Genomic DNA, 115,343 nt, shown 5'->3' with positions numbered 1-115,343 from the left:
ATTTCAGTGAATTGACGGCTCAATTCGAACTGGCCAAGCCTACTGATTCCATAGCCGGAGTCTATTTAACCGAGTTGATTAGCTTAAGTGAAAAGCAGGGTGAATATGATCTGATGGCTAAATATGTCCTACGTTTTACCCATCACCCTTCTTCCTCCAATCAAACTCCTGAGCTAACCAGATTAGTACTGAAAAGAACAATTGCCTATGAGGAAGAGCTAAGCAAATCTCAAGACATGGGAAATCTTCATCTGAAATTGGCTGGTAATTACTTTAATTTGGAACAATTTGCAGCATGAGAAAAAGGAGTGGAATTAAAAATTGAAGACAATGGCAAAGGGTTTGATTTTTTGGAGAAAATGAATGACTTTCAAAGCCTCAGACTGAAGACACTCAAAGAACGGATTGCCTCTATGCAATGATGTATGAAAATCAACAGTGAAAAGGGAGTTGGAACCAGTTTAAGTTTTATCGTTTATGTCTAATCACAAGCCTACAGTAGTCATAGCAGATGATCATCCTATTTTACTGAAGGGGTTAACTGAATTTCTGAGAGAGCTTGGTTTAGACATTGTGAGTACTGCCAATGAAGGACAGGGCGCCATTGACCAAATCATAAAATTCAAGCCGCAGCTTGCTATTTTGGATATGGAAATGCCAAATAAAACGGGGCTTGAAATAGCTACCGACTGCAAGAAACTAAAACTTAACACCAAAGTCATTTTACTTACATTACATAAAGAACTTTACCTCTATCATCAGGCAAAGGAATTGAACCTATCCGGATATATTCTAAAGGAATTTGCCCTAGATGACCTTTCCAAAGCTGTATCCATCGTATTAGATGGAGGTCAATTTTTTAGCGAAAAGATTTTTGAAGGGATGAAAGAAAACAAATTCAAATCGGATGAAAATCCCTTGACTCCCTCAGAGGTGAAAATCCTAAGATTAATAGCTGAAGGAATGGCTACCAAGGATATAGCCAACAAACTTTTTATCTCCGAGCGTACTGTTGACAAGCACAGGAGCAATATGATTGTCAAGTTGCAATTAGAGAAAAAGCACAATTCTTTGTTGATATGGGCTCAAAAGAATCGTGACATCATAGATTAACAACATATTTATATGAGTCTCCCACAAAATATACGTGTTACTACGTATTGAGTCACTCTGTGATATTGATTAAGTTTGATTAAATATTTCAGAATAAATCAACTTTTTACAAATGAAAATATCATGCCTCCAAGGGGATTTTAAAATAATCCAAACCATAAAAAATCGTGACGAGTTACTTGTCTTAGGTTCATGGAAGAACTTGGTACGAATTTTTGATAGCAGCAGGACTTTTCTTGTCAACAAAAGTGAATCTCTCTTTGGTATTTACCTTTGCAAGCAAGAATGCGCCGAATTTATGAACAAAATAATTCAGGATATTGATTACCACGAGTGGGAGGACTTTAAAATAGAAAAGCCTACTTACCATAATCAATTCCAAGCATAAAGGGTGATTTTTTTAACAATAAACTTCTAGAGCTGCGCGGATCATTCGATCTACGGTTTTTTCAGCTTCTTTATCAAACTCTCCGCTTGGACGATTTGCCACTATTGCATTAAGACTTAGCATCCGGTGATTCAGTAATTGTCCCATGGCATAATAACCGGCTGTTTCCATTTCGAAATTAGTCATTTTCAGTACCCCCACCTTCAAGGCTGCTAATCGCTCGATCATATTATCCATCTTTGGTTTTAGCCTTATTTCTCTACCCTGCGGTGCATAAAAACCAGGTGCAGTCAGAGTAACCCCACGATGAAAGTCTGAAGGTAATTTGTGCAATAGCGCAGATGAAGCTGATGCCTGATAAGGCAAAAAAGTAAGATCCAACGTCTCTTTCACTAATTCAGACCAATTTTGACTTCCTTCTAATTTTGGGTAGAACTGCATCAAGGTATCTACGCCCACTGCAATCTCTGAAGCCAATACACTGCCTACTGGCAAATCAGCCTGCATACTCCCAGATGTCCCCAACCGAATAATTTCTAAGCTCTTTTCTGTTGGCTTGACTGTGTGTGTTTTGAGATCCACATTGACCAAGGAGTCCAGTTCTGTCATCAAAATCTCCACATTATCCGTCCCCATTCCCGTACTCATCACTGTGACACGCTTGCCTTTGATTCGACCCGTATGGGTTACAAATTCTCGCTTACTTCCCCGGTAATCTATTTGATCAAAGTACTGAGAAACAAGCGCAACTCGGTCTGGATCTCCCACAGTGAAAACAAGCGAAGCCAAATTCTCAGGCTTCAAATGCAAATGATAGATACTTCCATCAGCATTTAATATCAATTCGGATTCTGGAATTTGTCTGCTCACGTTGCAAGTTAGGCATTAGATTTTTCTTGGGCTTTACGATTCAAGCCCTTGTAGGGGTTGTAGCCGTTGGTGTTTTTCTGGTAATAACCAGTCCCGTCATAAACTCGTTTTCCTGGTTTTCCCTTACATTCAGTAGAGCAAGCGCCTTCCATTTGCCACCCACACGCTTCACACATAGCAACATGTGCATTGCAGGTTTGATTGGCACAGTTTATCATACGGTCTGATGGTGTGCCGCACACATGACAGGTAGATACCACCTTCGGGTTCACGGTATTCACATCCACAGCTATTCTATTGTCAAACACGTAGCACTTTCCTTCGAAGTCTTCTCCTCCGGCTTCCATTCCGTATTTGATGATACCTCCATGGAGTTGGTACACATCTTCAAAACCCTGCTCCAATAGGAATGCAGAAGCTTTTTCACATTTGATCCCGCCAGTGCAATACGTGAGTACCTTCTTGTTTTTCAGGTGCTCCAGCTCTTTTACTTTCTCAGGGAAATTTCGGAAGTTGTCAATATCCAGGGTCAGCGCATTTTTGAAATGCCCTAGTTCGTGCTCGTAATTGGAGCGGACATCCAAGATCACTACGTCGTCCTGATCCTTCAATTTTTTGAATTCCTCGGGATCGAGATGCTTACCTGTTCTCACGTTAGGGTCGAGATGTCTCAGCGCACTGTGGACAATCTCCGGCTTGTAGCGCACATGAATTTTGGTAAATGCATGGGTATCATGCGCATCTATTTTAAACTCTGTCTTTGCAAATCGCGAATCTGCGTGGATATAGGCCATGTATTTTTCACAGTCTTCCACCAAACCGGAAACAGTACCATTCAGCCCTTCGTCAGAGATGATGATACGTCCTCGAATATTATTCTCGATGCAAAATAAATGATGCTGCTCACGATATTCTTCAGGATTTTCAATTTTGGCGTAGCAGTAATAAAGGAGGATTTGATACGTATTGTTTTCCATAACTGTTGCCCTGTTGCGGCAGGGTGTTTAGAATTTCGGATTTGAAATTTCTAATTTCAAATTAATAGATTATTATTTGACCTTTGCTGCAGGATTTCCAAAGACAGTTTCATTTGAACCGACCGTAGAGATCACCACAGACCCAGCACCTACTCGGGCATTTTTTCCGATAGTAACTCCAGATATAATAGTTGCTCCTGAGCCAATAAAAGCACCTTCTTCAATGGTTACTTCAGAATTGATCACTGAACCAGCACCGATTTGTACAAAGTCCCCCAGTTTAGCTTTATGCTCGATAACAGCCGCGGAATTAATAATACAGTGGCTTCCTATCTCAGCTCCTGCACCGATATTCACATTAGCATTGATAAAATTACCATGGCCAATGATCGCATCTGTAGAAATATAGGAGCGCTGATGGATCGCATTCACAGGCTGCACCTTACGACGATCATTCAATAGCTCCACCAAGAATTTGCGGTATTTCGGATTCTCTTCTGCCACAAATGCTTCCGTTTTTTGGCCGATTAGCTTGAGGAAGCCGTCATCTTCAGGAATTCCAAGTACCGAAACCGTATTGATTTCTGTTCCGTGGATTTTTTCGTCTTCATCTAAGAATCCAAAAACAACTACATTGTTACTATTGAATATCTCTAGTGCGGAATGAGCGATGCCTTTTGCCCCAAAAATTATAACTGGTTTTTCCATAGTTTTCTGCAATTCAGGCTGCAAAAATACAGGAATTCACTGGCTTACCCAAAAATCAGTTGGATTCTGATTTGATGAGTGTTTGGGCAATTTTGCATTGCAGACATTTCTTGGGCTGGCAATAACTCTTAAATAACCCGATCATTCCCTGTGAATCAAAGCCATTCTCTGCTTCCCAACCATGAGATTTGAATTGACGGATGATGTAATTATTTTCTGATGAAACCTCCTGTAAGAGATCAAAACAGCGCTCTTGCCAAGCTTGCTCCTCGAAATAGCGTCCGTACGCAAACCAAAGCGGGGTTACATAGTTAATTACCAATAGTTCCAATACTGTGCTGGAAATCCCCGAACTCGTCTGTCTCTCTGATGGCTTTCCAAAACTGTAATGATACTGCCAATAATCACTTGGCTTCACTTTCAATAATTTCTTAAAACCTGCAAAATCTCTGGAATCCTGCAACACTGACTGGAGTAAATTAGGCGCCTTGGACAATATGGCCGACAGTTGCGCAATCCTGACCGTAGGAAAATTACTTGGCCTTACTCCCATAAATGTCCAATGCTGTCGCTTCATCTGGGACTCCCATTTATATTTCTTTCTATAAAAATCATATTCCCGAATCAAATGCTGTACATAGGGTTCTTCGGATTCCATTGGTAACAAGCCTGCCTGCCCTAATAGGATCGCTTCCAATACTGGTAATTGATCTCGATGCTTTTGAAGGATTCTATACGGAACTAAAGCGGCCAATTTCCCCATGGCTTGACTATTCGTCTTGAAGCCGAAGCAAGTGAATAGCCAACGATAAGCCGTTTCCTCCCAATCATCCGTGGTGGACCTTAAAATTTCCAAAATCAAGGTGGACTTTTCCTGAAGCCGTTCTACCAACGCCTTTTCCAAAGCTGAAAACTTCACAATTCCAGGTACCTCCCTGAGGCCATGAGCACAGGGCAAATCAGACTTATAATCCAGCATTCGCTCATAGTTTCTCCAGATATCCAAAAATATCAACCCTTTCAACTCCAGAGTGGGCATATGAGTGCCGTCATTTCTCAGAACTTCCTGGTCATCTTCCCATACCACATGTAAGACAACAGAATTGTATGCAGGATTGCCACCATGTGCATGCTGCTTCCATTCACTTGCCAATCGATGCACCTCCACATGTCCATGAAGTATCACGTTGTCAATGAACACCACCGAATCTCTGAAATCTGGCCCCTCACTTTGATTATGAAATCCTACCTGGATTATTTTCAATTCATCACCAGCAGTTGTGCGGAGTTTCGCCTTTTCGAAATACTGGTATTTCCATACGAGCTGTAAAAAATCTTCTTTAAATGTCATAAAAGTATAGGTTAAAAATCAAATGAATTTAACCAAAAGCTAAAAAATAAAAAAGCTAGGAAACCCTAATTTCCAAAATATTAGCTGCCAAGAAGTACTATTAAAGGTACTTCTCCAGCAACCTTGTCATTTCAACCTGCAATTTTTTTGCTTCGCTCCTGGCTACTTTCGCAAAATCCTTTTCCCCAGAAGCATAGATAATCCCACGGCTGGAATTCACCAAAAGTCCGCATTGCGAATTCATTCCGTACTTGGCTACTTCCGATAAACTTCCTCCCTGCGCCCCTACGCCCGGCACCAAAAAGAAATTGTCTGGCACCAGCTTTCTCACTTCTCCGATCAGTTCTCCACGAGTTGCACCCACCACGTACATCAGGTTTTCAGGAGTACCCCATTCTTGGCTTTTCTCTAGAACAGTTTGATAAAGAGGCTTGCCATTTTCGTCTTTGATAAGCTGGAAATCCATCGAGCCGGCATTTGAAGTCAAGGCCAAAAGTATTACCCATTTGTCCTCAAACTCCAAAAACGGCTTTACACTATCCGCTCCCATATAAGGCGCCACCGTCACAGAATCAAAGTCCATTTTCTCAAAAAATGCTTTTGCGTAGAGTTTCGATGTGTTACCGATATCACCACGCTTAGCATCTGCAATGGTAAAAATTTCATCTGGAATTACCTCATTGACTTTCTGAAGTGTCTCCCAACCCTGAGGCCCCAATGCTTCAAAAAAAGCAATATTCGGCTTGTAAGCTACTACATAATCTGCTGTCTCTTCTATAATCTCTTTGCAAAAGCTGAAAATCGGATCAGGCTCACTTTTTAGGTGGGCTGGAATTTTATTGATATCTGCATCAAGTCCAACACATAAAAAGGAAGATTTTTTCTGGATTTGTGAGAAAAGCTCGGCTCGGGTCATGGATTTAAGGATTTTGGTAAAGGTAGGAAATCTGGGTTTTGAGAGATTCCTAACTTGCTTTAAGTTTCAACATAATGTCTTTTAAGCCAATTGCGAAAGTACCGGATCCCATAGGAAAGGTTTCATTTCCTGCATACACAAAATATTTTTGGCTTGCTTGAATGTCTTCCACAGCATTTAGAAAACCCTTGGAAAGTTTGGGGCTCAATGTCCGCTTTATTTCTATTGCCCAAATCACCCCATTCAGGCTGAACACAAAGTCAAGTTCAGCACCTGCTGCAGTTCTATAAAAGCCATATTCAGTGCCTTTTGGCAAAACAGAAATAATATTTTCAATGATAAACCCTTCCCAGCTACTTCCCACAACGGGGTGACTGAGCAAGTCATCCAATTTGGTCAAATTCAACAAGGCATGTGTTATTCCAGAATCCCTAGTGTAAACTTTGGGGGTTTTTACTAATCGCTTTCCTACATTCACCAGCCATGGTCTAAGAGAACGAATCAGTAAAAGATTCTCAAGCATTTCCACGTAATTTTTCACAGTTGGTGAAGTCAAATCAAGACTTGCTCCAAGTTTGGAAAGATTGATCAGTTGACCTTGCTGATGAGCGAGCATAGTCCAAAGACGGCGAAGACGATTTGCCGGCACAAATTGCGCAATCTGAGAAATGTCTCTTTCCAAATAGGTAGTAATGAAATTCCCTCTCCAAGTCATGCTGGATTTATCTGTGCTAGCCAGAAAACTATCTGGAAAACCACCCCGTAGCCATAGCTTTTCTGCGTGGTCTTCAACCAAATCGACTTCTAAAACATTAAATCCAGAAAGTTCTTCATATGCGATTCTTCCCGCTAGCGATTCGGAAGATTGTCGGATCAAATCCAATGAGGCAGAACCTAAAATCAAAAATTGGCACGACCGCAAGCCTTTCCTTCTCTTCCGGTCTATTACTCCCCGCAATAATGGAAACAGGTCAGGTATACGCTGTATTTCATCCAGAATGATCAAACGTCCTTCATGAAGATCAAAATACTGCTCAGGTTCGACAAGCTTACTTCGGTCAGACGGACTTTCCAAATCCAAATAAATAGACTGAGGATCTATGTTCTTCACAAGCTCCTGAGCCAGGGTAGTTTTCCCTACTTGGCGTGGCCCAAGAATAGCTATTGCCGGAAAATCCGGCATAAGTTCTTGGAGTTTAAAAGTCAAATCGCGTATAATCATCCTTGCAAATTTAAAATTTGATTTTAAATTTGCAAGGATGATAATTTATTATTTAAGTGAAATTCAGGTGATTATCTATTATTTATCGAAATTAATCGATATCACAGATCCAATCAGAGAAACCACTGCTGTAATTGAGAAAAAGATCAAGCTGAAAGCAACCGCTATAGCTTCGTTTATCCCCACATACGTATGTGCATAGACGAATACCAGCTCTCGAGCCCCGACTCCACCAATCGTCAGAGGCAATACTGCTACAATAGAAGAAAGAAGAAAAACCAGTTGATAGGCAAGGAAATTTTCAGTCACACCCAGACTTTTCAGGATAAACCAAGCACATAGCAACTGAGCTAATTGACCGGCGATAGACCAGCCGTTCGCTTTCCAAAAAGAAGGCAGAAAAGCCTTAAACATCAGTTTTTGAATCATCCAAAAGATTGGAAACACCAGCAAGGCTGCTAATACTACCAAGAAATCCCAGGGAATTGGCGAAGCAAAAGGCAAGACCAAATCCACTGGAAGAATCAATACCAACAATAAAAAAACAATTGCCACCAAACCGCCTAATCGATCTAAAAGAGAAGCTTGTACAAGCGATTTGACAGGAGTCCGGTAATGCTTCTTCAGCAAGTACACTTTATAGCCATCACCACCGATTCCTCCTGGAAGAAAGAGATTGTAAAACATTCCGATCAGGTAAAGCTTGATATTGAGCCTTTCGGAAATATATAAGCTGATATTTTTGAAATAAAGATTTAAGCGAAAAGCAGTAAACAATTTACTCAGTACAAAAAGCAAAACAGCAGGAATAAGCCATAGCCATTGAATGGTCTTGGTGATTTGCCAGAGCTGATCCGTGTCTATCTTTCGAAAAACCAGGAAGAGTGCTAGCCCGGTTAAAACCAATTTTAAGGCAGTTGTTAATTTCTTCTTAAGAGAATTCTCTTTTTTCACCAAAATTCAATTGCTATTTGAAAACCTACAAAACACAGTCTAAACTTTACTGTAACACGACACCTGCATCCAGCACACCTTGATAGACAGATTTGATAGTATAGGTCTTCTTATCCTGTGATTCGAAATAGGTACGGACAATTATCTCCGCGATAATCCCCGTGGTGATAAACTGGACTCCTCCAAGCACAAGAATGAATCCTAAAATCATAATAGGTCTTCCCCAGATGTCCTCGCCCATAATCTTAAGTATGAGTAGGTAAACATTAATCAAGAACCCAATCAAAAATGAAATGATGCCTATTCCTCCAAACAAGTGTATGGGCCGCTGGAAGTACTTTTGAAAAAATAGCATCAGAATCAAATCTGACATTACTTTGAATGTACGGCTGAGGCCATACTTAGACTCGCCATGAATTCTTGGGTGATGCTTCACATCCATTTCAGTCATTTTTGCACCTTGCTGCTTTGCTAGAACTGGAATAAAACGGTGCAATTCTCCATAAAGCCCCATTCCTTGAGCAATCTCTGCCTTGTAAACTCTAAGTGTACAACCGTAATCTTTTAGATATACTTTGGTTGTATTTCTGATCACCCAGTTTGCGATTTTACTCGGGATTTTGCGAAGCACAAACCCATCTTTCCTATTCGCTCTCCGACCTGCTACTACATCCCATTCCTCATCAATTGCTTTCTGCAGCATTACAGGAATATCAGTAGGGTCATTTTGCAGATCGCCGTCCATGGTAGCAATATATTCACCGGTGGCCATATCTATCCCTGCTGCCAATGCAGTAGTCTGCCCAAAATTTCGGTTGAAAATAATCAGCTTGGTTCGGCTATTCGCATATTTTTTTACTTCCGCTACTGTGCGGTCAGTAGATCCATCCTCAATCAAAATGACCTCATAATTAATTGCTTCCAATGCGGAATAGGTGGCTTCCAAAAGAGGCTGGATATTATCCTCCTCATTATAAACAGTGATTACTACAGAAATAAGTGGCTTAAACATGCTATAAAATTTCGTCAAAAATACGGTAAAATACTTCCTGGGACAAAAAACTAAGATGGCTTTCGGAAGTCAACGAAAATTTGGTGTGGTAAAAGGTCAATCAGCTTATCTTTGCAGCATGTCTTTAGCCACCTCCAAAAATTACCAAATCAGCCCATGGGTAGTCATGATTGCATTTGCAGTGCTAGTTGGTCCCTTTGCATTGAACTTCCACATGCACTATCCAGATGAGATGTACTACACCGATGCGGCAGTCAAAATGCTACAAAACGGAGACTATTTGACTACTTACCTAGGCAGTGGTGAGCTCAGGTTCAAAAAACCTATTGGAACCTACTGGACAGTTCTAGCCGGATTCAAGCTATTTGGCGTTACCCCTTTTGCATCCAGATTTTTCTTCTTGATTGCCGGGGCAATGACTATTGGATTTACGTACTGGACAGCAAAAGTTTTATTTGAGGACAAGCGAATAGCTGGACTTTCTGCACTGATAATGGCTTCAAATCCTGTCTTAATCTTCAGTGCTACACGATCCATTCCTGACGTATTACTTGTACTGACCATGACCGCAAGTGCAGTGGGATTTGCAGGGTTGATCCGCTTTGGCGACGCTTCCCCGAAGAAATATCTATGGATTCTTTACATCAGTTTGGCTCTGGCGTTTGAAGTAAAAGGGCTCCCTGCTGCTGCTTTGGGGGGAATTGGATTGATTTATTTACTTTTCAATCCTTGGAAAAAAGTCTCATTCAACACGCTTTTCCATTTTCCTTCCATTTTGGTCAGCGTATGTATTGGCCTGTTTTGGTTTTTGGCCATGTGGAAAATTCACGGTCCCACATACTTAGATAGTTTTCTGGAAGACCAAGTGGGCAGGCGAGTAGCTTCACGTTACTTGCTCATTATACAACATGCTTTTCTAGCTCTGGGAATTCTGATTTTGATCTTTTTGCCCTGGGTACTTTTTGCTCTTGCAAAAGCTAAAAAATCGATTACAATTGCCAGAAAAGAAGATCCTGCTTTTTTTTGGTTTGCGATACTTTGGGGCTTGGCAATACTTGGAATGGGAGCCATGACCAGCAAATTCTATGAGCGTTATTTGCTTCCTGTAGCTCCAGTATTGTCTATTTTATTAGCATGGATTCTAGTAAGAGCAGAATTTGAAAGCAAAAGAACTGGCTTAAAAATCACCAGCTGGTTTTTCCTTATCCTGAACTCAATCGTTTTTCTCTTTAGCCTTTGGCTGAATATCAGCCTAGGCGCATCTTTCCTTGTTTGGATACAATTTGGGTTAGCGCTGCTTATCTTACTTTACCTAGGACGACTAACTGTAAAGGACATAAAGCTTCCAAAAGCTATTGCATATGGATTCCTGCTACTTTTCTTCTTGATCTCTACCGGAACTTACCAGATTTCTTTGCCCGATCAAGGCCAGCAGTTCAAAGCCTTTGCAGCACAAGAGAGTATTGATCCGACAGTTAAAATAGGATTCTTAGGAAACCTCCATACCAGCAGCAAAATAAGAATTGGTCTTGGCACTGACTACCAACTGATCGATTTGCCAAGCAAAGCGTTTAGAGACAAAATCGGGAGTTTTAACCACCTGATCGTAGAGGACAAATATCTGGATTCTATTGATGCATCTGGTTTCAAGATGCGGGTAGCCTCTGTAAACTGGGCTTCACGTGCCATTCCCTATTTGTTGAAAAATGCGGGGAATGCCAATTTCAAGCAGATTTTAGACGAAAAAGGTCAGAAATATTATTGGTTGGATAGACTCGAGTAGAAAGTATTTGCTAAAATACACCTTAATAGGTTTCAGACTGATAAGGGTTGAATTTTTGCAATTTCCTCCAAACTTGAATTTTTGCAATTCGGTGTGGCTCATCTCTGAATGTAATCGGCAACTCTTCTTCATACATCAATTCCTGAAATTCGGCAAATTGACCTAGGGAATCGTAATTCCAGCTCACGAAAATACCCACATCCTCTTTGCCTACAAATTGCTCTAAACCTGGCCAAAGATCAAATTGATTTTTTCGCGAACCCATATTCAACATGTAGGTTTGGGGATGCTCAGGAAGGTAAAATGACAGCTCCGACGCCATATGATAGGTTTCTGAAAATACAAAAGCATCTTCCAGTCCCAAACTATCCTGTAGCGTTGCCAAGCGGTCTGCTAAGGGCTGATAACCTGACATTCTCCTGAAGGCCGACTTCTCTGCTTTTTTGATCGCTGTAATACTTTTCATATAAGTAAAATCAGGTAGTAGAAAAAACAAAGGCAAACCAATACTTAGACCCACTCCCCAATTTCGGATCCTTTTCAATGTCAGGCTCTGATCGCAAACCCAAGCGGCCATCAGAATCGCCAAACTACTATAAGCAAACACAGGCCAATTCACTTCAATCGAAGTAATAAGACTCAAGAATCCAAAACCAGCCCATGACAGCACTGCAGGCAAAAGTAGGTAGATCTTAAACTGATCTGGTTTCCTAATGAAATTTCTAAAAGCAGCTACAAAAAGAGGAAGCAAGAATATGGAAATCATCGCCAGCTGTCCTCCCAAATACTCAAAGAATCGGGCAATTGCCTTTCCAGCATCAAAAGCTTCCGACTTTCCCCCGCCTCCACTCAGCGCTGCCAAGTGCTTAAATGTGTCGAAATTATTCTGCCAATTCCAGATTAAAGCTGGGATAAATCCTAGCAAACTGATCAACAGAAATAGGAAATAATGCTTGCTTTGGGCTTTCCAGGTTTTGGTATAAAGCAGATAGATAAGCAGGAATGGAAAAATTAATACCATGACCATTTTTGACATAAGGCCAAATGCAGTAGCTATACCGGCATAAATCCACCAAGATCTCTTTCCATCTTCAATACCTCTATAGGCTAGATAAATACTTAAAGCCCAAAAAAAAGTGAGTGAGGAATCCGTCATATGAAAAGTAGAGGCCAGCCACCATAAGGGCATAGCTTGTAAAATCATTGCAGACCAAAACCCAACTTTAGGTGAGTAGAGATGTTTTCCAAAAAGAAATGTCACCCAAGCTATCCCCACTCCACATAAAATCGCATTTATCCGAACACCAAGTTCCGTATTACCCAATAAGCCAGTGCTGATATAATTAAGAACAGCTACCAGGGGTGGTTTAGAGTAATAATGCCAGGCCATATTCTGAGACCAAAGCCAGTATTGTGCCTCTTCTGTGAATAGGTCAATTTCTGGCCGCAGGGTAAATACAATCTTGGCGATCACAAGCAAAAGGGAAATAATCCAGAAATAGATACTGTAGCTGATAGCTCTTTGCATTGACAAGGAATTAGAACAAAAAAAAGCATCTCCCATTCCTGAGAGATGCTACAAATTTAGCCAAGCTAGCCTATTACTGTTTGGCCAGCACTACTTTTTCTTTGTGTTTTTTAATCTGGCGTCTTAAACCTTCAATAGCATCATCAGAAGCCGCTTCGAATGAATCTGCTTGATTCTTTGCGAAGAATTGCTTTCCAGGTACGTTCATTTTGATTTCTACAATTTTATTGGCGTTGTTGTCATTTTTGTCAAGCCTCAAAAAAACTTCTCCGTCTATAATTTGATCATAATAAGTATCCAGTTTGTCCGCTTTTCTCTGAATAAAGTCGATCAATTTGTGATCGGCGTCAAAATGGATGGAGTGCATCTGCAGTTTCATATTGATTTGCATTTAGTGGTGAACAAATTATTTATTTTATGCTTTGGGATGTGCCTGTTCGAACACGGCCTTAAGTTTTTCCATGGAATTATGCGTGTACACCTGGGTGGCCGCGAGATTTGCATGACCTAGCAAGTCCTTTACAGCGTTCAGATCCGCGCCTTTGTTAAGAAGATGAGTAGCAAAAGTATGTCTCAGCACATGTGGGCTGCGCTTCGATGTCTGCGCAAAAAGATCTAAATACTGCCTGACGATACGAAAAATCATCATAGGGTAACTTTGCTTTTGTTTATTGCTGACAATAAAATAGTCACTTTGACTTACTTTTGAAAACCTTTCCTCAAATACTTTTTTATACAGCAAAATATTCTGTTTTAAACCTTTTGTAATAGGAATTATTCTTTCTTTTTTTCTCTTACCAAGCACCTTCACTGCATCCTCGATTAGATTAATGTCTGACCATTGTAACCCAATTAATTCTGAAAGCCTGACGCCAGTGAGGTAAAGAAACTCCATCACCATTTTGTCTCGCTGTCCTTCGAAAGTTGGCTCGTAAACGTTTTCATCTAAAACGGATTTTATCGCGTCTTCTTGTACAAATTCAGGAAGTTTCTTCGGGTTTTTAAGTCCTTTTAACTTATACGTTGGATCCTTGGAAATGATCCTAGATCTCAGTAAAAACTTGTAATACGATCTCAGTGTGGCGATTTTACGGTTGACAGAAGTAGTGCTTAACCCTCTATCTACCAGATCGATTACCCATGCCCGAAGGGCTGGATGTTGGGCTTCAGAAATTTCATTTATTTCGAAAGAAAGAGCCACAAACTCTTCAAATTGCGTCAGATCCCGACGATACGCATCTACCGTATGCGGGCTGGCTTTCTTCTCAAACTCTAAATAATTGACGAAAGAATCGATCATATGTCAGGTAACTCAGGAGATAAGTTAGGGGAAAAAACAACAAATGATACTCATCGAAATCACTAAGAGGCATAAAAAAACGCACCTGCCTGATGGCAAGTGCGTTCAATATCGGAAGATCAAAACTGATTACTTCGCTGCCTCTTCTTGAAGATGCTGCTTGTAAGCCGCTTTGATTACTTGTGCTCTTCTTTTAATGGAGGGCTTAGTGAAAGCTTGCCTCGCACGAAGTTCACGGACTGCACCAGTCTTGTCAAACTTCTTCTTGAAACGCTTTAGCGCTTTCTCGATTGATTCGTTCTCTTTTACGTTAACTATGATCATATCTATACACCCCCTTTCGTGGGCACAAAGGTATTGATAATATTGTAAAAACAATAACAGCGCCCACAATAAACTCTTTTTAAGACCCTTGGTAAGTAGGGTGATTTGCCAATTTTTATCTCAAGTCTCATTGATATAGACGTGAACATCAATAATCCACTCAAGAGCTATTATGGCATTTGCCATCCTAATCTCATTATTCTCCCTATCCACCAAATGATTTTACCGAGAAAATAGAATGGTTCAAGGAGGCTAAACTGGGCATCTTGATCCATTGGGGTATTTATTCTGTCTAGATTGGTCTCATCCAGAATATGACAGAAATACTAAAGAGACTTTACGATATAAAAAGGACCTTTACGGCTTCAAAATTTGTGGACTTCAACTTCCCGTAATTAAGAAATTGCTAAATTCTATTGGACTTCTTCGCTTCAAATCGATTGAAGGTCAGGTAGCTATAGCCGCGCATATAGCGCCAGTAAGCTTCGGATTGAAGATTCCAAAAATAAAAATTTTGTAAACTTTCCGTAATCAATAAAAACACAATTATTTGATTTATAGTTAATTGTGTTTTTTTATTGTAAACTTACTGATTAAAATCATTTTTTAAAATACCATTTTTAGATTACTTTATGTAATCTTTACAGCATCCGCATATTTTTAAACCAACATAAAATGAGCACACAGATCCCCATTAAAGTTCCGCCCCGAACATACACGCAAGATGAAGCATTCGAAGCTTCCCAATCCTATTTTAAAGGAGATGATCTAGCGGCACGTGTGTGGATCAATAAATATGCACTTAAGGACTCAGCAGGCAACCTATATGAATTGACGCCAAACGACATGCATACTAGAATTGCAAAAGAACTGGCAAGAATTGAATCTCGATATCCAAACCCACTTTCAGAAGAAGAAATTTTTGATCTGATAAAAGATTTCAAATACATTGTGCCTCAGGGAAGCCCAATGGCAGGAATTGGAAATCCATACCAAATAGCCTCACTTTCTAATTGCTTTGTAATAGGAAATAACGGTGAATCAGATTCCTACGGAGGCATCATGAAAATAGATCAGGAGCAGGTTCAATTGATGAAGCGACGTGGTGGTGTAGGCCATGACTTATCTCATATTCGACCAAAGGGTTCTCCTGTCAAAAACTCAGCACTCACTTCTACCGGTATTGTTCCATTTATGGAGCGCTACTCCAACTCTACCCGAGAAGTAGCTCAGGACGGACGTCGTGGCGCGCTTATGTTGTCTGTTTCTATAAATCATCCGGATTCTGAGGATTTTATCGACGCCAAATTGGAGCAAGGAAAAGTCACTGGGGCAAATGTATCTGTGAGGATAGATGACCAATTCATGAAAGCCGTGAAAGCAAACACGGATTATGTTCAGAAATATCCAATTTTCAGCGAAACGCCGAAGTTTACTAAGACTATAGAAGCGACGAAAATATGGAAAAAGATTGTCCATAACGCGTGGAAATCCGCCGAACCTGGAATTCTCTTTTGGGACACAATCATCAATGAATCTGTGCCGGATTGCTACGCAGATCTCGGTTACAAGACAGTTTCTACCAACCCTTGCGGAGAGATCCCGCTTTGTCCTTACGATTCCTGCCGCTTGCTGGCGATTAATCTTTTCTCTTACGTAGAGAATCCATTCTCTTCCCTGGCAAGTTTCAACTTTGAGTTGTTCAAAAAGCATGTTCATGCAGCACAACGCATCATGGATGATATTATCGATCTAGAACTGGAGAAAATCGATGCAATCATAGCAAAAATAGACGCAGATCCTGAACAGGATGAGGTAAAAGCTACCGAACGTAATCTATGGCTGAATATCCAAAAGAAAGCTAATGAAGGCCGCCGAACAGGCATAGGCATCACTGCCGAAGGTGACATGGTAGCAGCCTTAGGAATCAGATACGGAAGCAAAGAAGGAAACGAATTCTCTGTGGAAGTACACAAAACTTTAGCTATTGAAGCCTACAGAGCCTCAGTTTACACGGCCAAAGACAGAGGAGCATTTGCTATTTTCGATGCAGAGCGAGAAAAAAACAATCCTTTCATCCAGCGCTTGAAAGAAGCAGATGACAAGCTCTACTATGAGATGCTGGAATATGGAAGAAGAAATATTGCGTTACTAACTATCGCACCTACTGGCACGACCAGCTTGATGACACAGACATCCTCTGGTATTGAGCCAGTATTTATGCCAGTATATAAGCGTAGAAGAAAAGTCAATCCAAATGACAAAAACGTCCGAGTAGATTTCGTAGATGAGCTGGGTGATTCTTGGGAGGAATACGTGGTTTTCCACCATAGGTTTAAGCAATGGATGGAAGTCAACGGAATAGATTCATCCAAAAACTTTGCGCAAGCAGAGCTAGATGAGATCGTGAAAACATCTCCTTACTACCTGGCTACTTCCAATGATGTGGACTGGATGAGCAAGGTAAACATGCAGGGAGCCGTGCAAAAGTGGGTTGATCACTCGATCTCTGTGACGATCAATCTTCCAAACGATGCTACCGAAGAACTCGTAGGACAACTTTACATGGAAGCCTGGGAAGCTGGCTGCAAAGGCGTGACAGTATATAGAGACGGATCAAGATCAGGCGTTTTAATTTCTAATGAGGTGAAAAAAGAAGAAGAAAAAGAAGAGCTAGTAGGCTCTATCGCTCCTTTCCCTACCAAACGCCCACAAATATTGGAAGCTGACGTAGTTCGCTTCCAAAACAACAAGGAAAAATGGATTGCATTCATAGGTCTTATCGACGGAAGACCTTATGAAGTCTTTACCGGCTTGGCAGATGACGAAGATGGTATCCTAATCCCTAGATGGGCAAACAAAGGTGTGATCATCAAAAACAGAAATGAAGATGGCAGCTCACGCTATGACTTCCAGTATAAGAATATGCGAGGATACAAGACGACCATAGAAGGCTTGTCGCATAAGTTTGATCCAGAGTACTGGAACTATGCGAAGCTCATCTCCAGCACACTTCGCTATGGAATGCCGATAGAAAAGATTGTAGATCTGATCAACAGCCTTCAACTAGATAGCGAATCTATCAATACCTGGAAAAACGGTGTGGTGCGAGCGGTGAAGCGCTATGTAGAAGATGGTACGAAGGCCAAAGGACAAACCTGTGAGCAATGTAATTCTGCTAATTTGATTTATCAGGAAGGTTGCTTGACTTGTAAGGACTGTGGTTCTTCTAAGTGTGGCTGATCTGTGAATTCACTAGTATTAAAAAAAGGAGGAAGCTTTCTGGCTTTCTTTTTTTGTTTAGGCGAAAGCTGAACAGCTAATCATTTCTCTATCTGCTTCAAATCTTAGCGTATTGGCTATTATTCAATGAATTTAAAATACACACGCTAGCCTAATTCTTAGCGCCTTCCTTATGGCTACCCTAACCCAAAAAAAGGTCTCCTATTCACACAGGAGACCTTTTTATATGTAGTTAATGAATTGCTTATGCGACTACTTTCTCAGCCAGCAATACAATCACATTATCTTTTACCTCGACTACTCCGCCATCCACGATCATGGATTGCTTGCCTTCCGGAGTGGTAAAGGAAACTGTTCCCTTTGCCAGAGCTGATACGATAGGAGCGTGATTATTCAGCACTTGAAATGATCCATTCGCACCAGGAAAACTGGCCTCGGATACTTCACCCTGAAATACTTTTTTGTCCGGTGTGACGATTTCTAAATGCATGGAATTTTTATAGATTGGAGACTTCGCTTAGAAAAAACATCAGCGAAAACCCTCCGGTAAAATATTAAAATATTGCTAGTTGTTGGTTGGTTGTTACCAGAACTCACAACCAACAACTCACATCTAATTTATCTAACTTCAGCCAACAATTTCTCTCCCTTAGCAATTGCATCTTCGATGCTACCTACCAAGTTGAAAGCTGCCTCTGGAAGGTGATCTAACTCACCGTCCATGATCATGGTGAAACCTTTGATCGTGTCTTTGATATCTACCAATACACCTTTCAAGCCTGTAAACTGCTCCGCCACAAAGAAAGGTTGGGAAAGGAAACGCTGTACTCGTCTTGCTCTATGAACGACTTGCTTATCCTCTTCAGACAGCTCTTCCATACCCAAGATCGCAATGATATCCTGCAATTCTTTGTAACGCTGAAGAATCTCCTTCACACGCTGTGCGCAATTGTAGTGTTCGTCTCCAATAATGTCGGCAGACATAATTCGTGAAGATGATTCCAAAGGATCCACCGCTGGATAAATTCCTAATTCTGCAATCTTACGAGAAAGTGAAGTCGTCGCATCCAAGTGGGCGAAAGTCGTCGCCGGAGCCGGATCTGTCAAATCATCAGCAGGAACATATACAGCCTGAACAGAAGTAATTGAACCACGCTTAGTAGAAGTAATTCGCTCCTGCATGGCTCCCATTTCTGTAGCCAAAGTTGGTTGGTAGCCTACCGCAGATGGCATACGTCCAAGAAGTGCGGACACTTCAGAACCTGCCTGAGTGAATCGGAAGATATTGTCGATAAAGAATAGGATATCCTTACCTGCGCCATCACCTTCGCCATCTCTATAATATTCTGCCAAAGTCAAACCTGTCAAAGCCACACGTGCACGCGCCCCTGGAGGCTCGTTCATCTGTCCGAAAACAAAGGTTGCTTTAGAGTCTTCTAATTTTTTCAAATCAACTTTAGAAAGATCCCATCCACCTTCTTCTTCAAGGCTATGGACGAAGTCATCACCGTAAGTCACGATGCCTGATTCGATCATCTCTCTCAACAAGTCATTTCCTTCTCTTGTTCTTTCACCTACCCCTGCAAAAACAGATAGACCTGCATATGCTTTCGCGATGTTGTTGATCAATTCCTGAATCAATACAGTTTTACCTACACCGGCACCACCAAACAACCCGATCTTACCACCTTTTGCATAAGGCTCGATCAAGTCAATTACTTTGATACCTGTAAAAAGTACTTCTGTAGCCGTAGAAAGATCTTCGAAGCGCGGAGCAGATCTGTGTATTGGAAGTCTCTTTCCTGCTGGTATTGGAGGAAGACCATCGATAGCTTCGCCAACCACGTTGAAAAGACGGCCTTTGATAGCCTCTCCAGTAGGAACTGAAATAGGCTCACCAAGATCTCTTACTTCCATGCCACGAACCATCCCTTCAGATGAGTCCATTGCGATAGTTCTCACTCGATCTTCACCCAGGTGCTGTTGAACTTCCATTACGACCACTTGGCCATTTTCTTTGGTAACTTCTACCGCGTCAAGGATGTTAGGCAGCTTGCCGCCTTCGAAGGAAACGTCCACTACGGGCCCGATCACTTGAGTTATCTTTCCAATATTTGCCATTTGATAATTGAAATGTAAAAAGGATATGCTTTTTGAATTCGACCGCAAAATTAACCAATAATGCCTAAACCCAAAGGATATTTGGGAAATAATCTACAGCTTCTCAATTAATTGTCAATCAATAGCCTTGAAGAGCCTCACTTTCCAAAATTTAATCCAAAACCCTTCTCGCAAATAAAAATGCTTTTGACCAATAATTATTACTAAGAAAATCTTCCGAAACACCCAAGGATGTAGAGGAGTGGATAAACCGCACATCGTCACGCGAAGTCTCCGTCACAATCCCTGAATGTGTGACTTGCTTCCTTCTTTTACCCGTAGCGAAAAACAACACATCACCGGGTTTGATCTCTTTCGTACGAATACTCTTGCCCATTTTACTTTGATCCGTTGACATTCTCGGCATCGTAATTCCCACTGAATGAAAAGAATGATAAACCAGCGCTGAGCAATCCATTCCTGACCGGGTAGTCCCACCATACTTATATGGCGTTCCAGAGTAGCTTCTAGCGGTCTTAATCACCGAATTAAACGGCTCACGCGCTACCTTCTTTTTGGATGCGCAGGAAGTAGCGAGCATCATTCCCAATACAAGAAAAAAAGCGGTAAAACGGAATTGTTTGCGCAGCATAGTGGTTTATGTTCCTTCAAGTATAAGTCGAAGCGTGACAGGAATCAATCTTTTTTTATCAAAAAAGTGATTCATTTTGGTAACTTAACGAGCACAATCGAAGATTATGAGCAAAGAAGAATTCGCCAACCTTCCTTTCCACAAAAAAATAACTACTCTCTACGCGGAAGGCACCTTTGTAGTGGGTATTCGCTATTACAAGCACAAGGTGAATTTATATTTGTTGGAGAGTGAATACGTGGAAGTCTTCTACAATCATAAGCAGGACAAAATCGATAAAATTGACTTTTTGCCTCGTGATCATACCCGGATGAAATTCTATTTAGATCAGATTAAATTGGCTTGAGTTTTCCCGCTGATCAGCGCAGAAAAGGACGCTGATCTAAGCTGATTTTTAATTTACAAGCCATTCTTTTTGCGATCATCTGAGGTAGTTATCTGCGACAATCTGCTGGAAATAACAGAAAATTCGAGTAATTCGTACCTTTAATTCAGATACCTATGAAGAGAAAAATTGCCTTGGTCACGGGCGGATATACCGGAGAGTCTGTGATCTCATTGAAAAGTGCCGCTGTGGTGGAAAAAACCATCGATAGAGCTCTTTATGATGTATATAAAATCCTGATCTATCCTGGAGATTGGCATTTTCTCAGTGCGGCAGGAGAAAAAATTCCGGTGGACTTGAATGACTTCAGTATTACGATTGGCGATGATAAAATCACTTTTGACGGAGTCTTTAATATTCTTCATGGCTCACCAGGGGAAGATGGCAAGCTTGCCGGATACTTCGATATGATCGGTATTCCTTACACTACGTGTGATCAGCTTAGCTCTGCCATCACCATGAATAAGGGCTACACCAAAGCTATTGTGGACGATATCGAAGAACTGCATATTGCCAAATCACTTCAACTCTTTGAGAACTCAATTACAATTCTCAAGCGAGTGGAAGATGAGCTGACTTTACCGCTTTTCATTAAACCCAACAATGGGGGGAGCTCTATAGGAATGAGTAAGGTAAAAACTTGGGAAGAATTGCCAGAAGCACTGGAAAAAGCTTTTGCAGAAGACACCCAAGTGCTTGTAGAAGAATTCGTGTCTGGAAGAGAATTCTCTATTGGATGCTATAAGGGAAAGGGAGAAATCACTGTTCTTCCCCCTACTGAAATCGTGAGCAGCAAAGAGTTTTTTGACTTCGAAGCCAAATACGTGGCCGGAGTAACTGAGGAAATCACACCTGGCCGTCAATCTCAGGAAGAGCTTGCGCGTGTCAACCGTATTATTCCGAAGATCTATGCCAAGCTAAACTGTAAAGGCGCGATCCGTGTCGATTACTTTCTACAAAATGAAACTGGTAAATTTTACTTTATAGAAGTAAACACCGTTCCTGGCCAAACCGAAACAAGCTTAATTTCCCAGCAAGTGCGTGCGGCAGGAATGGAAGTGAAGGGTTTTTATACCGAGCTGATTGAAGAGATGTTTTAAAGACCGAAGTTTGTTGACCGAAGACCGAAGTAAAAACAAAGGCTTCCGAAAAATCGGAAGCCTTTGTTTTTATAGTTCAAATGTTTTTTTGATTCTATCCACATAGTCTAATTTTTCCCAAGTGAATAACTCCACATCAAGTTTGATCGCATCTCGGTAAGGAGAATAGAAAGTCTTCGTGACAACTTCGTTGGTTCTTCCCATGTGACCATAGGCGGCAGTTTCCTCATAAATTGGATTACGTAGCTTCAGGCGCTGCTCTATCGCATAAGGACGCATATCGAAGAGCTCTTCGATTTTCTTCGCGATGGCACCATCGTGCATAGCCACTTTGGAAGTTCCGTAGGTATTGATATAAATCCCCATTGGCTTAGCAACTCCAATAGCATAAGAAACCTGTACCAAAACTTCATCTGCAAGGCCGGCAGCCACCATGTTCTTAGCAATATGACGCGTGGCATAAGCAGCAGAACGGTCCACTTTAGAAGGATCTTTTCCGGAGAAGGCTCCTCCTCCGTGAGCACCTTTACCACCGTAAGTATCTACAATGATTTTTCTTCCAGTCAAACCTGTATCTCCGTGAGGTCCACCAATCACAAATTTTCCAGTTGGGTTGATGTGGTATTTAATTTCGGAAGTGAATAGCTTTTGTATATCTGGTTTCAGCTTAGCAATAACTCTTGGGATCAAGATCGAAATAATATCAGACTTGATTTTGGCAAGCATTTTTTCTTCCTCGTCAAAATCATCATGCTGAGTAGATACGACAATCGCATCAATTCGCTCAGGCACATTATCATCGCTGTATTCGATAGTAACCTGAGCTTTAGAGTCAGGACGTATGTAAGTAATGTCCTTATTTTCCCTTCTCAATTCCGCCAATTCACGAAGGATCATATGAGAAAGATCCAATGCCAATGGCATGTAATTCTCAGTTTCGTTGGTTGCGTACCCAAACATCATTCCTTGGTCACCTGCGCCTTGGTCTTCTGGATTTTGACGAACTACGCCTTGGTTGATCTCGGAAGATTGCTCATGAATGGCAGAAAGGACACCACAAGAATTACCTTCAAACATATATTCACTTTTGGTGTAGCCAATTTTATTGATGACATCACGGGCGATTTTCTGCACATCTAGGTAGATATCAGAATTCACCTCACCTGCAAGAATCACCTGACCTGTCGTCACCAGCGTCTCACAAGCTACCTTCGAATTTGGGTCAAAAGCCAAAAAATTATCAATTAATGCGTCAGAGATTTGATCTGCGATTTTATCTGGATGCCCCTCAGATACGGACTCTGAGGTAAATAGATATGCCATAAATAGATGTTGGTAATGCGTATTTTAAAGTAATCCCAAAAATACGTGAACTGGGTGAAATAAAAAACTGCCGGTACTGGTTGATTAAAGATTGTTGTAATGGCTGGTTCAACCCTTCTTTACCAGCCCCTCAGTGATCTCATTCATTGCTTTCACCTTGTATTCAAAATCACCTTTCAGCGTATCCCGGTAAGCGTTCAGATTATCTAACAAGTCATCAATTTCTTCGGGCAGCACCTCTTCCAACAATTGACGAAGTCGCTTGGCAGCGGTAGGAGATTTGCCATTCGTGCTAATAGCGATCTTCAAGTTTCCTTTGGTGACTATGCCACCCAAATAAAAGTCACATAAATCCGGAGTATCAGCCACATTCACCAGCAAAAAGCGCTCTTTGGCTTCATCCCTGATTTGTCGATTAACTGGTTTATCATCCGTAGCGGCGATCACTATATGCTTTCCTCCAAGATACTTTTCGTGGTACACATCCTCAATTACAGTCACAGAATCTGTCGTGGAAGCAAGATCCAAAAAAGACTGGGAGAATTCCCTCGAAACTGCCGTAACCTGAGCTTTTGGGCTTGATTTCAGCAAAAATTGTAGCTTTTCTGTACCCACATTTCCCCCTCCAATGAGGAGCACGTTGAGTTCATGAACTTTCAGAAATATGGGATAGAGATGATTCATTTTAAAGTATCAAGATGATAGATTCAAGATAATAGACTAAGTCAACTGCACTTTTTTACTTGGTGGCCGATAGTAATTTCAGAATTCAAATTAGGTTGAAAGGTTCCTGGGCGAGAAAGTCTCTCCATCGAAATCACCTATTTGCAGGTTCTTTTCTTCGGTCTTCCTTTTACTGTCTTCCAGCTCCTAAAGCCACTTCTCGGTACAACTCGGCCAATTTCATGCTTTCCCGTACTACTTCTCCGATGATGATGATTGCCGGGGCTTCCACTTTGGCATCTTCAGCCTTTTTTTCAATATCAGAAATGAAGCCTGCCACGATTTTCTCCTCACGGGTTGTGCCGCTCTGTATAATCGCTATCGGCAAATCAGCTTTCCCAAACTTACTATAAACACGCGAAATTTCAGCCAACTTTCGTGTCCCCATCAGCACGACGACCGTAGCTGTGGATTGCGCTGCCAAGGCCAAATCCTTCGAAAGTTCACCAGCTGAAGTAGTGCCAGTCACTACCCAGAAACTCTCGGAAACTCCACGTTTGGTCACTGGAATTCCCGCAGATGCGGGAACAGCGATAGCCGAGGTAATTCCTGGAATCAGTTCTGTAGTAATCCCAAAAGCTTCTATATATTCTATTTCCTCTGATCCACGCCCGAAGACAAATGGATCTCCTCCTTTGAGGCGTACCACATGACCATATTTTTTGGCCAAGCTGACGCAAAGCTGATTGGTGTCTTTTTGGGGCTGGGAATGCCTTCCAACACGCTTTCCCACAAAGAATTTGTGTGCTGCCTCAGGTGCATGATCCAGCAACACAGGATCAATCAGCGCATCATACAAGACAACATCGGCTTTGTTCAGTGCCAAAACGGCCTTGAGGGTGATCAACTCAGGATCACCCGGACCAGCTCCGACCAGCGTTACTTTTGGGTGAATTATTGGTTTCATGCAGTCACCTCTTCCTCACGGTAGCTTTTCAGTAAACCATAGATTTCCAAAGCCTGCGCAGCATATGCATTAGCAAACTCTTCCGTAGGCTCATGTTGATTGATCTGGTAGATCTTTTCTGCAAATGATCCACCCAAATCAATTTTTCCGCTGGCAATGAAAGCTTCGTCAAACTGAGCTATAATATTTGCATAGGAATTGGCACTCAGGCTTTCACTTAGCAAAATCGCTTTTGCAGCATTGATCAAGCCAGCATAGTGGTGATAGATACTATCTGACCAACGGCCTTCTTCCAAACATTTCTGTGCGGTGTCGATTTTCTCTTTTGCTTCCAAAAGCAACGTAGCCACCAAGTCAAGTACCACACCGGCACATTCACCCACGCCAACAGCAATTTTATATTCCTCAGTATTTCCCCAATCCACATAATCGGCTGGAGTCACGGTAGATGCATCGCCTAGTTCCTTCAACAGTTCATAGAAATAGATCTGACCCTTTTCGTCATAATAGCTGAGAAAGTCCAGTCCGTTTGCATTTGCATCATAGTCATCCAGCAAAACTCTCAAGGCTTGAGGACCTCTTTTACTTGGGATTTTGGTGACTTTATCTGCAAATCGTCCGCTTCCATCTCCCATATTACCACCCCCAAGCAGCACTTGAAGTGCAGGAATAACAACTTTTCCGGATTTCATAGACATGCCCTGAAAACCAATGTGCGCCATATTATGCTGACCACAGGCATTCATACAGCCCGAGATCTTGATTACCAAATCCTGATTTTTCAGGTATTGTGGGTACTCGGCTAGAATTACTTTTTCCAATTCAGCTGCAATGCCTGTAGAGCTCGCAATCCCGAGATTACAAGTGTCTGTTCCAGGACAAGCTGTGATATCTCCCAGTGTATTGTAGCCCGCAGCTGCCAAGCCGATTTCCTTCAATTCCTTATAGAAATATGGGACCAAATCTTCGCGAACGTCACGGATCAGGAAGTTTTGACGAAGGGTAAAACGGACTTCTGAACTAGCATATTTCTCCACCAAATCAGCCAATTTTCTAGCCTGATCTGTGTAAAAATCACCTAGTGTAACTCTTACTCCTACCGATACAAATCCCTTTTGCTTTTGGGGTAAAATATTGGTGAGTTTGAAATGCTCAAAATCCAATCCAAGCTCTTCCTGAACAGGCTCAGCTGGAGCATCAGGAAGCTTTTGTGCAGCGTCATAAGACTCAATATCAATTGGATAAGATTTGAAAGGAAGTGCTTTCTTCTCATTTTCTACCAATTCCAGAAATGCTTCCAGACCTATATCTTTGATCAAGTATTTCATTCTGGCTTTCATTCGCTTCGCACGCTCGCCATGTCGGTCAAAGATCCTGATCACTGCTTCCGCAAAAGGAATAATCTGATCTGCTTCTACAAATTCAGAAAACACATCCGCATGTCTAGGCTGGGAACCCAAGCCTCCACCAAGCATCACTTTAAATCCACGTACTTCGGTACCGTCGATCACTTTCACTTTTGGGATAAAGCCCAAATCATGTAGATAGCTCAGTCCTGTATCTTCATCTGAGGAAGAGAAGGAAATTTTAAATTTCCTACCCATTTCCTGAGAGATTGGATTTCTCAAAAAGTATTTGAAAACAGCATCTGCATAAGGAGTCACGTCAAATGGCTCGTTGGGGTCGATGCCCGCTGTCTCGGAGGCCGTCACGTTTCTTATTGTATTTCCACAGGCTTCTCGAATAGTCACATCATCCCGCTCCAATTCCGCCCATAACTCAGGAGTACGATCCAAACTCACGTAATGAATCTGTATATCTTGACGCGTGGTAATGTGTAATCTTCCCGTAGAGTATTCATCAGAAACCTTGCAAATCCTGCGAAGTTGATCTGAAGAAACACGGCCATACGGCAATTTGATACGGATCATCTGCACACCCGGCTGACGCTGGCCATAAATACCACGTGCCAGACGAAGGCTACGGAATTTTTCCTCATCTATATTACCACCGTTGAAAAGTGCAATTTTCTTTTCTAAATCGATGATATCTTGTTCTACTATAGGATTTTCTAGTTCAGTTCTAAAGCTCTGCATGGCTGTAATAAGTTTAAATGGTAAGGGCTGGAAGTTTGAGGATTATCGCTGGAAGTTTTCCTGCAACTGTCTCTAAATTTTTCAAATCTTGAAATTTTGAATTTATTCTATAAATCCAACCGAAACTGTATCGTACTCCGCTTCATCAATTAGGATAAAACTCCCATTTGACTTATTTGAATGATAGGAATCAAAGTGGATAGGTTTGCTCAAGCGGAAATGAACCCTTCCGATATCATTCAGTTTAAGCTGCACCGCTTCTTCGGTTCCTGTAAAATCCGTATGAATTCTGGATTCAATCTGATCCACTTTTGCCATCACACGGTTTACACCATGTTGCAAAATATATTTTCCGCCTACTCTTAGCGGCTTATTATTTACTTGACAAATGGTAGCGGTCAGTCGCTTTTCACTAGTCGGTAATTCTCCACTTTTCACCAGCATATCCCCACGGCTCAAATCCACCTCTGTTTCCAAGGTGATTGCTATGGAACTCCCAGGAGCCGCTTCTTGAATCTCCTGATCAAAATAGTGGATACTTTTGATCCTCGAAGTATTCAGCGAAGGCAATAGCGTTACTTCATCGCCTACTTTTAAGTTACCTCCATAGAGCATTCCCGAGAAACCTCTGAAGTCATGCCAAGCTTCCGTTTTGGGACGAATGACATATTGCACAGGGAATCTGGCTACAGAACTTACTTCCAAATCAGATGGTTCCAACACTTCCAAATGATCCAACAGTGTGTTCCCCACATACCAAGGCATCTCTTCCGACTGACGAGCGATATTTTCCCCTTTCAATGCTGAAACAGGAATAAATGTGATCTGATTTTCGGTAAAATCTGACTTTGCCACCAAGGCATCAAAATCAGCTTTAATTTTTAGATAAACTTCCTCATCATAATCCACAAGGTCCATCTTGTTGATCGCTACGACCACATGACTGATTCGAAGTAAATTGGCAATAAAGAAATGACGATAGGTCTGCTCGATCACACCTTTTCTCGCATCGATAAGGATAATCGCAACTTGCGAAGTTGAAGCTCCAGTCACCATATTTCGAGTGTACTCCACATGACCGGGAGTATCGGCTACGATGAAATTTGTCTTCGCAGTATTGAAGTAAATATGAGCTACATCAATTGTGATTCCTTGCTCACGCTCAGCTACCAAGCCGTCAGTAGCTAAAGAGAAATCCAGGTAATCGTATCCGCGTTGCTTGGAGCTACGCTCGATTGCTTCGATTTTATCAGTAGTCAGGGACTTGGTGTCGTATAGTAATCGCCCGATCAGTGTACTTTTGCCGTCATCGACAGAACCTGCAGTGGCGATTTTTATAAGTTTTCTATTTTCAGACATGTTGTTCGGTTTTTAGATAATCTTGAATTTGTGATAATACTGCTACTTCTCGTCACTGCGAACGAAGTGCAGCAGTCAAGTTGGTTTGAGATTGCTTTGTCGTGGCACCTCCTCCTCGCAAAGACGTTCCTAATTCTAAAAGTACCCGACTTTCTTCCTCGTCTCCATCGCAGCTTCGGATCGCTTATCATCGATCCTGGCACCTCGCTCCGAAATCGTAGAATCTCTGATTTCCCCTACTACATCGTCTAGCGTTACGGCTTCCGAAAACACAGCTGCGGTACAGGTCATATCGCCCACCGTTCTGAATCGCACCATTTTTACCATCACTTCCTCATGCTCTTCTCTATACACATGCTCATTGGCAGTCCAGATCATTCCGTCACGGAGGAATACCTCACGCTCATGCGCAAAATAGATGGAAGGAATCTCGATATTTTCAGTTTTGATATATTCCCACACATCCAATTCAGTCCAATTGGAAATAGGAAAACAGCGTACATTCTGCCCTACGTGTATTTTCCCATTTAGCATGTCAAAAAGCTCCGGACGTTGATTTTTCTCATCCCATTGGCCAAAGTCATCCCGTACTGAGAAAACCCTTTCTTTGGCTCTTGCCTTTTCCTCATCTCTTCTGGCTCCACCGATACAAGCATCAAACTTGAATTCTTCGATGGCATCCAAAAGCGTGGTAGTTTGAAGTGCGTTTCTGCTTGAATATCTTCCGCGCTCTTCACGAACTTTGCCTTGGTCAATAGAATCCTGCACATTGCGCACAATCAGCTCCAGGCCAAGTTCTTCTACAAGTCTGTCCCGGAATTCTATGGTCTCCGGAAAATTATGACCAGTATCCACATGCAATAATGGGAAAGGAATTCTCGCCGGGTAAAAAGCCTTCTGAGCTAGTCTCACTAGCGTGATGGAGTCTTTCCCTCCGGAAAAAAGCAAAACCGGACGCTCAAACTGCGCCGCCACTTCACGAATGATGTGGATGGATTCTGCTTCTTTAGGATTAGGTATTAATAGGTTGTTCATTTCCTTACTATTTATGTCTTCTGGTTGTCTTCATCATTCGCAATTCGATATTCATCATTCTTAATTTTTTAATATTGAATGAAGAATGTTGAATTATGAATACCGAAGTTCTCATGTCTTATGAGTAAAATCTAACGTCTTACTTGGCGTGAAGCCCACACTCCTTTTTCGAATCTTCCCACCACCAGCGGCCTGCACGGGCCTCTTCCCCTTGCATAATCGCCCGTGTACAAGGTGCACAGCCGATGCTGATAAAACCTTTATCATGAAGCGGATTGTAGGGAATGTTCTTTTCTTTTATGTATGCAATCATTTGCTCGAAAGTCCAGTCCAGCAATGGATTGAATTTGATAATCTGATTAGCTTCGTCCCATTCGATACGTTTCATATCATTACGATTGGTAGACTGCTCGGAGCGAAGTCCAGTCACCCATACCTCATTTCCGGCTAAAGCTCTTCTTAAAGGCTCCACTTTGCGGACAAAACAGCAGGATTTCCTATTTTCCACTGATTCATAAAAACCATTGATGCCTATATCAGAAACCAACTTTTCTACAGAATCGGTAGTAGGATAATATACTTTAATGTTTTGCTTGTATTTGGCTTCGGTTCTGGAGAGCAAGTCTAACGTCTCTGGAAAAAGCCTTCCTGTATCCAGAGAAAATATCTGAACAGGAATATTTCCACCGGCGATGAGCTGGGTGATCACCTGATCTTCCTGACCCAAGGAGGTAGAAAAAGTGACTTTCCCGGGAAATAAATCCGCGATCAACGCCAATCCTTCTTGTGCGCTCAGTTGCTCCAACTGAGCTTCTAACTCATGCAAATTCTTTCTCTGTATCATCGGATTCTACTTTTGAGACGCTTTCCCAAGCTCGCTCATGGAAATAATACAAGATAATTTTAGAAAATACTTCAACCGAACCGATGGAAATCGCCATCACGAGCTGTCCTGTCACGAAATACGAGATAATGATCGTATCTATCGTACCGACGATTCTCCAGGAGATCGACTTCAGCAAGCTCTTCGCATTGCTATCTTTTCCCGGTTTACCGGCAAACAGCTTTTTGAGTGGTTGGTCTAAAATCATACTATAATATTACGAAGGTAAAGCACAAAAGTATATAAACCCTATAAAATATGTAGGGTTAATGACAAAAAAATTTCACTCTTCTTTCAAAATATCCTCCAAGGTCTTGTTTTCCAGTATTTTAAGGGTTTCATCTCTCACTTGAATCATTACCCTATTTATCCCACAGACTGCCTCATTCTTGCATTCATCACAGGGTTCGTAATAATTCAAACTCACACAAGGAAGTAAAGCAATCGGTCCATCCAGTAAACGGATTACACGGGAAAGCGGAATATCTTTGGGTTCTTTGATCAGGTAATAACCTCCGCCTTTACCTTTTTTGCTTCCCAGCATTCCAGCCTTTTTGAGTTCCAATAAGATGTTCTCCAAAAATTTATGGGAGATTCCATGCTCTTCGGCAATCTCTTGGATCAGAACTGTCTTCTCATCTTTATGCCTGCCCAGATAGGTCAGGGCATGTAGCGCATATTTGGTCTTTTTGGAAAGCATAGACAAAAATAAGCTTTTTCGGTTAATACCCTAGTACGGAGGTAGGCTTTGATATATACGACAAAAAAAATGAGGTTATCTCAAAACTCAATTGAGTGCCCTAATAATCAGATAATTAGGATTGAACTCAGATACGTACCCGAAAAAAGCAGAGGCTGTCCCTACTTACGAGACAGCCCCATTATTCTATTTGCAATTATTTGACCCTATTTAAAGCAATTCCACACTTCTCTTCACAAAGGCAGTCAGGTCTTTACCTGTTAGCAAGCCTTGGGAAAGAAGTGCCAGATCAAATGCCTGTTTGGCTATTTTAGTCTTCTCTTCTTCAGTTTCGGCTTTCAATACTTTATCCACCACTGGGTGGTTTCCGTTGATCGCTACTTTGTAAGCATCAGGGAGTGAACCATAGAAGCCCATTCCTCCGCCACCAGTAGCTGCCATTTCCTTCATTCTGCGCATGAATTCTTCCATGGTGATCGTCACCGGAAGTTCCTCTGGACTCAGCCCTTCCACTTCTACTGTGTAAGTCTTGTTGTTGATCGCTTTATCGAAGATTTCTTTCACTTCCTTGCTTTGCTCTTCTGTCAGTAAGTTAGCATAGGTCTCGTCCTTTTGGATCAGCTTTTCAGCCACATCAGCATCCACACGCTTCAGCTGCGTTTTCTCCAATTTAGATTCCAAGTTCTGGATAAAATGGCTGTCAATCGGAGAATCCATCACCAATACATCGTAATCTTTTTTATTGGCAGATTGGATAAAACTGTCTTGCTTATCCAAATCTGTCGCATACAAGATAACCGCCTGCTCATTCTTATCGGTCTGATTTGGTTTCACTTTAGCCTGATATTCTTCTATAGTGAAAAACTCTCCTTTGGTATTTTTCAGCAAAGCAAAGTCTTTTCCTTTTTCATAGAATTTCTCTTCAGAGATCATTCCGTATTTCACGAAAAGCCCGATATCATCCCACTTATCTTCGTAGGCTTTTCTGTCTTTTTTGTAAAGTTCAGCAAGCTTATCAGCCACTTTCTTGGTGATATAAGAATTAATTTTCTTCACATTGCCATCCGCTTGCAAAAAGCTTCTGGACACGTTCAGAGGAATATCCGGAGAATCAATCACGCCATGAAGCAACATCAAGAATTCAGGGACAATGTCTTTTACCTCATCGGTGATAAATACCTGGCGACTGAATAATTTGATCTTGTTACGCTGAAGTTCGAATTCGTTCTTCACTTTTGGGAAATATAAAACCCCCGTCAAGTTGAATGGATAATCCACGTTCAGATGAATCCAGAAAAGTGGATCCTCAGACATAGGATAAAGCTCCTTATAGAATTTCAGATAATCCTCATCTGTCAGATCGCTCGGAGATTTGGTCCAGATAGGAGCAGTAGTATTAATAAAATTGTCAATTTCTACTGACTTCCATTTCTTCTCACCCTTGTCATCTACTCCATCCTCAACAGATTCGGTTTTAGTGCCAAATTTGATCGGGACAGGAAGGAACTTCGCGTATTTGTCAAGAATTCCCTGAAGTTTCCATTTGTCCAAGAACTCTTCAGAATCCTTGTTGATATGTAGAATAACGTCTGTTCCGCGATCCTTTCTTTTTCCTTTAGCAATTTCGAAAGAAGTAGAACCGTCACAGGTCCATTTAGCTGCTTCCGCACCCTCTTGGTAAGAAAGTGAATTGATTTCTACCTTATCGGCAACCATAAAAGCTGAGTAGAAACCCAAACCAAATTTACCAATGATCTCATTGGCATCTTTGGCATCCTTAAATTTCTCTACAAACTCCTCTGCTCCAGAGAAAGCAATTTGGTTGATGTACTTTTTGATTTCCTCAGCAGTCATCCCAAGACCTCGGTCCGAGATGGTGATGGTTTTCTTCTTCTCGTCGAAACTCACTTCGACCGTAGTGTCACCAAGTTCGCCTGTGTACTGACCTAATGTCGCTAAACGCTTGATTTTTTGGGTCGCATCAACGGCGTTGGAAACAAGTTCTCTTAGAAAAATCTCGTTATCAGAATAGAGAAACTTCTTGATAATCGGGAAAATGTTCTCGGTATGAATCGAGATCGTGCCTTTTTCCTGCATGGCTATAAATTAGTTTAAGTTAAACACCTGTTTGTCGGACACAGAAATGCAACTGTTGTTCCAAAGCAGTTTTGGTGTCATTTTGGCAGTTTCGATTTCGGATGTATGCTATCGGATTTACGATTTGCCTGACGAAATCTGAAATCCAAAATCCAAAATCAATATCTTTGGCCATGTGGAAAGAAATCTCGATTCTCATTAGTAAAGAAGTCACCCTAGAGTGGCGACAGAAATTCGCGCTGAATGGGATTTTGCTTTATGTGGTTTCCGCTGTTTTCATCACCTATTTGAGTGTGGGTGCCAAACAGGGGAACATTTCCGCTCCGACCTGGAATGCATTGTATTGGATTATAATTCTTTTCTCGGCTGTGAATGCAGTAGCCAAAAGCTTTGTCCAAGAGCATCAGGGCCGCCAACTTTATTACTACATGATTGCTTCACCCGAAGCGATTATCCTCTCCAAAATCATCTACAATACAGGTCTAACGCTGATTTTGGCGCTGTTGGGGTATGTGGTTTTCTCGGTGATTCTGAGCAATCCTGTTCAAGACCAAGGTCTATTCCTACTCAATTTGGTTCTGGGTGCGATGGGGTTTTCTGCGAGTTTGACAATGGTAAGCGGTATCGCTTCCAAAGCTGGTAATAATGCCACGCTGATGGCGATATTAAGTTTTCCTGTCATCATACCGATCCTGCTGATGGCGATCCGAATTTCCAAAAACGCTTTGGACGGTTTGGACTGGAGTGTAAGTGTAGATAAACTCGTGACATTGTTAGCGATCAATGCAATCGTCGCTGTAACCGGGTTTATTTTGTTTCCTTATTTGTGGCGTTCATAAGATTTTAAAATTAAAAAAATGTAGGTCTTCAAAAAAATCTATTGCCTCAGAAAAGCTTTTGTCAGAAGTAAATCCCTGAAGCAATTTGCTCAGGCCGATTAATTTGAATCACAAAATTTATCTAAAATAGTTTCGAATGAAGTTGAAACCTAGTTGGAATAACTCCTCTTCTAGATTCAAAAGACTTCACAAAAAGCAGCGTTTTCAGGAACTTATGCCTATTTTTGCACTTGAATTAGCAAAAATACCCTATGCGCCAATCCTGGTGGAAAATTCTTGCAATTGCCCTGCTGCTCTACACGCTAATTGCGGGCTTGCTGATGGATGTGCCTCGACTTCCGATCCTCAACGAAACTATCCGCGCGCTTCACTTTCACGTCACCATGTGGTTTGGAATGATCCTTATGCTGGTAGCTGCTGTGTATTACAGTATCAAATACCTTCGCACCAATGACATCAGAAATGATGACATGGCCATTGAATTTACTAACTCAGCAATACTCTTCGGCGTTCTCGGAATCGTTACTGGTATGCTATGGGCTAAGTTTACTTGGGGAGATTATTGGAGTGGAGATCCAAAACAAAACGCAGCCGCCATCGGAATTCTGATGTATTTCGCGTATTTAATCCTAAGAAATTCATTGACCGATTCACAGCAGAGAGCCCGCATCGGAGCCATCTATAACATATTCGCATTCGCGGCTTTTATTCCTCTTATCTTCGTATTACCCAGATTAACAGACAGTTTGCATCCTGGAAATGGCGGAAACCCAGGCTTCAATGCCTATGACTTGGATTCCAAGTTGCGGGCGGTGTTCTATCCGGCAATTATTGGATGGACACTATTAGGCACTTGGATCGCAACTGTGCGTATCAGAATGCGTAGGGTGGAGAGGACAATTGAAGACCGAATGATTAATTTCTGATTGATGAAATCGAGCATGTTGCAAACAACACAGATGGGAATGATAATAAGCCACCTGCCTGACGGCAGTCAGGTGTGGCCAATTCAAATCAATTATAATCACATGAAAAAATTACTTACTATAGCTCTACTGGTTTTCAGTCTTTCTGCTTTGGCACAAGATAAAATCCCTGTCACTGACACCGATTATACAAATAGCTCAGTGGAGATGGCAGACCTCATGCGCTCAAACGGCAAAATTTACGTCTTAGTAGGTGTCATCGTGATCATATTCTTAGGCATCACTGTATATCTGATCGGGACGGACCGTAAGATCAGCAAACTTGAAAAAAATCTACATTCCTAAAATTCAGCGAACATGAAAAAAGGACATTTAATAGGATTAGGAATCATAGCGATCGCTATTGTAATCATCATGACTTCTATAGGCGATGCGAGTAGCTACGAGAGCTTCACTACAGCTAAAGAAATGAAGCAAAACGGTGAAGACAAAGCTATCCACGTAGTCGGACAGTTGAAAAAAGATGCTAGTGGAGAAGTGACCGGCTTAAATGTACGGGAGGACAAAGTTTCTTTCACATTTATACTTGTGGACAATGAAGGAGTAGCACAAGAAGTTTTTTACAATGAACCCGTTCCGGCTGATTTCACCCGATCTGAGTCTGTAGTAGTAATTGGTTCATATAAGAATGACGATATCTTTATTGCCGACAAGATCCTGATGAAATGCCCATCAAAATACCAAGAAACTGAAGTGCAGGCGGCAGGTATGTGAGTTAGAGCAGTTAGAATAAAAAATCCATGATCAATACCTTTATCGGTAATCTTGGCCACTTCATGACAATAGTGGCCTTTGTCAGTGCACTGACTACCGCATACGCTTACATTCAGTATTTCCGCGCTAACGAACTGGAAAAAGCCAGTTGGAAGAGATTCAGTAGAATCAGCTTCGCCGTTCATGGCATTTCCGCAGTGATGATTGCCATTTCACTTTTTGAGATTATCTACAATCACCGGTTCGAATACTTCTACGCGTATTCTCACAGTTCGGAAGCACTTCCTGTTCACTACATGATCTCCAGCTTCTGGGAAGGTCAAGAAGGAGCTTTCATTCTTTGGATTTTCTGGAATGTGGTGCTGGGAACTATACTTATTTTCACTAATAAGTACTGGGAAGCACCAGTAATGATTGTCTTTGCACTGGTACAGGCATTCTTGGTTTCTATGATTTTAGGCGTGGTGATAGTTGATCTGAAAATTGGCAGTTCTCCATTTATCCTGTTGAGAGATGCCACGCAGGCACCTATTTTCCAGATGAATCCTGATTTTGTACCAGAAGATGGGACGGGTTTAAATCCTTTGCTTCAAAATATTTGGATGGTAATTCACCCTCCTACCTTATTCTTAGGCTATGCATCTACTTTGGTTCCATTCGCCTTCTTGATGGGAGGATTGGTCACCAAAAAATATACAGAATGGATACGTCCGGCTTTGCCTTGGGCTATTTTCTCCGCTATGATCCTGGGAATGGGAATCATCATGGGAGCCTATTGGGCCTATGTGACCTTGAACTTTGGTGGGTATTGGAACTGGGATCCCGTGGAAAATGCAGTGTATGTACCCTGGCTGATTCTTGTCGCATCCATTCACACCATGATCACTTTCAAGAAAAGTGCAACCGCACTTAAGACCTCAATGGTCTTGGTCATCATGACCTTTATCCTAGTGCTTTATGCGACATTCTTAGTGAGATCTGGAGTGCTGGGGGATGCTTCAGTTCACTCATTCACCGATCTTGGTCTTTCTGGTCAATTGTTGATCTACATGCTATTCTTCCTTGCGGTTGCAGTAGTTCTTTGTGTGAAAAATTGGAAGCATATTCCAACTTCAGAGAAGGAAGCCTCGGTTTACTCCCGAGAGTTTTGGGTATTTATTGGAGCAACTACCTTGGCTTTGATGGCTTTTCAGGTCATTCTTCCTACTTCTATTCCTGCCTGGAATTCGATGGTCGAAAGCTTTGGCGGTATATCAAATATGGCTCCTCCTGCTGATCAAATTGAGTTTTACACCAAATTCCAGCTATGGTTTGCGGTAGCTTTGGCTATGCTCACGGCTGTGGGACAGTTTTTCTGGTGGCAAAAAATGGATAAGAAGGCACTGAAAGATGCGCTTTTGACACCTTATATCATCTCCGTTTTATTGTCTGCAGCCATTATTGTTCTTGCCAAAGTTTATGATTGGCAATACATCATTGTAGTACTTGCGGGTACCTTCACTATTACAGCCAACTCGGTGATTTTATTTAAAATCCTTAAGAAATCATCCTTTAAACTAGCAGGAGGCTCTTTGGCACATATTGGCTTGGGTATGATTCTAATCGGAATCATGTTCAGCTCAGGCTATTCTGATACTATTTCTATCAACATGTCAGGGTTGACTTACAGCAATAGCTGGGAAGATGAGCTGAACAAGGAGCATGTATTGCTCTGGATCAATAAACCCACTCAGATGAAAGATTACACGGTGATCTACCGTGGTCGTCAGAAGAAAGTGAAAGGCATTTCAGAATATGTGCCTGCCAAGATTTTGGAACCAACAGGGAAGGTTAATGAAGCTCTCGCCTTGGAGGATTATAAAGATTACTTCAAGAAGGGTGATAAAGTTGACATCGTATTGGAGGAGAATGATTACTTCCAGATCGAATATTATCAAAATGAAGTATTGAAGTTCTCGTTGAGCCCTATGTCTCAATTCAATGAGGGCATGGGTGGTTTGATTTCATCACCTGCTTCCAGAATTTTCATAGACAAGGATCTCTACACGTATGTGGCAGCCATGAATGATTCTGAGGATCCAGATTGGAAAGAAGATGAAATCTACGAAGTAGCTCCGGGAGAGCAATTTCACGTAGCAGATTTTGTCACCTATTTTGATGGAGCAGATGTTCTCAAGGAACTAGATGGCTATGTGCTTCAAGAAGGTGATGTGGCAGTGCGCGCTAACCTTAGAATTTTGGATTATGACGTAGAGAAACTACTTCAGCCTACCTTTATTATCCGCAACAATCAGGTAGGTAAGCTTCCTGTGATAGATAATGAGTTGGGGATCAAAATCAGCTTAGAAAACATTTTGCCTGAGGAGAATAAGTTTGTCTTCAAGGTCAATCAATACCAAAAAGATTACGTGGTGATGAAAGCGATTGTGAAGCCTTACATCAATGTTCTTTGGATAGGTACTATCATTATGCTCGTTGGATTTACCGTAGCAATTTTCAGAAGATTTGATGAGTTCAAAAAAATGAGGGACAAAGGATTGGAAGTCTAAAATCAGTAGTCTAATACAGAACAAAGCCCGTCGATATATCGGCGGGCTTTGTTCTTATTTGGCAAGTTTCAAGAAGCTAAATTCAAACTTCCGTGTTTTGGAGCATTCCTAATATCTCATCCACATATTCTCTGGAATTGGAAAGCCTAGGCACTTTATGCTGCCCGCCCAATTTCCCTCTTTTTCGCATCCAATTTTCAAATACACCATGTGCCACATGATGAATAATAGGTTCTACCAATGCCAAACCTTTATAACGCTTGGCATCATAATCCGAATTGATTTCTCTCAAATGCTCATCTAAAAGCCGGTTAAATTCCTTTGGATCAGATGGATTCTTTTGAAACTCAATGATCCATTCATGGGCTCCTTTTGATCCAGAGCCTTCAAAATATATAGGTGCGGCAGTGAAATTGGAGATCATCGCTTCTGTATGCTCGGCGGCAAACTGAATTGCTTTTTCGGCATTTTCCACAATCACTTCTTCACCGAATGCATTGAGAAAATGCCTTGTGCGGCCAGATATTCTGAATCGATAGGGTAAGGTTGATGAGAACTTCACCGTATCACCGATTTTATAGCGCCACAGTCCTCCATTAGTACTGATCACAAGAGCATAATTCTTATCTACCTCCACTTGAGACAAAGGAATCACTTCTGGATTTTCATTTTCCCACTCTTCCATGGAAATGAATTCATAGAAAATCCCATAATCCAACAGTAGCAACAATTCATCAGAATCTCTCTGATCCTGAATCCCAAAGAATCCTTCAGAGGCATTATAGGTTTCCATATATCGCATTTTTTCCGAAGGAATAAGTTCCTTGAAAAGACTTCTATACGGCCCAAAAGCAACTGCACCATGGAAAAAAATCTCCAGATTTGGCCATACTTCAAGAATATTCTTGGCTTTCTTTAATTCTAAGACTTTTTGCAAAAGAACTATAGTCCAAGTAGGTACGCCAGCCATGCAGGTCACATCTTCGTCCATGGTCTCCCGAGCCATTTTTTCAATCTTGGCTTCCCATTCTCCCATTAAAGCAGTTTCTTTCGATGGAGTCCTGACGAAATATGACCAGAAAGGCATGTTTTGCATGATCACGGCAGAGATGTCTCCTGCCCTAGCTGTCCCTTGCGGATTAAGTGGATTATTATCCAGTGTACCTCCTATGGTGAGAGTTTTGCCTGTAAAAAGTCTAGAATCAGGATAGTTGGACATATAAAGAGCTACCATATCTTTGCCTCCTTTATAGTGACATTCTTCCAGACTCTCATGGGTCACTGGGATGTATTTGCTACGGCTTGAAGTGGTTCCTGAAGATTTTGCAAACCATTCTATTGCTGTATTCCAGATCACATTTTCGCTACCTGCCATCGCCTTGTCGATGTACGGTTTAAACTTATCGTAATTTCGTATTGGAACTTTGATGGCAAAATCGGCATAGCTTGCAATCTCTGCAAAGCCATGTTCCTTACCAAAGTCAGTTTTCTTACCTGCTTCAATAAGCTCTTTGAATATAGACTCTTGAACAGCAATCGGATTATGCTTGAAATTGTCGATCTGACCCAGACGGCTCCTGAAGATCCAAGTCATAAAGGAATTCAGAACCGCCATTAATTAAAAACTTTACGTTTCAACTCAAAATTAGCTCCCAAATACACTTTTCTAACTTGTTCATCCGCCGCGAGCTCTTCAGCTGTGCCTGCTTTCAACAATTTTCCTTCGAACATCAGGTATGCCCTATCTGTGATAGATAGGGTTTCATTCACATTGTGATCCGTGATTAGAATACCAATATTTTTGGTCTTTAGCTTCGCGACAATGGTCTGAATTTCTTCTACAGCTATGGGATCAACACCCGCAAAAGGCTCATCCAACAAGACGAACTTAGGGTCAACGGCCAGTGCCCGTGCTATCTCAGTTCTTCTTCTCTCACCACCGGAAAGTACCATCCCGAGATTTTTGCGTACATGAGTCAAGCTGAATTCTTCGAGTAGGCTCTCTACTTTTTCTTTGCGCTCCTGCTTGGGCATTTTGGTCATTTCCAGCACAGCCATGAGATTTTCTTCTACGGAAAGCTTCCTGAAAACTGATGCTTCTTGAGCCAAGTATCCGATTCCTTGCTTTGCCCTACGGTACATGGGAAGGCTAGTGATATCATCATCTTCTAGAAAAATTTTGCCTTCATTGGGCTCAATTAATCCTACGATCATATAAAAGGAAGTAGTTTTTCCGGCACCATTTGGACCCAAAAGTCCAACGATCTCGCCTTGACTCACTTCCACGCAGATATCATTCACCACCCGGCGATTTTTGTAGATTTTTACTAAATTTTCGGCACGAAGAATCATATCAATCAAATTTGATGTCTTTCACGTAAAGTTGTAAACTACTCCTATCGCGAAAGACATTTTCTCTCATTTCAGCTACTATATCAAATCTCATTTTCCCACGGAGCATATTCACGGTAGTCAAATCCTGATCTTTTGCCCGATCTGCCATCCCAAAACCTAAGCAAACAGGAGTGGTCACCTGACCATCCTGTACGATTTTGAATCTCAAGTGTTTATCCTTAAGTACAGTCACGTCTTCTGCATATACATTGGCAATTCGGAAAACCGGCTCCGTATTTCCCGGCCCAAATGGCGCCATTTGCTTCAAGATATTATAAAACTTGTAATTAATCTGATCTAATAGCAATTCATCGTCAACTTCTATCACTGGCTTAAGATGCACTTCCTCTATTCTACTCTTCACTACAGCCTCAAACTTCTCTTGAAAAGGCGCCACATTCTCTACTGGAAGCGTCAATCCGGCAGCATACATGTGACCGCCAAATTGATCCAATAGATCGGCACACTCCTCAATAGCCTCGTATATATTAAAATCCACCACAGATCTAGCACTGCCGGTCGCCTTTCCATTTGACTCCGTCAAAATGATCGTAGGTCTATAGTACTTTTCGATACAACGACTGGCGACGATTCCGATTACTCCTTTATGCCAGTCTTCTTTGAACAGAACTGTAGAGTTCCAATCCGCTGTTTCTTCACGAGAAGCGATCATTTCAAATGCTTCTTTGGTGATATTCTCATCGAAATTCCGCCGCGTGGCATTTACTTCATCCACCACTTTGGCCCGCTCCATTGCACCCTCCAAATCGGACGAAATCAACAATTCCACAGATGCTTTGGCATGTTCCAATCTTCCCGAAGCATTGATTCGGGGACCAATCTTGAAGACAACATCAGAAATCCCGATGTCCTTTTCCAGATTGCTGCTCAGAATCAGCGCTTTCAAGCCAGGACGCGGAGTATTATTTAGACGATCTAGACCGTAATAGGCAAGAATCCTATTTTCACCCGTAATCGGCACAATGTCAGCTGCGATACTTACAGCCACTAGATCTAAGTAAGCGTCCAACTGCGAACTGTCCATACTTCGCTTGATTGCAATAGCCTGAATGAGTTTGAAGCCAACTCCCGCACCACTGAGCTCCTTATATGGATAATGGCAGTCACTCCGCTTAGCATCCAAAACTGCCACAGCAGCCGGAAGTGTATTTCCAGGTGTATGGTGATCACAAATAATAAAATCAACTCCCAGCTCTGAGGCTAAAGCAACTTTCTCTATTGCCTTTATCCCACAATCCAGCGCTATAATTAGCTTAATTTCATTTTCAGCGGCAAATCTTACTCCTTTTTCAGAAATACCGTAGCCTTCTTTGTAGCGATCAGGAATATAGAAAACCACATCCGGATAGAAAGTTTTTAGAAACCCATACATCAACGCAACTGCCGTGGTGCCATCCACATCATAATCTCCATAGACCATGATTTTCTCACCAGCAGCTATAGCCACTTGAATTCTTTCAACTGCTTCGGTCATATCCTTCATGAGAAAAGGATCGTGCAGAGAGGTTAGCGATGGACGGAAGTAGCTCTTTGCCTGCTCAAAACTCTCCACCCCTCGGTTTATCAGCATGTTGGCCAATGTCAGGTTGACATTGATCTCTTTGCTCAGCTGATCTATCGCTGTTTGTGAGGTTTTGGGCTTTTGTTTCCAGAGGTACTCCATGAAGCTAATTTAGTAAACTAAGTTTCTTGTGATTTTATTGATTTAAAAGTACTGGTTCTATTATCGGCTTTTGAAGCCAAAAAGTTTACTCAAAAGTAAATAATGCTAGCTTTTCACTTTTCTATATTGTCCCCAAAAATAAGCGGGGAAGATAAGCGCTTTCAGTTTCCAATCATTCTTCTCCGTCAAATTCAAACCGGCGTCCTCATGCACAGCACGATACATTTTTCCCGCAAAAAGGCAATGTACAATCAGCAACACAAAAACTACAGCATAAATAATCAGTTCAGTCATTTTGGGGAAAAGAGTAGTAAAGTTTTAAAGTGGTAAGGTGGGCACATTGTGATGTTCTTTGACACCTTTCCTCTTAATTACGATTTTTGAATTACGATTTACGGCATGCAAGACAGAATTGAGGACTAAGGTAATTTGAACCATATAGCTCACTATTTTTACTTCCGTCTTCGGTCTGCTGTCTTCAAGCTATTTTCTTCAAAATCAACGCTGCCCAATTATCCTTACTTTGCTGAGAGATCAATGCTAATCCCAATGGTTTTGCACAGTCATTCAGATCATCAATATCCTCAGTATAAAAGCCACTGAGTAATAAAAACCCATTATCCTTCAGTAAATCAGCGTAAATGCTCATTTCGTCAAGCAACACATATTTATTGATATTGGCCAAGAGGATGTCAAATTCGCCTTTGGGATTCACTTCACGGATCGTGCCCAATTGCATTCGGGTAGTCAATCCATTCAGCTCAAAGTTTTCATTTCCATTATCTACACACCAGTCATCAATATCGAAAGCCTCCACCTCACTGGCTCCGAGCAAATGAGCCATCACTGCAAGAATTCCTGTTCCAGAACCTACATCCAACACTCTTTTACGTTGATGATCGATTTTACCTTGATGACGAAGCATCTGAAAGGTAGTGGCATGATGCCCCGTGCCAAAGGACATTTTGGGATTGATCACTATCTCATGGGCAAACTCAGGCTTACTTGCGTGAAAAGAAGCTCTGACATATACCAGATCGTCCACAGCAATGGGATCATAATTTTTCTCCCATTCCTCATTCCAATTGACCTTGGGCAGAACTCCTTCTTCCAAACTGATCTTTGCATCCTCGTGATACTGGGTGATCACCTCATCGAAAGCAACGCGATCAAAATCTGACTCCAGTGTATAAGCATCGATCCCTTCCTCTGTTTCGAGGAAGGAATCAAAGCCTATCATGGATAATTCGGCTACTAGGATTTCCCGAAATTCATCCAGGCACTTGATCTTAAACTCCCGGTAATCCATTTTTTAGAATGATTTGATAATATCCACGAAATCACGAGACTTCAGTGATGCTCCGCCGATCAATCCGCCATCTACATCAGGCTTCGCGAAAAGTTCTTGCGCGTTCTTTGGATTACAGCTGCCTCCATAGAGGATTGACGTGTTGTCTGCGATGTCCTTTCCATATTTGGAAGCTATGTGCCTTCTCAAAGCCGCATGCATATCCTGAGCTTCTTCAGAGCTTGCCGTCTTGCCTGTGCCTATCGCCCAGATCGGCTCATAAGCGATCACGACCTTCGAGAAATCCTCTGGACTCAAATCGAAGAGACCTTCTGTCAATTGAAATTTCACGTTTGGCTCATGAGTTCCTGCAGTTCTGATCTCTAGAGATTCTCCACAGCAGAAAATTGGTTTCAACCCATTTCCTAGCGCAAGTTTCACTTTGGCAGCAAGCATTTCATTGCTTTCTTTGAAATATTCACGACGCTCACTGTGACCGATGATCACATATTGTACACCAAAGGAAGCAAGAATCTTTACAGAAACTTCTCCTGTGAAAGCACCAGCTTCCTTGTCAGAACAGTTTTGGGCTCCGATAAAAACGCCTTTTGCTTCTCCGATAAGTTTTTTTACTGGGAAAATATGTGGAAAAGGAGGATTAAGCACAGCGATAGCATCGCCCTTATGCTCGTCTTTGATCATATTCAAAATTTCCGAAGTAAGAGTCTGACCTTCTTCGAAGGTCATGTTCATTTTCCAGTTGCCGGCTACGATTTTCTTACGCATAATGTGTTTTGAAAATTTATTAGGTTTGATAAAAAAGAATCTAAAGATAATTTGGTCTAAAATTACGGAAAATGTCCAGTTGGGGAAAATATAAGCCAAATGAGTCAGGAAAAAACTCTTGGTCACCGGGGGAAGCCTTCGAGAAGCTCACTACTTTTTGTGCGTATCAAGATCGTTGTCCTTGGGAAATTCGGCACAAACTGTATGATAAAGGCATAAAAGATGAGCAGGCAGAACAATTGATCACTGAATTGATCGCAGCCGAATTTGTAGATGAAGAGCGATATGCACGTGCCTTTGCCCGTGGTAAATTCAGATTAAAGAAATGGGGTAAAACCCGTATCCGGATGGAGTTGAAAATGCGAGAACTTCCTGAGGAGCTCATTCAAAAAGGACTCTCTGAAATTGATCCTGAGGAATACTACGACACACTTTTGACGCAGACGGAGAAGAAGTGGGAAAGCACAAATGGAACAGATCTCTACAAAAAGAAGTACAAAGTCACCCAATACCTAATGAACAAGGGCTTTGAGATGGATTTGGTGAAGGAAGCTTTAGAGAGTTTGCAGAAAGATTGATGACCGATTTGATTTTTGAGACTCCTTGCTGCCTAAAAATCGGCGGATCTCGCTCCAAAGTCGCGAGCTAGCCAATTTTCTTCACGGCTGCTCCTGCGTCTCAAAACCGCATATCCTCCAGGGCATCTCTATCCACTCAACCAAGGTGTTAAATCTGAAATGTCTTGTCCAGATAGTAGAGACGATGACAGGTAACACTGTGCCGCCGTTCGTGTTGACACGAACGACTATCGCTAGTTCGGAATAGCACTTGATAGACTTCATTATGTTAGGTCCAAGTCATGAGAACCAGACAATTCACCCAAAAAACTGCAACTGAATACTGCTCACCGACTTTTAATCATTTCACTCATAATCTTAGCAGAAAGCAGACAGAGAGGAATCCCGCCGCCCGGGTGGACTGACCCTCCACAGAAATATAGATTTTTTATTGAAGCCGAATAGTTAGCATGACGCAGGAAGGCGGCAAACTTATTATTGGAGCTATTACCGTACAGCGCTCCCTGCGCACTCGAGGTCTTGGATTCTATCGTCCGCGGATCCAAGATTTCTTCCACTTCAATCAACGCTTCCACATCTGTTTTTAAAATGCGGTTTAGCTTGTGGAGGATATTCCTTTTGGCAGTAGCTATTAAATTATCCCAATCCTGTCCTTGGTTATTAGGTACATTGATCATGGTAAACCAATTCATGCAACCGGTGGGTGCATCGTCTGGCTTATGTGTAGAGGTAATGTTGAGGTAAACCGTGGGATCTTCATAAATAGTCCCTCGCTTGAAAATATGCTCAAATTCCAACGCATAATTATCCGAGAAGAAAATATTATGCAGACCCAATTCAGGGAAATTCCGTCTGATCCCCCAATAAAAGATTAGGGCAGAACTTGATTTGAGCTGCTTGAGTAAAAGCTTAGGTTGCTTCTGGCCTTTGAGAATGGTTTTGTAAGCATTGACCATATCCATGTTATTCACCACGAGGTCAGCATGGATTTCTTCATCTTTTACCGTTATCCCTTTTGCCTTTCCATTTTCAACAAGGACTTGATCTACTTTCTGTCCAAAATGATAGCTCACTCCAAGTTCTTCTGAAAGTCTGAAAAGGCTTAACGTGATGTCATGCATTCCTTTTTTTGGGAAAAAGGCGCCTATATTAAATTCCAGATGAGGAATGATGTTCAGGGTCGCTGGGGTTTCAAAGGGATTTGAGCCATTGTAAGTCGCGTAGCGATTGAAGAGTTGCACCAATTTAGGATGAGAAAACTGCTTTCTATTCGCCTCATTCATTGTTGAGAAAATTCCTAATTTCCTCATTCTCAAGTAAGACTTCATCGCTTGAGGATTTGTCCAGGTATTAAATTTATGAAGCGAGCGATTCATGAAAAGCGGCGAGAGACTGTCGTATATGAATGCCGATTTCCGTAGCGCACCCAGAATGCTTGATGCCGGTTCTCCCAGTTTCGTCTGTACTTCCTCTGCAAATTGATTGAGATCTGAATAGGCATTCAATCGCGTCCCATCTTCCCAGAAATAATGACAGCCCACATCCAACTTCTCATATTCGAAGTGATCTTCAGGGTTTTTTCCTGCCAATCGAAACAACTCATCCACTTGTTCAGGAAGTGTAAAAAGTGAAGGTCCCGCGTCGAATCGATACTTACCCAACGTGATCTCGCTGAGTTTTCCACCCGGATAAGAATTCGCCTCAAATACCTCCACATCATAGCCTTGCACCGCTAATCGAATAGCTGCAGCAATTCCAGCTATGCCAGAACCTACGATAATTGCTTTCCTATTTATAATGGTAATTGAGTTTTAACTATTCTTTTCCCAGATTCCCTTTTCAATATTTAGACTAAATATATGACCCCTTTAAATAATTTTAGAAAAATGTTTTAAACAACGTTCTTTTGTATTTAAAAAACATTTATCTTCCGTCATAAATCGAAAACTTTATACTTCTATGAAAATTTTTACAATCAAAATGCTGGCGTTAGTGACCTCAGCATTGCTTTTAGGAGCCTGTAGCCAAATGGCTACTTACGAAAATGAAGATCTGACCAATTCTTTGGAAAAGGCAGATCAGGCGGGATTCGTATTGAATCCTTATTCTACTGGTGGAAATGAGAATGCGATGATTCTTGTAGGTGGAGGTGATTACTTGGTGGATTGTATCACTGATGAATCAGGAAATGAATTTTCGGCATCAGGAAGCCTCTCGGGGCAATGGGGTAATCAAAACAACCCTAGCGAAAAAACTTTGGAAGTGGAGGTTTGGAATACCTTAACTACCATAGAATATAGATTTACCCTTACTTCTGATGGCCAAAATGGAGGAAATCTTCAATATTATGACGAAGATTTGGGTGATTGGGTAAATCAAGGATCCTTAACAATTGGTTCTACTTTTTCAGTTTCTAGAGCTTTGCCAATTGGTTGGGTTGCTGGAGATGTAATTACAGAACAATGGAGAAATACAGGAGGCGGAGGAAGTCCTTTAGAAGCTGGTGATGTGTCATATACGTTAATTGGCGAATGCATTGATTGTGATGATGAGTCTTTCTCTTATGTAGCAACTAATGAGAATTTACATGTAGTTTTCTCGTATGACGCAGCTTCTGAACTTACAGATGCAGTGGTGGAATTTACATTCCCGCAGATTATGGGTATGACCTTGGATGAGAATGACAAGTACACTGCACCAGATGGAAAAATGTATTCCGTAAATAATGCAATCAATCAGACAGTATTAACATGGGTTGGTGATATTGGATGTTCCGATGCAACAGCAACTACATTTGAGTTTGATTTCAGTCCTGATTGTGGCACAGGAAATGCGAATGACGGACAAGCAAGAATTTGGGCAGACACAAAAGTTAATAGTTTGTCAGTTAAAAATACTAACACTCCAAATATTGATTATTTAGGATGCTCTATTCCTGAATAATTGTTGGAGTTTAACTAGTCCTGAATAGACGCTACAGTTTGTAACTCAAAATTTAGATAGCATCGGGCTTTGACCCGATGCTATTTTTTTTTAAGGTATTGATACTTTTCAGTTTCTTATGACTGCTTGAAAATCATTCTTGCTTTTTTGTAATCTGCATTCCTGAGGAATTGGCTTTTATAAAATACTATCTCTTTTGTAGCAAGGTTGACTAGGGTTTCGTACTGATTGTACACTTAACTCTTTTTTTATGAAAAACTTACTACTCCTTTCTTTGCTAGGATTAATTTTCTTCTCATGCGAAAAACTTGATGAACCCGAGATTTTAGGCACCTATTCTTATATCCCTGAAGGATGTATTCCGGGTGATAACCCCGAGTTAAACTGTAGCAGTTTTATTACTTTATCGGTTGATGGAATAGCCGATGTCTTGCCAAGCGGGGATATAGTCTATAGGACTACCTACAAAATCAGAGGTGAGAAAATAATCGTAGCTAAAGCTGATGAAGTCATCGATCAGCTAATTTTTCGATATGTAGACAGTTCTACTCTTAGAAATGAACGAGATGGAGCCTTGTGGGTCAAGTAAGAATATTTTATGCACTACTCCTCGGGACTTGCAATCAGTACAAAACCTGCCCGATAAGCTATTACTGGAATTAAAACTGTCGAATTAAAAATCCTACGTCATTGCTTCGGGATTACAAATCCCGAAGAGCAACAGCACGATTATTACAATTTCTCAAATACTCTTCTAAAGCTAGTCGCTTCAGCTATTCTGCCATGAAGCTCAGAAATAGGTACTCTTTCCTGCTCGGTAGTATCGCGGTGACGGATAGTGACTGTGTTGTCTTCAAGTGTCTGGTGATCGACAGCAATACAGAATGGTGTTCCGATCAGATCCTGTCTTGCATAGCGCTTACCGATAGAAGAAGCATCTTCATAGATGATGTTGAAATCATATTTCAATAGCTCCAGGATCTCTTTTCCTTTTTCCGGCAAGCCGTCTTTCTTCGTGATAGGAAGTACAGCCGCCTTCACTGGTGCGATAGCAGGATGAAGCTTAAGGTAAGTTCTGCTTTTCTCTTCAGTATTTTCTTCCGTGTATGCATTACAAAGTGTCAATAAGAACAAGCGATCTGCTCCTATAGAAGTCTCGATTACATAAGGAATGTAATTCTGATTCACTTCCGGATCGAAATACTGCTGCTTCTTTCTAGAGAACTCCTGATGGGATTTAAGATCAAAATCAGTTCTGGAATGGATTCCTTCTACTTCTTTAAATCCGAAAGGGAAGTCAAATTCGATGTCCATTGCAGCATTGGCATAGTGAGCCAGCTTCTCATGGTTATGCTTTCTGAGTTTTTCGGGTGGAATTCCAAGTGCCAAATGCCATTTCATTCTAGTCTCTGCCCACTTCTGATACCATTCCAACTCAGTGCCGGGACGAACGAAGAACTGCATTTCCATCTGCTCAAACTCACGCATACGGAAGATGAACTGACGGGCAACAATCTCATTTCTAAAAGCCTTGCCGATCTGCGCAATACCGAAAGGAACCTTCATTCGAGCCGTCTTCTGCACATTCAGGAAGTTCACAAAAATACCTTGGGCAGTCTCTGGTCTTAGGTAAATAGTGGTAGAGTCTTCTGCCACAGAGCCCACTTGAGTAGAGAACATCAAGTTGAACTGACGAACATCTGTCCAGTTGGACGTGCCGCTGATAGGACATTTGATGCCTTCGTTAGTAATCAAATCTCTCACGCCTGCTAGATCCTCAGCTTCCAAAAGCCTCGCCAGCGCACCTGTCAATGCATTTGCTCTTTCTATCTCTCCGGCTCTTTCGAATACTGCTGCATGCTCTTCCACTAGCACATCAGCACGGTAACGCTTCTTAGAATCCTTGTTATCGATCATAGGATCGTTGAAGCTATCCACGTGACCAGAAGCTTTCCAGGTGGTAGGGTGCATAAAAATGGCGGCATCGATCCCAACGATATTGTCCTGCACTCGGGTCATGGTCTCCCACCAAAGCCGCTTCAGGTTGTTTTTCAATTCAACTCCATAAGCGCCATAATCATAGACTGCTTGGAGACCGTCGTAGATCTCAGAACTAGGGTAAACAAATCCATACTCTTTAGCATGGGAAATAATATCTTTCAATTGCGCGTTTTCCGCAGGAGTTTCTGTTTTTGCCATAGCGGCAAAATTAAGGAAACAAATTGATATCTGGGGAGTGAAAAACTGCTAAATCAGATGAAGCAACTAACGAGTGTTTATTAAATAAGTAAAAAACCATCTTTCTTCGATGAAAAATGGCTTTTTTACTCAGCTAGTTGTCGATTTATCTAAAGGTGTATTTTACTCCAATTCCTCCTCTGAGGTACGTATCGGAGTGATTTGCAATAACCGGAGCAGCCTCTACTAAAAAGCCCAGATTCTTGGTGTTAAATGGTTTGATCAATACGCCTACAGGAATAGCCACATAAATATCATTATGGTCGTCATGATGCCGGTGATTATGATCACCTAACACACCCAATCCTACCCCAACATAGGCATTGACCTCGCTTTTCCTTACAAAATTGTAGCCTCCCATCAATTCTAAACCAATGTCATGCCCGACCCCAAGTCTGGCTTCTCCAAAGAATTCTTTGTCCGGGTCTGTACCTACTGTGATAAAAGTATCAGAAGTCTGGAAATTGATACCCACTGCTACTTGGGCTTGGGAAATCGAGATAAAAGCAAAAAGAGCAAATGCTAATAAGAATACCTTTTTCATGGTGGTTTGAATTATTTCTAAACCTTTACCCCAAAAAAGAGCCAAACTTACCCTTTCACCAACCTCCTTCTGATTTTGAAATTGTCCGCTGCTCTGCTGCGCTTTTAAATGATGCCTCTATCAGCTTCAAAACGCTGATGGTCTGCGGAATGGTAATATCCAGAACTGTGCCTTTTAAAATGGCATCTGCGACATTTTGGTATAGAATTCGATAATTCCCAGGAATAGTTTCGTACTTTTTTACTTCCCCACTGAGGAAAATTTTTCCCCACTTCTCCTCAGATTCCACACCCCAACTTGGGCCTTCTGGCTTTTCTCCAGCTTTGAAAGCGGCTTCCTGTACGTCCAAGCCGAACTTTTGATAGGATCCATTTTTCCCTAAAAGCAAAAACTTCGGTGTAGGAACATTCACTAATGCGCCTGCTGTCACTCTGGCTTTGAGCGAACCATAATCCAATGTAATATCGAAGTAGTCATCTGCTATGGCTCCCGTTCGCTGCTGGCGGATATCCGCCTGAATCCAATTTGGTAGTCCAAACAGCAGCACTACTTGATCAATCAAATGCGATCCAAGATCAAATGTGATCCCATTTCCAGGAACTTCCTTTTCTCTCCAATTCTCTGAAACATCCGGACGGAAGCGATCAAAATGCGATTCCAGATACACCAAATCACCGAGATCCCCTTCTCTCACCATTTTCTGCAAAGTCATGAAATCCCCATCGTAACGGCGATTATGAAATACCGAGCAGATCAACCCTTTCTCTTTTGCACGTTGATTTAGCTTTTCAGCTTCATGCGAAAATATCGTCACCGGTTTATCTACCACTACATGCTTTCCAGCTTCCAGGCATTGCATAGCCATAGGAAAATGAAACTCATTTGGGGTGGTGATTACAATCAGATCAGCCACATTTGCCAAGAGCAATGCATCCAAACTTCTATAAGTCGTTACGCCGGAATATAGTCCTTCACAACGATTGGTGCGGCGCTCCACGGATGCGACAAGATCAAGATCCGGACATACTGCTATAAGTGGTGCGTGCATTTTTTCAGCCACGGAGCCGAAGCCTACGATGGCTGTTTTGATAGAATTGCTCATGATTAGATATTCATTTCGTGTGCCCTATTTACCAGTTCAATTCTAGAACTGACTTGTAGCTTCAGATGGATATTTTTACGGTGGGTTTCTACAGTTTGCTTGCTTAAATTAAGCAGTTTGGCGATTTCCCTATTTTGAATTCCATCTTTGATCAAATGTATGATTTCAGTCTCCCGCCTGGAAAGCTTATACTTCAAGCGAAATGCATCGAAATAGGCACCCTGTAAGGCCTGCTTTTTTACTCGGTCAAAATTGAGCACATGTCGGCCTTCAAAAACTTCATGAATGGTAAAAATCAACTCGTCCGGATCTGCATCTTTGAGGATAAATGCATCGGCTTTCTGTGCGATACATTTTTTGAAAATCTTCTCCTCATCATACATAGAAAGAACTACGACCTTCAGGTCTGGATGCTCCCTTTTACAATGACTCAACACTCCAAAACCGTCCATGATCGGCATATTGAGATCAGTAAGAATCACATCTACCTGATTTTCAGAAAGATAGTTGCATAGCTCGCGCCCATTTGGAAAGACACCGGCAACTATTAGGTTGTCATCTTCCTGAAGAATTCCTTCTATTCCTTTAGCAAATAATTTATGGTCATCAGCCAGGGCAATCCTGATCATGAGTAGGGAAGATTAATATTAGAGGGTGATTAAGCTTCAAATTATACCCTAAAATCTAATTTGGCAAGGTTAAAGTGATTTCTGTTCCTTTTCCGACAGTAGAAGTCAGTTCAAATTCACCACCTATAGTCTCCATTCTCTTCTTTAGATTGAACATCCCACTGCCTTTAGATTTTTGGGAAGAGTCAAATCCTTTACCATCATCCTGTATCAGGATTTGTCTTACTTCTCCATTTTCACGCATTCTAATTAGGATATTTTCCGGCGAAGCATGTTTGATTGCATTATTAAGAGATTCTTGAATGACGCGTATCAATACCAGCTTTTGATCTTTAGGTACATCCGCTAGCTCAAAATCTGCATCCAGAGACGTCTCACAAAAGCCAGTAATCCTTATCTTCTCTAACTGCTGCCAGATGAATTCATTGATACTGATCGAATCCACCCAATCAAGGTTCAACTGCTTAGACAATCCACGTACTTCTTGGATGGCCTGACTGAGTATATCTCTTCCTTCAGCTAGTTTTTCAGGTTTGAGAGATCCAAAATTCAACTTTGCCAGCGAAAGTAACTGACCTATATTATCATGCAGCTCCCGACCTATATGGGTTAGTGTTTCCTGTTGAATTTCGTTCTCGATATTCAGCAAGGTCTTTTCATGTTCCGATTTGATCTGATCCACTTTCTGACGGTTTTGAGCTTGTCTATGTCTGTGGATGAATACCATGGAAATGATGAATGTGGACATCAGTCCCCCAAGAAATATCGTGGCAAATATTATAACATAAATCTGATCTTCAGCAGGGTTCATAAGAAGGTTCTCGTTCAAGTATTCTTGATAACTGAGGAGATGCAATAGTCAGCACAAGGATAGAAAGGTTTAATATCCCCATAGCCATATCAATGTGTCCAATACTAATTAGTAGTTGCGGGTTAACTTTAAATAGATATAATAGAGATACCGAGTAAATATAAGTCAAGGAATAAGTAAATAAGATAAAAGTCATTTGCCAAAAGGACAATAATTTCAAGGGATTTGAATTGAGATAATTATCATTTGTTATTAAGCTAATAAAATAAAGCCCACTCCCAACTAAAATCATATTTGCTCCAATTGCAAAAATGATTGGTTGATTGGAATAAATGGGTTCTATACCAGAAAATTGTAACACTTGAATGATGACAATGAATAAAATGATCATCCAATAAATGGATTTCTTTTTGGAGGGATCTAGCCATGATTTTATTAAGAATAGATACAGGATAGTGGATAGATGCTTATTGGCAACATTATATAACCAAAGGTTATAATTAGGATTTTCTGTATTTCCCAAAAAGGCATTTACCCATTTTTTGAATTCATAATTGTAGTTTGTATAAGCACCCATGTTCTCATAGAACACCGTGAAGGTCAGTATTAAAAAAGGAAGCCAATAATGACTATTGGCTCTTTTATCCTTAGGTAACTTAGCGAAATAAAAAATCCCTAAAAGTAATAAGAGATCAATGGATACTAAATACCAACTTACAAATGCCTGAAAAAGCCTACTATCCATTATTAAGATCCTGTAGGTTCTGGCTCACAGAAGGGTGGGCAAATCCTACCATTATTTTCATAATCACCTCCCTCACCTCCAACTACACCAGACACCAATTCGTTTACGACGTTTGCAGGCCTCATGACCAGTGTTAATGCTCCAGTTAATTGTTCCGTATAATTTGGATGGTATTTTTCTGCTACTTCCTTCGTGTATTCTGTGATGTAAAATTGGACTCCTCCTTTTTTAGGATCTTTATCTGCCTTTGCCAACAAGCCTTCTAAAGTCTCTCTGTTAAAAAATATCCAGTTGGTCTGGTCTATTTTATCCTTGTTTTTTTTGTCTTTGGCGGGTTTGCCCTTCTTGATTTCTTTGTCATATTTAGCTTTCATGCTTTCGAAGTCGGACTTGGATATCTTCATAGAAAAGTAGTTTTAACAAATGATGAAATAAAATAGAACTGTAGAGATAATTTCTCAAAAGATAAGGATTTTACCTGCGAAAAGACAAAAAAAAGGAGCGGGTGACATACCCGCTCCTTAAAATAATCGATTAGAATAGCTACTTAAACAAGCTTTTTAGCTTCTTTGACGGCAACCTCATGGTCAATTTCTCTTTTCATCAGATCAACTACAATTGGAGTAGCGATATAGACGGAGGAATAAGTACCTACCAACACACCAATAAATAGTGCGAAGGAAAAGCCTCTCAATACTTCACCACCGAAAATCAGCAATACAATTACTACAATCAAGGTAGTAAATGAAGTAATCAAGGTACGCCCAAGCGTCTGATTGATCGCATCGTTAAAGACTTTCACCAATTTACCAGTACCTCTATTTTCAATATTCTCTCGGATTCGGTCAAACACAATCACGGTATCGTTAATAGAGTATCCGATCACAGTCAACATCGCAGCGATGAACACCTGATCAATCTCGAAGGTCGCTCCAAATGCACTTGCAATAGCAAAGGCGGCAATTACAAACAAGGTATCGTGAATCAAGGCAATGATAGACGCCAAGGAGAACTGCCACTTACGGAATCTCAATAAAATGTACAAGAAGATCGCAACCAATGCTACTATCATTGCTTCTGCTGAAGATGCTTTAATATCATCCGCTACCGTAGCACCCACTTTTGAAGAACCGGTGATGGCGAATTGACCAGAATCTAATGAGGCAGCATCATCTGTAAAGGCTAAGCCCGTAACTGCAGCTATTCCTTCTTTGACTTTGCTTTCTACTTCAAGATTAGAAGCCGCATCGTCTTCATTGACCAAATAGGAAGTAGTCACTTTCAGGACATTATTAGAACCGTAAGTCTTCACTTCTACTGATCCATCAAACTCACTGTCCAAACCAGATTTTAAATCAGAAGCAGCCATCGGCTCATCAAATGCAACGATATAGGATCGTCCACCTGTAAAGTCAACTCCAAATTTCAATCCATTGATAGCAGCGATACCTAGACCGATTACAATAATGGCAGAGGAGATCAGGTAGGCTACTTTACGCTTGCCTAAGAAGTCAAGATTCATTGCACTCAATGCATTTTTAGTGAATGGAGTAGCAAAGCTGATTGAACTCTTATCTCCTTTTTTACTCATCCATGATACAATCACTCGGGTGATAAATACAGAGGAGAAGAAAGAAGAAGCGATACCAATCATCAATACAATTGCGAAGCCTTTTACTGGCCCTTGACCTAATGCAAATAAGATGGCTCCAGTAAGGAATGTAGTTACGTTAGAATCTAGAATCGCTGAAAATGCTTTGTCATAGCCTGCACTGATAGCGGACATCAAGCTAACTCCATTTCGAAGTTCCTCTTTGATCCGCTCGAAAATCAAGACGTTTGCATCAATGGACATACCAATGGTCAATACGATACCTGCAATACCCGGCAAGGTCAAAGCAGTGCCCAGCTGTGCTAGAATACCAAGTATAAAGAAGATGTTGAAAATCAGTGCTGCGATAGCGACAAAACCACCTTTAGCATAATATGCGACCATGAACAACACCACGATGGTTAAACCTGCAACCATGGAAATCAATCCTTGATTTAGTGCTTCCTTTCCCAGCGTAGGGCCTATGATACTTTCTTCTACAATTTGTGTTGGCGCTGGAAGAGAACCTGATTTAAGGATGTTTGCCAAATCTTGCGCCTCCTGAAGAGAGAAGTTTCCGGAGATTTCTGACTGACCTGATGGTATCTCACCATTTACTACCGGTGCTGTGTAAACATAGTCGTCAAGAACTACAGCGATTCTTCTACCAATGTTCCCGGCAGTAAGTTTTCTCCATTTTCTGGCACCATCAGCATTCATCTGCATGGATACTGCAGGTCTGGAGGTCTGGTCCAATACCTGACGTGCATCTGTCACTACATCACCTTCCAATGGCGCTTCGTCAGTTCCTCTTTCAGTTTTAATGGCATAAAGTTCTAAAGTTTCAGTTCCATCTTCTGCTATAAATGGCTTTACACCCCACAGCAACTTGATATCTCTAGGCAGCAAGGATTTGTAATCCTCATTCTTCACAATACGATTGATCGCCATTGTATCGCGAAGTTCGTATGCCAATCCATAATTAGGCTTCAAAAGGCTAAATAGCGGGGAAGTACTGGTATTTCTAGGGTTAGTTGGATCTATTTCAGCTAGTTGTTGCTCCAACGCATTTTTCAAAGAATCCTCTCCTGTAAGGTTCTCTGTGGAGACTGTATCGACTGCTGCTGGCTGAGCTGAATTATTGGCAGCTACCCAAGCACTGTTTACTGCTTCCAATGCAGATCCGATCTCATTAGTCTCAGCAACTTCCCAAAACTGTAGCTTAGCCACACCCTGAAGAAGGTTTCTAACTCTTTCTTGGTTGTCAACACCAGGCAGTTCGATCTGAATACGACCAGAACCTTGAATTCTCTGGATGTTGGGCTGGGAAGTACCAAATCTATCGATACGAGTTCTTAGAATATTGAAAGAACGTTCGATCGCGTTTTCAATTTCATTGTCGATGATCTCAAGAATTTCAGAATCTGAAGTTTCCAAAGAAATACGACCTCTATTAGCAGCTGTGGCGAACATGCTGCTCAGTTTTTTTCCAGAGCTATTTTTCTTCCAAGCAGCATTAAACAAGTCAACATACTTTGAAGAAGAAGTTTTCGCTTCTTCACGTGCTTCTTCAACAGATTTGTTAAATGCAGCATCTTTAGGATTACCAGCAAGTCCCTTTACAATCTCCACCGGGGAAACTGCCAAGGTAACATGCATACCACCTTGAAGATCAAGACCTAATCCTAGTTCGGTTTCCTTTACCTCTTGGAAGGTATAATCAGCGCCTAAGAAATTATAAACCGGAGCCCTCCAGATCGAATCCAGATAGCTTTGTCTTTTAGAAAAATCCACATTGCCAGAGTCGTCAGTTGCGTACTCCTGAGCCTTCTGTTGGATATTGTTCGATACAAATGTGAATGACAGATAGTACAGGCATAATGCTGTAACAATCACCGTCAAGAACACAATGACACCTTTGTTTTGCATGAGAAATTTAAATTATTAATTGATTGTAATTACAAATTAGTGGCTAGCCTGCTCGACAGGTAGCGGGATTTCACCAGAAAAGAGAAAGAAATTTAGGGCCCTTTGGTGGATATTATTCGCTCAAAAAGTATTTGCATGAGCTGGTTGGGCTGAATAGCCGAAGTGGATTCAGTAAGGAAGGTAGATCCTTCAAATTTTACTATATCATGGATAAGATAGAGAATACTGTGTGATACATGCACCACAAAGGGAACAACTGCATCTACAGCTACATTCAGAAAAGTCTGATCTTGCTCCGGAGAAGTGGGCTTTTCTTGCTTTTCTACTTTGGCAGATTCTTCACTCTCTGGTATATATTCTACACTTGAAATAAACAAACATAATAGCACAGCCAGCATCACGGTAAGGCGCTGTTGGAATAAATTGCTATTTCTTTTAGTTGCTTTCATGCGGCGCAAATATAGCCAAATATTTAAACTCAGCCTTTCTGATCTCAGAATTTCTGTTTCAAGACCTTAAAATCAAAACAATATATTGAAAATCAGTCTGTTAACAAAACAAAAGGACTGCACTTTAGACTATTCTAGCACGCAAATAAGTACGGATTACTTCTAGGGCTTTATCGAAATTCTGATTGTTGGGCACAATCACATCTGCATCATTCATGAAAGGCTTGATGTATTTCTCATAAGTTGGCATCACATGCTGTTCATAGCGGTAGAGCACATCATCCAAATCGTAGCCCCGCTCTACCTTATCTCTGATTATTCTACGCTTCAGTTTGATATGGTCTTTGGCATCGATAAAAACTTTCAAATCGAGCAAACTTGCCAACTCCTGATAGTAAAGCACAAAAATCCCTTCTACCACCACCACAGGTGCCGAATTAAACGTCAGCATTTTTGGGGTTTTTGCAGCGTTATTGAATGTATATTCTTCACGATGCACAGTCTCTCCTGCCTGGATTTTTCGGATATCAGAAGCATATTCTTCAAAATCTATACTCTCTGGCCTGTCGAAATTATGTACTCCATGATCATCAATGGGCTGAAGCTCCCTTGGCTTGTAGTAATTATCCTGCGAAATCAAGCAAACCTCACCCTCTTCGAAAGAACTAAGCAATCGCTCCAAAAAAAGTGTTTTACCTGAGGCCGAGCCACCTGTAATGCCCACGATGAATGGTTTTTTCATCTGTTTATAATTGTTTTTCAAAGCCTATAACCTGTCCCGTGACGAAGGAAACGGGATAGCCTGTCCCGTCCGCCGCGGCGGATCGGGAGAATCTCCCAAGTCTAATAATCATCCCAGTGTGTGACGCTTGAGTCATGCTCGATTTCATGAGGCAAAGTTAAAGTGATTTCTGGCTTTTCATATGATTCTAGTTTGTCTTTCAAAGGCCATATGGAATCTCGCATAATTGATACTCATCTCTAATAGGGACAATTTGATCATGCTCGATTTCACAGAATTATATATGGCACAAAAAGGCGATAAGCTCGCTCACTGCTTTGCCTCTATGTGAGATCTGATTTTTCTCAGCCATACTCAATTCCGCAAATGATTTGGAATAGCCTTTAGGGACGAAGACTGGATCGTAGCCAAAGCCCCCATTCCCTTTACGTTTTCGTACGATTTCGCCTTCTGCAATTCCTTCAAATTTGTACTGGTCATTCCCTAGCAAAAGAGCGATGACGGTTTTAAATCGAGCTGTGCGTAGGGATGAGTTTTCCAAATTCTTGAGCAAGTGGTCTATATTTCGCTCATCGCTTCGCGGTTCGCCTGCGTATCTCCCAGAATATACTCCCGGCTCACCCTCCAAGGCATCGACTTCCAGTCCTGTATCATCCGCAAAGCAATCCACGCCGAAATGTTCTTTTACGTACCTGGCTTTTTGAAAAGCATTATGCTCCAGTGTGTCGCCGGTTTCCGGAAGCTCATCCATGCATCCAATATCTGCCAGAGAAACAATTTCAAAACTATTGCCAAGCGCAGCTTTTACTTCCTCGATCTTCTTGGGGTTGTTGGTAGCAAAACAAATTTTCATGAGTTTATAATTGTTTTTTAAAGGTCACACCTGACTGCCGTCAGGCAGGTGGAATCTCGTCTGGAGGATAATCATCCCTCTGTGTGACGCTTGAGTCATACTCGATTTCATCCTTCAAAAATAGACTTTAATGCTACGCAGAACTACTTCTTTGACAAATATTCAGGCCAATTTAGAGTTGCTTTGGTAAGCTTTGGTAAAACCTTCTTCGCTCTTGTGAATTAGGAAAGAGAATCCTGTAATTTCGAATTTCACATTCGTTTCAAGCACATGAAGAAAATCACCATTTATTGCGGATCTAGAAAAGGAGAAAGTACTGTCTATGAAGCCGGTGCACGGACATTGGCTCAGGAAATGATCAAACGCGATCTTTCACTAGTCTATGGAGCCGGAAGAGTTGGGCTGATGGGAGTAATCGCTGACGAAATGCTTGAAGCCGGACAAGAAGTTTTAGGCATAATCCCCCAAAAATTGGTAGATCGAGAAGTGGCACACCGTGGCTGCACAGAACTGATCATCGTAGAGACTATGCGTGACAGGAAGTGGCTGATGGCTGAGCGTGGAGATGCTTTCATTGCTATGCCGGGTGGAATCGGGACGCTGGAAGAGCTTTTTGAGATCATGACGCTGAACCAACTTCACTATATCCAAAAGCCACTGGGGCTCTATAATGTGAACGGATACTTTGATAAACTAATTGCTTTTTTGAATCACGCCATGGAGGAGGGATTTATGTATGCAGAGCAGGAGCAATTACTTATCATCTCAGATGATCCGGCAGACCTGCTGGATCAAATGGCTGCTTATGAGCCAAAAAGACCCGCCGATTGGTGAAATGATGGGTGTTCAGTGACAGATGACTGATGTAACGCTTAACCAGAGTTTGACCAATTTTAGCCTGATTTTGACTAATATCGCTTCTCAGTAGCTGTTTCTTTTATTGGAAAAGCGGACATCGGCCCCCCGACATCAAACAATTAGCTTAATTTAATACGGTCCTAAAAAGATAATTTCTTATTTTTGCGCAGCTATGATCCAGAAACTCTTCCCATTAGACAAAAATTACATCCTTCGTCAGGCCCAGTCTGTGCTAGAGGAGGAAATGATTGATCGAATGGTTTTTGAATTGAAGCGTTCTTATACTTCCCTGTATAATCCGCTCCAGTTGATGGATACGACATACGCCCAGATTCTTGATACCTTTGAGTTTCCACGAGATCGTGTCCGATTAATCTACCGACAGCTTTGCGGTATCTATCGCTATAAGCATGGAGATAATCAGCTTGAAATGCTTTTTGATGGTAGAACACATTTGGAAAAATTTCAAGAGGAATGGTCTGCTGCAATGATAGCATATGTGCAGACATTGGGTATTTATGAGCAGTATGTCAAAACAATGCTGAGATTGACTTTACTTTTTGATACCGAGTCACGAGCACAATGGGCAGAAAATCACTGCAAAGCTTTTATAAATCAGCACTTCGATCTCAAAGTGGTGAAAAGACAGGGGGAGTTACTTCTGAAAGTCAGTTAAAATTCTGATCGCTTCCATTTCCAGCTATTCTTTTGATAAACTAAATCACAAAAGCTCGCCGGATTCCTTGGCGAGCTTTTGTATACTGAGGCTTTGACAGATCACTGCCAAGTCCTATTTTCCCCACTCCGTATGGAAAATCCCATCTCGATCAGTTCGCTCATAGGTATGCGAACCAAAATGGTCACGCTGAGCCTGGATCAGATTGAGCGGAAGTTTACTTGACGTGTAGGCATCAAAGTAACTTAACGCACTGGAAAGTCCGGGAACAGGAATTCCATTTTTGGCTGCAAAAGCTACTACTTCGCGAACAGCCGGTAATGTACCCTGAACCTTGGGCACAAAGGAAGGTGAAAGCAACAAATTAGGAATGGATTTGTCCGCAGTATAGGCCTCCGCAATATCCGCCAAAAGTCCTGCGCGGATGATGCAGCCTGCTCTCCAGATCTTCGCAATAGTAGCCAAATCCAGCTCATAGCCATAGTCCCTGGAAGCGTAAGATAGCTGATGCAAACCTTGGGCATAAGCGATGATAAAGGAAAAATATAAAGCTTGCTCTGCTTGAGCGATTAACTCCTCTTTGGCAATGTGAGCCACTTCTGGTCTAGCATACAGCTCGTCCGCTTGAACTCGCTCATCCTTCAACGCAGAAATCTCACGCATACTTACTGCCATATCGATGGTTGGAACGGGTATACCAAGATCCATTGCATTTTGGGAAGTCCATTTTCCAGTTCCTTTTTGCTTAGCTTTATCCAAGATCATGTCCACCAAATCTGCGGAAGTCAACTCATCTTTTTGGGTGAAGATCTCTGCAGTGATTTCTACTAAGAATGACTGCAAGCGGCCTTTATTCCAAGTATCGTAAACCTGATGCAGTTCTTCATTTGAAAGGTCACAGGATTTTTTCAACAAATCATAAAACTCTGAGGTCAGCTGCATCATGGCGTATTCAATGCCGTTATGCACCATCTTCACATAATTACCGGCCGATTTGGGGCCTAAATAAGCTACGCAAGGCTCTCCCTTGTATTTGGCAGAAACTGCCTCGAAAATCGGCTTCACATGAGCATAAGCTTCCTTATCCCCACCCGGCATGATGCTCGGCCCCTTCCTCGCGCCTTCTGCACCTCCGGATACTCCAGAGCCGAAGAAGTGAATGCCTTTTTCTTTCAAATAAGCCTCTCTTCTATCCGTGTCAGTAAAAAATGAATTGCCGCCATCTATGATGATATCACCTTTGTCTAACAATGGCAAAAGGCTTTCAATCGCCTGATCTACAATTTTACCTGCGGGAACTAGGAGCATGATTTTCCTCGGGGAAGTCAGTGCCTGCACAAAAATTTCGATATCCGTGGATGCACTTACCTTCTCTAGATCACCACCTTCTTCCTTCAATGCATCCACTTTCTCCTGATCCAGATCGTAGCCAAATGCCTTGAAATTATTGTCGGCGACGTTCAAAATAAAATTCCGCCCCATCACTCCAAGGCCAACTAATCCAAAATCATAATTCGTGTACTCCATCGTTTCTTAGTGTTATTTTTCAAATTTGCTTCTAAGCCCTATAGCTTGCAAGGTTAGAAATAAATATGGGTTATTTTTGCCTCTCTTGAGTCCAAAATTAATGGATTGAAGGTTGGCATTCTAGTAAGATTGATAAATTTGTGACCGCCCAAAGTCGGCTTTTGATACAAAAAACATAAAAATACGCGCAAACTGATGAAATCGAGCAGGTCGTAAGCGACACATAATGGGATGATATTAAATCCTGCGAGATTCCATATGACCGCTGAAAAATAATAATATACAGATGAAATCGAGCATGACGCAAGCGTCACACACTGGGATGATTATCTACCATGCGAGATTCTCCCGAATCAAGTTCGGGACAGACTATGTGACCGTTAAAAGACAATTATAAACACATGAAAAAAACTCAAAACCAGATGCTCATAATTTTTGGTGCGTCTGGTGATCTGACTGCTCGCAAGCTGGTTCCGGCACTTTATAACTTATACAAAGGCAAGCATCTTCCCGAAAATTTTGTGGTTTTGGGGGCTAGTAGAAGTGCGATGACGGATGCCGAATTTCGTAAGAAAGTCGTGCAGGAAAGCGGATTTTTAAAGGATAGAATCAATAAGGAAGACAACGGATTTATTACCGACTTTACCGACAAGTTATATTACGAGGACCTGGGCAGCAATTACGATAGCAAATACACTGGCTTGGCTCAGCGGATTCACCAGTTGAATGAAGAAAAGTGCTGTGAAGAAAATTATATTTTCTATCTCTCCACTCCTCCTAATCTATATGAAGTAATCGCAAAGAATCTCTGTGAAGCGGGATTGACTCAGGAAGAAAAGGGCTGGAAACGCATCATTGTGGAGAAGCCTTTTGGGTATAGTCTGGCGACTGCAAAGGAACTAAATGATGGCCTGCACAACTATTTCAACGAACCTCAGGTTTACAGAATTGATCATTATTTGGGCAAAGAAACTGTTCAGAACTTACTGGTAACGCGTTTTTCCAATTCGATTTTCGAACCAACATGGAACCGCCGATACATACATCATGTGGAAATCACCAATGCTGAGACTGTAGGCGTGGAAAAGCGAGGCGGCTATTATGACAAGTCAGGCGCCCTTCGCGACATGTTTCAAAGTCATCTACTTCAAGTGGTTTCACTCATTGTGATGGAGCCACCTATCAATTCAAGCGCAGAGGAAATCCGGGATGAAAAGGTCAAGGCTTTGAAATCTCTTCGAATCATGAAGGATGACGAAGAATTGGCCACCCATACGATGAAAGGCCAATATGTAGCCTCCACCATCAATGGCAAAAAGGTAAAGGGATATCGTGAGGAGGAAGGCGTAAATCCAGATTCCAAGACAGAAACCTTTGCTGCAGTTAAATTTTTTGTGGACAACTGGCGCTGGAAAGATGTGCCTTTCTACGTCCGCACGGCTAAATACATGCCTACCAAAGTAACTGAAGTGGTGATCCACTTTAAGGCACCGGCGCATGAGGTTTTTAAGAGTCAGGATGTGTACAAAAAGGACAACAAACTCATCATCCGTATCCAGCCTGATGAAGGGATATTGATGAAATTTGGGGTGAAAGTTCCAGGCTTAGGATTTCAAGTGGAGCAGGCAAACATGGATTTCTACTATTCTGACCTCGACTCAGCAGAGATTATGGAAGCTTACGAAAGATTGCTTTTGGACGCAATGCAGGGAGATGCTACGCTTTACGCCAGAGCGGACGAAGTGGAAGCTGCTTGGAGATTTGTAGATCCAATCTTGAAATACTGGGAAAATGAGGATGTCCCAACCTATGGCTATGCGGCGGGAACTTGGGGGCCAAGAAATTCTGACGACATGTTTGAAGGTCATTTCGGCTGGAGAAACCCGGGAAATCGTCTGACTGACGAAACAGGTTTCTGCATTCTATAAGCCGGCATTTTGGTGAAAATTTTCAACCACAAAGGTCACAAAGGATTTCACCGAGAGCACAGGTTATGATTTAGTCTTTCAATCCCTTCTAGTAAAGTCCCAATTCCTGAATATTTTGGGACTACATGAAATCACAAAAACAATGACACTTAAGATATACGACACCAAAGAGCAAGTTGCCAAGGGGTTTTCTGAATACTTCAGAGAGTTGGCGAAGAGCAATCGCACTATCCACCTCGCACTTTCTGGAGGCAGTACACCAAAGATTGTTTTTGATTATTTGGCAGCTCATTTTGGAAATGAAATAGACTGGACAAAAATCAACTTCTACTGGGGAGATGAGCGCTGTGTCGCTCCAACCGATTCAGAAAGTAATTACAAAATGACAGTGGATCACTTGCTGTCGAAGATTGAGATCCCTGCGGCTAATATTCATCGGGTTTTAGGAGAAAATGACCCAAAAGAGGAAGCTGTTCGATACAGTCAGGTACTGGATGCAGAACTTCCAAAAGTTAAAGGCATTCCTCAATTCGATCTTGTGACGCTGGGCATGGGAGATGATGGGCATACGGTTTCTATTTTCCCTGATTCTATTTCACTTTGGGATGCCAAAGAGAACTGTGTTGTCGCAACCCATCCTGACTCTGGCCAAAAGCGGGTAACTATTACCGGAAAAATCGTTAATAATGCCAAAGCTGTTGCATTCTTGGTAACTGGAGCTGGCAAAGCCGAAAAAGCCCGGGAAATAATCAAGAAGGAAAAAGACTTCGCTCATTATCCTGCAAACCTAGTACAGCCATTTCATGGCGAGTTGATTTGGTTCTTGGATAAAGACGCTGCTAAAGGCATCTGAAAGTAAAGTATCCTATCATAGAATTAAATACCAAGCCTACAGATTCAGACCGCCGGCTTGGTATTTGCAATTTCCACCCTAAATTCCAAGTGAGTAAAACTTAATATAGGTTCAACTTGTTGAGTCGTCATATCTAACCATTAACCAATATTTTTATGACACAAGTAAAAGCATATGCAGCCCGGAAAGCCGATCAACCTCTAGCTCCATTTGACCTCAATAGAAGAACTCCAGGACCAACAGATGTAGAAATCGAAATAATGTATTGCGGAGTATGTCACTCCGATATTCACACTGCCCGAAATGAGTGGGGAGGAACCATGTATCCAATTGTTCCAGGTCATGAAATCGTAGGGAAAGTTTCTGCTATTGGCGCTGAAGTCACCAAACATAAAGTAGGAGATACTGTAGGAGTAGGATGCTTTGTGGATTCCTGCGGTCACTGCACTAATTGCGCTGAGGATCTAGAGCAATACTGTGAAAACGGACATTCCCAAACTTACAATTCATTTCTTCAGGATAAGAAAACGATCACTTACGGAGGCTATTCTACGCACATTGTGGTGACAGAAAAGTTTGTATTGACTGTTTCGGACAAGTTGCCGCTTGAAGCTGTAGCTCCACTTCTATGCGCTGGAATTACGACCTATTCTCCTTTAAGACATTGGAATACCAAGGAAGGCGATAAAGTAGCTGTTGTAGGACTTGGAGGCTTGGGTCATATGGCTGTGAAAATTGCAGCCGCCATGGGGGCGGAAGTTACCATGCTGAGCCGATCTCCAGAAAAAGCCAAAGATGCCGATGCGCTAGGTGCGCATCACTTTGAGCTGACTACAGATCCTGAAAACATGAAAAAGATGGCCAGTTCATTCGACTTGATCATTGACACAGTATCAGGTCAGCATGATTATAATTCGTATTTGAGCTTATTAAAAACGGATGGCACCATGGTCCTTCTTGGTGTACCTCCACAAATGGAGCAAATCCACGCTGGCTCGCTGATTTTTGGAAGAAAGAGCTTAGTTGGTTCTCTCGTAGGAGGAATCAAAGAAACCCAGGAGATGCTGGATTTCTGCGCTGAGTATGACATAGTCTCAGACGTGGAAGTAATAGCGATTGACCAGATCAACGAAGCGTATGAGCGTACCATCGCTGGCGATGTTCATTACCGGTTTGTGATTGATATGGCTTCGTTGAAGAATTAACAGAAAATCACACATGCAAACGCGACTGGGATTGGATTCTCAGTCGCTTTTTTAATTCTCAGAAGAAAATCAAACCACCTTTTTATGGCTTAATGTAATTTTCACATGGTTTGGTGTACTGGATTTGCTAAATTCAAAATCCATCTAAAATCCAACCTATGAAAAAGTTTTTAATCTTCACGTGCCTCTTGTTGCTATGTGTAGGCTTACTGCAAGCACAAGATCTTTCCCTGGAAGTAAGCTCAGAAAATGTATCCATGAAAATCGGCCAAACCATACAGCTTGGTGCTACAGTGGTAAATGCAGATGGGAAAAAGATCAAAAATCGGGATTTTATATTTTATTCCATAGATCCGCGGGCGTTGGATGTAGTAGATAGCACCGGCTTGGCCACTGCAATAAGACATGGAGAATATGAGGTGATCGTGATCAGTCCAGGCGACCCTCAACTAAGGTCAACTATTAAAGCAACTATTGCACCAGCAGCTATTGCCCAAGTGGAGATTGCTGCTCTTCCCGAGCAGGTCTATGCTGGGGTCAATCTGGCACTGAAGATTACAGTGACTGATGAAGCGGGATTTGCAAGACCGGAAAAAGTGGTCAAGCTTACTTCTTCAGATGAAAGTAAAGTGGGTATAGCTCCTTTTGATAAGCTGATTGTCAAAGAAAAAGGAAAAGTAATCATCACAGCGACTGTTGATGGTATTGCGGAAAAAGTGGAAGTAAATGTGATAGAGAACCCCATCACTGAGATTCGTCTCAGGTCCGATAAGGTGGAAGGGAGATCTGGTGATGTGTTTACGTTGACCGCGCTGGCTGTGGATAAAAATGGAAATGAAATCACCGACGCGCCTATCAATTACTCCTTTACAGGAGAATCTTTCAATGTTTCTGCAGCACCTTCTGGGTTGATTACACAAGAAGGAAAGTTTGTGGCTGATGAGCCAGGACTCTATGTATTGAATGCAACGTGTGGGCCGGTAGCTTCCTCTCTGACTGTGCAAGCCAATAACAGAAATATTACTAGAAAAATTGATCTGATAGGTCAGGGTTCGGTCAACAATAAACATACTTCTGACTTATGGATTTGGGAAGGAGTGGACGGAAAAGACTATGCAGTAACTGGAACCTGGGGCGCAGATGGCACCGCATATTTTTGGGATGTGACCAATCCAGCCGGCATTCAATTGATCGATTCTGTGAAAGTAGATGCCCGAACGGTAAATGATGTGAAAGTATCTGAAGATGGAAAAGTTGCTGTAATCTCCAGAGAGGGAGCTTCCAACCGAAAAAACGGTTTAGTACTTATTGATGTCAGTAATCCGCGAGATGTAAAAGTGATCTCTGAATTCTCTGAAAATCTCACAGGAGGTGTTCACAATGTCTTCATCTATAAAAACCACGTCTATGCACTAAGCGCGGGCAGAAAATACTATTCTATCTCTATTGAGAACCCTGCCAAACCAAGAATCGTCGGAGAATTTGAACTGGATACACCGGGACATTCTATTCACGATGTGTGGGTACATGATGGTATTGCTTATTCATCTAATTGGTCTGACGGCGTGCAGCTAGTAGATGTGGGAAATGGCATCGCCGGTGGCACACCCGCTAATCCGGTACAGTTTGCCAGCTATGCTTACCCGAGTGGCTCAAACCATGCTGCATTCCCATACAAGGACGAAAAGACAGGTAAATTCTACGTGATTTTGGGAGACGAAGAGTTTCCCTATGGCTTAGACCCTGATGGCCGTAAGCCAGGCAGAGCAGCCGGATTTCTACATGTAATTGATTTCACAGACCTTCAAAACCCAAAAGAAGTTGCCTGGTTCCAGGTACCATTTGCAGGTTCTCACAATTTCTGGATTGAAGATGACATCTTATATGCAGCATTTTACAACGGAGGTGTACGAGTAATTGATATAAGCGGAGAATTGCTTGGCGATTTAAATCGCCAAGGCCGTGAAATAGCTTGGATCGTACCTGAGGATCCTGATGGATATGTAGCAAATGCTCCCTTCACTTGGGGAGCTCAGCCACACAAAGGACACATTTTCTATTCTGATTGGAATAGTGGGCTATGGTCTGCCAAATTACAACCCGTAGTGCCTGAAAACACCAAATTAGAAGAGGCTAAGTAAAAACAGTATGATTCAACTTACCTGCAAGACGCACATGTCTAAATCCTTCCTTCTAATCGCATTAGTTACTTTCAGCTTTGCTGCTAATGCACAGAATTACTACGTGTATGTCACTGCTGAGTCAGAAGATGAGGTTTCACTGATCAAATTTGACGGAAAAAATGCGACTATTGAACAGACAATCCCTGTTGGCATTTGGCCAGCGGAGATTGAAGGTCCCCATGGGATTAATATCAGTCCGGATGGTAAGTATTGGTATCTCTCCCTTGCACATGGCAATCCCTACGGAACTTTATATAAATATTCTACCGAGACAAATGAGGTAGTAAATACCGTGAAATTGGGGCTTTTCCCCGCCTCACTCCAAGTGTCAAAAGCCACTGGATTATTGTATTGCGTGAATTTCAATCTACATGGAGAAATGGCACCAAGTACTGTTTCTGTAGTGGATCCTGAAAGGATGATTGAGATCGATCAAATCGAAACAGGCGTGATGCCCCATGGCTCGAGAATCTCATCGGATGGCATGTATCATTACTCCGTAGGCATGATGTCTGGGGAGCTTTTTGAGATTTCTACAGCAAAGATGAAAGTAACCCGTAAGCTGAATTTGGACGGGAAAGAGGAAGAAAAACCTGCGATGGAAGGAATAGACCATAGCAAGATGGATCATGCTAAAATGGGGCATGCGATGATGGGCGAATCTACTCCTATGTATCACAGCGCTACCAAACCCACCTGGGCGATGCCACATCCTACCAATGGAAAAGTATATGTGACAGGAAATGGATCCGATGAGATTCTGGAAGTGGATTTGGAAAAATGGGAAATCACCAACCGCTTCAAAACTGGAAAAGCCCCATACAATTGCGATGTATCGCCAGATGGACGCTATTTAGTTGCCACTTATAAAGGGAGTGGAGAGACTGGAATTTGGGACTTGAAAAACAGTAAAGAACTTCCGCGAATAAAGAATACACGAAAAGTGACTCATGGCGTGTCTATTTCTTCGGATAGTAAATATGCCTTTGTTTCAGTAGAAGGAATAGGCGGTGAACCGGGGACTCTGGATGTGATCGATATCCAAAAAGCAGAAAAAATAGCATCCGTAGATATGGGCAAGCAGGCTGGAGGGATTATATTTTGGAAGATGGAGTAATTCCCTGGGTTACTTCCCAAATAACTTATCACCGCAATTGAGGAGATTAATCAAGTACTCCATCACCTAAGAATCAAGCTTCTATCAACCAATAATTCTTACTTTACTACTAATGAAAACCTGTTTATCCCTAATTCTATTACTTTTTACAAGTGTCACATACTCCTTTGGTCAAGAAAAGGCAAAGGACCTTTGGCCGGATGGCAGTGAAATTTCGCCCTGGTTTCATGACTATTCAAAGGTGAAGCTGGAAGATCTCGGTAAGCAATATCTTCTGACCGACTTTGGTGTAAAGAATGATAGTTCACTTCTTCAAACTCAGCAAATACAAGCCGTAATAGATCAAGCAGCGAAAACAGGCGGAGTAGTGATAGTCCCAAAAGGTACTTTTTTGAGCGGGGCATTATTTTTCAAACCAAACACCCACCTGCATGTAGCTGAAGACGCCGTGTTGAAAGGTTCAGATGACATCGCCAATTACCCTTTGATCCCTTCACGTATGGAGGGGCAAAACTTGGATTACTTTGCTGCTTTGGTCAATGCCTATGGTGTGGATGGATTTACGATTTCTGGCAAAGGCACGATCAACGGAAATGGATTGAAATTCTGGGAGGCTTTTTGGCAGCGCAGAAAAGAAGACCCAAACTGTACCAACTTAGAAGTGTCTAGACCTCGATTGGTATTCATTTGGAAAAGCAATGATGTACAAGTACAGGATGTAAAACTGATCAATGCTGGTTTCTGGAGCAGCCATTACTATCAGTGCAAAAACATCAAATTACTCGACCTTACCATTACTTCGCCACATGAGCCGGTAAAGGCGCCAAGCACCGATGCAATTGACTTGGACGTCGTTTCTAATGTGCTGATCAAAGGCTGCTACCTGGCGGTGAATGATGACGCGATAGCGCTCAAAGGTGGTAAAGGTCCATGGGCAGATGAGGATCCAAACAATGGAGAGAACACAAATATCATCATTGAGGATAGTGAATTTGGTTTTTGCCACTCTGCTTTGACCAACGGTAGCGAGTCTATCCATAATAAAAATGTGATTATGCGAAACATCAAAGTCCAGGATGCTGTTCGTTTACTTTGGCTGAAAATGCGACCGGACACTCCACAGCATTACGAGTATATCACTGTAGAAAACATCACAGGGCAAGCGCATAGTTTTCTCTATGTGAAGCCTTGGACTCAGTTTTTTGACTTAAAAGGAAAAGAGGAAGTACCGCTTTCGTACTCTGACCACATCACTATGAAAAACATTGATCTAGATTGCGATATATTTTTCGACGTAGCCATCACTGAGCATGATAGGCTTGCTGACTTTACCTTCGAAAACCTAAACATACGCGCCAAAAACGCAGATTTTGATCCTTCATTCGTTAAAGGTTTTGAAGTCAAAAATGTAAAAGTGAATGGGAAAATGCTCGAATATTAAAACCTTGTGTTAGAGGTTATATACCAATTGATGGATGAATCTCATCTTTGTCACCACGGCTGGACTTACCACAAATGGATAAGCATCAGGAATTCCCATGGAACGATTGAGGCTATTTATTGCAAAAGACAAGGGCGCCCAGGCTTTGTAGATCGTGATAAATTCATTTATCTCATATGGATCGAATTCTACAGAGCCCCGCAAGCTTTTGTCCGCTAGAATCGGCTCTACAGACATCCCAAAATAATAGGCCGTCTCAGTCATATCCATAATGTGTAAATAATGAGCCCAAGTCTCGGCCCAATCTTCCCAGGGATGTGAAGTTGCATATTGGCTGATAAAATTGTTTTGCCAGCTGACAGGAGAACTATTCTGGTAATGTTGCTTCAGTGCGTCACCATAATCGATTTGCTCATTCCCAAAAAGAGTGCGAAATTCATCCAACACCGAGGGATTCGTAGCCACCAATCTATCCCAAAAGTAATGCCCCACCTCATGCCTAAAGTGACCAATCAAGGTACGATATGGCTCGGACATCTGTTTTCGCATGTATTCTCTATGCACAGAATCCGCCTCCGAAAGTAAAATAGTAATCACCCCATTCTCATGACCAGTCATGATCCGATGATCGCCTTGCTTTGAAATAAAATCAAAGGAAAGACCGATTTCTGAATGATTTTCTTTTGCCGGAATCGCCAGCGCTAGTCTCTGTAACTGGTAAATCAGGCGATGCTTGGCAATTTCTAGCTTTTGCCATTTTTGGAAGTTTTCATTGTCTGACAAGTTCGGAATAGTCCGATTAAGCTCACAAGCCTTACAAAAATGGCTTTCTTCAGAAGCCAGTATAAGCCAGTTACAGACGGCAAATTCTTTATTCTGACAATATTTGTAAGCATTTCCATCCCGATCTGCAATTAGTTGAGAGGCAGCGGAGTTAAAGGTTAGCATCTTCAAACTAGCATCGTAATATCCTGCAAGGTGTCCACACTTTTCACATCTATCGTTTTCAAAATACAGGGGATGGAAACAATTACCACATTCAAAAATTTTCATCTGTTTATGATTGATTTTTATTGGTCATATGGAATCTCGCATATTTGATAATTATCCCAGTCTGTGATGCTTGAGTCATGCTCGATTTCATATCAGGTTAGGTTATTGGAAGAAAGGTAACCGTTTAACTCACATTTCAGGCCAGTACATAAATTTTCGAATAATCATTGGAATCATTATTGACATCAGAGCAGATTCAAGCATTAAGCACATAATTTCTCAAGTTAACAAAAGGCTATTGGACGTACACAAAGATAGCCTGCAAGCTTTGGAGGAGTAAAAACCACAGCCTGAGTCAGCGTTTCCCATATATGCCATTGTCCTCTTTAAGGTATAATCAATAGGACATGGGAGAGGAAAGCCGTTTAGTATCAAACCAGAAACTATTGATTTATGTATCCGCATGATGTACGTCCTCGCTTGTGTAGCTTGCAGGAGCAATGTTAGCTGTGCTAGCAGGATTGTGTATAAAAATCTTTCTCCAAATGAATAATTTCAGAAAAAAGTTAATCTTTGTGCTTCGCTATTTTACAGTTATGACATATCCCATATTAATATGAAGTATTTGAAGATTTTATCACTTGTTTTGTTTTTTGGATTGGCTGCTAGCATAGAGAGTAACGCGCAGGAAGTAGGTCTCAGGTTTGGAAACTTCTATGGTAATAATGTTGCCTTGGATGGGGTTTTTGCTCTTGGAGAATTCAGCAGAATCCATGCAGATGTAAGCTTTGGAGGAGGAGGAGTAGGAATCGATGCGCTCTGGAATCCAATCTATCGACCTGTAGGTGACAGTGAATTCAACTATTACCTTGGATTTGGCCCCTCCCTGTTTATAGGAGATCCCTTTGGCTTGGGTGTGGCCGGTGAGATAGGCATTGAATATGCATTTGATGAAGTACCTATAGTAATTGGTGCTGACTGGCGACCGACTTTCCGATTGATTGAGGACACAAACTTTTTCGCAGATGTCTTCGGGCTCAATATCCGATGGAGATTCCATGAAGTTCAATAATAATTAGAGCAGGCAAAACTTGCTCTTTTTTATGCTACTGTTATTAGTTGAAGGCGAATTTCTATTAGAACGATTTCAGGGAAAAGGCGGCTGGACCTTTGTAAAATTCCCAAAGGAAATCATGCCATCTTCCAAAGCTTTTGGAATGATGAAGGTTTCTGGCTCAGTAGATAATTTTTCTTTCGAAGGAAAACATCTCATGCCTATGGGAAATGGGTACATTTTTCTCCCAGTAGCTAAACCAATACGCACAAAAATCGGCAAAGATGAAGGTGATCGGGTCTTGATTAGGCTTTATAAAGAAGAAATCCCAGACCAAATACCGGAGGAGCTTATCGATTGCCTAAAAGACGATCCCGGGAAATTTGACCTTTTTGCAGCGCTAAGCCAGTCAGAGCAAAAGCAATGGATACAATATATCTATAGCAGCGACAACATCGAGGATAGATCGAATAGAATCATCAAACTGCTTAACTCTCTAGCCTCAATTTAGAACTCTACAATTAAGCCTACCGTTGGCAAGATCGATCCTGCAGGATTGCTGATGTTTTTTAATTGGTATCTGGTAGGATCATTTGGATCTACGCTAATATTTCCTTCCGCATCTCGTACGGGCACCAATAGTGGTGGCTGCTCAGCTTTGAAATTATATACATTCTGTATATCCACATACCAGTTCAGATTCCATTTTTTGAAATAATATTTCTTATCCAATCTCAGGTCCAGCTGGTGAAAACCCTCTAGTCGAATTGAATTAATTTGGGTATAGTCCAAAATAGGTTGATTTCTCAGATCCCAGTTAGTGATCAGGCTTGATTCGTCATAGTCGTAAGGCGTGTACGGTGTACCTCCCAAAAATCTCCATCTCGCACCTACCTCCCAGTTATTGCCAAATCGCTTGCCTGCCGTCAAACTTACGATGAACCGATTGTCCCAGGTGGATGCGATGAATCCATCGGTGTTTGGATTGGTAAATTCGCTGCGGACCAAAGTCAAAGAGGCAATTCCGTAGAAGTTGCTAAATAAGCGCTGCTGCGCAAGCATTTCCAGACCATAGGCTCTTCCCTCTGAATTGGATTTCACAGGTTCATTTCCTATTACTCCAAAGTCGGCACCTAGATTAGCTAAAGAAATTCCATTTCGGATAGACGAAGGGTAATTGCTGTATTTCTTATAAAAAGCCTCAGCGGTAAATCGCCGGTTTTTGTCAGGAACCACTAGTTCGATTCCTGCAATCAGCTGCGAACTGCGGATAAAACGCACATCATTTCGCTGATTGATTAGCCCTCCATCTCTATCCTGGTATCCCAAAACCGTATAAGGCGGCTTCTGATAGTAAATGCCCGCATTGGCTGTTGCAAAGAGATTTGGCTTTAGCTGATAAGAAAAAGAGACCCGAGGACTTACCTGTTTAAAAGGATTTTTGGCAGTCTCACCAAAATCTGCCCCATCCATTCGGATACCTCCTGAGATCAAAAATCGCTCATCATTGAAATACTTACTAGTGGAAAGAAACCCGCCATAGAGGTTGTAATTGGTGGTAGATTCTACATTGATCACTTCTCCACTACCGGCAAGCGTAGCACGGTCAAAATTTTGGATGTAATACCTAGAGTATTCATAATTGACGCCGTATTTCACAGTAAACCCATTCCTGAAAATACTGTTTTCAGCCCTGAATTTGTTCTCAGATTCCTGGGACAAATAATCAAAAAGCAGGTTGTTTAGAGAACTATCATCATTACCGGCATACTTGACAGAATGATTGTTCAGCATATTTCTGCTCAGCACGAAAGTCCAAAAACCGTTTTCCCGAAATCGCTTCAATTTCACACCTGTAGCATAATTCCATTGATTTTGAACTGGAAGTACATCGAAGAGGAAGAGCCTGTTTTCACGCTCTTCTTCTGTCTCATCTTCAGGCACATCCATGTTCAGTACAAACTTGTCTATTGCGCCTACACCTATAAAGGTAAGCTCAGTTTTATCATTGATTTTGGTGGTCGTTTTGAGCTGAAAATCATTGAAAGTAGGAAGAAATGGCAAACCTATCAATTTGAAAAGGCCTTGTAAATACGAGCGACGGGCGGAAAGTAAGTAGGTGGTTTTCTCCCCAATGGGGCCTTCATTGGAGAGCGTAAGTTCTGAAGCACCAACTGTCAGCTGAGTGGCCATTTTATCCCTGCGCCCCTCTTTGAGTTGAATTTCAAAAAAGGAGCTCAGCGCATCCATACGATTTGACGGAAATCCTCCTGCAATCAGCTCTACATTTTTGATCAGATTGACATTTAAAATCCCCACCGGACCACCCGAAGAACCCTGAGTTGCGAAGTGATTGATCACCGGCACTTCGATCTCATCGATGAAAAACTTATTCTCGTTTGGTGCTCCGCCGCGAATTAAAATATCATTTCTGAAACTTGGTGTACTTGCTACCCCCGGTAACGATTGGATTACTCTAGAGATATCCCTGTTTCCTCCTGGATAGCGCTCTATTTCGTTAGCATTAAGTTTTCTTACAGAAAGTGGCGTTTCTTCAGATCGGGAAAACTCCGAACTGACTACTACTTCCGAAAGCTCGGAAGCATCTTCTGCCAGCTGAAAATCCAACTGTACGGGGCGGGCTAAAGTCACCTGTATTTCGAACTGCGTCTTTGCCTTAAACCCAACAAAAGTAGCTCTTACATTGTACAACCCCGGAGGGACATTGGTGATTTCATAATAGCCATTTTCATCTGAAGTAGCCCCTAATTCAGTGCCCAATACAAGCACATTAGCAAATGCAACGGCCTCATTATTTATTGGGTTGCTGATTTTCCCACGAATAATTCCCTGTGGAAAAGCTATGACGGAAATAGTAAAAAAAGAGAAAACGAATAGATATAACCTCATTTAGAATTTCGGATAAGTGGGGCTGTGTTCCAAACTGTCAGTTAGGTTGGTTTTCTTTAACCCACCAAAGCCTCCACCAAGGCGTACCCGGAGAGTCATGATGCTCGTAATGATAGCCAAAGAAATAACACGAAATAAAAGCCCAAAAATGGTTTTTGGATTGTGTTGACGAGTGATGCTTGTTGTCATTAGCACCTTTATGAGGCAAGTAGGTGCCAAAGTAAAAAAGCTGAAAAGTGGCTAACACCGCAGGGATCATCCAAAACACAATCAAATTTTCAGTCGGGAGAAATAGCTTCAGTACATTAAAGGTCACGGCCATCAAGAGTATCTGCCAAATAGTCACGTATTGCTTGATGAAGCTGAAATACCAGGCAAGGAAATTATCCGAATCATGGTAATCCGGGTCTTGAGCAGTAGCCACAAACCGGTGATGCTCATGGTGCTTTGGAAAGAGTCTGCTATAGAAATTGTAAGAAAAAAGTAAGGCCGAAAGCCAGCCAATGGTAGTATTCAATTTTTTGTGGGAAGAAACCAAGCCATGCATCGCATCGTGGGATGTGATAAAAAGTCCGGTATATAGATGCATTTGGATCAAAACCCCCAAATAAACCAGCGGATCAGTCCAAGAAATCTGATAATTCAAAAGGAAAATTAAGCAGGAAAACCATAGAATAATAATAGTCAATGCAATCAAAATCCCCTTTGGATCAACGGACGCACGATTGATTTCTGACTTCATTCCAGCAATTTGGCAATGTTTTCTCAAAAAGTTAGGATCCTTTCCTGCACTTGTTCCATGAGCCACATGGGAGTTGATGTTGCTCCGCAAATTCCTACCCGATCATTTCCTCCAAACCAACTGTCTTCGACTTGATCAGAGTTAGAGACAAAATAGGTCTTTGGGTTGGTGTCTTTGCAGACATTGAAAAGCACTTTTCCATTGGAAGATTTCGTGCCGCTTACAAAGACGATCTTATCAAACTTGGTTGCAAAATCACGTAATTCCTTATCCCGATTGGACACCTGCCTGCAAATCGTATCATTTGTATTCACCGATATTCCATTTTCTTTTAAGACCTCATTTATCTCGTAGAATTTATCTGTGCTTTTAGTCGTCTGGCTATATAGCGTGATGTTTTTAGGAAGAGTCTGTAAATCCAACTCAGAAATATCCTGAAAGACAACTGCTTCATTATTCGTCTGACCCAGTAAGCCTATCACTTCTGCGTGCGCATGTTTTCCATAAATATAAATGGGATCCCCTTTGTCAAAAGAATTTTTGATTCTATGCTGTAGCTTCAACACCACCGGACAACTCGCATCAATTAGCGTCAGGTTATTTTTGATCGCAAGTTCATAGGTCGAGGGGGGCTCCCCATGTGCGCGGATCAACACTTTTTCATCATGAAGTCCATTTAAAATCTCATGATCAATTATTTTCAGCCCTTTTCGTCTTAGCCGATTTACCTCTTCATCGTTATGCACGATGTCACCCAGACAATATAAATGTCCTGACTCATCCAAGATATCCTCAGCCATTTCTATAGCATATACTACCCCAAAGCAGAAGCCTGAATGTGCATCAATTTGAACGTGAAGATTCTTCATAACCTATTAACTTTAAGCTTATTGAATTGTTTCATTCTTTCTGAAAAATTCAAATAACGACACATTCATGAGCAGCAAGGTCATGGAATAGATCGTGTCTTCTATGGGCACCGTCCATATCCGAATCCCCAGATTCTCTGTATTGTTATATAGCACTACAGGTTCAGGTGTGAGACCTCCGGTCAAAATACCGTTGCAAAGGATAAACGGAATAAGGTGAACTAAGTAAGCAAACAAGAATCTGCCCATGTATTTGTCCTTAAAAATCAACCAGTGAATCCCCAGCGCTAACGCACCCACCAAAAAATTAACTGAGGTGTACATTTTATCAAGATTCAAAAATGCCAGAATCAACAAAATCGGGATCATTACCAAGACAAAGGACTTTCCCGCAGGCTTGAAGATGTCTTGAGGGAAAAAATATATCAAAACTTCATAAATGAAAATACAGGCAAACGGTACTGTAATAAAAAAAAGCCATTCCTCGATGGGAAGCTGAAAAATAAAAAATCCAAGTAAATATCTGGGATTGAACTCCCAAATTCCTATGACGGTAAACCAATGATCCCAGATCAAAAAGCATGTGGCCGTGATCGCAATCGCCGGAAATAAAGCGAAAAACTTACTGGCAAATCTGATTTTTGGTTCGAAAGACCGAACCAGAGGAAATGAAATTGCGAACAGATTGATGGCCAGATAGAGGTACTTTTCCATCGTCAACTCAAACCTAATTTGCTACCGAAGTAAGTGCCAATTAACAAGCTAAACTTCTGCGAATTAGGTATTCTTATACGCTCATGGGTGATTTTTGCAGCAGAAAGCCCCTTGATTTTATCAAACAATTTCTGATAATATAAGTAGGCTACTTTCACTCCCAATTTTGCCCCCTCCGGCAATTGCGCAATACCAATTAATGCCTCGTCAAAATCTTTTTGAATATCTTCCTCAATCTCCCCTTTAGCTGATTTGTCAAACTGATCAAAAGCAACTCCTGGAAAATACACCCTACCGCGCTCTTCATAGTCACTTTTGATATCACGTAGGAAATTCACCTTTTGAAAAGCTGACCCCAGCATTTGTGCAGGCTTTTTCAAGCGTTGGTAGGTCGCTTCATCACCTTCCACAAATACCCTCAGGCACATCAACCCTACCACTTCGGCAGATCCATAGATGTACTCTTGGTATCGGTTGTCATTGTATGTACTGAAATCCAAATCCATCGCCATACTTTGAAAGAAGGATTCGATCAGTTCCCAGTCAATATCATACTTATTGACAATCAGCTGGAAACCGTGTAGCACAGGATTCAATGAAAGTCCTAACTCTATAGCCAAATACGTTTCCTTTCTGAATTCAGCCAGCAATTTGGCTTTGTCATGCTGATGAAACGTATCTACAATCTCATCCGCAAAGCGTACAAAACCATAAATAGCATAGATGGACTGATGAAACTTCTTGTCCAAAGTTTGAATTCCTAGCGTAAAGCTAGTACTGTATCGCTGGGTGATCAGCTTACCACATTCCAGACTTGTTTGGTCAAATAACTCCTTTGCATCCATAACAGTTAAAATACATTAATGCTTCGAATATTCCCTAATAACCTCTTTTGCAACCACATAACCAGAAATCAACGAAGGTGGCACCCCAGGCCCTGGGACAGTGAGCTGACCCGTGTAGAACAGATTATTCACCTTTTTGTTTTTGAGCGAAGGTTTCAGAATCGCTGTTTGTTTCAAGGTATTTGCCAATCCATAGGCATTCCCTTTGTAAGCATGGTAGTCAGCTTTAAAATCTGAATGCGCATAGGATCGCTTGAAAATCACATGGGATCGTATTTCCTGACCGGTGAGTTTTTCCAGCCGCTCCATGATGATATGATAATACTTTTCTCTAGTCTCTTCCGAATCTTCCAAAGCAGGTGCTAGTGGAACCAGCAAAAACAAATTTTCCATTCCTTCCGGCGCTACTGAAGCATCAGTCACAGAAGGCACACAGGTATAAAACAGCGGAGCTTCGGGCCACCTCGGATTGGTGTAGATCGCATCGGCATGCGGGCCAAGAGGTTCGTCGAAGAATAAATTATGATGGCGGAGATTATCAAGTTTCTTGTCTACTCCTAAATAAAATAATAAACTGGATGGCGCCAGCGTACGCTTATCCCAATATTCTTCACTGTAATTACTGTACTTAGGATTGATCAAATGCCTGTCCACATGATGATAATCTGCTCCTGCGATGACCACATCAGCATTAACTATTTCTCCTGAGGTCAGCCTTACTCGCTTAGCTTCACCTTGCGCTATTTCTATCTCTTCTACTTCAGCATTATATTTTATTTTGACTCCTTTTTCTTCTGCCAAAGAGACCATCCCACTAATAATTTCATGCATTCCTCCTTTGGGATACCAGGTTCCCAAGGCAATATCTGCATAGTTCATTAGGCTGTAAAGTGCCGGGATATTTTCTGCAGTTTCTCCTAAGAAAAGCACAGGGAATTCCATCAGGCGAATGATCTTCTCCGATTTGAAAAACTTCCGTACGTGTGTTGCCATGGACTGAAATACATCCATTCGCATCACATCCTTCAAAAGTGACAGAGAAGTAAATTCAAGTAGAGATCGGCTTGGCTTATGCACTAAATCATGAATTCCTACCTGGTATTTATATTTGGCTTGTGCCAAAAACTTATCCAATTGTGCAGAAGCACCGTCCTCGATTTGCTCCAGCATGGCTTTGAACTCGTCTAGATTCGCAGGAATATCCAATCGATCATTCTGACCATAAATCACAGCATAGGAAGGATCTAGACGGATTAAGTCATAATAATCAGCTGGTTTTTTGCCAAAATGAGAAAAATAATCTTCAAAAACATCTGGCATCCAATACCAACTCGGCCCCATATCAAAGGTGAATCCCTCAGTTTCAAATTTACGAGCTCTACCCCCGGGAGAACTGTTCTTCTCCAGGAGTGTAACCGAAAAGTTGCTGGCAGCAAGATGCGTTGCGGCAGAAAGGCCAGCAAATCCAGAACCTATCACTACCGCATGATTTTTCTCCATCGGGTTAATTAACGTGCTTATATACCAGCAAATCTTCTTTGAGATTCTTACGGGCAATATGAATTCTATTTTTCACAGTTCCAATCGGAATACTTAGGCGTTCGGCGATTTCGTGGTACTTGAACCCTCTGTAATACAGCAAAAACGGTGTACTGAAAATTTCGTCGAGCTTGTCAATAGCCTCATAAATATCCTCCATAGCAAAATCCCCATATGCGGAGTTTTCAATTAAGGCTCCACTGGAATTGATGAAATGCAAGTTATCAGTAGTGTCCACAAAAGTGGCTCTTCTCACCATCTTCTGATAGTTGGTGATGAAGGTGTTTTTCATGATGGTATAAAGCCAGGCTTTTAGGTTGGTGCCTTCGGCAAATTTATCCCGATTCGTAAAGGCTTTTACCATAGTGTCCTGAAGCAAATCATTTGCATCGTCTAGATCTCTTGTCAATTTTAACGCAAAAGGCTTGAGCACACCAGAGAGTTGATTTAGGGAGTAACTGAATTCGACTGAAGTCATTGTCTTATGCTTTTTGTTTAAACGAACCTAATATCTATTAAACAAAATAACAAGCTTCTTTTTAATTATTTAATCAGATATTTAAACATATCTAAGGGTTAAAGCTATAAAATACGCTTTTAACTCAAATTTGAGCATAAAAAAAGTATTCCCAAGGAATACTTTTGTTTATTAAATTTATTTAATCTTTAAACAACTTGCTCTTCTAGCTGGACTAAAAACCTCTTGATTTCTTTGGAATAAGTCAGCAGACAAATATTCGATGGGATAGAAAGTGATTGTTGCAAGGTGTGCAAGCCCGACACAAATACCTTTGCATCCGAAAATTCCTTTCCTAGCATATCTAGGTATTCCTGCACTTTCTCCCCAGTGGGAGAAGAGGTGATAATTGTGAGTAGGTAGTCTGGCTTTTGCATTTTATATACAGAGACCAAATCTGCATTTGGCGTACTTTGACCCAAATAGATAACTTTGTGCCCATGCTTTTTGATCAAATAGGAACTAAAAAGTAGGGAGATTTCGTGTAATTCACCTTCAGGAAGAAACAACATGAAGGTTTTACCAAGACCTTTGCCTACTTCCCCATCTATTGCCACAATCAGCTTTTGCCTGATTAAATTGGAAATAAAGTGCTCCTGTGCAGGCGTGATGGCTCCAGTAAGCCAAAGAATTCCGATTTTGGTTAGGAAAGGATAGACGACCTTCAGTATAGTATCTTCAAATCCCAATTTGATAATATTGGTAGAAAGTATCTTTTCAAACCTATCCTCATCCATCTCTATCATACAAATCGTGAGTGCCTGAATCTGATCATTATGATCCAAGGATTGATCCGTAAGACGGATAATCTCTTCGCTAATCTCTGTACCACTCATCGCGGCAATTTTGCTTATTTTGATCCCATGGGTATTCAGCATAGCCACATTCAGGATCAGCTTCAGATCTTCATCGTCGTAGTAGCGGATATTAGTATCAGTCCTTTTGGGATTGAGTAGTTTGTATCGCTGCTCCCAGATTCTCAGCGTATGTGCTTTGATTCCAGATAGTTGCTCCAGATCTTTTATTGAGTAGTTGCTCACTTTTCTAAATTCTTAAAATATTTCTTTGGCACCAAAAACAGCCCAAATGACACCGCTCCATCTCTTTTATTACTTTGATGATGAACTTGGTGAGCTTGGAAGATTCCTTTCAAAAAACCACTTCTCGGTCGATCCAGCCACTTCACTCTGCGATGGATAAGAATGTCATGGAGAAAGAAATACAGCATACCGTAAGCGCTAATTCCAATCCCTATCCAAAATCTGTAGTCCAAACCCCCTATTCCCAAAAATATCAGGAGGACAGCAATGCTCCCAAATAAAAATGAAAACAAGTCGTTAAGTTCGAAAAACGAATCTGAATGCTCGTGGTGGGTCTTATGGATCAACCACAGCGGCCCGTGCATTAGGTATTTATGAATTGCCCAGCCGGACAACTCCATCAAGACAAATCCCAAAATGCTAAAACCTATCGCTTCAATCATCAATGCTACAACCCTAGAAGTTACTTTTTGTTTTTGTATGCTGTGATTTCCCTCACACCTTCTAAAGGTAAAATCACAGCTCCAGCGTAAAATTAAGAATAGTGAAAAAAAGCACCAGCGCTACCAATACAAATGCCGCGAGAGGATTCCCCTTATCAAAATTCCCTTTTCTGTAGATCAAATGAATCAAAAATGCTACGATAAACCAAGTCAGGTAGTTACCTGGAGGAATAATCTCAAACTTCCAATACCAAAAGTCTAATGCCACTGCCACCGGCTCCATGATGTAATCGATCACTGTCATGGCTGTAGCACCAAGCAAGGCCGCATAGAAATCATTGTCTGTCACACGGTAAAAAACCGCCCCCGTCAGGTACACCAAAATAAACCAGTTGATACCAATCACAATCGGGACGTCCCAGAGCATGGGTCCCAAAGTAGAACCATAAACATAATCACCGAAAATATAGCCTGTATGAACCCCGATAAGCTCCGCCCCAAAACCAATCCAAAATGCTGCTGCCGCAAAGATCGGAAAGGCTTCACTCCAACCTCGATGGAATCCCAACAGCAACACAAGTGTAAGCAACAGCAGAGCTGGAGTAAGCATTAGAAAATAGTCCCGGTATTCTGGCAAGCTCAAACCGATAGCACCCACTGCGTATAAGGCAACCACCACAACTTTCGCAATAATCACTCGCTTACTTCGTGCCTTTGGGGAAGCCTGGGCTATTTTATGCATTTATTGGGGAGCTTTGATAGAAGAATAATCACTTTTTAGCGTTTGGATTCCTAACTTTAGAATCTCAAATCTGTTTGCAAAAAAACGAAATTCCCATCAAAATCTCCCATTATGATTCTTTACAACATCACTTTTACCGTTTCCAATGACATCGAAGAGGATTTTGTGCAATGGATGAGCAATACCCACATTCCTGATATTTTCGCCACTGGTTTATTTATTGAGCACAAATTCTTTCGTCTGCTCAATAGCCCGGATGACAGTGTGACTAATTACAGCGTGCAGTTTTTTGCAGAGACTACCAAAAAGCTGGTCGAATACGAAAGCCGCTTTGCAAATGCCCTACGCTACGAAACTCAGGCCAGATATGGTGAGAAGGCAATTCCCTTCCGCACCTTGATGGAGTCGGTGGATTAAGAAAGCAGCAGGTCTTCCTTCACTAGCTCCAAAGGAGCCTAACCATTCATAACCCTGTACGAAGTGCAGGGTGTCGAAATCAATGAAGTTTAGGAGCCCTGAAAGGCTATACGAATTAGTTGCGCCCCTTCAGGGCTATATTTTCTTCCCACATTCGTTTAGCCCCCGGCTTTGCCGAGGGTCATGAATAGTCGCAATCCTTCGGATCTTTTTTGATTAAGTCTGTGTATAAAAATAGCAACAGGTCTATTCCTACTCTAGCTCCGAAGGAGCCTAACTATTCATGACCCTGTACGAAGTGCAGGGTATAGAAATTCCATAAATTTTAGTAGCCCTGAAGGGGCGAAACTTTCATTGTAGTTTCTTAACTTCCTTAAAACAAGCTTTTTAAAAGATGACTTCTTACAGACAGATGTATTATCACATCATTTTTCACACCAAAAGGAATAAACCTACCTTGAATTCAGACCCCAAGGATGTTTATAATTTTTTATGGGGAATAGTTAAAAACAAAAAGTCAAAACTTTATCAAATCAACGGTATTGAAAATCATATTCATTTACTCGTAGATATACACCCTACAAATGCAGTCGCAGATTTTATGCAGGATTTAAAAGCCTATTCAAGTGCTTGGATTAAACAATCTAAAGCACATCCAAATTTTACTGGTTGGGCAGACGGGTATGGATGTTTCACTTGTTCAATTCACGAAAAGGATAGATTGATAAACTACATCAAAGGGCAAAAAGAACATCATAAAACAGAGACTTTTGAAGAAGAGTATCGAAGGATTTTGATTGAAAATGGTGTTGAGATCGATGAAAGGTATTTTCTGAAATAGAAAGCAGTTTCGCCCCATTCGGGGCTGTCGTTCAGTTCTTATCAATCCCCCGGCTCTGCCGAGGGTCATGAATAGTCGCAATCCTTCGGATCTTTTTTGAGGAATAATGGGCAATCTATAAAAATACGGGTATGCAAATATTTCTGAGCAAACATCATAGTCTGTGTTTAAAGAAAGTATCAGCTTTATTCCTATGCCAGCTCCGAAGGAGCCTAACTATTCATGACCCTGTACGAAGTGCAGGGTACTGGAAATTAATAAAGTTTAGGAGCCCTGAAGGGGCGAAACTTTTATTTAACAATCACCAGGTTTTTACCCCAAAAACAGAAAATCGAATGGAGCTACTTAACCTGGCTGCTCGCTAATCTCACTCATCTTTTTATTGTAAACCCCCTTAAAGTTTTTTGATTTTTTAACTTTTCAGGGTGGGTTTTATAAGACAGTTTATTTAGTTTTATAGCTAAGCCTACTGTTTATGAAGAGATTATTTTTTTACTCTACTCTAATTGTTTCTCTGTATTCCTGCGAAACTAAAGAGGCCTCCTCCTACAGCACCAACATTCTCGAAAACCTGACCTATAAGGTAGATACTTTAGTAGTGGATCCCGGTGATGAGCTCATCAATCTATCTATGGGACTCTATATGTCTGATGTTTCCCCCGATTCCAAAACTATGTATCAGTTTGCTCCGAATGAGCATTCTGTATCAGTTATTGATCTTGACCAATTGAAATTAGTAAGGAAAATTCCTTTCGAAAAAGAAGGCCCAAATGGAATAGGCACTTATATCTCAGGCTTAAGGGTGCTTCCAAAAGAACAATTCCTGTTTTCAACATTTCAATCTGCGGGGATTTTTGATACCAACTCAACTAAGCTGGAGGATATCACACTGGAGGCAAATGAACATCCTGAACTTGAGGTAGAAGAAGGGCAGGATTTGAATTTTCAAATAACACCTAGTGCGGATGGGCAATTTATCTATTCTCTTCCTGGAAATTTCATGGAGGGATCTAGAGAATTGGCCGTGATAGATCGCTCTACCAATTCTGGAAAAATGATTGACATTCCTGCTTTGGATAAGACAGGAGAGTTTAGCATCATATTTTTCAGCGATGGAATGGCAGAAATCAGCATGGAAGAATATTTCCTAGATGAATACCAAGGCTATTTATACCTATCCTCTTCGGTAACTAGTGATCTATATCGCTACGATTTCCAATCGGATTCATTAGAACTCTACTCTTTCCCTATCTCAGTAAGTCCAAGGGAGAAAACTGAATTTCCAAAAAAAGAAGTTTCATCTAAAGAGGAAGCCCGAGGGGAAAGAGAAAAAGTCAACTCCCAAATAGCCTTCAAAAATCTGATGTGGGATGAAAGCAGAAAATTGTTTTTCAGGATTGGTAGTATAACCAAACCAAATGATGCACCAGATGCACCAGCAAAAATCTCGGTGTTTTTATATGCCTTTAATAGCGAAATGCAGCTGGTCGGAGAGACTTTGATAGATGATCTAAAAAGCATCCCAGAATCTGCCTTCTTCAAGGAAGGCAAGCTCTGGTCTTTTGTCAATGTCGAAGATGAGCTTGGCTTCGCGGTATTCACTTTTGATTTCTAAACTCATGAAAAAACTGACTCCTCTTTTTTTACTCGGCATTTGTCTGGCTTGTGGCAATCCAACAGATCAATCCAATCAGGAAGAATTTAATTTTACTTATCGGATGGATACGGTCATGGTGGACTCGGGTGAGGAATTACTCTTTCTCCAAAGTGGCTTAAGTCATTCCACACTTTCTGTAGATCAAAAGAAATTATATAATTTTTCGCCAAAGAGTGAGCTAGAAATTATCGATCTGGATAATCTCAGCTTGTTAAAAAAGATCGTCACCGATAAAGAAGGAGATCTCGGCACAGGATGGCCTTATGCCATCCAATTTGACCAAAAGGGAAATCTGATTTTTTATGGATTGATGGAAGTAAGAGTCTTTCCCCCAGACCTTAATTCCATGATGAAGTATTCACTTTCAGAAGATGCTTTGACAGGTCTCAAGACGGATATGTTGGCTCCATTTAATCCAAAAATCACAAATGGGAACCTACTCTATGGCATTTATGAAAACATCGAACAAGTACCTCAAGGGCTTGCAATCATTTCTTTGGAAGATAGAAATGTGAAAAAATTCGAGCTCAATTTGGCTGAAAAAATCAAACCTTTCACCTTCTCGCTTTTTGTACAAGGAAGGTTGAGCAACAAAGCATATGAACCCATCCATTTGGAACTGGCAAATAATCAACTCATTATCTCCACTGCCTATTTTAATGAGGCGATTATTTTTGACCTAGCAAGTGAAACAATCTCTACGAAAACTTTCCATTCAGAACTGACCCAAGACCAAACGGCTATTCCCTCCAAAACATCAGCAGAAACCATCAATGAAATGGAGGCGCTCAGGAAGGAAGCTTCAAAAAGTGTCAAGTTCGGCCCTATTTATTTTGATAAAACCCACCAACGATTTTGTAGGATTTCCCGGCAATACGATAAAGAACGAGGAGATTCTTTGATCTTCAAAAATGTACTTACAGTATTTGACAATGAACTTAACCAGCTTGCTGAAACTGAACTACCGATAGACCCATTTTCTAAAAAGTTTTTCAAAGACGGCAAGCTCTACTCCTACGTCAATGTTGAGGACGAATTGGGGTTTGCGGTATTCATTTTTGATTTTATGGATAAATGAAAAAATTACTTACAATTTCAGTGCTCACATTACTGGCTGCCTGTGATGGAAAAGAACTCGAGACTATAAAACAGGAAAACACCTTTGAAAACCTTACTTATTCCGTGGATACGGTGCAGGTAGATCCTGGAGATGGTTTGATCAATTTAGGATCTGGCATGGGAAATTATTCACTTTCCCCAAACAATCAACAACTGTTTATTTTTGATTGGAAGCGATACCTAATCCAAGAAATAGATCTGGATAATCTGAAACTGGCAAACAACTTTCAGTACGAAAAAGACGGTCCAGACGGGATAGGGGCAAATCCTCCTAGTTTTCAGTCTTTAAGACAAAAAAATTTCCTTATTGTGTCAAATGGAATAAAAGCAGGGATTTTCAATAAAGAAGGAAAAAAACTGCAAAGCCTAACGTTCAATGCTAGGGAAATAGAAGGGCTTGATCTACCAAAAGAAAACCTGATCACAAAACAACTTACACTAGGTGCAGATGGAAAACATCTGTTTTCGCTCACCAGCGACTTCAGAGAACCACAAATTGACCTGATTGTAATTAATCCGGATAGCAAGACAGGCAAGGTCAAAGATATTCCCTCAATGGATCAGGCTAAAGCTTCCACCATTTATTATATAAAAGGGAATACAGGGACTGTACACGGAGAATCCGTAAATCTTCAACTGATAAAGGACAATCTTTACATTACCAACTCAGCAAACTCCGATGTCTATCGCTATGATTATGTGTTGGACTCTTTGCGGCTTTATACATTTCCGCACAAATTGGTTTCTCCACGTAAAACAGGCACAGTTAAAACCAATTTTTCCGATATAAAAGAATTTGAAAAAGAAAGGGCCAAACTTTTATTCCAAACCACCTTTGATAAGCTTCTATGGGACGATCAACGTGAAATGTTTTTCAGATTTGCAATAAAACCCATTCCAGACGAAGAAAATGAATGGTTTGATCGCTCTGACATTTATCTATTTGCTTATGACTCCGATTTGGTTCTACTCGGTGAAAAACATCTAGAAAATTTAAAGGAAACCCCGCCCTCAGCCTTCTTCAAAGACGGCAAGCTCTACTCCTATGTCAATGTCGAAGATGATCTGGGCTTCGCGGTATTCACTTTTAACTTTTAAACAACCTATGAAAAACTTACTTCCTGCTCTATTACTAGTCGCTTTTGCATCCTGCGGAGAAAAAGACAGTTCAGAAAAATCAGACTCTGAGAATATCCTTGAAAACCTGACTTTATCCGTTGATACAGTGATGGTGGATGTAGGCGATGAGCTTTTTAATCCTGGTGCTTATTATGTAAGAGATTTAAATCCAGACCAATCCAAGGCATACTTTCTCTATATGGAAAATGAAATCCATGAAATAGATTTTGAGAACATGAAGCTTTTGAATCGCTTTGTATTTCAAGAGGATGGGCCAGACGCAATTCCAAAATACCCTAATAGCTTTCAAATATTACCGGTTAATGAGGTGTTTTTGGGAGGATATGCTCACACTGGGGTTTTTAAACTTTCAGGGGAAAATGTAGCTAACTACAAAGTAAGACCAGAGAATTTAGAGGGCATTCCCGATGATGCGGGGTATTCACTCACGAACTCGCTATTTATCAGTCCAGATAAAACCACGATGGTCAGCCTTCCTAGTATTTTTGGGGAACCTATAGAAGGGCTTGCAGTGATCAATACTGCCGACATGAGCGCAAAGATCCTAGAATTACCTGCCTTAGAAATAACCAACAACTTTCAACTTGTATTTAGGGAGGGAAATGGGGCTACTGCTATTGGTGACTTTGATAGAATTCACTACCTGAATAATCAATTTATCATTTACAGTGGAGCTACATCAGCTATTTACAGCTATGATTGGACATCAGACTCACTCCGATTACTTAATTTTCCCCACAAACTAGTCCCTGTATCAAAGACCGGAGAGCTTTCTAAATCGGTGGATTCCAGAGAAAGTCTGATGTCCGAAAGAAAAAACCTAAAGAAGCAGATCACTTTTGGTAATCTTTTTTGGGACAAAGAAAAAGAGATGTATTTCAGATTTGCAGACATGGATGCCCGATACAATGCAGAAGAAAGGCAAATTGGCAGTGATGTCTATCTATTTTCTTATGACAAAAATTGGAATTTGACCGGAGAAAAACTGGTAAAAGAATTAGACTACCAACCCTATTCTGCTTTTATGAAAGATGGTAAGTTCTACATACCCACAGTTCAAGGAGAAAACCCTGCCTTTATTGTTTACAGCATTGATTTTTAACCAAACTATGAAAAAACTACTACCTGCCCTATTCCTTATCGCCTTTGCTTCCTGTAATGAAAAAGGTAGTTCCGAAAAAACTGAATCCGACAATATCCTCGATAATCTAACCTATTCAGTAGATACAGTCATGGTGGATTCCAAAGAAAAACTTTTTGAATTAAGTAGGGGTCCTCGCTCTTCTTCGGTTTCTGAGGATGGTAAGTACCTTTTTCTATTCAATTCGAAATTCAGACAGATCCAGCAGATTAATTTGGATAAACTGGAATGGGAAAAGGACATCGACTTTGAAGTCGAAGGACCAAATGGAATTAGTGATGTCGTTTCATCTACCCAAACACTCGGGGAAGGGAAATTCCTGATCAATTCTTATCGGAACATGGGAATTTTCGATGAAGAAGGAGTTAAGCTCAAAGATTACTCTATGTCTTCCCTTCCCATTACTTCGGAGTTGGAGGAGCTGGACAATGTTGTTATCCTTTCCAAAGATCAAAGAAGCCTCTTTTCACTTCCAGGGATTCGGTATTATGAACCCCGAACTTTAGCAAAAATTGATTTGCAGACTTTTGAAGTCACCAATTTCCCCATCAAAGAAATGGATTGGGTTTTTGACTTGAAGATTGGTAACTCTACCCATTATGCATATGCTGAAGACATGTACCTGAAGGAGCTCAACGACCAAATTTTAGTTTTGTCACCGTCCAGCAGTGCATTTTATCGCTATGATTTGGAGACTGATTCCTTGACCTATCATTCCTTTGTTCATCAGCTCAGCCCAGTAGCAAATGATATCAAGTTGAAAAACATTGTAGAAACAGATGATGAGTATCGGGAAGAGTTGATCCGGTATTTTATGGGGATAAATTTTGGATCGCTCATGTGGGATAAAACCCGCTCCATCTATTTCCGAATCGGAATAAAACCAACCCAAATGGATGGTCCATTCCAAATAAAGTCAAGCCAGGTGTTTCTGTATGTGTATGATCGAGAATTCAATTTGATTGGAGAAACCCGATTAGAAGGTTTATCAAATGTTCCGCAAATGCCTTTTTTCAAGGACGGCAAACTCTACTCCTATGTCAATGTCGAAGATGAGCTGGGCTTTGCAGTATTCACTTTTGATTTTTAACTCCAATATCATGAAAAATCTATCTATTTTATTTTTGATTGCAATCTTTTTTTCTTGTTCTGAGAAACAAGAAAGTTCCTCTACCTCTAATATTTTTGAAGATCTAACCTTCTCCGTAGATACAGTAGTACTGGATTCCGGAGAGGATATTTTCAATTTGGGAATGGGAATCCGATCCTTGGATTTATCTCCAGACAAAGAGTTCTTGTATTATTTTGAAAACATGCCCCCCAAACTCCTGAAAGTTGATTTGAACAATAAAAACTTGGTCAGCAAAACGGAATTTGAAGCAGAAGGTCCCAATGGGATTGGGAGTTTTGTAGGAAAAATTGAAGTAGGAACGGATGGTAAGCTCGTATTATTAGGAAATGGAGGTTTTGGAATTTATGACCAAAGTGGAACAAAGATCGAGGACCTAAAAATCAAGCCTAAGGGGATAGATGCAAATTTGGCCGGGAATCACTTCAGCTTATACGGCAATAGTCTTTATGATTGGGAAAACGAAAAAATCTATTCTTGGCCTTTGGAAAGAGGGTCAGAACCATTGGGATTTATAAGCATAGATTTGAAGTCTGATTCCGCCAAAATATTTGAAACTCCAGAAATGGAAATTGTCGAAAAATACTCCATTACCCTCGAAGAAAATGGATCATTCAGGGTATCTCCCCAAGAAGTATTTCTGACTCGGCATGAGGATAAAATCCTTATTTCATGCTCAGCGATGGGAGATTTTTATGAATTCGATCCTAAAACTGAAGAGACAAGGTTTATAAAAATCGATCATCATGTGATTCCAAATCGACTGACTGGGGAAATAGAGAATAAGCCAGGTTCTGTAGAAAGTTTTATGAGTGAAATGGCGAAAGTGAATTCTCAGATTAATTATCAAAAGCTGAATTGGGACCCGAAAAGGAAAATATTTTTAAGACTTGCTCAAAAGGTATTTATGCCTAAAACCCCTGAAGAAAAATATACCTACGAATATTTTCTTCTAGCCTATGACAGGGATTTAAATCTTATGGGAGAGACAAAGCTCGAATTGACAGATAGAATTGATTACAATGCTTTCTTCAAAGACGGCAAGCTCTGGTCTTATGTCAATGTAGAAGATGATCTGGGGTTCGCAGTATTCACTTTTAATTTTTAAACAACTATGAGAAACACATTTCTACTTATTCTACTCTTAATTATTTGTCTTTCCTGCAGCAAACAACCTGATGGATCAACAGAGAGCGAATTTGACTTTTCTTATTCCATCGATACGGTCATGGTAGATCCCGGAGATGGGATTATTTATCTGAAAAGATGGCTAAACACTGCTGCAATGTCGCCAGATAAGAAAATGCTTTTCAACTTCAATCCAGATATCCCTGAGTTTGAAGTCATCGATTTGGAAAACCTGAACCTAGATCGACGAATCAAAATGGAAAAGGAAGGGCCACTAGGTACAGGAGATCCAAGTAGTGTTTTGATTTCTACAGATAGGAAATTCTTTTTTACAAGTTTCGTAGATGTCAGAGAATTCAATGCTCAATTGGATTCTCTGAAGACCTATACTATCCCGAAAGAAAAATTTGAAGGGTTAAACGCTAATGAATCCTTGGATGCTGATTTCCATATTTCTACAGACGGCAAGTTCTTGTTTGTTCCCTATGGACCAGAGGATTTTCAAAAAGCTAAAAATGGATTAGCAATCGTAGAGCTAAGCACTCGAAAATTAAAAAAAGTGCCTTTAGATCTATTTGAACGAAGCAACCAATACGTCCGAACATGGATGGAAAATGGTAATCTCCAATCTCAAACCAGGGAAACACTGAGCTATAACCAGTTGAAGAACAAGCTGATCATCTCATCACACAATTTCAACGAAGCATTCCTTCTCGACCTCACGACTGATTCTTTGTCCCACAAAGTCTTCAACTCTGAACTTACTGCGAACGCTAAAAAAGTAAGTGAAAGGACTACCGTAAATAGCTTTGAAGAAATGATGGAAATAAGAGAGGAAGCCCAAAAGCAAGTTGAATTCGGGAACTTCTTATATGACGACAAAAGTGATAAGGTCTTTAGATTCACCACTGATCTAGACCGAATGATTGGAGATTCGGCTGCGTTCAAAAACGTCATTACCATTTTTGATTCAGACCTGAATCAACTTCATGAAGAAGTGGTGGATTTCAACAGACCCAATTTCTCTTTCTTCAAAGACGGCAAGCTCTGGTCTTATGTCAATGTCGAAGATGAGTTGGGCTTCGCTGTATTTACTTTTGATTTTTGAAACCAACTGATATAAATTCTAACCCCACCAACTACTTATTACAATATCTATCATGAAAAAATTAGTGATAATTTTCCTCTTTATTATTCTCGCTTCCTGCTCGGAAAAAACTGATTCCGATTCTACTAATTCAACGGAGCTAGGCTTTTCTGTAGAAATAGACACCGTCCAAGTCAATCCTGGAGCTGACCATTTTATTCACCTGACGAACAATCTATATACTTCATCCCTTAGCTCTGACAAGAAAACACTTTACAACTTCAATCCCACCGTTCCTGAATTGGAAGTAATTGACCTGGATGATTTAACCCATAAAGAAGTCATTAAACTCGAAAATGAAGGGCCTACCGGGATAGGGGCTGCAAATTCATATATGCCTATGATGGATGTCTCCGACAGTGGCGAACTCTTCCTGAATACCTGGAGCTACATGATCAAACTCAATGCAGCACGAGATGAGATGAGCAGGTATTGGTTTACGCCAGATTCATTGAAGGGAGATGCTCTGTCAGAACTGGAAATAATTTATCCTGAAGGATTTATGTCAGATAATAAGGATTTCTACTTTGGCGCTTACGGTGCACAAGATAATAGCGTAAAAAGTGGGCTGGCAATGATCAATCTGAATTCTATGGAATTGAAAAAGGTCCCACTGGATATTTTTGAAAGAATCGAAAAATTTGAAATAGTATTTAGTAGCAATGGGAATAGTAATATTTCCGCTACAGAGACAGTTTTATTTGTACCATTTGAGGAAAAAATCCTGATATCTACCAGTACTTATAATGAGATCTATGTAGTGAACATTTCAGATGGCACAGTAGAGAAAAAGTCTTTTCACTCTGAGCTTACAGATGATGCCAAGAAAGGTAATTATCAGAAAACTGCAGGCTCACGGAGAGAGCTAATGGATCTCGTTTTGGAAAAGGTGAAGGAGGTGAATTTTCTCAAGTTCCATTACGATGATCAGAATGAGAAATTCTGGAGATTCAGTACAACTCTGGATCGCATGATTGGCGATTCAGCTACCTACAATATTGTGCTAACTATTTTTGACCAAAATCTCACGCAGCTGCACGAGGAAAAAGTGGACTATTCTGAAATGGGTTCGCTTACTTTCTTCAAAGACGGCTCGCTTTATTCTTACATTAATCTGGAAGACGAACTTGGCTTCGTCCGAATCAAACCCACTTATGAATAAAATCAAACTATTTACTCCGATTATTCTGGCAGTTTTAGCCAGTTGCGGCACTAAAGACGGTGCTGAAAATACGGAGGCTACATCCATTGATTTCTCCTACACCATTGACACGGTTCGAGTCGATGCGGGGGATGGTTTTGTCCATTTAAACTGGGAATTGTTTACTTCAGATCTTTCTGCTGATGAAAAGTATTTCTACAATTTCAAAAATGGCGGAAACCCGATAGGCTTGGAAGTTATAGATCTGGAGAATCTGAACCTAGAACGGATCATTCCTATGAGCTTGGAAGGACCCAATGCTATTCAATATCAATACATCTCCCAAGTTTATATGGTGCCTGATAATACTTTTTATGTATCTGATAATTACGAATTTTACCATTTTGATCAAGAAGGAAACAAGCTATCAACCCTAAACTATGCTAAGCAGGATTTTGAAGGAGAGAAACTGACTGAAGGAAAAAAAATACAATTTGGTGAGACAGTGTCCAAAGATGGGAAACTGCTTGTAAAGCTTTTTGGTGGTGAAAAAATACTTGATTCTGCAGAAGGGGTAGCAATATTTGACTTAGAAAACAGAGCTGTAAAATACAAACCCTTGGATGTATCTAAAGATTTGGATAAGTATCAATCAGCGCTCTATTATAATGGAGATCAACCCATGAATATCATACTAGCAAGTATCCATCTACAATTGAGAAATGACACCTTGCTATATTCCAATACTGCTCAAAACAAGATTTTCTTTTACAATTTCATAACAGACACTCTTTCATCTAAAAGTTTTTCTAGCAAATACACAAGTAAAGAAGCTGCCGGAAACTATCAAAAACGGACAGATTCAGAAGAAGAGTTTAGCGAAATCATGAAAGAGTATGAAAAAGAAGTTAGCTATGGCCACTTCTTTTTTGATAAGCATAACGACGTCTATTGGCGCTTTGCCAAGGAAATGGATCATATGAAAGGAGACACAATCCAGTACAAAACCGTCCTAACTGCCTTTGATCCAGAGTTCAATCAACTACACGAAGAACTGCTGCCTTCAGACTTCGTGCTTCCCTACAAGTACTTCGCCCGAAAGGGGATGATTTATACCTTTTTGAATATCGAGGATGAACTGGCCTTTGTAAGGCTTAAACCAAATTTTAAACATGACTAAATACCTATACTTACTGTTGGCAATAGCTTTTATAAGCTGCTCTTCAGAAAGGAAATCCGAGGCAGAAAACAATGATGATTTTAAGTTCTCCTACACCGTGGATACCGTGCTGGTAGATGCTGGGGAGCATTTCTTTTTTCTCAACGAGGATTTGGAATTAGCTGATGTTTCCCCTGACAGGAAACTGCTCTATAATCTAAATCCAAATACGTTCCTGCTGGAGATTGTGGACTTGGATGATCTCAAGTTAAAAAAGACAATTCAGTTAGAAAAAGAAGGTCCTGATGGTGTGGGAAGTGAATATTATCAAAAAATTCAGGTCTTGGAGAATGGCAACATCAGTTTGTTTGGTCAGTTTAAAATCAACATTGTCACTGAGCAGGGTAAGCTTGTTAAAACCATAGAACTTGATCAAATCAAAATTCAAAATTTCGATCAAAAAGAGGAAGAGAAAATTGGATGGACCAGCGTACTTTCTGATGACGGCAAACTACTCGCGAGCACACTAGTCAACTTTGATTACAAAACACCAGCAAAAGGAATCGTAGTGATTGAGTTAGAGACTGACTCGATTAAGTACATTCCTTTGAAACTATTTGAAGAGCTTAAGCAATTTGAAATCATGTTTCAAGAGGGAAATGCACCTGGTATTATTTCCGGGGAATCTACTTACCTGAGATTCATTGACAATAGTCTGATTATCTCCTCATCGGCTTATAACGATGTGTATCGCTATAATACCAGCTCTGACAGCCTTTCTCACTACAGTTTTAAAGCAAGCCTTACTGACAACGAAAAAATTCGAAATTCCCCTAACGAAGTGCACTCAAGTAAAGAGTGGACTGATGCTGAGAAGGCAAAAAGCGAACAAGTTTCTTTTAAAGAGTTCTTGAAATTGCCTGAGCAAAATATTTTTTGGAGAGTGAGTACCGACAAAGACCGTATGATTGTGGATTCTGTTGTTTTCAAGCAGGTCGCCACTTTTTTTGATGCTGATTTTAAGATGCTCAACGAGCAAGAATTAGAGAATTTCCATAGTTTCAGAAAGCCATTCTTCAAAGATGGGATGCTTTACAGCTTTATTAATATCGAGGATGAACTTGCCTTCGTGCGCCTAAAACCAATAATTTCCCATGAATAAATACCTATACGCACTAATCGCAATTGTTTTGGTAAGCTGCTCTTCAGAGAAGAAATCAGACGCTATAGAAGCTAAAAACTTCACCTTTTCCTACGAATTGGATACCGTTTACATTGATTCAAAAGGGGTACTGTTTTTCCTAAATAATGGGCTGATGGGAACAAGTTTATCTCCTGACTCCAATAAACTCTACCTATTCAACCGGCCTTTTTCCAGGCTGGACATCGTTGACCTAGATAAACTCGAGTACTCCGATTCTTTGGCATTAGAGCCAGAGGGCCCAAATGGAATAGGTCAGATGGGAATAGGAGATATAAATGTTACGGATTCTGGAGACTATTATTTCACGGTCTATCGAGAGATAAAGGGATTTGACCCTTCCGGAAATCTCAAAAGAGAAATCAAATGGACTACGGATGAAGAGATCTTAAGTCAATTGGAAAATGGTGTATTGGAATTTAGAAATGATAAAATTTCGCCCGATGGCTCCACTTATTATGGTATATACACTGCCTCGAATATTCCTGAAAAGCCACAGCAAGATGGTTTGGCCATCATGGATTTGAATACCAAAAAGCTGAAAATGGTGGATTTACCCACCTTAAAAAAGCTTACCGAATTTAAGCTTCTCCTTGAACAAAATGGAGGTATTATCATAGCAGGTGATCAATCCTATCTTATATTAAATGACTCAAAAATCCTGATTTCTAACGGAGTTATGAACGGTATATCAGTCTATGATTTGGAGCTGGATTCTTTAAGAGAGTACTCCTATGAAACTGAATTATTGCCTGCAGAAAAGCCAGGGAATTATCCTCGGAAAGTGGGAACTATGGAAGAATTCAATTCGGCTATGGGAGAAAAAAACAAGGAACCTATGTACGGGGAGATTCACTTCGATCCTACAACTGGCTACTATTATCGTGTGAGCTTTTTGAAAGAAGCTAAACCTGATGGAAAAGTAGAGAGGAAAGGCGTCCTGACGATTTTTGATCAAGATCTGAATTTGATCCATGAAGAAATGGGAGATTTCGGAATTTCCTTTATGCGTAATGGAAGTTTCTACCGATTTATCAACATCGATGACGAGATGGCTTTTGAAATATTGACACCAAAATATGACTATGAATAAATGCAACTACCTATTTCTTGGCGTACTACTTTTTAGCTGCTCTTCAAAGAAGGAATCTCAGGAAGGAAATGAAAAAGCCTTTGATTTCACCTACACGGTCGATACGGTGATGGTGGATGCTGGGGATCACTTCTTTTTCCTCAACTGGGGTTTGAGTTTATCTGATGTTTCCAAAGACCGGAAATACCTTTATAATCTTAATCCTCAAGACTTACTTTTAGAAGTGGTAGACTTGGATAATCTGAAATTCAAAGAAGCAATAAAGTTGGAAAAAGAAGGCCCAAATGGTGTGGGAGGAGGTTATATCTCCTCGATGCAAGTTCTGGATAATGGAAACATTATGCTTTATGATTTTAATACAATTTTCGAAATAACTCCCAAAGGCGAATTAGTTGAAAAGTTTGATTTTGACTCCAAGAATTTAAATGGATATGATCTAGGCGAAATGAGCAGGCTAAGTCATCGTGGCTTATTTACTGGTGATGGGAAAACTTATGCAGCACCAATTTCCGGGAATAGTTATCCGGTTTCTTCTAAGGGATTAGGAATTTTAGATAAAGTAACAAAAGAACTACAATTCGTTCCGCTGGATATGTTTGCCGACTTGGACAAATTTCAGATTGCATTAGAAATGGAAGGAGGAGGAACTATGTCTACTGGTGAAAGTTTCTTTTCACAGTTTGTAGAAAACCAATTGTTTATCAGCAATTCTGCATTCAATGAAGTCTACGTTTATGACATTGAAATTGACAGTTTGCGCCACCATACATTCAATTCCCAACTCACAGAAAATGCGCGAATTCTTAATTTCCCAACCAACGTAACTACTAGAGAGGCATTATTCGATGCATCAGGAGAAAAGAATAAACAAATACAATTTGGCCCATTCATTTCTGATCCTGCAAAAAGCCTTTATTGGAGATTTAGTAGTGAAGGGAAAGATAATGGTGATGACACGTTCTCAAATGATTATTACCTCACATTTTTTGATTTAGAATTCAATATGCTTGAAGAGCTAAAAATCGAAAATTTTAGAAGCATGCCAGAAGCATTTTTTAAAGATGGGATGCTATACACCTTTCTCAACATAGATGACGAGCTCGCCTTTGTCAGACTAATACCAAAATTCGAAGTATAGTAACTTCTGAATACTATGAACATTCGAAATAAGTTGGCTTTATGGATTTTTGATTCTAATTTTTAGAAAATGAAGCCAACCTGTGCCCTAGTTCTTTTTCTATTGTTTATCTCCTGTGGAGAAAAAGCTGTGGAAGTACAGTTGCCAGTAGCCAATGTTTCCCCCTACTTTAATTATGTGTTAGACACAGTACACATCGATGCCGGCGAAGACAGGATCTATCTGGACATGGATCTTAATATGTCTGACTATGCTGTGAATGAGGGACGTCTCTATAACCTGACCCCAGAATCCGGTCGTGTAGAGGTGATCAATATGGATAGCCTGAAGCTTGATAGTGTGATCCACTACCAAGTCAATGGACCAAATAGTGTGAAGCAATACTTCCCTTTCGGGATCAAGAAAACTCTCCTTGGAGACACCTATTTCAAAGAATACCGTGTGATCCACAAGCTTAATTCCTCCGGAAAGAAAATAGGCTCATATGAACTCATTAACCGGGAGTTATCTGGAGATCGCCTTCCCTTCGATACAGAAATAGATGGGCTCGGCGAGATCTCCACAGATGGGTCCTATCTGGCGAGCTTCTATGGCAACTTCAAAATTGGAGGAAATGTATTGGGGATTGCGAAAGTAAATCTAGTGGACAGATCTCTAAAGCTTATTCCCATCGACTTTTGGGATCAATTGAAGGAATATACCATCACGGTAGATTACGATATTGGTAGGAGAAACAGCTCTCCGGAATTGAAGTTTTTGCTGCTGAATGGTCCAGATATCATTCTTTCCACATCAGCGAGTAACGAACTCTGGTATTATGTAGCTGAAAATGACACAGTAATTCATAAGGAATTTCATAGTAGAATCACTTCCGACAAGAAATCTGGAAATTACCGCAAGGATATTACCAACCAGCCCCTATATATGTACTGGGTCAAGCGTAAAAATGATGAAGTAGTATTTGGCCCTTTAGTCAAAGACCATGCTGCACAACGATTCTACCGGTATAGCCGCGAGCTGGACAAAAGCGACCCACAGAAGCCTAGGTACGTATATGTCTTAACTGTTTTTGATGAAAAACTTGATCAAATCCACGAACAAAAGCTTGAAAACAGCATCCCGATTATGGGCAAATACTTTGAGGGAAAGACCTTTGTACATAATGGTTCGATTTATTCATTTTTGAAAAAAGAAAAAGAGCTGGCTTTTATCCGTCTAAAACCAAGCTTCGAAAATGACTAGCAGCGATGTTTGTGCTGTCGTCCCGCCAATACTTGTGCTGTCTATCCGCCGATGTTTGTGTCTCACAAACATCAATATTCCGATCCATGAAAAACTTCTTAGAATAAGGTCTCAGAATCCCGTTTGTGGGACTCGATCAAATCCGGCGACAAGTAAAAACTGATACAAAAATGAATAGATATATAATCCTCCTTCTAGGAATAGCACTTTTAAGCTGTAATCCAGAGAAAAACAGCACACAAACTACATCATATGATTTCTCATATTCAGTAGACACCATTCAGATCGATGCGGGAAATCATTTGTTTTTTGCAGGCTATGGACTTCAACAACCTAGACTTTCCCCTGATGAGCATTTTCTTTATTTCTATGACAATTTAGCCCATGCTATAGAAAAGGTAGACTTGGTTAATAAGGAGTATGTGTCGACCATTGACATGGACAAAGAGGGGCCGAAAGGAATACCAATGCCTCAGGACTATGTGCCTGCAGCCGATCAAACAGTTTTTTTTGTTGTACCCAGAAACTTCGTAAAACTGGATGAAAACGGGGGTCTAATCTACTTTTCAGATAAACTTGATAACCTGTTTGATGTTCCTGATGAAAAAAAGTTCTTCCAATCCTTACGCATTTCTCCTAATCAAAACTACCTGTTTGGAATGACCAGTACTTTCGAGCAAGAGCAAATGCTTGGCTGGATTGATTTGAATGACTCAATCTACCATGAAGTCGTCTTAGACAGCATGAAGTATAGAGATGATTTAGTTGTCCTTATAAATGGAGGGGAATACAATAGTCTGATAGATGCGGTCTATTTGAATGGAGAAATCACCGTGTTTCATGGAGATGGAATTGATTTATACACCCTTGATCCAAAAACTGAGGCGTGGATATTTCATGATTATAGCCTTAAGTCGGTAGAGAAAAGAAAGCCAGGGAACTATCCAAAAAATGTCGAAACAGGTAGTGAAAGCTTTAAACTAATGTTTAATCAGCGAGGGAAAGAAATCAACTTTCGATCACTTGTCTATGATGCTAGCAATAAGCGTTACTATAGGGTTGCCAGTAAATGGACAGAAAGTCAAGACGTCAAAGATATTCCATATCAGTATTTATTCATTTTTGATGAAGATCTAAAGCTTATTCATGAGGAAGATCTATCAAATTTTCAGGGGAAAATTTTCGATTATTTCGTCAGCAATGGGAAATTGTGGGTACACAATCGCGAAACCGAAGAACTCGAGTTTTTCGTGTTTGATTTCGATTTGAAAGAATTGTGAAATCCTTCAGCCCACGTTTGTTCTGTCATTCCGCCGATGTTTGTGAGACACAAACATCAAAGTTCGATTCAAAGGAAATGTGATCTCGAAGCGATAAACCCAAGTTCTTTTACAATTCTCTGAACGTTCGCCTCATTTGACTGTTTTCTGAGTAATGACAAAATTAAAGCAACAACTAACCCTGTTTCAGCGGATTGAACGGCTTCATCCATACGAAACGCTCCTCTATTTGGGAATGATCGGGAGTGGGTTGATATTTTTGTTCCTGACTTTTGCTTTTCTCTTTTCCTCCCGAAATCTCCTTGCTGGAATGCATCAGACGGTACCCATTGCCTTTCTGATTTCCACTTTTTTATTGGTTGTGAGTGGGTTTTCGGCTACATCCATCAGAATTGCTTACCAGGAAGAAAACACGGGAAAACTACTTAGCTCACTTCGAAATACGGTTGTGCTAGGATTGGCATTTACTGTCTTGCAGGTAATCGGATGGTATGAATTGCAGTCCAAAGGCATAGAATTCACAGGCATTCCAAGCGGAAGTTTTTTATACGTCCTGAGTGGCATTCATATTTTCCACCTCGTGGGAGCGATGATTTTTGCGCTGATTTTGTATTTCCAGCTCGACAAAAGCAGAAAGGATGAAATTCAAAAGTTAATCCTTCACACCAATCCATTTGAAAAAATGCGGGTTCGTTTATTTACCTTTTACTGGCATTTTATGGATGGGATTTGGCTGATTCTATTTCTCATATTTGTCATTAGCTTTTGAAAAAATGAAAATCAATCTAGCCACTAAGGTTAAGCAAGACTATTTATCCGTTAAAAACGGCTTTGATGAAACGCTTTTCACTAAGCTAAGCCCTCCCTTCCCACCTGTGAAACTAGCGAGATTCGACGGTTCAGAGGTTGGAGATATTGTTTCATTGGAATTGAATTTCTTACTGTTTAAGCAAAAATGGACCAGTGAAATCAGTGAGACTCAAACTACCGAGACAGAATACTACTTTGTGGATATTGGAACAAAACTTCCTTTTTTCCTTAAAAAATGGCGACACAAACATAGAATAATCAAAGAGAGAAATAATTCGATAATCCGAGATGAAATCGAGTTTTCAGCACCTTTTGGATTGGCTACCTTGCTTTTGTTTCCGGTTATTTATTTACAGTTTTTATACCGAAAACCTATCTACAAGAAGATTTTCGCTTAGATCACCTCTAGATTCTCACAGTTATCTATCTCACAATCCCCATACAGTACGAGTGAGTGGCTTTTGATGGATGATCTGAAAGACCTGCCTATTTCCTCTTTTATCTCGTTGATTTTGGGATCAGAAAATTCCCTGATTTTTCGGCATTGATTGCATACATGATGGTCATGATGCTTGTAGGTCAATGCTTGCTCGTAGAGTGCTACTTTGTCTTTGAACTGGTGCTTTACCGCCAGCCCACTTTCTACCAATAAGTCTAGCGTATTATAAATAGTAGCCCGGCTAATAGTATAACCCTTATTTCTCATGCTGAGAAATAGTCCTTCCACATCCATATGCTCATCTTCCGGAAGAGAGTATAATTCATCTATTACTGAAAATCTCTCGGGGGTTTTCCTACTTCCTTGCTTTGTGAGGAAATTCTCGAAGATTTTTTTAGCCTTTTCTATCAGGGCCTTGTCTGCCATGGGATTGAAATAATTTAAAATAAAGATGAGTCATTCTCCATTTTTTGACAAACATGATTGACCAAACTCAGTAATTTGGTTTCAATCTAATTAAAACTAAACCTTTTTAATCCGTAAACAGAATAGATGAAACTGATAGTTTTTGTAAGAATCCTTATAATTTTCATAAATCAGAGTAACTTATTTGAAGCATCAGTGTTTTAAATAATCTATGAATAAACGCATTTTCTCTTTTCTGGTTTTTCTCCTCACTGCGCCGATTCTATGCACGGCCCAGGTTCCTGGGTTTTTCATGAAAGAAGATAAGCGTAAGGTCAACATTCCCTTTATTGCTTCTAATAGTTTGATCATTATTCCAGTTTCGATCAATGGAAATACTCCCATCAATTTCCTGGTAGATACGGGAGTGCGTTCTAATATTATGTTTAGCAAACCCCTTGGTGATGCTTTGGGGCTAGAATATACACGGCGAATAAAGCTGGTGGGAGCAGATGGAAGTGATGACTTAATGGCATCCGTATCTCCTATCAATCACTTTGATTTAGGGCCTGTTGAAGGCATATTTCAAAGCTTAGTGGTGCTGGAGCGGGAATTTCTAGAACTCGAATCCGTCATCGGAGTCCCAATCTATGGGATTTTAGGCTATGAATTTTTCAAGTTTAATCCTATAAAAATCAATTATGACCAAGGGAGAATAGTCTTTTATAAGTCTAATGCCCTAAAGTGGAAACCTCTATTATACAGAAAACTGGAAATGACCATAGAAGATAATAAACCCTATATCTATGCTAAAGTGAGGCAAAAAGATGGCACATTCATCTATCCTAAGCTACTTATCGATACTGGGGCAAATCATGGATTATTGCTGAACCGTGAGACTTCCGATGCCATTACCATGCCTCCACTTTTTATCGAATCAGCCCTAGGGCAAAGCCTTGGGGGCGTTTTGTACGGCTACGTAGGTCGTGTTGACTATATGACATTTGCTAACTTCAAATTGGATGAGGTGCTTACTTCCTACCCTGAGGAAACGCCTTTCAGCTACGTTATTAAAGATTCTGGCCGTTTTGGGAGTTTGGGAGCAGAGGTACTGGGGAGGTCCAAACTTATTTTTGATTATCCCAGAAATCGCTTGTGGGTGCGCAAGGCACAAAATTTTTATGCACCCTTTGAATTCGACATGAGTGGAATGTCGCTTAAAAAGATTCCCAATGATGATAACCGGATCTATGTCTCTGACATTCGGGTAGGATCTCCGGCGGATCGTGTTGGGATAAAAGCTTTCGACGAAATACTTTCGATAAACAAAGTCCCTACTTTCATTTGGGATCTTGGAGAGATCAACAAGCTATTGAGATCGGAGCCAGGAAAGGAAATAGTGCTAGAAGTGCGTCGCTATGAGGGAGATGATCTCACTAAATACAAAGACCACACATTCACCTTTACCCTTAGGAAGCAGATTTAACTGCTTTTTGGATTGAATTAAGATAAAAACGGTAATTTTGAGCGAATCAAAGAAGAAAAGAATCAAACCTCTTTTTCTCATACACGTGAGTAATCTAGCCATTAAAATCAATAATAAAACATGAAATCGAGCAGGACTGAAGCGTCACGCGGAGGGATTATTATTCTCCAGGCGAGATTCCATGTGACCATTAAAAAACAAATTATAACCACATGAAAAAATTCTTAATTCCTATTGGAATCCTTCTGGTGCTCGGTATTTTTATTTATACCAAGGCAGTTGGGACTTATAACAGTTTTGTGCAAACAGAAGAAGTGATCAACGGCCAATGGGCAGAGGTAGAGACACAATATCAACGTAGATCTGACTTGATTCCCAACTTGGTCAATACAGTAAAAGGCTATGCCGAATTTGAACAGGAGACCTTGACCGGCGTGATTGAAGCACGTGCAAAGGCTACCTCAGTAAATGTGGATGCCTCAAATCTTTCACCTGAAAAACTTGCCGAATTCCAAGGTGCTCAAGATCAACTAGGCGGTGCTTTAAGTAGATTATTGGTAAGCGTAGAGCGCTATCCAGAACTAAAGGCAAATCAAAATTTCTTAGAACTCCAAGCTCAGCTGGAGGGCACAGAAAATAGAATCGCTGTAGCCAGACGTAATTTCAATCAGTCCGTTCAGGATTACAATTCAAATCTCCGCACTTTCCCGAACAACATCTTTGCGGGTTGGTACGGATTTGAGCAGAAAGGCTACTTCGAGGCATCCGCAGGATCCGAAAATGCGCCTTCAGTTCAGTTTTAACACAATATCATCATGGCTGAGAAATTATTCTCAAAAGCTGACCGGGAAGCTATAGTCAAAGCGATTTGGTCGGCTGAAATTTCCACCTCTGGAGAAATCCAAGTTCACATAGAAAGTCACTGCAAGGGCGCGGTTCTCGATCGAGCTGTGAAGGTGTTTGACACCCTCAAAATGCATCAAACTAAAGATCGGAATGGCGTATTATTCTACCTTGCCGTAATCGATAAGCGCTTTGCGATTTTAGGAGACCAAGGCATCAATGAAGTAGTTCCGGAGGATTTCTGGGAACAAATAAAAGAACATATGACCGGCTTATTTAAGCAAGGTCAATTTACACAAGGTCTGATCGACGGTATTCACATGGCCGGCGAGCAACTTGGAGCGCATTTCCCGTATCAGGGTGATTCAGACATAAACGAACTTCCTGATGAGATTTCTTTTGGATCATAAGATCCGTCCCCTTTTATTCCTTTTATTACTTTTCACACTTAGCCTTCAGGCTCAGGACTTCCCTTCTGCGCCAAATCCACCAAAGCTGGTGAATGATTTCACCAATACGCTTTCATCGGCAGAAATGGCGCAGTTGGAAAACAAATTGGTTGCTTACAACGACAGCACTTCCACACAGATAGCCATCGTGATGATGCGATCTGTAGGTCAATACGATATTTCTGACTATGCTTTTCGACTTGGCCAGGCATGGGGTATTGGCGGAGGAGACAATGACAATGGCATCTTGATTCTAGCTGCAATGGACGATCGCAAGGTTTTTATTGCGACCGGCTATGGCATGGAAGGCGCGGTTCCTGATGCATTGGCAAAACGTATAGTGGAGAACCTGATTCTTCCCAATTTCCGAAAGGAAGCCTATTTCGAAGGGCTGAATGGGGCGACGGATATGATTTTTAAGCTCGCATCAGGAGAATACACTGCCGAGGACATAGAGTCAAAGGGTAATAGTGGTGGAGCAATCTTTATGGTTCTGTTCTTCATATTCCTCTTTGTTGTTCTTCCTCTTTTGAAAAATAGAAATGACAATAATAACCACATGGGTGGCAGAGGCGGAGGAGTGGGTCTCTGGACTACGATCATGCTGGCAGGAATGCTTGGTGGCGGAGGCCGGTCATCCGGCGGCTTCGGCGGTGGTGGATTTGGTGGCGGCAGCGGAGGAGGCGGCGGATTCGGTGGCTTCGGAGGCGGTGGCTTCGGGGGTGGCGGAGCTGGTGGCGGCTGGTAAATGAGTTGGAAGCCAGGTGACCGAAGACCGAAGAGGCCTTAAACACTAGGTCAAATAACCCCTTTTTTTTCGTTAGGAGATGAATAAAGCAGCTAACACATGGAGTTGCTTTCTCATAAATGAATTGGTTTCATTAAGAGTTGCCTTATGAAGATACGAACGACGTCTTAAAAATTAAAAACGCTTTGATTAGCGTTTTTTTTTGCGCCAAAAATACCAGAGCTTCATTGATAGAAGCAAATAAAGCTACTAAAAGCCAAGTCTAGTAAATAAATACGTAGAAAAGTAAGTATTTATACGTAATTTTTTATAAGTTTAGCCAAGATTCCCCAACAAAATGATTTCAGTTTCTGAAGCTTTAGATTTAATTAAAACTCACACAGACCAGCTACCTGAGGTAAAAATACCTCTCAAAGATGCCTATGGATGTTTTCTGGTAGAAGATATTTTAGCTCCGATCAGCCTGCCTTCTTTCCGGCAATCAGCAATGGATGGATATGCTTTTCGAAGTGGAAAAATCAATGAGCTGGAAGTCATCGGGGAATGCAAAGCAGGAGATGCACTAGAGTTTGCGCTTGGTGAAAATCAGGCCATACGCATCTTCACTGGAGCTCGCGTGCCAGATCAAGCTGATACAGTTATCATGCAGGAACACGTGGAAGTGAAAGGCAGTAAAATAGCCATTCAGAATATGCCGGAAAGGCGCACGAATGTGCGCGAAATTGGCGAGCAAGTGCAGGCTGGTGATCATGTATTGCCTGCCGGGACAAAGATCAATGAATCCGTAATTGGTTTTTTGGCCGGTTTTGGGATCATGGAGGTTTTAGTCTTTAACAAACCCAAAATCACGCTTATCGTAACCGGCAATGAGCTACAGGAGGCAGGAAGTCACCTGAAGCCCGGATGCATTTACGAAAGCAATGCAGTTATGCTGGAGTCTGCGCTGAAGTCAAGAGGATTTGACTCAGTTCGGATTCTAAAGGTTGCGGATGATTTGGAAGCAACCAAAAAAACAATTGCCCTAGGACTGGAAAGTGATCTATTGCTGCTCTCCGGGGGTATTTCTGTAGGGGATTACGACTTCGTCAATGAGGCGTTAAAAGCAAATGATGTCCAAGAGATTTTCTACAAAGTGAATCAAAAGCCAGGCAAACCGCTTTGGTTTGGTAAGAGGGAAAAGACGCTGGTTTTTGCCTTACCTGGAAATCCTGCCTCTTCCCTTACCTGCTTTCTGATTTACGCACTTTCAGCGCTGAAAATCATGTCTGGCAACACCGCTTTCAACTTAGATTTACAAACAGGAATATTGAAGCATCGCACGCATAATAAATCTGGGAAGACCGTTTTTCTTTTGGGAACAGAAAAAAATGGAGAAATTGAAATTTTCGAAAAGCAAGCTTCCAGTATGCTTATTTCTTATGCTTTGGGAAATGCATTAGTGATGATTCCTGAGGATAGAGAGATACTAGAAGCAGGCGAGTCCGTGTACTTCCTGCCAATAAATAGAAATTAGGATGATCGATTTTCATGACCCGGTTTTTATAGTAATCTTCTCCGCAATATTGGCGGTGGTGGCATTTATGTATGCCAGTGTAGGGCACGGTGGCGCCAGTGGCTATCTCGCCATGATGGCTTTGGCGGGAGTTCCGCTGCTGGTAATGAAGCCTACAGCTTTGATTTTGAATGTTTTCGTAGCAGGGATTTCCTTCGTATTCTTCCGGCAAGCCAAGCATTTTCGCTGGAACCTCTTTTATCCTTTTGCCATTACATCGATCCCAGCAGCTTTTGCCGGAGGCATGATCACCGTCAATGCAACACTCTATAAACAGATTCTTGGCGTGTTTCTTCTGATTGCCATCCTGAGAATCTTGGGTGTATTCGGCAAAACTAGTACAGATCAAAATGAACCGGTGAAAACTACTTTAGCCTTGTTGATTGGTTTGGGAATAGGGTTTTTCTCAGGAATGATCGGTATAGGAGGTGGCATTATTCTCAGTCCGGTGATTTTATTGCTACGTTGGGGAAATTTGAAGGAAGCAGCGGCAGTGTCCGCCTTATTTATCTGGGTCAATTCCCTTTCCGGAGCCTTGGGCTTTGTACTGGGTGGAGGTGAAATCCCTATAGAAGCCAGTTATCTCATTCCCGCTGCAGTCGTCGGTGGGACATTTGGTGCAATTTACGGTAGTAAAAAGTTCTCCAATGTAACTTTGAAATACATTCTTTCCATTGTGCTATTCATTGCATTTATAAAATTGATGACAATTTAGCCCATGGAAAAATCAACAGAAATAGCTGCTTATATACTCTGTGGAGGGAAAAGTGTCCGGATGCAAACGGAAAAAGGCTTGGTTCTGTACAGAGGCAAACCCTTTATCCGTTGGATAATTGAGGCCATTATGCCGATTACTTCCAATATTATTTTGGTTACCAGCAACGGAGACTACAATTTGGTAGGCTTGCCAATGATAGAAGATGTTTTTGCAGATAAGGGCCCTGTTGGCGGAATTTATACAGCATTGAGTCATAGCAAATCACATCGAAATCTAATCCTCAGCTGTGATGTGCCAAAGATCAACGTGGAATTACTTAGAATGCTGACAATGGAATCAGAGGAAAAAGAATCCTTAGTAACCTTTCTCAGCGATGGAAAGAATGATTATCCACTGATAGGTGTTTATAGAAAAGAATCCTTGGAAGCTTTCGCTGATGCCATTGCAGCAAATAAATTGAAACTTTGCCCGCTCGTGAATATGATCTCACATGACAAAATCAAAATTAATTCTACCCAAAAATCACTCGTTCAGAATATCAATAGCAAAGCCGAATTACTTTCACTCAACTTACTAGATCAATGAAATCGAGCATGACGAAAGCGACACACAGAGGGATGTTTATTGACCATGCGAGATTCTCCCGAATCCATCCCGATAACAATCGGGACGGGACAGGCTATGTGGCCTTTAAAAAATAAATTGTAAACAAATGAAAACCATCACAGGAAAATCCCCAAAAGTCACCCTTCTAGGTGCCGGGCCAGGCGATCCGGAGCTGCTTACTCTTAAAGGGGTGAAAGCCTTAAATAACGCGGACGTTGTGCTCTATGATTCCCTGGTTAATGAGGATATTCTCAAGCATGCAAACCGGGCTTTGTTAGTTTTCGTGGGAAAAAGAAAAGGAAAGCACAGTCATACTCAGGAACAGATTAATGAGCTGATCGTGGACTATGCAAATGAATTTGGACATGTGGTACGTGTAAAAGGCGGAGACCCATTTGTTTTTGGCAGGGGAAAAGAAGAAGAAATGTATGCTTTGGCGCATGGAGTAGAAGTTGAAGTAATCCCGGGAATTTCGTCCAGTGTTGCCGTTCCGGCCTCGGTGGGAATTCCTGTAACTAGCCGAGGCATTGCAGAGAGTTTTTGGGTAATCACAGGAACGACTAGTGACCGAGAGCTTTCTAAAGATCTCTCTTTGGCAGCTCAATCATCAGCAACAGTTGTGGTGTTGATGGGAATGGCCAAACTAAAGGAGATCACTGAAATTTATTCTTCTTTTGGAAAGCATGATTTGCCAATAGCTATCATCCAGAATGGTACCAAAATGGAGCAAAAGGAGGTTGTTGGCACAATTCAAAATATCGTGGATATCAGCCAGAGTCAAGGAATTGGCACTCCTGCAGTCATTGTTATTGGCGAGGTGGTGCATCTGGCAAGAGTGAAAAAGCAACTCAAGGAAGACTGGGTCTTGGAGGACGAGTTTATTTTCCAAAACCTTAATACCTTGCCGTTTAGTAATTAATTCGAGCTATCTGTATTAAATTAAAGCTATGATTACAGTAAACTATTTCGGAAATATCGCAGAAGCAGTGCAAAGTGACTCTGAAACACTAGACCACAAATCAATGGGTTTGGCAGAGTTGCTAGACATGCTGGATTCAAAATATGCAATTAGACAATACCCTTTCCAAGTAGCTGTGAATCGAAAAATCGTCTCAAAGCAACAGCCTTTGAATATTTCAGAATCGGACGAAGTTGCTCTACTTCCACCATTTGCAGGGGGTTGATATGGAAAGATTCCAGCGACAACTCATCCTTCCGGGAATCGGAACTTCGGGCCAGCATAAGCTAATAGCAAGTAGCGTGTTGGTCGTAGGTGCAGGTGGTTTGGGCTGTGCAGTTTTACCTTATTTGGTTGCTGCCGGAATAGGGAAAATCGGAATTGTGGACGGGGATCACGTGGAGGAAAGCAATCTTCATCGGCAAATTTTATATACTGAGAGTTCGATAGGAAAACTGAAAGTAGAAGTAGCCAAGCAAGCGCTTCAGCGAATGAATTCTACTACTCAGATTGAGATAGTTTCTGAGTTTTTGTCGGAAGACAATGTGGATAACTTGGTTCAAAGGTATGATTTGATCATCGATGCCACTGATAACCTAGAAGTTCGATACCTATTGGATTTAGCTTGCGGTAGTTTTAAGAAGCCTATGATCTATGGGTCTATCTACAGATTTCAGGGACAAGTTTCGGTTTTCAATTATAATGGAGGACCTTCATACATCAGCCTTTTTCCCAAAGAAGACAAGGTAATTTTGAACTGTGAAGAAGCTGGCGTCTTAGGAACAACAGTGGGGATTATCGGCATGCTTCAGGCAAACGAAGCACTTAAAATTATCCTGGGAATCGGAGAGGTGCTTTCAGGTCAACTCCTGATTTATAATTCGCTAACGAATGATCAGCAAATTTTCCAATTTGCCGATCAGCACTTAGAATCTTCGTCCACAACAACGATTGAAAAAGTTGATTTGATAACTCCTGAACCGGCTTTTTCGCAAAAAGGGATTCTTATTGATGTGAGAGAAGTTGGCGAGCAACCCGAGATTCCTTCCGGTTTTTGTCTTAAAATCCCACTTTCAGAATTAGAAAGTAGATTGGGAGAATTGGATAAAGGCAGCGAAATCGCCCTGTTTTGCCAGGCTGGCGGAAGAGCGATAAAAGCAGGAAGGTTGTTGAAAAAAGCAGGTTTCTCTGAAGTAAAATCCATCCGGGGTGGGGCAAAAGACATTTTGAAATTGATAGAACATGAAATGAGCAAGACAACTTAATTTACCATAGGAACGGTGAATTAGTCTAGTGTGAATTCCATCCTGTTTCCTTCATCATGGAACAAGTTGTGACTTTTAAAAAAAATAATAATCGCATGAAAAAAGTATTTCTTGAAGGAGCAATTTCTCCTGAATATATAGCTGATTCTATTGCGAAGCATCAAAGCAAGCATAGCATCGGCGCACATAATATTTTCCTAGGTCAAGTTCGTGCAGATGAGGTGGATGATCAAAAAGTCATTGCTATAGAATACACCGCCTATGAGGAAATGGCCAATGAAAAACTGCATGAAATCCGTGAGTCGGCTTTCGGGAAATTCGATTTGACTTGCCTACATATTTACCATAGTTTGGGTACAGTGAAGGTTGGAGAAATATGCATTTTTGTCTTTGTCTCCTCCAAGCGAAGAAAGCAAGTATATGAAGCCACTGAATGGCTAGTCAATCAAGTAAAAGAGCATGTTCCGATTTTCGGAAAGGAAATCCTTGACAATGCTGAGCATCAGTGGAAAGTAAATAGTTGAAGGAAATTAGTAAATCCGCAAAAAGCTCCAGTAAAAGACTAAAAGCGACTTATTAAAGGGTATACATTAGCTCACTGTAACTTCGGTCACCCGTCTTCGGTCTTCCAGCCAGGTAGACAAGGAAAATATGGAAACAGGCATGATTTCAGATAATCAGATAAATAAATGGTAGATATTACACATAAAGTCACTACGCTTCGCACTGCAAAAGCACAGGCGATTGTCCATGTCAGTTCTGCTGAAACTATCGCAGCAGTGGTGGAAAATCGAGTTCCAAAAGGAAATGTGTTTGAGATGGCGAAAGTTGCAGGGCTTTTCGCAGTGAAAAATACACATATCACCATTCCTGATTGTCATCCTCTTCCAGTAGAATATACCGCAGTAGAATATGAGATAGACGGGCTGGAGATCAAGATTTATATTACGGTGAAAACAGTCTATAAAACCGGCGTGGAAGTGGAAGCAATGCACGGTGCATCGGTGATAGCACTTACAATGTATGACATGCTTAAGCCTATAGATAAGGGAATTACCATTCGTGAAATCGGTTTGGTGCTGAAAACTGGAGGTAAATCCAGCTTTAAAGATATAAAGCCAACTAAAATTCAGGCGGCGGTTGTAGTTTGCTCGGACTCCATTTCCAAGGAGATAAAAGAAGATCGTGCAGGAAAAGCAATTGTGGATAAGTTGAAGTTACATGGAGTGGAAGTGAGCTCATATGAAGTCATCCCAGATGAATTGGAACTGATACGGGCACGGGCTTTTGAACTTACCGAGAAACATCAATTGGTAATTTTCACAGGAGGAACAGGTCTTTCTCAACGGGACGTAACACCTGAGGCATTGGAGCCAATTTTGGAACGGAGAATGCCGGGTGTAGAGGAAGCGATCCGAAGCTATGGACAGAAGATCATGCCCTTCGCGATGCTTTCCAGATCTGTGGCAGGCACGATAGGTGATAGCATAGTCTTGGCATTACCAGGATCTACCAATGGAGCAAAGGAATCAATGGATGCAGTTTTCCCGCATTTATTGCATGTATTTAAAATATTAAAAGGAGCGAATCATGACCCAATCGGCTAAAAGTCAAGAACTAAAAGACACCTTTGGACGGATTCACAATTACTTGAGGATCTCCCTGATAGAGAAGTGCAATCTACGCTGCAACTATTGCATGCCTGCTGATGGAATTCCACTAAGCCCGAAGGCTTCGCTAATGAGCGCTGAGGAAATATTGGAATTTGCTAGGATTTTTGTGGGCCTGGGAGTGAATAAAATCCGACTTACAGGTGGAGAACCTCTGCTTCGAAAAGACATTGGGGATATCCTCGAAGGGCTCTCTAAACTCCCAGTAGATCTATCACTGACAACCAATGGTTTGCTGATCGACAGGCATGTGGATAACTTCAAGAAATTGGGTGTTAAAAATATCAATTTCAGTTTGGACACCTTGCGAGAAGATCGATTTTTTGAGATTACGAGAAGAACAGGTTTCCAGAAAACACTCGATAATTTCCGACTTTTGCACGATGAGGGCTTCAATCTCAAGATCAACACTGTTTTGGTAAAAGGAACCAATGAGGATGAATTGGTTGATCTGGTGAATCTGACTAAAGACTTCAACGTATCGGTGCGCTTTATAGAATTTATGCCCTTTGACGGCAATCGCTGGGACAGATCTAAGATGGTTTCTGAGAAGGAAGTATTGGGACAACTTGGATCTCACTTTGGAACGGAGCGAATTTCATCTCTACCAAACGAGGACAATTTTACTGCTCGAAAATTCAAAATAGAAGGCTACCGAGGTGATTTCGGAATCATCTCTTCGGTAACCAATCCTTTCTGCGGAACCTGCAACCGAATCCGACTAACTGCAAATGGTCGAATTAAAAACTGTCTTTTTTCCAATCAGGAAAGTGATTTGCTTTCCGCTATGCGGGCAGGTGAAGATGTGGAAACCTTGATTTTGGAATCTATCCTCAAGAAAAAAGCCGTTCGTGCCGGCATGGACAGTATGGAGAAATTATCAGACCCTGCTTTGCATTCTGATAATCGGAGTATGATTGCGATTGGAGGGTGATGGTTTACTACTTAAGGCTCGTATCTCTGTCCATGGCCTGTGTCCTCATAGGACATTATGGAGACATATTCCGGTCTGTGAAGACACAGACGAGGGTGATTGAAAGAGTCCTACAAATCCTTTATTCAAGAGAAGCTATTTGATGGTTTTACATTAGAGTCCACATCCTCCGGTACAAAAAGGAGACTTTACAGTTGCTGAATAATCCCGTACGAATCCTATTCTTTTGTTTTTGTTGACTGCATTTAACATACCTATTGCAAAACTACCTTTAAATCCATCGTTACAGTTGACATCACAGCTAATGCTTAGCAACCGATTATTTTCATCAAACTCTAAAGCCTTGTAATCAACTGAAATTCCAAGCTTCTGTAACTCGTTTTTGACTCTAACAAGGCTGTCAAGAGTTAAGCTATTTGTAAAAACAGTCTCGATTCTCTTAATTGATTCATCTGCATTTAATTCAACTAAAAGGCTGTTGCCATTCTTGATGTTATTAGATTGTGCCTCTGTGTTTAAAACGATCACAAATAATAATCCTACGGTCAATAAAGAAATTGACAAAATTGAAATTTTTTTCATCGCGCTAGTTTTTAAATTAAATAAGTCTTTCAAATGCCATAAGAAACTATGGCTATCCGAATATGAAATTTGATTTTCAATTTTGACATCATAACCGAAATTAGAACTGTCAAAAAACTCAAACCCTAGAGTTTCAGAAATGAGTTTATAGAGGTGTCCATATAATTGCATATATTTATACTGTTAAAAATGCAAGAAATGGATATTTTTCGAGGTCAGGAGATTATAGAGTTCAGTCAACGCTTCCACAGCGAGTTGGATTGCAA

Annotated in this window: 116 protein-coding genes (1 of these 116 running past the window's edge); 57 read left to right on the top strand and 59 right to left on the bottom strand. The window is 41.1% G+C overall.

What is annotated here, in order from left to right; translation table 11 throughout:
- The 3 genes from U3A58_RS03535 to U3A58_RS03525 all read left to right on the top strand — a co-directional run.
- Positions 1-299 carry the 3' portion of a hypothetical protein gene (locus tag U3A58_RS03535; protein ID WP_323822007.1) on the top strand. The gene continues 100 nt to the left of window position 1, outside the view, so only the last 299 of its 399 coding nucleotides appear in the window; the start codon falls outside the window, past its left edge; its stop codon occupies positions 297-299.
- Between the two features lie 178 nt (positions 300-477).
- Positions 478-1,113 carry a response regulator transcription factor gene (locus U3A58_RS03530; RefSeq protein WP_323822006.1) on the top strand — a complete coding sequence of 212 codons (636 nt, stop codon included), beginning with the start codon at positions 478-480 and terminating at the stop codon, positions 1,111-1,113.
- A gap of 112 nt (positions 1,114-1,225) precedes the next feature.
- Positions 1,226-1,501, top strand: coding sequence for a hypothetical protein (locus tag U3A58_RS03525; protein ID WP_323822005.1), 276 nt, complete (start codon positions 1,226-1,228; stop codon positions 1,499-1,501).
- Between the two features lie 12 nt (positions 1,502-1,513).
- Here U3A58_RS03525 and U3A58_RS03520 read toward each other — a convergent pair whose 3' ends face one another.
- The 8 genes from U3A58_RS03520 to U3A58_RS03485 all read right to left on the bottom strand — a co-directional run bounded on the left by U3A58_RS03520 (position 1,514) and on the right by U3A58_RS03485 (position 9,511).
- Entirely contained in the window at positions 1,514-2,371 is an 858-nt protein-coding gene (locus tag U3A58_RS03520) for a nucleoside phosphorylase (RefSeq protein ID WP_323822004.1), read from the bottom strand.
- A gap of 8 nt (positions 2,372-2,379) precedes the next feature.
- The gene (gene trhO / locus U3A58_RS03515) at positions 2,380-3,348 is read right to left on the bottom strand and encodes an oxygen-dependent tRNA uridine(34) hydroxylase TrhO (RefSeq protein WP_323822003.1); all 969 of its coding nucleotides are present in this window, start codon (positions 3,346-3,348) and stop codon (positions 2,380-2,382) included.
- Between the two features lie 72 nt (positions 3,349-3,420).
- A complete protein-coding gene (locus U3A58_RS03510) occupies positions 3,421-4,056 on the bottom strand; it encodes an acetyltransferase (RefSeq protein ID WP_323822002.1) in 636 nt (211 codons plus the stop codon).
- 55 nt (positions 4,057-4,111) lie between these two features.
- Positions 4,112-5,407, bottom strand: a complete 1,296-nt coding sequence (locus tag U3A58_RS03505; RefSeq protein WP_323822001.1) for a DUF2851 family protein — start codon at positions 5,405-5,407, stop codon at positions 4,112-4,114.
- Between the two features lie 100 nt (positions 5,408-5,507).
- Positions 5,508-6,323 (bottom strand): orotidine-5'-phosphate decarboxylase, encoded by an 816-nt coding sequence (pyrF, locus tag U3A58_RS03500; protein ID WP_323822000.1) that lies wholly within the window; start codon positions 6,321-6,323, stop codon positions 5,508-5,510.
- A 49-nt stretch (positions 6,324-6,372) separates the two neighbouring features.
- Positions 6,373-7,545: an ATP-binding protein gene (locus U3A58_RS03495; RefSeq protein WP_323821999.1), complete on the bottom strand. Its 1,173-nt coding sequence runs from the start codon at positions 7,543-7,545 to the stop codon at positions 6,373-6,375.
- 78 nt (positions 7,546-7,623) lie between these two features.
- Entirely contained in the window at positions 7,624-8,499 is an 876-nt protein-coding gene (locus U3A58_RS03490; RefSeq protein WP_323821998.1) for a lysylphosphatidylglycerol synthase transmembrane domain-containing protein, read from the bottom strand.
- Between the two features lie 46 nt (positions 8,500-8,545).
- Positions 8,546-9,511 (bottom strand): glycosyltransferase family 2 protein, encoded by a 966-nt coding sequence (locus U3A58_RS03485; protein ID WP_323821997.1) that lies wholly within the window; start codon positions 9,509-9,511, stop codon positions 8,546-8,548.
- A gap of 55 nt (positions 9,512-9,566) precedes the next feature.
- On the opposite strand from U3A58_RS03485, the gene U3A58_RS03480 reads away from it, so the two are divergent.
- The gene (locus U3A58_RS03480) at positions 9,567-11,294 is read left to right on the top strand and encodes an ArnT family glycosyltransferase (protein WP_323821996.1); all 1,728 of its coding nucleotides are present in this window, start codon (positions 9,567-9,569) and stop codon (positions 11,292-11,294) included.
- Positions 11,295-11,316: 22 nt separating this feature from the next.
- Here the strand turns inward: U3A58_RS03480 and U3A58_RS03475 are convergent, their stop codons facing one another.
- The 4 genes from U3A58_RS03475 to rpsU all read right to left on the bottom strand — a co-directional run bounded on the left by U3A58_RS03475 (position 11,317) and on the right by rpsU (position 14,446).
- Positions 11,317-12,822 carry an ArnT family glycosyltransferase gene (locus U3A58_RS03475; protein WP_323821995.1) on the bottom strand — a complete coding sequence of 502 codons (1,506 nt, stop codon included), beginning with the start codon at positions 12,820-12,822 and terminating at the stop codon, positions 11,317-11,319.
- A 73-nt stretch (positions 12,823-12,895) separates the two neighbouring features.
- On the bottom strand, positions 12,896-13,201 hold the full coding sequence (gene hpf, locus U3A58_RS03470; protein ID WP_323821994.1) for a ribosome hibernation-promoting factor, HPF/YfiA family: 306 nt from the start codon (positions 13,199-13,201) through the stop codon (positions 12,896-12,898).
- Positions 13,202-13,237: 36 nt separating this feature from the next.
- Positions 13,238-14,122, bottom strand: a complete 885-nt coding sequence (locus tag U3A58_RS03465; RefSeq protein WP_323821993.1) for a tyrosine-type recombinase/integrase — start codon at positions 14,120-14,122, stop codon at positions 13,238-13,240.
- A gap of 129 nt (positions 14,123-14,251) precedes the next feature.
- Positions 14,252-14,446 (bottom strand): 30S ribosomal protein S21, encoded by a 195-nt coding sequence (gene rpsU / locus U3A58_RS03460; RefSeq protein ID WP_057940466.1) that lies wholly within the window; start codon positions 14,444-14,446, stop codon positions 14,252-14,254.
- 233 nt (positions 14,447-14,679) lie between these two features.
- Between rpsU and U3A58_RS21755 the strand changes: the two genes are divergently transcribed.
- Positions 14,680-14,742: an alpha-L-fucosidase gene (locus tag U3A58_RS21755; protein WP_416377279.1), complete on the top strand. Its 63-nt coding sequence runs from the start codon at positions 14,680-14,682 to the stop codon at positions 14,740-14,742.
- 379 nt (positions 14,743-15,121) lie between these two features.
- Positions 15,122-17,689, top strand: a complete 2,568-nt coding sequence (locus tag U3A58_RS03455; protein WP_323821992.1) for an adenosylcobalamin-dependent ribonucleoside-diphosphate reductase — start codon at positions 15,122-15,124, stop codon at positions 17,687-17,689.
- Between the two features lie 244 nt (positions 17,690-17,933).
- Here the strand turns inward: U3A58_RS03455 and atpC are convergent, their stop codons facing one another.
- The 3 genes from atpC to U3A58_RS03440 form a co-directional block, all read right to left on the bottom strand.
- On the bottom strand, positions 17,934-18,179 hold the full coding sequence (gene atpC, locus U3A58_RS03450) for an ATP synthase F1 subunit epsilon (protein ID WP_057936785.1): 246 nt from the start codon (positions 18,177-18,179) through the stop codon (positions 17,934-17,936).
- A 128-nt stretch (positions 18,180-18,307) separates the two neighbouring features.
- On the bottom strand, positions 18,308-19,810 hold the full coding sequence (gene atpD / locus U3A58_RS03445; protein WP_323821991.1) for a F0F1 ATP synthase subunit beta: 1,503 nt from the start codon (positions 19,808-19,810) through the stop codon (positions 18,308-18,310).
- A gap of 151 nt (positions 19,811-19,961) precedes the next feature.
- The gene (locus tag U3A58_RS03440; RefSeq protein ID WP_323821990.1) at positions 19,962-20,441 is read right to left on the bottom strand and encodes a C40 family peptidase; all 480 of its coding nucleotides are present in this window, start codon (positions 20,439-20,441) and stop codon (positions 19,962-19,964) included.
- A gap of 106 nt (positions 20,442-20,547) precedes the next feature.
- Between U3A58_RS03440 and U3A58_RS03435 the strand changes: the two genes are divergently transcribed.
- Positions 20,548-20,787, top strand: a complete 240-nt coding sequence (locus tag U3A58_RS03435; protein WP_323821989.1) for a hypothetical protein — start codon at positions 20,548-20,550, stop codon at positions 20,785-20,787.
- A gap of 155 nt (positions 20,788-20,942) precedes the next feature.
- Positions 20,943-21,926, top strand: coding sequence for a D-alanine--D-alanine ligase (locus U3A58_RS03430; RefSeq protein WP_323821988.1), 984 nt, complete (start codon positions 20,943-20,945; stop codon positions 21,924-21,926).
- 69 nt (positions 21,927-21,995) lie between these two features.
- Here U3A58_RS03430 and metK read toward each other — a convergent pair whose 3' ends face one another.
- The 10 genes from metK to htpG form a co-directional block, all read right to left on the bottom strand.
- Positions 21,996-23,249: a methionine adenosyltransferase gene (metK, locus tag U3A58_RS03425; RefSeq protein WP_323821987.1), complete on the bottom strand. Its 1,254-nt coding sequence runs from the start codon at positions 23,247-23,249 to the stop codon at positions 21,996-21,998.
- Positions 23,250-23,357: 108 nt separating this feature from the next.
- On the bottom strand, positions 23,358-23,933 hold the full coding sequence (locus U3A58_RS03420) for a precorrin-2 dehydrogenase/sirohydrochlorin ferrochelatase family protein (RefSeq protein WP_323821986.1): 576 nt from the start codon (positions 23,931-23,933) through the stop codon (positions 23,358-23,360).
- Between the two features lie 169 nt (positions 23,934-24,102).
- Positions 24,103-24,879, bottom strand: a complete 777-nt coding sequence (gene cobA, locus U3A58_RS03415) for a uroporphyrinogen-III C-methyltransferase (RefSeq protein WP_323821985.1) — start codon at positions 24,877-24,879, stop codon at positions 24,103-24,105.
- Entirely contained in the window at positions 24,876-26,975 is a 2,100-nt protein-coding gene (locus U3A58_RS03410; protein WP_323821984.1) for a nitrite reductase, read from the bottom strand. Before U3A58_RS03410 ends, cobA (U3A58_RS03415) begins: the two co-directional genes overlap by 4 nt.
- A gap of 102 nt (positions 26,976-27,077) precedes the next feature.
- Complete coding sequence (locus tag U3A58_RS03405; RefSeq protein WP_323821983.1) at positions 27,078-28,334, bottom strand: sulfate adenylyltransferase subunit 1; 1,257 nt, start codon at positions 28,332-28,334, stop codon at positions 27,078-27,080.
- Between the two features lie 135 nt (positions 28,335-28,469).
- Positions 28,470-29,369, bottom strand: coding sequence for a sulfate adenylyltransferase subunit CysD (gene cysD / locus U3A58_RS03400; protein WP_323821982.1), 900 nt, complete (start codon positions 29,367-29,369; stop codon positions 28,470-28,472).
- Between the two features lie 139 nt (positions 29,370-29,508).
- Positions 29,509-30,213 carry a phosphoadenylyl-sulfate reductase gene (locus tag U3A58_RS03395; protein ID WP_323821981.1) on the bottom strand — a complete coding sequence of 235 codons (705 nt, stop codon included), beginning with the start codon at positions 30,211-30,213 and terminating at the stop codon, positions 29,509-29,511.
- Entirely contained in the window at positions 30,188-30,460 is a 273-nt protein-coding gene (locus tag U3A58_RS03390; RefSeq protein WP_323821980.1) for a DUF2061 domain-containing protein, read from the bottom strand. Before U3A58_RS03390 ends, U3A58_RS03395 begins: the two co-directional genes overlap by 26 nt.
- A 75-nt stretch (positions 30,461-30,535) precedes the next feature.
- On the bottom strand, positions 30,536-30,952 hold the full coding sequence (locus U3A58_RS03385; protein WP_091692533.1) for an RrF2 family transcriptional regulator: 417 nt from the start codon (positions 30,950-30,952) through the stop codon (positions 30,536-30,538).
- A gap of 210 nt (positions 30,953-31,162) precedes the next feature.
- A complete protein-coding gene (gene htpG, locus U3A58_RS03380; RefSeq protein WP_323821979.1) occupies positions 31,163-33,049 on the bottom strand; it encodes a molecular chaperone HtpG in 1,887 nt (628 codons plus the stop codon).
- 173 nt (positions 33,050-33,222) lie between these two features.
- Here htpG and U3A58_RS03375 point away from each other — a divergent pair, with 173 nt between their 5' ends.
- From U3A58_RS03375 to ccsA (U3A58_RS03355), 5 genes are all read left to right on the top strand, one after another.
- Positions 33,223-33,888 (top strand): heme exporter protein CcmB, encoded by a 666-nt coding sequence (locus tag U3A58_RS03375; RefSeq protein WP_323821978.1) that lies wholly within the window; start codon positions 33,223-33,225, stop codon positions 33,886-33,888.
- Positions 33,889-34,139: 251 nt separating this feature from the next.
- Entirely contained in the window at positions 34,140-34,814 is a 675-nt protein-coding gene (ccsA, locus tag U3A58_RS03370; protein ID WP_323821977.1) for a cytochrome c biogenesis protein CcsA, read from the top strand.
- Between the two features lie 3 nt (positions 34,815-34,817).
- Complete coding sequence (locus U3A58_RS03365) at positions 34,818-35,159, top strand: CcmD family protein (protein WP_416377276.1); 342 nt, start codon at positions 34,818-34,820, stop codon at positions 35,157-35,159.
- A gap of 12 nt (positions 35,160-35,171) precedes the next feature.
- Entirely contained in the window at positions 35,172-35,588 is a 417-nt protein-coding gene (locus tag U3A58_RS03360) for a cytochrome c maturation protein CcmE domain-containing protein (protein WP_323821976.1), read from the top strand.
- A 26-nt stretch (positions 35,589-35,614) separates the two neighbouring features.
- A complete protein-coding gene (ccsA, locus tag U3A58_RS03355) occupies positions 35,615-38,137 on the top strand; it encodes a cytochrome c biogenesis protein CcsA (protein ID WP_323821975.1) in 2,523 nt (840 codons plus the stop codon).
- Positions 38,138-38,219: 82 nt separating this feature from the next.
- On the opposite strand, the gene U3A58_RS03350 is transcribed toward ccsA (U3A58_RS03355), so the two are convergent.
- From U3A58_RS03350 to tpiA, 6 genes are all read right to left on the bottom strand, one after another.
- Positions 38,220-39,752: a GH3 auxin-responsive promoter family protein gene (locus tag U3A58_RS03350; protein WP_323821974.1), complete on the bottom strand. Its 1,533-nt coding sequence runs from the start codon at positions 39,750-39,752 to the stop codon at positions 38,220-38,222.
- Complete coding sequence (gene lptB / locus U3A58_RS03345; RefSeq protein WP_323821973.1) at positions 39,752-40,489, bottom strand: LPS export ABC transporter ATP-binding protein; 738 nt, start codon at positions 40,487-40,489, stop codon at positions 39,752-39,754. Before lptB ends, U3A58_RS03350 begins: the two co-directional genes overlap by 1 nt.
- A 1-nt stretch (position 40,490) precedes the next feature.
- Positions 40,491-42,215: a single-stranded-DNA-specific exonuclease RecJ gene (recJ, locus tag U3A58_RS03340; RefSeq protein WP_323821972.1), complete on the bottom strand. Its 1,725-nt coding sequence runs from the start codon at positions 42,213-42,215 to the stop codon at positions 40,491-40,493.
- Between the two features lie 105 nt (positions 42,216-42,320).
- A complete protein-coding gene (locus U3A58_RS03335; RefSeq protein ID WP_323821971.1) occupies positions 42,321-42,509 on the bottom strand; it encodes a hypothetical protein in 189 nt (62 codons plus the stop codon).
- Between the two features lie 184 nt (positions 42,510-42,693).
- Entirely contained in the window at positions 42,694-43,524 is an 831-nt protein-coding gene (gene prmA, locus U3A58_RS03330) for a 50S ribosomal protein L11 methyltransferase (RefSeq protein WP_323821970.1), read from the bottom strand.
- A 3-nt stretch (positions 43,525-43,527) separates the two neighbouring features.
- Positions 43,528-44,289, bottom strand: coding sequence for a triose-phosphate isomerase (gene tpiA / locus U3A58_RS03325; RefSeq protein WP_323821969.1), 762 nt, complete (start codon positions 44,287-44,289; stop codon positions 43,528-43,530).
- 71 nt (positions 44,290-44,360) lie between these two features.
- On the opposite strand from tpiA, the gene U3A58_RS03320 reads away from it, so the two are divergent.
- A complete protein-coding gene (locus tag U3A58_RS03320) occupies positions 44,361-44,867 on the top strand; it encodes a regulatory protein RecX (protein ID WP_323821968.1) in 507 nt (168 codons plus the stop codon).
- An 81-nt stretch (positions 44,868-44,948) separates the two neighbouring features.
- Here U3A58_RS03320 and U3A58_RS03315 read toward each other — a convergent pair whose 3' ends face one another.
- Complete coding sequence (locus U3A58_RS03315; RefSeq protein ID WP_323821967.1) at positions 44,949-45,131, bottom strand: hypothetical protein; 183 nt, start codon at positions 45,129-45,131, stop codon at positions 44,949-44,951.
- Positions 45,132-45,193: 62 nt separating this feature from the next.
- Positions 45,194-46,663 carry a 1-hydroxycarotenoid 3,4-desaturase CrtD gene (gene crtD, locus U3A58_RS03310; RefSeq protein ID WP_323822150.1) on the bottom strand — a complete coding sequence of 490 codons (1,470 nt, stop codon included), beginning with the start codon at positions 46,661-46,663 and terminating at the stop codon, positions 45,194-45,196.
- A 163-nt stretch (positions 46,664-46,826) separates the two neighbouring features.
- On the opposite strand from crtD, the gene U3A58_RS03305 reads away from it, so the two are divergent.
- Positions 46,827-47,810, top strand: coding sequence for a lipoate--protein ligase family protein (locus U3A58_RS03305; RefSeq protein ID WP_323821966.1), 984 nt, complete (start codon positions 46,827-46,829; stop codon positions 47,808-47,810).
- Positions 47,811-48,060: 250 nt separating this feature from the next.
- On the top strand, positions 48,061-48,399 hold the full coding sequence (locus U3A58_RS03300; protein ID WP_323821965.1) for a hypothetical protein: 339 nt from the start codon (positions 48,061-48,063) through the stop codon (positions 48,397-48,399).
- 143 nt (positions 48,400-48,542) lie between these two features.
- Here the strand turns inward: U3A58_RS03300 and U3A58_RS03295 are convergent, their stop codons facing one another.
- The 12 genes from U3A58_RS03295 to U3A58_RS03240 all read right to left on the bottom strand — a co-directional run bounded on the left by U3A58_RS03295 (position 48,543) and on the right by U3A58_RS03240 (position 59,443).
- Positions 48,543-50,009, bottom strand: a complete 1,467-nt coding sequence (locus tag U3A58_RS03295) for a glycine--tRNA ligase (protein WP_323821964.1) — start codon at positions 50,007-50,009, stop codon at positions 48,543-48,545.
- Between the two features lie 145 nt (positions 50,010-50,154).
- Positions 50,155-50,592, bottom strand: coding sequence for an outer membrane insertion C- signal (locus tag U3A58_RS03290; RefSeq protein WP_323821963.1), 438 nt, complete (start codon positions 50,590-50,592; stop codon positions 50,155-50,157).
- A 55-nt stretch (positions 50,593-50,647) separates the two neighbouring features.
- Entirely contained in the window at positions 50,648-51,694 is a 1,047-nt protein-coding gene (locus U3A58_RS03285; protein ID WP_323821962.1) for a Gfo/Idh/MocA family oxidoreductase, read from the bottom strand.
- A gap of 2 nt (positions 51,695-51,696) precedes the next feature.
- Positions 51,697-52,323, bottom strand: coding sequence for a response regulator transcription factor (locus U3A58_RS03280; protein ID WP_323821961.1), 627 nt, complete (start codon positions 52,321-52,323; stop codon positions 51,697-51,699).
- Between the two features lie 55 nt (positions 52,324-52,378).
- Positions 52,379-53,134, bottom strand: a complete 756-nt coding sequence (locus U3A58_RS03275; protein ID WP_323821960.1) for a sensor histidine kinase — start codon at positions 53,132-53,134, stop codon at positions 52,379-52,381.
- Positions 53,121-53,879: a histidine kinase gene (locus U3A58_RS03270; protein WP_323821959.1), complete on the bottom strand. Its 759-nt coding sequence runs from the start codon at positions 53,877-53,879 to the stop codon at positions 53,121-53,123. Before U3A58_RS03270 ends, U3A58_RS03275 begins: the two co-directional genes overlap by 14 nt.
- A 2-nt stretch (positions 53,880-53,881) precedes the next feature.
- Positions 53,882-54,283: a molecular chaperone DnaK gene (locus tag U3A58_RS03265; protein ID WP_323821958.1), complete on the bottom strand. Its 402-nt coding sequence runs from the start codon at positions 54,281-54,283 to the stop codon at positions 53,882-53,884.
- A gap of 143 nt (positions 54,284-54,426) precedes the next feature.
- A complete protein-coding gene (gene secDF, locus U3A58_RS03260; protein ID WP_323821957.1) occupies positions 54,427-57,399 on the bottom strand; it encodes a protein translocase subunit SecDF in 2,973 nt (990 codons plus the stop codon).
- Positions 57,400-57,491: 92 nt separating this feature from the next.
- On the bottom strand, positions 57,492-57,848 hold the full coding sequence (locus U3A58_RS03255) for a hypothetical protein (protein ID WP_323821956.1): 357 nt from the start codon (positions 57,846-57,848) through the stop codon (positions 57,492-57,494).
- A gap of 124 nt (positions 57,849-57,972) precedes the next feature.
- Entirely contained in the window at positions 57,973-58,590 is a 618-nt protein-coding gene (locus tag U3A58_RS03250; protein ID WP_323821955.1) for a uridine kinase family protein, read from the bottom strand.
- A 4-nt stretch (positions 58,591-58,594) separates the two neighbouring features.
- Positions 58,595-58,738, bottom strand: a complete 144-nt coding sequence (locus U3A58_RS03245; protein ID WP_323821954.1) for a hypothetical protein — start codon at positions 58,736-58,738, stop codon at positions 58,595-58,597.
- A gap of 129 nt (positions 58,739-58,867) precedes the next feature.
- On the bottom strand, positions 58,868-59,443 hold the full coding sequence (locus tag U3A58_RS03240) for a non-canonical purine NTP diphosphatase (protein ID WP_323821953.1): 576 nt from the start codon (positions 59,441-59,443) through the stop codon (positions 58,868-58,870).
- A 270-nt stretch (positions 59,444-59,713) separates the two neighbouring features.
- On the opposite strand from U3A58_RS03240, the gene U3A58_RS03235 reads away from it, so the two are divergent.
- Both U3A58_RS03235 and U3A58_RS03230 read left to right on the top strand, forming a co-directional pair.
- The gene (locus U3A58_RS03235) at positions 59,714-60,277 is read left to right on the top strand and encodes an LOG family protein (RefSeq protein WP_323821952.1); all 564 of its coding nucleotides are present in this window, start codon (positions 59,714-59,716) and stop codon (positions 60,275-60,277) included.
- Positions 60,278-60,473: 196 nt separating this feature from the next.
- Entirely contained in the window at positions 60,474-60,977 is a 504-nt protein-coding gene (locus tag U3A58_RS03230; RefSeq protein WP_323821951.1) for a hypothetical protein, read from the top strand.
- Positions 60,978-61,091: 114 nt separating this feature from the next.
- Here U3A58_RS03230 and gndA read toward each other — a convergent pair whose 3' ends face one another.
- Complete coding sequence (gene gndA, locus U3A58_RS03225; RefSeq protein ID WP_323821950.1) at positions 61,092-62,504, bottom strand: NADP-dependent phosphogluconate dehydrogenase; 1,413 nt, start codon at positions 62,502-62,504, stop codon at positions 61,092-61,094.
- A 401-nt stretch (positions 62,505-62,905) separates the two neighbouring features.
- Here gndA and zwf point away from each other — a divergent pair, with 401 nt between their 5' ends.
- The 6 genes from zwf to U3A58_RS03195 all read left to right on the top strand — a co-directional run bounded on the left by zwf (position 62,906) and on the right by U3A58_RS03195 (position 71,231).
- The gene (gene zwf, locus U3A58_RS03220) at positions 62,906-64,432 is read left to right on the top strand and encodes a glucose-6-phosphate dehydrogenase (RefSeq protein ID WP_323821949.1); all 1,527 of its coding nucleotides are present in this window, start codon (positions 62,906-62,908) and stop codon (positions 64,430-64,432) included.
- Positions 64,433-64,574: 142 nt separating this feature from the next.
- The gene (gene pgl, locus U3A58_RS03215; RefSeq protein ID WP_323821948.1) at positions 64,575-65,285 is read left to right on the top strand and encodes a 6-phosphogluconolactonase; all 711 of its coding nucleotides are present in this window, start codon (positions 64,575-64,577) and stop codon (positions 65,283-65,285) included.
- 155 nt (positions 65,286-65,440) lie between these two features.
- Positions 65,441-66,490, top strand: coding sequence for an NAD(P)-dependent alcohol dehydrogenase (locus U3A58_RS03210; protein ID WP_323821947.1), 1,050 nt, complete (start codon positions 65,441-65,443; stop codon positions 66,488-66,490).
- A gap of 158 nt (positions 66,491-66,648) precedes the next feature.
- Complete coding sequence (locus U3A58_RS03205; RefSeq protein WP_323821946.1) at positions 66,649-68,631, top strand: LVIVD repeat-containing protein; 1,983 nt, start codon at positions 66,649-66,651, stop codon at positions 68,629-68,631.
- 7 nt (positions 68,632-68,638) lie between these two features.
- Complete coding sequence (locus tag U3A58_RS03200) at positions 68,639-69,790, top strand: YncE family protein (RefSeq protein ID WP_323821945.1); 1,152 nt, start codon at positions 68,639-68,641, stop codon at positions 69,788-69,790.
- Positions 69,791-69,902: 112 nt separating this feature from the next.
- On the top strand, positions 69,903-71,231 hold the full coding sequence (locus U3A58_RS03195; protein WP_323821944.1) for a rhamnogalacturonidase: 1,329 nt from the start codon (positions 69,903-69,905) through the stop codon (positions 71,229-71,231).
- Between the two features lie 9 nt (positions 71,232-71,240).
- Here the strand turns inward: U3A58_RS03195 and U3A58_RS03190 are convergent, their stop codons facing one another.
- Positions 71,241-72,284: a zinc-binding metallopeptidase family protein gene (locus U3A58_RS03190; RefSeq protein WP_323821943.1), complete on the bottom strand. Its 1,044-nt coding sequence runs from the start codon at positions 72,282-72,284 to the stop codon at positions 71,241-71,243.
- Positions 72,285-72,840: 556 nt separating this feature from the next.
- Between U3A58_RS03190 and U3A58_RS03185 the strand changes: the two genes are divergently transcribed.
- Together U3A58_RS03185 and U3A58_RS03180 are read left to right on the top strand one after the other, a co-directional pair.
- Positions 72,841-73,296 (top strand): outer membrane insertion C- signal, encoded by a 456-nt coding sequence (locus U3A58_RS03185; protein WP_323821942.1) that lies wholly within the window; start codon positions 72,841-72,843, stop codon positions 73,294-73,296.
- 31 nt (positions 73,297-73,327) lie between these two features.
- Positions 73,328-73,789, top strand: coding sequence for a YdeI/OmpD-associated family protein (locus U3A58_RS03180; RefSeq protein WP_323821941.1), 462 nt, complete (start codon positions 73,328-73,330; stop codon positions 73,787-73,789).
- On the opposite strand, the gene U3A58_RS03175 is transcribed toward U3A58_RS03180, so the two are convergent.
- From U3A58_RS03175 to U3A58_RS03130, 10 genes are all read right to left on the bottom strand, one after another.
- Positions 73,786-76,188, bottom strand: a complete 2,403-nt coding sequence (locus U3A58_RS03175; protein ID WP_323821940.1) for a TonB-dependent receptor — start codon at positions 76,186-76,188, stop codon at positions 73,786-73,788. The genes U3A58_RS03180 and U3A58_RS03175 overlap by 4 nt on opposite strands.
- 37 nt (positions 76,189-76,225) lie before the next feature.
- Positions 76,226-76,930: a fatty acid desaturase gene (locus U3A58_RS03170; protein WP_323821939.1), complete on the bottom strand. Its 705-nt coding sequence runs from the start codon at positions 76,928-76,930 to the stop codon at positions 76,226-76,228.
- A gap of 23 nt (positions 76,931-76,953) precedes the next feature.
- Positions 76,954-77,799, bottom strand: a complete 846-nt coding sequence (locus tag U3A58_RS03165) for a 4-hydroxy-3-methylbut-2-enyl diphosphate reductase (RefSeq protein ID WP_323821938.1) — start codon at positions 77,797-77,799, stop codon at positions 76,954-76,956.
- Between the two features lie 18 nt (positions 77,800-77,817).
- Positions 77,818-78,513: a lycopene cyclase domain-containing protein gene (locus U3A58_RS03160; protein ID WP_323821937.1), complete on the bottom strand. Its 696-nt coding sequence runs from the start codon at positions 78,511-78,513 to the stop codon at positions 77,818-77,820.
- Between the two features lie 2 nt (positions 78,514-78,515).
- The gene (locus U3A58_RS03155) at positions 78,516-79,358 is read right to left on the bottom strand and encodes a phytoene/squalene synthase family protein (RefSeq protein WP_323821936.1); all 843 of its coding nucleotides are present in this window, start codon (positions 79,356-79,358) and stop codon (positions 78,516-78,518) included.
- Between the two features lie 15 nt (positions 79,359-79,373).
- Positions 79,374-80,858 carry a phytoene desaturase family protein gene (locus tag U3A58_RS03150; RefSeq protein ID WP_323821935.1) on the bottom strand — a complete coding sequence of 495 codons (1,485 nt, stop codon included), beginning with the start codon at positions 80,856-80,858 and terminating at the stop codon, positions 79,374-79,376.
- 4 nt (positions 80,859-80,862) lie between these two features.
- Positions 80,863-81,375: an RNA polymerase sigma factor gene (locus U3A58_RS03145; protein WP_323821934.1), complete on the bottom strand. Its 513-nt coding sequence runs from the start codon at positions 81,373-81,375 to the stop codon at positions 80,863-80,865.
- A gap of 188 nt (positions 81,376-81,563) precedes the next feature.
- A complete protein-coding gene (locus U3A58_RS03140; protein ID WP_323821933.1) occupies positions 81,564-82,454 on the bottom strand; it encodes a MerR family transcriptional regulator in 891 nt (296 codons plus the stop codon).
- Complete coding sequence (locus tag U3A58_RS03135; protein ID WP_323821932.1) at positions 82,451-82,897, bottom strand: sterol desaturase family protein; 447 nt, start codon at positions 82,895-82,897, stop codon at positions 82,451-82,453. Before U3A58_RS03135 ends, U3A58_RS03140 begins: the two co-directional genes overlap by 4 nt.
- Positions 82,898-82,970: 73 nt before the next feature.
- Entirely contained in the window at positions 82,971-83,639 is a 669-nt protein-coding gene (locus U3A58_RS03130) for a carotenoid biosynthesis protein (protein WP_323821931.1), read from the bottom strand.
- Between the two features lie 111 nt (positions 83,640-83,750).
- Here U3A58_RS03130 and U3A58_RS03125 point away from each other — a divergent pair, with 111 nt between their 5' ends.
- The 18 genes from U3A58_RS03125 to U3A58_RS03040 all read left to right on the top strand — a co-directional run bounded on the left by U3A58_RS03125 (position 83,751) and on the right by U3A58_RS03040 (position 102,820).
- On the top strand, positions 83,751-84,056 hold the full coding sequence (locus U3A58_RS03125) for a DUF4286 family protein (protein WP_323821930.1): 306 nt from the start codon (positions 83,751-83,753) through the stop codon (positions 84,054-84,056).
- Positions 84,057-84,450: 394 nt separating this feature from the next.
- A complete protein-coding gene (gene tnpA, locus U3A58_RS03120; RefSeq protein WP_323821929.1) occupies positions 84,451-84,897 on the top strand; it encodes an IS200/IS605 family transposase in 447 nt (148 codons plus the stop codon).
- A gap of 475 nt (positions 84,898-85,372) precedes the next feature.
- Positions 85,373-86,512: a DUF4221 family protein gene (locus tag U3A58_RS03115; RefSeq protein WP_323821928.1), complete on the top strand. Its 1,140-nt coding sequence runs from the start codon at positions 85,373-85,375 to the stop codon at positions 86,510-86,512.
- A 4-nt stretch (positions 86,513-86,516) separates the two neighbouring features.
- Entirely contained in the window at positions 86,517-87,632 is a 1,116-nt protein-coding gene (locus tag U3A58_RS03110; RefSeq protein ID WP_323821927.1) for a DUF4221 family protein, read from the top strand.
- A complete protein-coding gene (locus U3A58_RS03105; RefSeq protein WP_323821926.1) occupies positions 87,629-88,771 on the top strand; it encodes a DUF4221 family protein in 1,143 nt (380 codons plus the stop codon). The genes U3A58_RS03110 and U3A58_RS03105 overlap by 4 nt, the downstream gene beginning before the upstream one ends.
- A 7-nt stretch (positions 88,772-88,778) precedes the next feature.
- Positions 88,779-89,915 (top strand): DUF4221 family protein, encoded by a 1,137-nt coding sequence (locus tag U3A58_RS03100; RefSeq protein ID WP_323821925.1) that lies wholly within the window; start codon positions 88,779-88,781, stop codon positions 89,913-89,915.
- Between the two features lie 7 nt (positions 89,916-89,922).
- Positions 89,923-91,044, top strand: coding sequence for a DUF4221 family protein (locus U3A58_RS03095; protein WP_323821924.1), 1,122 nt, complete (start codon positions 89,923-89,925; stop codon positions 91,042-91,044).
- A 10-nt stretch (positions 91,045-91,054) separates the two neighbouring features.
- Complete coding sequence (locus U3A58_RS03090) at positions 91,055-92,191, top strand: DUF4221 family protein (protein WP_323821923.1); 1,137 nt, start codon at positions 91,055-91,057, stop codon at positions 92,189-92,191.
- A 6-nt stretch (positions 92,192-92,197) separates the two neighbouring features.
- Positions 92,198-93,319, top strand: coding sequence for a DUF4221 family protein (locus U3A58_RS03085; RefSeq protein ID WP_323821922.1), 1,122 nt, complete (start codon positions 92,198-92,200; stop codon positions 93,317-93,319).
- A gap of 52 nt (positions 93,320-93,371) precedes the next feature.
- Positions 93,372-94,520, top strand: coding sequence for a DUF4221 family protein (locus U3A58_RS03080; RefSeq protein ID WP_323821921.1), 1,149 nt, complete (start codon positions 93,372-93,374; stop codon positions 94,518-94,520).
- A complete protein-coding gene (locus U3A58_RS03075; protein WP_323821920.1) occupies positions 94,513-95,679 on the top strand; it encodes a DUF4221 family protein in 1,167 nt (388 codons plus the stop codon). The genes U3A58_RS03080 and U3A58_RS03075 overlap by 8 nt, the downstream gene beginning before the upstream one ends.
- On the top strand, positions 95,672-96,820 hold the full coding sequence (locus tag U3A58_RS03070; RefSeq protein ID WP_323821919.1) for a DUF4221 family protein: 1,149 nt from the start codon (positions 95,672-95,674) through the stop codon (positions 96,818-96,820). The genes U3A58_RS03075 and U3A58_RS03070 overlap by 8 nt, the downstream gene beginning before the upstream one ends.
- On the top strand, positions 96,813-97,952 hold the full coding sequence (locus tag U3A58_RS03065) for a DUF4221 family protein (RefSeq protein WP_323821918.1): 1,140 nt from the start codon (positions 96,813-96,815) through the stop codon (positions 97,950-97,952). Before U3A58_RS03070 ends, U3A58_RS03065 begins: the two co-directional genes overlap by 8 nt.
- The gene (locus U3A58_RS03060) at positions 97,945-99,090 is read left to right on the top strand and encodes a DUF4221 family protein (protein ID WP_323821917.1); all 1,146 of its coding nucleotides are present in this window, start codon (positions 97,945-97,947) and stop codon (positions 99,088-99,090) included. Before U3A58_RS03065 ends, U3A58_RS03060 begins: the two co-directional genes overlap by 8 nt.
- A gap of 69 nt (positions 99,091-99,159) precedes the next feature.
- The gene (locus tag U3A58_RS03055) at positions 99,160-100,332 is read left to right on the top strand and encodes a DUF4221 family protein (protein ID WP_323821916.1); all 1,173 of its coding nucleotides are present in this window, start codon (positions 99,160-99,162) and stop codon (positions 100,330-100,332) included.
- A gap of 170 nt (positions 100,333-100,502) precedes the next feature.
- The gene (locus U3A58_RS03050; RefSeq protein ID WP_323821915.1) at positions 100,503-101,612 is read left to right on the top strand and encodes a DUF4221 family protein; all 1,110 of its coding nucleotides are present in this window, start codon (positions 100,503-100,505) and stop codon (positions 101,610-101,612) included.
- A gap of 154 nt (positions 101,613-101,766) precedes the next feature.
- Positions 101,767-102,381 (top strand): cytochrome c oxidase subunit 3, encoded by a 615-nt coding sequence (locus U3A58_RS03045; protein ID WP_323821914.1) that lies wholly within the window; start codon positions 101,767-101,769, stop codon positions 102,379-102,381.
- A 4-nt stretch (positions 102,382-102,385) separates the two neighbouring features.
- Positions 102,386-102,820 (top strand): SRPBCC family protein, encoded by a 435-nt coding sequence (locus U3A58_RS03040; protein ID WP_323821913.1) that lies wholly within the window; start codon positions 102,386-102,388, stop codon positions 102,818-102,820.
- Here U3A58_RS03040 and U3A58_RS03035 read toward each other — a convergent pair.
- Entirely contained in the window at positions 102,817-103,287 is a 471-nt protein-coding gene (locus U3A58_RS03035) for a Fur family transcriptional regulator (protein WP_323821911.1), read from the bottom strand. The genes U3A58_RS03040 and U3A58_RS03035 overlap by 4 nt on opposite strands.
- Before the next feature lie 211 nt (positions 103,288-103,498).
- Between U3A58_RS03035 and U3A58_RS03030 the strand changes: the two genes are divergently transcribed.
- The 13 genes from U3A58_RS03030 to moaA all read left to right on the top strand — a co-directional run bounded on the left by U3A58_RS03030 (position 103,499) and on the right by moaA (position 114,495).
- On the top strand, positions 103,499-104,752 hold the full coding sequence (locus tag U3A58_RS03030) for an aspartyl protease family protein (protein ID WP_323821910.1): 1,254 nt from the start codon (positions 103,499-103,501) through the stop codon (positions 104,750-104,752).
- A gap of 212 nt (positions 104,753-104,964) precedes the next feature.
- Positions 104,965-105,555, top strand: coding sequence for a LemA family protein (locus U3A58_RS03025; RefSeq protein WP_323821909.1), 591 nt, complete (start codon positions 104,965-104,967; stop codon positions 105,553-105,555).
- A gap of 12 nt (positions 105,556-105,567) precedes the next feature.
- Positions 105,568-106,005 (top strand): TPM domain-containing protein, encoded by a 438-nt coding sequence (locus U3A58_RS03020; protein WP_323821908.1) that lies wholly within the window; start codon positions 105,568-105,570, stop codon positions 106,003-106,005.
- Positions 105,983-106,792 (top strand): TPM domain-containing protein, encoded by an 810-nt coding sequence (locus tag U3A58_RS03015; protein WP_323821907.1) that lies wholly within the window; start codon positions 105,983-105,985, stop codon positions 106,790-106,792. The genes U3A58_RS03020 and U3A58_RS03015 overlap by 23 nt, the downstream gene beginning before the upstream one ends.
- A gap of 337 nt (positions 106,793-107,129) precedes the next feature.
- A complete protein-coding gene (locus tag U3A58_RS03010; protein ID WP_323821906.1) occupies positions 107,130-108,305 on the top strand; it encodes a molybdopterin molybdotransferase MoeA in 1,176 nt (391 codons plus the stop codon).
- Position 108,306: 1 nt separating this feature from the next.
- Positions 108,307-109,059, top strand: a complete 753-nt coding sequence (locus U3A58_RS03005) for a sulfite exporter TauE/SafE family protein (protein WP_323821905.1) — start codon at positions 108,307-108,309, stop codon at positions 109,057-109,059.
- Positions 109,060-109,062: 3 nt separating this feature from the next.
- Complete coding sequence (mobA, locus tag U3A58_RS03000) at positions 109,063-109,647, top strand: molybdenum cofactor guanylyltransferase (RefSeq protein WP_323821904.1); 585 nt, start codon at positions 109,063-109,065, stop codon at positions 109,645-109,647.
- Positions 109,648-109,774: 127 nt separating this feature from the next.
- Positions 109,775-110,587 carry a uroporphyrinogen-III C-methyltransferase gene (gene cobA, locus U3A58_RS02995; RefSeq protein WP_323821903.1) on the top strand — a complete coding sequence of 271 codons (813 nt, stop codon included), beginning with the start codon at positions 109,775-109,777 and terminating at the stop codon, positions 110,585-110,587.
- Between the two features lie 28 nt (positions 110,588-110,615).
- Complete coding sequence (locus tag U3A58_RS02990) at positions 110,616-110,852, top strand: MoaD/ThiS family protein (RefSeq protein ID WP_323821902.1); 237 nt, start codon at positions 110,616-110,618, stop codon at positions 110,850-110,852.
- 1 nt (position 110,853) lies between these two features.
- Positions 110,854-111,891, top strand: a complete 1,038-nt coding sequence (locus U3A58_RS02985) for a HesA/MoeB/ThiF family protein (protein WP_323821901.1) — start codon at positions 110,854-110,856, stop codon at positions 111,889-111,891.
- A 95-nt stretch (positions 111,892-111,986) separates the two neighbouring features.
- A complete protein-coding gene (locus tag U3A58_RS02980) occupies positions 111,987-112,415 on the top strand; it encodes a molybdenum cofactor biosynthesis protein MoaE (RefSeq protein WP_323821900.1) in 429 nt (142 codons plus the stop codon).
- Between the two features lie 165 nt (positions 112,416-112,580).
- A complete protein-coding gene (moaCB, locus tag U3A58_RS02975) occupies positions 112,581-113,498 on the top strand; it encodes a bifunctional molybdenum cofactor biosynthesis protein MoaC/MoaB (protein WP_323821899.1) in 918 nt (305 codons plus the stop codon).
- Entirely contained in the window at positions 113,482-114,495 is a 1,014-nt protein-coding gene (gene moaA / locus U3A58_RS02970; RefSeq protein ID WP_323821898.1) for a GTP 3',8-cyclase MoaA, read from the top strand. Before moaCB ends, moaA begins: the two co-directional genes overlap by 17 nt.
- Positions 114,496-114,648: 153 nt before the next feature.
- Here moaA and U3A58_RS02965 read toward each other — a convergent pair whose 3' ends face one another.
- Positions 114,649-115,248 (bottom strand): hypothetical protein, encoded by a 600-nt coding sequence (locus U3A58_RS02965; protein ID WP_323821897.1) that lies wholly within the window; start codon positions 115,246-115,248, stop codon positions 114,649-114,651.
- Between the last annotated feature and the right edge of the window lie 95 nt (positions 115,249-115,343).

Source organism: Algoriphagus persicinus (assembly GCF_035156415.1).
Taxonomy (GTDB): Bacteria; Bacteroidota; Bacteroidia; order Cytophagales; family Cyclobacteriaceae; genus Algoriphagus; species Algoriphagus persicinus.
This window is presented reverse-complemented; position numbering and strand designations above follow the sequence as displayed.

Bases quoted from the DNA above. Each gene is read 5' to 3' on its own strand.
- U3A58_RS03530 (WP_323822006.1), top strand. From the start codon at position 478: ATGTCTAATCACAAGCCTACAGTAGTCATAGCAGATGATCATCCTATT.
- U3A58_RS03525 (WP_323822005.1), top strand. From the start codon at position 1,226: ATGAAAATATCATGCCTCCAAGGGGATTTTAAAATAATCCAAACCATA.
- trhO (WP_323822003.1), bottom strand. From the start codon at position 3,348: ATGGAAAACAATACGTATCAAATCCTCCTTTATTACTGCTACGCCAAA.
- U3A58_RS03510 (WP_323822002.1), bottom strand. From the start codon at position 4,056: ATGGAAAAACCAGTTATAATTTTTGGGGCAAAAGGCATCGCTCATTCC.
- U3A58_RS03505 (WP_323822001.1), bottom strand. From the start codon at position 5,407: ATGACATTTAAAGAAGATTTTTTACAGCTCGTATGGAAATACCAGTAT.
- pyrF (WP_323822000.1), bottom strand. From the start codon at position 6,323: ATGACCCGAGCCGAGCTTTTCTCACAAATCCAGAAAAAATCTTCCTTT.
- U3A58_RS03495 (WP_323821999.1), bottom strand. From the start codon at position 7,545: ATGATTATACGCGATTTGACTTTTAAACTCCAAGAACTTATGCCGGAT.
- U3A58_RS03485 (WP_323821997.1), bottom strand. From the start codon at position 9,511: ATGTTTAAGCCACTTATTTCTGTAGTAATCACTGTTTATAATGAGGAG.
- U3A58_RS03480 (WP_323821996.1), top strand. From the start codon at position 9,567: ATGGCTTTCGGAAGTCAACGAAAATTTGGTGTGGTAAAAGGTCAATCA.
- U3A58_RS03475 (WP_323821995.1), bottom strand. From the start codon at position 12,822: ATGCAAAGAGCTATCAGCTACAGTATCTATTTCTGGATTATTTCCCTT.
- hpf (WP_323821994.1), bottom strand. From the start codon at position 13,201: ATGAAACTGCAGATGCACTCCATCCATTTTGACGCCGATCACAAATTG.
- U3A58_RS03465 (WP_323821993.1), bottom strand. From the start codon at position 14,122: ATGATCGATTCTTTCGTCAATTATTTAGAGTTTGAGAAGAAAGCCAGC.
- rpsU (WP_057940466.1), bottom strand. From the start codon at position 14,446: ATGATCATAGTTAACGTAAAAGAGAACGAATCAATCGAGAAAGCGCTA.
- U3A58_RS03455 (WP_323821992.1), top strand. From the start codon at position 15,122: ATGAGCACACAGATCCCCATTAAAGTTCCGCCCCGAACATACACGCAA.
- atpC (WP_057936785.1), bottom strand. From the start codon at position 18,179: ATGCATTTAGAAATCGTCACACCGGACAAAAAAGTATTTCAGGGTGAA.
- atpD (WP_323821991.1), bottom strand. From the start codon at position 19,810: ATGGCAAATATTGGAAAGATAACTCAAGTGATCGGGCCCGTAGTGGAC.
- U3A58_RS03440 (WP_323821990.1), bottom strand. From the start codon at position 20,441: ATGCTGCGCAAACAATTCCGTTTTACCGCTTTTTTTCTTGTATTGGGA.
- U3A58_RS03435 (WP_323821989.1), top strand. From the start codon at position 20,548: ATGAGCAAAGAAGAATTCGCCAACCTTCCTTTCCACAAAAAAATAACT.
- U3A58_RS03430 (WP_323821988.1), top strand. From the start codon at position 20,943: ATGAAGAGAAAAATTGCCTTGGTCACGGGCGGATATACCGGAGAGTCT.
- metK (WP_323821987.1), bottom strand. From the start codon at position 23,249: ATGGCATATCTATTTACCTCAGAGTCCGTATCTGAGGGGCATCCAGAT.
- U3A58_RS03420 (WP_323821986.1), bottom strand. From the start codon at position 23,933: ATGAATCATCTCTATCCCATATTTCTGAAAGTTCATGAACTCAACGTG.
- cobA (WP_323821985.1), bottom strand. From the start codon at position 24,879: ATGAAACCAATAATTCACCCAAAAGTAACGCTGGTCGGAGCTGGTCCG.
- U3A58_RS03410 (WP_323821984.1), bottom strand. From the start codon at position 26,975: ATGCAGAGCTTTAGAACTGAACTAGAAAATCCTATAGTAGAACAAGAT.
- U3A58_RS03405 (WP_323821983.1), bottom strand. From the start codon at position 28,334: ATGTCTGAAAATAGAAAACTTATAAAAATCGCCACTGCAGGTTCTGTC.
- cysD (WP_323821982.1), bottom strand. From the start codon at position 29,369: ATGAACAACCTATTAATACCTAATCCTAAAGAAGCAGAATCCATCCAC.
- U3A58_RS03395 (WP_323821981.1), bottom strand. From the start codon at position 30,213: ATGATACAGAGAAAGAATTTGCATGAGTTAGAAGCTCAGTTGGAGCAA.
- U3A58_RS03390 (WP_323821980.1), bottom strand. From the start codon at position 30,460: ATGATTTTAGACCAACCACTCAAAAAGCTGTTTGCCGGTAAACCGGGA.
- U3A58_RS03385 (WP_091692533.1), bottom strand. From the start codon at position 30,952: ATGCTTTCCAAAAAGACCAAATATGCGCTACATGCCCTGACCTATCTG.
- htpG (WP_323821979.1), bottom strand. From the start codon at position 33,049: ATGCAGGAAAAAGGCACGATCTCGATTCATACCGAGAACATTTTCCCG.
- U3A58_RS03375 (WP_323821978.1), top strand. From the start codon at position 33,223: ATGTGGAAAGAAATCTCGATTCTCATTAGTAAAGAAGTCACCCTAGAG.
- ccsA (WP_323821977.1), top strand. From the start codon at position 34,140: ATGCGCCAATCCTGGTGGAAAATTCTTGCAATTGCCCTGCTGCTCTAC.
- U3A58_RS03365 (WP_416377276.1), top strand. From the start codon at position 34,818: ATGAAATCGAGCATGTTGCAAACAACACAGATGGGAATGATAATAAGC.
- U3A58_RS03360 (WP_323821976.1), top strand. From the start codon at position 35,172: ATGAAAAAAGGACATTTAATAGGATTAGGAATCATAGCGATCGCTATT.
- ccsA (WP_323821975.1), top strand. From the start codon at position 35,615: ATGATCAATACCTTTATCGGTAATCTTGGCCACTTCATGACAATAGTG.
- U3A58_RS03350 (WP_323821974.1), bottom strand. From the start codon at position 39,752: ATGGCGGTTCTGAATTCCTTTATGACTTGGATCTTCAGGAGCCGTCTG.
- lptB (WP_323821973.1), bottom strand. From the start codon at position 40,489: ATGATTCTTCGTGCCGAAAATTTAGTAAAAATCTACAAAAATCGCCGG.
- recJ (WP_323821972.1), bottom strand. From the start codon at position 42,215: ATGGAGTACCTCTGGAAACAAAAGCCCAAAACCTCACAAACAGCGATA.
- U3A58_RS03335 (WP_323821971.1), bottom strand. From the start codon at position 42,509: ATGACTGAACTGATTATTTATGCTGTAGTTTTTGTGTTGCTGATTGTA.
- prmA (WP_323821970.1), bottom strand. From the start codon at position 43,524: ATGGATTACCGGGAGTTTAAGATCAAGTGCCTGGATGAATTTCGGGAA.
- tpiA (WP_323821969.1), bottom strand. From the start codon at position 44,289: ATGCGTAAGAAAATCGTAGCCGGCAACTGGAAAATGAACATGACCTTC.
- U3A58_RS03320 (WP_323821968.1), top strand. From the start codon at position 44,361: ATGTCCAGTTGGGGAAAATATAAGCCAAATGAGTCAGGAAAAAACTCT.
- U3A58_RS03315 (WP_323821967.1), bottom strand. From the start codon at position 45,131: ATGAAGTCTATCAAGTGCTATTCCGAACTAGCGATAGTCGTTCGTGTC.
- U3A58_RS03305 (WP_323821966.1), top strand. From the start codon at position 46,827: ATGAAAATTTTTACAATCAAAATGCTGGCGTTAGTGACCTCAGCATTG.
- U3A58_RS03300 (WP_323821965.1), top strand. From the start codon at position 48,061: ATGAAAAACTTACTACTCCTTTCTTTGCTAGGATTAATTTTCTTCTCA.
- U3A58_RS03295 (WP_323821964.1), bottom strand. From the start codon at position 50,009: ATGGCAAAAACAGAAACTCCTGCGGAAAACGCGCAATTGAAAGATATT.
- U3A58_RS03290 (WP_323821963.1), bottom strand. From the start codon at position 50,592: ATGAAAAAGGTATTCTTATTAGCATTTGCTCTTTTTGCTTTTATCTCG.
- U3A58_RS03285 (WP_323821962.1), bottom strand. From the start codon at position 51,694: ATGAGCAATTCTATCAAAACAGCCATCGTAGGCTTCGGCTCCGTGGCT.
- U3A58_RS03280 (WP_323821961.1), bottom strand. From the start codon at position 52,323: ATGATCAGGATTGCCCTGGCTGATGACCATAAATTATTTGCTAAAGGA.
- U3A58_RS03275 (WP_323821960.1), bottom strand. From the start codon at position 53,134: ATGAACCCTGCTGAAGATCAGATTTATGTTATAATATTTGCCACGATA.
- U3A58_RS03270 (WP_323821959.1), bottom strand. From the start codon at position 53,879: ATGGATAGTAGGCTTTTTCAGGCATTTGTAAGTTGGTATTTAGTATCC.
- U3A58_RS03265 (WP_323821958.1), bottom strand. From the start codon at position 54,283: ATGAAGATATCCAAGTCCGACTTCGAAAGCATGAAAGCTAAATATGAC.
- secDF (WP_323821957.1), bottom strand. From the start codon at position 57,399: ATGCAAAACAAAGGTGTCATTGTGTTCTTGACGGTGATTGTTACAGCA.
- U3A58_RS03255 (WP_323821956.1), bottom strand. From the start codon at position 57,848: ATGAAAGCAACTAAAAGAAATAGCAATTTATTCCAACAGCGCCTTACC.
- U3A58_RS03250 (WP_323821955.1), bottom strand. From the start codon at position 58,590: ATGAAAAAACCATTCATCGTGGGCATTACAGGTGGCTCGGCCTCAGGT.
- U3A58_RS03245 (WP_323821954.1), bottom strand. From the start codon at position 58,738: ATGAAATCGAGCATGACTCAAGCGTCACACACTGGGATGATTATTAGA.
- U3A58_RS03240 (WP_323821953.1), bottom strand. From the start codon at position 59,443: ATGAAAATTTGTTTTGCTACCAACAACCCCAAGAAGATCGAGGAAGTA.
- U3A58_RS03235 (WP_323821952.1), top strand. From the start codon at position 59,714: ATGAAGAAAATCACCATTTATTGCGGATCTAGAAAAGGAGAAAGTACT.
- U3A58_RS03230 (WP_323821951.1), top strand. From the start codon at position 60,474: ATGATCCAGAAACTCTTCCCATTAGACAAAAATTACATCCTTCGTCAG.
- gndA (WP_323821950.1), bottom strand. From the start codon at position 62,504: ATGGAGTACACGAATTATGATTTTGGATTAGTTGGCCTTGGAGTGATG.
- zwf (WP_323821949.1), top strand. From the start codon at position 62,906: ATGAAAAAAACTCAAAACCAGATGCTCATAATTTTTGGTGCGTCTGGT.
- pgl (WP_323821948.1), top strand. From the start codon at position 64,575: ATGACACTTAAGATATACGACACCAAAGAGCAAGTTGCCAAGGGGTTT.
- U3A58_RS03210 (WP_323821947.1), top strand. From the start codon at position 65,441: ATGACACAAGTAAAAGCATATGCAGCCCGGAAAGCCGATCAACCTCTA.
- U3A58_RS03205 (WP_323821946.1), top strand. From the start codon at position 66,649: ATGAAAAAGTTTTTAATCTTCACGTGCCTCTTGTTGCTATGTGTAGGC.
- U3A58_RS03200 (WP_323821945.1), top strand. From the start codon at position 68,639: ATGATTCAACTTACCTGCAAGACGCACATGTCTAAATCCTTCCTTCTA.
- U3A58_RS03195 (WP_323821944.1), top strand. From the start codon at position 69,903: ATGAAAACCTGTTTATCCCTAATTCTATTACTTTTTACAAGTGTCACA.
- U3A58_RS03190 (WP_323821943.1), bottom strand. From the start codon at position 72,284: ATGAAAATTTTTGAATGTGGTAATTGTTTCCATCCCCTGTATTTTGAA.
- U3A58_RS03185 (WP_323821942.1), top strand. From the start codon at position 72,841: ATGAAGTATTTGAAGATTTTATCACTTGTTTTGTTTTTTGGATTGGCT.
- U3A58_RS03180 (WP_323821941.1), top strand. From the start codon at position 73,328: ATGCTACTGTTATTAGTTGAAGGCGAATTTCTATTAGAACGATTTCAG.
- U3A58_RS03175 (WP_323821940.1), bottom strand. From the start codon at position 76,188: ATGAGGTTATATCTATTCGTTTTCTCTTTTTTTACTATTTCCGTCATA.
- U3A58_RS03170 (WP_323821939.1), bottom strand. From the start codon at position 76,930: ATGAAGTCAGAAATCAATCGTGCGTCCGTTGATCCAAAGGGGATTTTG.
- U3A58_RS03165 (WP_323821938.1), bottom strand. From the start codon at position 77,799: ATGAAGAATCTTCACGTTCAAATTGATGCACATTCAGGCTTCTGCTTT.
- U3A58_RS03160 (WP_323821937.1), bottom strand. From the start codon at position 78,513: ATGGAAAAGTACCTCTATCTGGCCATCAATCTGTTCGCAATTTCATTT.
- U3A58_RS03155 (WP_323821936.1), bottom strand. From the start codon at position 79,358: ATGGATGCAAAGGAGTTATTTGACCAAACAAGTCTGGAATGTGGTAAG.
- U3A58_RS03150 (WP_323821935.1), bottom strand. From the start codon at position 80,858: ATGGAGAAAAATCATGCGGTAGTGATAGGTTCTGGATTTGCTGGCCTT.
- U3A58_RS03145 (WP_323821934.1), bottom strand. From the start codon at position 81,375: ATGACTTCAGTCGAATTCAGTTACTCCCTAAATCAACTCTCTGGTGTG.
- U3A58_RS03135 (WP_323821932.1), bottom strand. From the start codon at position 82,897: ATGATTGAAGCGATAGGTTTTAGCATTTTGGGATTTGTCTTGATGGAG.
- U3A58_RS03130 (WP_323821931.1), bottom strand. From the start codon at position 83,639: ATGCATAAAATAGCCCAGGCTTCCCCAAAGGCACGAAGTAAGCGAGTG.
- U3A58_RS03125 (WP_323821930.1), top strand. From the start codon at position 83,751: ATGATTCTTTACAACATCACTTTTACCGTTTCCAATGACATCGAAGAG.
- tnpA (WP_323821929.1), top strand. From the start codon at position 84,451: ATGACTTCTTACAGACAGATGTATTATCACATCATTTTTCACACCAAA.
- U3A58_RS03115 (WP_323821928.1), top strand. From the start codon at position 85,373: ATGAAGAGATTATTTTTTTACTCTACTCTAATTGTTTCTCTGTATTCC.
- U3A58_RS03110 (WP_323821927.1), top strand. From the start codon at position 86,517: ATGAAAAAACTGACTCCTCTTTTTTTACTCGGCATTTGTCTGGCTTGT.
- U3A58_RS03105 (WP_323821926.1), top strand. From the start codon at position 87,629: ATGAAAAAATTACTTACAATTTCAGTGCTCACATTACTGGCTGCCTGT.
- U3A58_RS03100 (WP_323821925.1), top strand. From the start codon at position 88,779: ATGAAAAACTTACTTCCTGCTCTATTACTAGTCGCTTTTGCATCCTGC.
- U3A58_RS03095 (WP_323821924.1), top strand. From the start codon at position 89,923: ATGAAAAAACTACTACCTGCCCTATTCCTTATCGCCTTTGCTTCCTGT.
- U3A58_RS03090 (WP_323821923.1), top strand. From the start codon at position 91,055: ATGAAAAATCTATCTATTTTATTTTTGATTGCAATCTTTTTTTCTTGT.
- U3A58_RS03085 (WP_323821922.1), top strand. From the start codon at position 92,198: ATGAGAAACACATTTCTACTTATTCTACTCTTAATTATTTGTCTTTCC.
- U3A58_RS03080 (WP_323821921.1), top strand. From the start codon at position 93,372: ATGAAAAAATTAGTGATAATTTTCCTCTTTATTATTCTCGCTTCCTGC.
- U3A58_RS03075 (WP_323821920.1), top strand. From the start codon at position 94,513: ATGAATAAAATCAAACTATTTACTCCGATTATTCTGGCAGTTTTAGCC.
- U3A58_RS03070 (WP_323821919.1), top strand. From the start codon at position 95,672: ATGACTAAATACCTATACTTACTGTTGGCAATAGCTTTTATAAGCTGC.
- U3A58_RS03065 (WP_323821918.1), top strand. From the start codon at position 96,813: ATGAATAAATACCTATACGCACTAATCGCAATTGTTTTGGTAAGCTGC.
- U3A58_RS03060 (WP_323821917.1), top strand. From the start codon at position 97,945: ATGAATAAATGCAACTACCTATTTCTTGGCGTACTACTTTTTAGCTGC.
- U3A58_RS03055 (WP_323821916.1), top strand. From the start codon at position 99,160: ATGAAGCCAACCTGTGCCCTAGTTCTTTTTCTATTGTTTATCTCCTGT.
- U3A58_RS03050 (WP_323821915.1), top strand. From the start codon at position 100,503: ATGAATAGATATATAATCCTCCTTCTAGGAATAGCACTTTTAAGCTGT.
- U3A58_RS03045 (WP_323821914.1), top strand. From the start codon at position 101,767: ATGACAAAATTAAAGCAACAACTAACCCTGTTTCAGCGGATTGAACGG.
- U3A58_RS03040 (WP_323821913.1), top strand. From the start codon at position 102,386: ATGAAAATCAATCTAGCCACTAAGGTTAAGCAAGACTATTTATCCGTT.
- U3A58_RS03035 (WP_323821911.1), bottom strand. From the start codon at position 103,287: ATGGCAGACAAGGCCCTGATAGAAAAGGCTAAAAAAATCTTCGAGAAT.
- U3A58_RS03030 (WP_323821910.1), top strand. From the start codon at position 103,499: ATGAATAAACGCATTTTCTCTTTTCTGGTTTTTCTCCTCACTGCGCCG.
- U3A58_RS03025 (WP_323821909.1), top strand. From the start codon at position 104,965: ATGAAAAAATTCTTAATTCCTATTGGAATCCTTCTGGTGCTCGGTATT.
- U3A58_RS03020 (WP_323821908.1), top strand. From the start codon at position 105,568: ATGGCTGAGAAATTATTCTCAAAAGCTGACCGGGAAGCTATAGTCAAA.
- U3A58_RS03015 (WP_323821907.1), top strand. From the start codon at position 105,983: ATGAGATTTCTTTTGGATCATAAGATCCGTCCCCTTTTATTCCTTTTA.
- U3A58_RS03010 (WP_323821906.1), top strand. From the start codon at position 107,130: ATGATTTCAGTTTCTGAAGCTTTAGATTTAATTAAAACTCACACAGAC.
- U3A58_RS03005 (WP_323821905.1), top strand. From the start codon at position 108,307: ATGATCGATTTTCATGACCCGGTTTTTATAGTAATCTTCTCCGCAATA.
- mobA (WP_323821904.1), top strand. From the start codon at position 109,063: ATGGAAAAATCAACAGAAATAGCTGCTTATATACTCTGTGGAGGGAAA.
- cobA (WP_323821903.1), top strand. From the start codon at position 109,775: ATGAAAACCATCACAGGAAAATCCCCAAAAGTCACCCTTCTAGGTGCC.
- U3A58_RS02990 (WP_323821902.1), top strand. From the start codon at position 110,616: ATGATTACAGTAAACTATTTCGGAAATATCGCAGAAGCAGTGCAAAGT.
- U3A58_RS02985 (WP_323821901.1), top strand. From the start codon at position 110,854: ATGGAAAGATTCCAGCGACAACTCATCCTTCCGGGAATCGGAACTTCG.
- U3A58_RS02980 (WP_323821900.1), top strand. From the start codon at position 111,987: ATGAAAAAAGTATTTCTTGAAGGAGCAATTTCTCCTGAATATATAGCT.
- moaCB (WP_323821899.1), top strand. From the start codon at position 112,581: ATGGTAGATATTACACATAAAGTCACTACGCTTCGCACTGCAAAAGCA.
- moaA (WP_323821898.1), top strand. From the start codon at position 113,482: ATGACCCAATCGGCTAAAAGTCAAGAACTAAAAGACACCTTTGGACGG.
- U3A58_RS02965 (WP_323821897.1), bottom strand. From the start codon at position 115,248: ATGCAATTATATGGACACCTCTATAAACTCATTTCTGAAACTCTAGGG.